The sequence below is a fragment of the Brevibacillus sp. SYP-B805 genome, from assembly GCF_011059135.1.
Taxonomy (GTDB): Bacteria; Bacillota; Bacilli; order Brevibacillales; family Brevibacillaceae; genus Brevibacillus_F.
Map to the genome: position 1 here is coordinate 1 of NZ_JAALGD010000010.1, position 115,343 is coordinate 115,343.

110 protein-coding genes, 1 pseudogene and 2 riboswitches (1 of these 113 running past the window's edge) are annotated in these 115,343 nt (G+C 53.2%); of the genes and pseudogenes, 89 read left to right on the forward strand and 22 right to left on the reverse strand.

All coding sequences use genetic code 11. The features are described from left to right. The first annotated feature begins 368 nt into the window (after positions 1–368). The 10 genes from mnmE (at position 369) to G3578_RS13045 (ending at position 11,449) form a co-directional block, all read left to right on the forward strand. Complete coding sequence (gene mnmE / locus G3578_RS13000) at positions 369–1,745, forward strand: tRNA uridine-5-carboxymethylaminomethyl(34) synthesis GTPase MnmE (protein ID WP_165213342.1); 1,377 nt, start codon at positions 369–371, stop codon at positions 1,743–1,745. Positions 1,746–1,756: 11 nt separating this feature from the next. Beyond that, on the forward strand, positions 1,757–3,658 hold the full coding sequence (mnmG, locus tag G3578_RS13005; protein WP_165213344.1) for a tRNA uridine-5-carboxymethylaminomethyl(34) synthesis enzyme MnmG: 1,902 nt from the start codon (positions 1,757–1,759) through the stop codon (positions 3,656–3,658). 10 nt (positions 3,659–3,668) lie between these two features. Beyond that, a complete protein-coding gene (gene rsmG, locus G3578_RS13010) occupies positions 3,669–4,385 on the forward strand; it encodes a 16S rRNA (guanine(527)-N(7))-methyltransferase RsmG (protein WP_165213346.1) in 717 nt (238 codons plus the stop codon). 138 nt (positions 4,386–4,523) lie between these two features. Next, positions 4,524–5,060, forward strand: coding sequence for an MgtC/SapB family protein (locus tag G3578_RS13015; protein WP_165213532.1), 537 nt, complete (start codon positions 4,524–4,526; stop codon positions 5,058–5,060). Positions 5,061–5,254: 194 nt separating this feature from the next. After that, positions 5,255–6,103 (forward strand): nucleoid occlusion protein, encoded by an 849-nt coding sequence (gene noc, locus G3578_RS13020; RefSeq protein WP_165213348.1) that lies wholly within the window; start codon positions 5,255–5,257, stop codon positions 6,101–6,103. Positions 6,104–6,801: 698 nt separating this feature from the next. Next, a complete protein-coding gene (locus tag G3578_RS13025; RefSeq protein ID WP_165213350.1) occupies positions 6,802–7,560 on the forward strand; it encodes a ParA family protein in 759 nt (252 codons plus the stop codon). Continuing rightward, entirely contained in the window at positions 7,557–8,399 is an 843-nt protein-coding gene (locus G3578_RS13030) for a ParB/RepB/Spo0J family partition protein (RefSeq protein WP_165213352.1), read from the forward strand. The genes G3578_RS13025 and G3578_RS13030 overlap by 4 nt, the downstream gene beginning before the upstream one ends. A gap of 17 nt (positions 8,400–8,416) precedes the next feature. Then, a complete protein-coding gene (locus tag G3578_RS13035) occupies positions 8,417–9,574 on the forward strand; it encodes an aminotransferase class V-fold PLP-dependent enzyme (protein WP_165213354.1) in 1,158 nt (385 codons plus the stop codon). Between the two features lie 29 nt (positions 9,575–9,603). Continuing rightward, the gene (locus tag G3578_RS13040; RefSeq protein ID WP_165213356.1) at positions 9,604–10,323 is read left to right on the forward strand and encodes a DUF554 domain-containing protein; all 720 of its coding nucleotides are present in this window, start codon (positions 9,604–9,606) and stop codon (positions 10,321–10,323) included. Positions 10,324–10,543: 220 nt separating this feature from the next. Further along, the gene (locus G3578_RS13045; RefSeq protein WP_165213358.1) at positions 10,544–11,449 is read left to right on the forward strand and encodes a diacylglycerol/lipid kinase family protein; all 906 of its coding nucleotides are present in this window, start codon (positions 10,544–10,546) and stop codon (positions 11,447–11,449) included. Positions 11,450–11,753: 304 nt separating this feature from the next. Here the strand turns inward: G3578_RS13045 and yyaC are convergent, their stop codons facing one another. After that, positions 11,754–12,365: a spore protease YyaC gene (gene yyaC, locus G3578_RS13050; protein ID WP_165213360.1), complete on the reverse strand. Its 612-nt coding sequence runs from the start codon at positions 12,363–12,365 to the stop codon at positions 11,754–11,756. 157 nt (positions 12,366–12,522) lie between these two features. Here yyaC and G3578_RS13055 point away from each other — a divergent pair, with 157 nt between their 5' ends. The 4 genes from G3578_RS13055 (at position 12,523) to G3578_RS13070 (ending at position 15,143) form a co-directional block, all read left to right on the forward strand. Then, a complete protein-coding gene (locus G3578_RS13055) occupies positions 12,523–12,798 on the forward strand; it encodes a putative Se/S carrier-like protein (protein ID WP_165213362.1) in 276 nt (91 codons plus the stop codon). A 3-nt stretch (positions 12,799–12,801) separates the two neighbouring features. Then, positions 12,802–13,701, forward strand: coding sequence for a mechanosensitive ion channel family protein (locus tag G3578_RS13060; protein ID WP_165213364.1), 900 nt, complete (start codon positions 12,802–12,804; stop codon positions 13,699–13,701). A 4-nt stretch (positions 13,702–13,705) separates the two neighbouring features. After that, on the forward strand, positions 13,706–13,924 hold the full coding sequence (locus tag G3578_RS13065) for a DUF951 domain-containing protein (protein WP_165213366.1): 219 nt from the start codon (positions 13,706–13,708) through the stop codon (positions 13,922–13,924). A gap of 136 nt (positions 13,925–14,060) precedes the next feature. After that, the gene (locus G3578_RS13070) at positions 14,061–15,143 is read left to right on the forward strand and encodes an Ig-like domain-containing protein (RefSeq protein ID WP_165213368.1); all 1,083 of its coding nucleotides are present in this window, start codon (positions 14,061–14,063) and stop codon (positions 15,141–15,143) included. Positions 15,144–15,256: 113 nt separating this feature from the next. Here the strand turns inward: G3578_RS13070 and G3578_RS21180 are convergent, their stop codons facing one another. Then, positions 15,257–15,346 carry a YjcZ family sporulation protein gene (locus G3578_RS21180; protein ID WP_165213370.1) on the reverse strand — a complete coding sequence of 30 codons (90 nt, stop codon included), beginning with the start codon at positions 15,344–15,346 and terminating at the stop codon, positions 15,257–15,259. Between the two features lie 345 nt (positions 15,347–15,691). Between G3578_RS21180 and pepF the strand changes: the two genes are divergently transcribed. From pepF to G3578_RS13130, 11 genes are all read left to right on the forward strand, one after another. Further along, complete coding sequence (pepF, locus tag G3578_RS13080; RefSeq protein WP_165213372.1) at positions 15,692–17,602, forward strand: oligoendopeptidase F; 1,911 nt, start codon at positions 15,692–15,694, stop codon at positions 17,600–17,602. Positions 17,603–17,794: 192 nt separating this feature from the next. Further along, on the forward strand, positions 17,795–18,895 hold the full coding sequence (gene ychF / locus G3578_RS13085) for a redox-regulated ATPase YchF (RefSeq protein WP_165213374.1): 1,101 nt from the start codon (positions 17,795–17,797) through the stop codon (positions 18,893–18,895). 139 nt (positions 18,896–19,034) lie between these two features. Continuing rightward, entirely contained in the window at positions 19,035–19,322 is a 288-nt protein-coding gene (gene rpsF, locus G3578_RS13090; RefSeq protein WP_165213376.1) for a 30S ribosomal protein S6, read from the forward strand. Between the two features lie 29 nt (positions 19,323–19,351). Then, positions 19,352–19,801, forward strand: coding sequence for a single-stranded DNA-binding protein (locus tag G3578_RS13095; RefSeq protein WP_165213378.1), 450 nt, complete (start codon positions 19,352–19,354; stop codon positions 19,799–19,801). A gap of 54 nt (positions 19,802–19,855) precedes the next feature. Continuing rightward, the gene (gene rpsR / locus G3578_RS13100; protein ID WP_165213380.1) at positions 19,856–20,086 is read left to right on the forward strand and encodes a 30S ribosomal protein S18; all 231 of its coding nucleotides are present in this window, start codon (positions 19,856–19,858) and stop codon (positions 20,084–20,086) included. A 96-nt stretch (positions 20,087–20,182) separates the two neighbouring features. Then, complete coding sequence (locus G3578_RS13105) at positions 20,183–21,130, forward strand: DUF2232 domain-containing protein (RefSeq protein ID WP_165213382.1); 948 nt, start codon at positions 20,183–20,185, stop codon at positions 21,128–21,130. A 4-nt stretch (positions 21,131–21,134) separates the two neighbouring features. After that, the gene (locus tag G3578_RS13110; protein ID WP_165213384.1) at positions 21,135–23,075 is read left to right on the forward strand and encodes a DHH family phosphoesterase; all 1,941 of its coding nucleotides are present in this window, start codon (positions 21,135–21,137) and stop codon (positions 23,073–23,075) included. A 68-nt stretch (positions 23,076–23,143) separates the two neighbouring features. After that, the gene (gene rplI / locus G3578_RS13115) at positions 23,144–23,587 is read left to right on the forward strand and encodes a 50S ribosomal protein L9 (RefSeq protein WP_165213386.1); all 444 of its coding nucleotides are present in this window, start codon (positions 23,144–23,146) and stop codon (positions 23,585–23,587) included. Positions 23,588–23,612: 25 nt separating this feature from the next. Beyond that, positions 23,613–24,962, forward strand: coding sequence for a replicative DNA helicase (gene dnaB, locus G3578_RS13120; protein ID WP_165213388.1), 1,350 nt, complete (start codon positions 23,613–23,615; stop codon positions 24,960–24,962). A gap of 192 nt (positions 24,963–25,154) precedes the next feature. Further along, positions 25,155–26,441, forward strand: coding sequence for an adenylosuccinate synthase (locus G3578_RS13125; RefSeq protein ID WP_165213390.1), 1,287 nt, complete (start codon positions 25,155–25,157; stop codon positions 26,439–26,441). Positions 26,442–26,593: 152 nt separating this feature from the next. Then, on the forward strand, positions 26,594–26,806 hold the full coding sequence (locus G3578_RS13130) for a hypothetical protein (protein ID WP_165213392.1): 213 nt from the start codon (positions 26,594–26,596) through the stop codon (positions 26,804–26,806). Positions 26,807–26,968: 162 nt separating this feature from the next. Here G3578_RS13130 and G3578_RS13135 read toward each other — a convergent pair whose 3' ends face one another. Further along, positions 26,969–27,340 (reverse strand): hypothetical protein, encoded by a 372-nt coding sequence (locus tag G3578_RS13135; RefSeq protein ID WP_165213394.1) that lies wholly within the window; start codon positions 27,338–27,340, stop codon positions 26,969–26,971. Positions 27,341–27,648: 308 nt separating this feature from the next. Between G3578_RS13135 and G3578_RS13140 the strand changes: the two genes are divergently transcribed. From G3578_RS13140 to G3578_RS13165, 6 genes are all read left to right on the forward strand, one after another. After that, positions 27,649–29,145: a LysM peptidoglycan-binding domain-containing M23 family metallopeptidase gene (locus tag G3578_RS13140; RefSeq protein ID WP_165213396.1), complete on the forward strand. Its 1,497-nt coding sequence runs from the start codon at positions 27,649–27,651 to the stop codon at positions 29,143–29,145. A gap of 130 nt (positions 29,146–29,275) precedes the next feature. Further along, positions 29,276–29,980: a response regulator YycF gene (gene yycF / locus G3578_RS13145; RefSeq protein WP_165213533.1), complete on the forward strand. Its 705-nt coding sequence runs from the start codon at positions 29,276–29,278 to the stop codon at positions 29,978–29,980. Beyond that, positions 29,980–31,815, forward strand: a complete 1,836-nt coding sequence (walK, locus tag G3578_RS13150) for a cell wall metabolism sensor histidine kinase WalK (RefSeq protein ID WP_165213398.1) — start codon at positions 29,980–29,982, stop codon at positions 31,813–31,815. Before yycF ends, walK begins: the two co-directional genes overlap by 1 nt. Then, positions 31,812–33,197, forward strand: a complete 1,386-nt coding sequence (locus G3578_RS13155; RefSeq protein ID WP_165213400.1) for a YycH family regulatory protein — start codon at positions 31,812–31,814, stop codon at positions 33,195–33,197. The genes walK and G3578_RS13155 overlap by 4 nt, the downstream gene beginning before the upstream one ends. Continuing rightward, positions 33,184–33,975: a two-component system regulatory protein YycI gene (locus tag G3578_RS13160; RefSeq protein WP_165213402.1), complete on the forward strand. Its 792-nt coding sequence runs from the start codon at positions 33,184–33,186 to the stop codon at positions 33,973–33,975. Before G3578_RS13155 ends, G3578_RS13160 begins: the two co-directional genes overlap by 14 nt. Positions 33,976–34,006: 31 nt before the next feature. After that, positions 34,007–34,795: an MBL fold metallo-hydrolase gene (locus tag G3578_RS13165; protein ID WP_165213404.1), complete on the forward strand. Its 789-nt coding sequence runs from the start codon at positions 34,007–34,009 to the stop codon at positions 34,793–34,795. Here the strand turns inward: G3578_RS13165 and G3578_RS13170 are convergent. Next, complete coding sequence (locus G3578_RS13170; RefSeq protein ID WP_165213340.1) at positions 34,790–35,044, reverse strand: hypothetical protein; 255 nt, start codon at positions 35,042–35,044, stop codon at positions 34,790–34,792. The two genes, G3578_RS13165 and G3578_RS13170, sit on opposite strands and share 6 nt — an antisense overlap. Before the next feature lie 215 nt (positions 35,045–35,259). Between G3578_RS13170 and G3578_RS13175 the strand changes: the two genes are divergently transcribed. From G3578_RS13175 to G3578_RS13205, 8 genes are all read left to right on the forward strand, one after another. Further along, positions 35,260–36,498, forward strand: coding sequence for a S1C family serine protease (locus G3578_RS13175; protein ID WP_165213406.1), 1,239 nt, complete (start codon positions 35,260–35,262; stop codon positions 36,496–36,498). An 85-nt stretch (positions 36,499–36,583) separates the two neighbouring features. Further along, positions 36,584–36,814 carry a CxxH/CxxC protein gene (locus G3578_RS13180; protein WP_165213408.1) on the forward strand — a complete coding sequence of 77 codons (231 nt, stop codon included), beginning with the start codon at positions 36,584–36,586 and terminating at the stop codon, positions 36,812–36,814. A 2-nt stretch (positions 36,815–36,816) separates the two neighbouring features. Continuing rightward, positions 36,817–37,296, forward strand: a complete 480-nt coding sequence (gene rlmH, locus G3578_RS13185; RefSeq protein ID WP_165213410.1) for a 23S rRNA (pseudouridine(1915)-N(3))-methyltransferase RlmH — start codon at positions 36,817–36,819, stop codon at positions 37,294–37,296. Positions 37,297–37,598: 302 nt separating this feature from the next. Then, complete coding sequence (locus tag G3578_RS13190) at positions 37,599–38,093, forward strand: DUF3800 domain-containing protein (protein ID WP_165213412.1); 495 nt, start codon at positions 37,599–37,601, stop codon at positions 38,091–38,093. Continuing rightward, the gene (locus tag G3578_RS21400; protein ID WP_481752744.1) at positions 38,063–38,380 is read left to right on the forward strand and encodes a hypothetical protein; all 318 of its coding nucleotides are present in this window, start codon (positions 38,063–38,065) and stop codon (positions 38,378–38,380) included. The genes G3578_RS13190 and G3578_RS21400 overlap by 31 nt, the downstream gene beginning before the upstream one ends. Positions 38,381–39,046: 666 nt before the next feature. After that, on the forward strand, positions 39,047–40,546 hold the full coding sequence (locus G3578_RS13195) for a malate:quinone oxidoreductase (protein ID WP_165213414.1): 1,500 nt from the start codon (positions 39,047–39,049) through the stop codon (positions 40,544–40,546). Between the two features lie 277 nt (positions 40,547–40,823). After that, positions 40,824–41,306: a GyrI-like domain-containing protein gene (locus G3578_RS13200; RefSeq protein WP_165213416.1), complete on the forward strand. Its 483-nt coding sequence runs from the start codon at positions 40,824–40,826 to the stop codon at positions 41,304–41,306. A gap of 142 nt (positions 41,307–41,448) precedes the next feature. Beyond that, positions 41,449–41,676 carry a hypothetical protein gene (locus G3578_RS13205; protein WP_165213418.1) on the forward strand — a complete coding sequence of 76 codons (228 nt, stop codon included), beginning with the start codon at positions 41,449–41,451 and terminating at the stop codon, positions 41,674–41,676. A gap of 23 nt (positions 41,677–41,699) precedes the next feature. On the opposite strand, the gene G3578_RS13210 is transcribed toward G3578_RS13205, so the two are convergent. The 6 genes from G3578_RS13210 to G3578_RS13235 form a co-directional block, all read right to left on the reverse strand. Next, a complete protein-coding gene (locus tag G3578_RS13210) occupies positions 41,700–42,008 on the reverse strand; it encodes a type II toxin-antitoxin system RelE/ParE family toxin (protein ID WP_165213420.1) in 309 nt (102 codons plus the stop codon). Continuing rightward, positions 41,998–42,267, reverse strand: a complete 270-nt coding sequence (locus G3578_RS13215) for a type II toxin-antitoxin system prevent-host-death family antitoxin (protein WP_165213422.1) — start codon at positions 42,265–42,267, stop codon at positions 41,998–42,000. The genes G3578_RS13210 and G3578_RS13215 overlap by 11 nt, the downstream gene beginning before the upstream one ends. A 322-nt stretch (positions 42,268–42,589) precedes the next feature. Further along, positions 42,590–43,597 carry a FecCD family ABC transporter permease gene (locus G3578_RS13220; protein WP_165213424.1) on the reverse strand — a complete coding sequence of 336 codons (1,008 nt, stop codon included), beginning with the start codon at positions 43,595–43,597 and terminating at the stop codon, positions 42,590–42,592. Continuing rightward, on the reverse strand, positions 43,594–44,604 hold the full coding sequence (locus G3578_RS13225; protein WP_165213426.1) for a FecCD family ABC transporter permease: 1,011 nt from the start codon (positions 44,602–44,604) through the stop codon (positions 43,594–43,596). The genes G3578_RS13220 and G3578_RS13225 overlap by 4 nt, the downstream gene beginning before the upstream one ends. Before the next feature lie 72 nt (positions 44,605–44,676). Continuing rightward, positions 44,677–45,606: an iron-hydroxamate ABC transporter substrate-binding protein gene (locus G3578_RS13230; protein WP_165213428.1), complete on the reverse strand. Its 930-nt coding sequence runs from the start codon at positions 45,604–45,606 to the stop codon at positions 44,677–44,679. A 4-nt stretch (positions 45,607–45,610) separates the two neighbouring features. Further along, positions 45,611–46,402 carry an ABC transporter ATP-binding protein gene (locus G3578_RS13235; protein WP_165213430.1) on the reverse strand — a complete coding sequence of 264 codons (792 nt, stop codon included), beginning with the start codon at positions 46,400–46,402 and terminating at the stop codon, positions 45,611–45,613. A gap of 182 nt (positions 46,403–46,584) precedes the next feature. Between G3578_RS13235 and G3578_RS13240 the strand changes: the two genes are divergently transcribed. From G3578_RS13240 to G3578_RS13355, 25 genes and pseudogenes are all read left to right on the forward strand, one after another. Then, positions 46,585–47,634 (forward strand): NAD(P)/FAD-dependent oxidoreductase, encoded by a 1,050-nt coding sequence (locus G3578_RS13240; protein ID WP_165213432.1) that lies wholly within the window; start codon positions 46,585–46,587, stop codon positions 47,632–47,634. Positions 47,635–47,917: 283 nt separating this feature from the next. Next, positions 47,918–48,250, forward strand: a complete 333-nt coding sequence (locus G3578_RS13245; RefSeq protein WP_165213434.1) for a DUF3870 domain-containing protein — start codon at positions 47,918–47,920, stop codon at positions 48,248–48,250. Positions 48,251–48,489: 239 nt separating this feature from the next. Further along, complete coding sequence (locus tag G3578_RS13250; protein ID WP_165213435.1) at positions 48,490–49,725, forward strand: ABC transporter substrate-binding protein; 1,236 nt, start codon at positions 48,490–48,492, stop codon at positions 49,723–49,725. A 14-nt stretch (positions 49,726–49,739) separates the two neighbouring features. Further along, entirely contained in the window at positions 49,740–50,615 is an 876-nt protein-coding gene (locus G3578_RS13255) for a branched-chain amino acid ABC transporter permease (RefSeq protein ID WP_165213436.1), read from the forward strand. Positions 50,616–50,640: 25 nt separating this feature from the next. Next, the gene (locus G3578_RS13260) at positions 50,641–51,654 is read left to right on the forward strand and encodes a branched-chain amino acid ABC transporter permease (protein WP_165213437.1); all 1,014 of its coding nucleotides are present in this window, start codon (positions 50,641–50,643) and stop codon (positions 51,652–51,654) included. Next, positions 51,651–52,406: pseudogene (locus tag G3578_RS20720) on the forward strand (ABC transporter ATP-binding protein); the annotation flags it as partial. The gene G3578_RS13260 and the pseudogene G3578_RS20720, both read left to right, overlap by 4 nt. Before the next feature lie 57 nt (positions 52,407–52,463). After that, positions 52,464–53,171 (forward strand): ABC transporter ATP-binding protein, encoded by a 708-nt coding sequence (locus tag G3578_RS20725; protein ID WP_206529680.1) that lies wholly within the window; start codon positions 52,464–52,466, stop codon positions 53,169–53,171. Positions 53,172–53,190: 19 nt separating this feature from the next. Then, positions 53,191–53,502, forward strand: a complete 312-nt coding sequence (locus G3578_RS13270; RefSeq protein ID WP_165213439.1) for a DUF3870 domain-containing protein — start codon at positions 53,191–53,193, stop codon at positions 53,500–53,502. 147 nt (positions 53,503–53,649) lie between these two features. Beyond that, positions 53,650–54,669, forward strand: coding sequence for an LLM class flavin-dependent oxidoreductase (locus G3578_RS13275; protein ID WP_165213440.1), 1,020 nt, complete (start codon positions 53,650–53,652; stop codon positions 54,667–54,669). Positions 54,670–54,687: 18 nt separating this feature from the next. Beyond that, positions 54,688–55,236: an NADPH-dependent FMN reductase gene (locus tag G3578_RS13280; RefSeq protein ID WP_165213441.1), complete on the forward strand. Its 549-nt coding sequence runs from the start codon at positions 54,688–54,690 to the stop codon at positions 55,234–55,236. A 36-nt stretch (positions 55,237–55,272) separates the two neighbouring features. Further along, positions 55,273–56,232 (forward strand): hypothetical protein, encoded by a 960-nt coding sequence (locus G3578_RS13285; protein ID WP_165213442.1) that lies wholly within the window; start codon positions 55,273–55,275, stop codon positions 56,230–56,232. A gap of 4 nt (positions 56,233–56,236) precedes the next feature. Beyond that, complete coding sequence (gene fahA / locus G3578_RS13290; RefSeq protein WP_165213443.1) at positions 56,237–57,508, forward strand: fumarylacetoacetase; 1,272 nt, start codon at positions 56,237–56,239, stop codon at positions 57,506–57,508. A gap of 21 nt (positions 57,509–57,529) precedes the next feature. Continuing rightward, positions 57,530–58,687 (forward strand): homogentisate 1,2-dioxygenase, encoded by a 1,158-nt coding sequence (locus G3578_RS13295; protein ID WP_165213444.1) that lies wholly within the window; start codon positions 57,530–57,532, stop codon positions 58,685–58,687. 192 nt (positions 58,688–58,879) lie between these two features. Then, complete coding sequence (locus tag G3578_RS13300; protein WP_165213445.1) at positions 58,880–59,275, forward strand: ATP-binding protein; 396 nt, start codon at positions 58,880–58,882, stop codon at positions 59,273–59,275. Continuing rightward, positions 59,205–60,779: an ATP-binding protein gene (locus tag G3578_RS13305; protein ID WP_165213446.1), complete on the forward strand. Its 1,575-nt coding sequence runs from the start codon at positions 59,205–59,207 to the stop codon at positions 60,777–60,779. Before G3578_RS13300 ends, G3578_RS13305 begins: the two co-directional genes overlap by 71 nt. Before the next feature lie 70 nt (positions 60,780–60,849). Then, positions 60,850–61,977: a glycerate kinase family protein gene (locus G3578_RS13310; RefSeq protein ID WP_165213534.1), complete on the forward strand. Its 1,128-nt coding sequence runs from the start codon at positions 60,850–60,852 to the stop codon at positions 61,975–61,977. Positions 61,978–62,133: 156 nt separating this feature from the next. Further along, on the forward strand, positions 62,134–62,811 hold the full coding sequence (locus G3578_RS13315; RefSeq protein WP_165213447.1) for an MgtC/SapB family protein: 678 nt from the start codon (positions 62,134–62,136) through the stop codon (positions 62,809–62,811). Between the two features lie 187 nt (positions 62,812–62,998). After that, on the forward strand, positions 62,999–65,068 hold the full coding sequence (locus G3578_RS13320) for a BglG family transcription antiterminator (RefSeq protein ID WP_241254617.1): 2,070 nt from the start codon (positions 62,999–63,001) through the stop codon (positions 65,066–65,068). 12 nt (positions 65,069–65,080) lie between these two features. Then, positions 65,081–65,356 (forward strand): PTS sugar transporter subunit IIB, encoded by a 276-nt coding sequence (locus G3578_RS13325; RefSeq protein WP_165213449.1) that lies wholly within the window; start codon positions 65,081–65,083, stop codon positions 65,354–65,356. Between the two features lie 6 nt (positions 65,357–65,362). Then, positions 65,363–66,625, forward strand: a complete 1,263-nt coding sequence (locus G3578_RS13330; RefSeq protein WP_165213450.1) for a PTS ascorbate transporter subunit IIC — start codon at positions 65,363–65,365, stop codon at positions 66,623–66,625. A gap of 285 nt (positions 66,626–66,910) precedes the next feature. After that, positions 66,911–68,011: an iron-containing alcohol dehydrogenase family protein gene (locus tag G3578_RS13335; RefSeq protein WP_165213451.1), complete on the forward strand. Its 1,101-nt coding sequence runs from the start codon at positions 66,911–66,913 to the stop codon at positions 68,009–68,011. After that, positions 68,002–69,111, forward strand: a complete 1,110-nt coding sequence (hisC, locus tag G3578_RS13340) for a histidinol-phosphate transaminase (protein WP_165213452.1) — start codon at positions 68,002–68,004, stop codon at positions 69,109–69,111. Before G3578_RS13335 ends, hisC begins: the two co-directional genes overlap by 10 nt. Positions 69,112–69,137: 26 nt before the next feature. Then, positions 69,138–70,142 carry an ABC transporter substrate-binding protein gene (locus G3578_RS13345; protein ID WP_165213453.1) on the forward strand — a complete coding sequence of 335 codons (1,005 nt, stop codon included), beginning with the start codon at positions 69,138–69,140 and terminating at the stop codon, positions 70,140–70,142. Positions 70,143–70,234: 92 nt separating this feature from the next. After that, the gene (locus G3578_RS13350; protein WP_165213454.1) at positions 70,235–71,032 is read left to right on the forward strand and encodes an ABC transporter permease; all 798 of its coding nucleotides are present in this window, start codon (positions 70,235–70,237) and stop codon (positions 71,030–71,032) included. A 1-nt stretch (position 71,033) separates the two neighbouring features. Then, a complete protein-coding gene (locus tag G3578_RS13355) occupies positions 71,034–71,813 on the forward strand; it encodes an ABC transporter ATP-binding protein (protein ID WP_165213455.1) in 780 nt (259 codons plus the stop codon). 53 nt (positions 71,814–71,866) lie between these two features. Here G3578_RS13355 and G3578_RS13360 read toward each other — a convergent pair whose 3' ends face one another. Together G3578_RS13360 and helD are read right to left on the reverse strand one after the other, a co-directional pair. After that, positions 71,867–72,046, reverse strand: coding sequence for a small acid-soluble spore protein H (locus G3578_RS13360; protein WP_165213456.1), 180 nt, complete (start codon positions 72,044–72,046; stop codon positions 71,867–71,869). Positions 72,047–72,208: 162 nt separating this feature from the next. Beyond that, complete coding sequence (helD, locus tag G3578_RS13365) at positions 72,209–74,551, reverse strand: RNA polymerase recycling motor HelD (protein WP_165213457.1); 2,343 nt, start codon at positions 74,549–74,551, stop codon at positions 72,209–72,211. 330 nt (positions 74,552–74,881) lie between these two features. On the opposite strand from helD, the gene G3578_RS13370 reads away from it, so the two are divergent. The 6 genes from G3578_RS13370 to G3578_RS13395 all read left to right on the forward strand — a co-directional run bounded on the left by G3578_RS13370 (position 74,882) and on the right by G3578_RS13395 (position 80,026). Next, complete coding sequence (locus G3578_RS13370; RefSeq protein WP_165213458.1) at positions 74,882–75,079, forward strand: hypothetical protein; 198 nt, start codon at positions 74,882–74,884, stop codon at positions 75,077–75,079. A gap of 18 nt (positions 75,080–75,097) precedes the next feature. Then, a complete protein-coding gene (locus G3578_RS13375; RefSeq protein ID WP_165213459.1) occupies positions 75,098–75,436 on the forward strand; it encodes a DUF1360 domain-containing protein in 339 nt (112 codons plus the stop codon). Positions 75,437–75,848: 412 nt separating this feature from the next. Next, a complete protein-coding gene (locus G3578_RS13380; RefSeq protein WP_165213460.1) occupies positions 75,849–77,204 on the forward strand; it encodes an MATE family efflux transporter in 1,356 nt (451 codons plus the stop codon). Positions 77,205–77,374: 170 nt separating this feature from the next. Next, positions 77,375–78,310, forward strand: coding sequence for a phosphotransferase (locus G3578_RS13385; RefSeq protein WP_165213461.1), 936 nt, complete (start codon positions 77,375–77,377; stop codon positions 78,308–78,310). A 107-nt stretch (positions 78,311–78,417) separates the two neighbouring features. Then, a complete protein-coding gene (locus tag G3578_RS13390; protein WP_165213462.1) occupies positions 78,418–78,726 on the forward strand; it encodes a PTS sugar transporter subunit IIB in 309 nt (102 codons plus the stop codon). Positions 78,727–78,748: 22 nt separating this feature from the next. After that, complete coding sequence (locus G3578_RS13395; RefSeq protein WP_165213463.1) at positions 78,749–80,026, forward strand: PTS transporter subunit EIIC; 1,278 nt, start codon at positions 78,749–78,751, stop codon at positions 80,024–80,026. Between the two features lie 70 nt (positions 80,027–80,096). Here the strand turns inward: G3578_RS13395 and G3578_RS13400 are convergent, their stop codons facing one another. After that, the gene (locus tag G3578_RS13400) at positions 80,097–80,576 is read right to left on the reverse strand and encodes a glutathione peroxidase (protein ID WP_165213464.1); all 480 of its coding nucleotides are present in this window, start codon (positions 80,574–80,576) and stop codon (positions 80,097–80,099) included. A gap of 199 nt (positions 80,577–80,775) precedes the next feature. Beyond that, positions 80,776–80,889, forward strand: a riboswitch (TPP riboswitch). 157 nt (positions 80,890–81,046) lie between these two features. On the opposite strand from G3578_RS13400, the gene thiC reads away from it, so the two are divergent. From thiC to G3578_RS13425, 5 genes are all read left to right on the forward strand, one after another. Further along, positions 81,047–82,813, forward strand: coding sequence for a phosphomethylpyrimidine synthase ThiC (thiC, locus tag G3578_RS13405; protein WP_165213465.1), 1,767 nt, complete (start codon positions 81,047–81,049; stop codon positions 82,811–82,813). Between the two features lie 148 nt (positions 82,814–82,961). After that, positions 82,962–84,011: a Delta(10) desaturase DesB gene (gene desB / locus G3578_RS13410; protein WP_165213466.1), complete on the forward strand. Its 1,050-nt coding sequence runs from the start codon at positions 82,962–82,964 to the stop codon at positions 84,009–84,011. Positions 84,012–84,132: 121 nt separating this feature from the next. Then, a complete protein-coding gene (locus tag G3578_RS13415; RefSeq protein WP_165213467.1) occupies positions 84,133–84,822 on the forward strand; it encodes a TerC family protein in 690 nt (229 codons plus the stop codon). Between the two features lie 125 nt (positions 84,823–84,947). After that, the gene (locus tag G3578_RS13420) at positions 84,948–85,517 is read left to right on the forward strand and encodes a TetR family transcriptional regulator (RefSeq protein WP_165213468.1); all 570 of its coding nucleotides are present in this window, start codon (positions 84,948–84,950) and stop codon (positions 85,515–85,517) included. Between the two features lie 51 nt (positions 85,518–85,568). Continuing rightward, on the forward strand, positions 85,569–86,513 hold the full coding sequence (locus G3578_RS13425; RefSeq protein WP_165213469.1) for an NAD-dependent epimerase/dehydratase family protein: 945 nt from the start codon (positions 85,569–85,571) through the stop codon (positions 86,511–86,513). Positions 86,514–86,524: 11 nt separating this feature from the next. On the opposite strand, the gene speE is transcribed toward G3578_RS13425, so the two are convergent. The 8 genes from speE to G3578_RS13465 form a co-directional block, all read right to left on the reverse strand. After that, a complete protein-coding gene (speE, locus tag G3578_RS13430) occupies positions 86,525–87,406 on the reverse strand; it encodes a polyamine aminopropyltransferase (RefSeq protein WP_165213470.1) in 882 nt (293 codons plus the stop codon). A gap of 15 nt (positions 87,407–87,421) precedes the next feature. Further along, positions 87,422–88,684 carry a Rossmann-fold NAD(P)-binding domain-containing protein gene (locus G3578_RS13435; RefSeq protein WP_165213471.1) on the reverse strand — a complete coding sequence of 421 codons (1,263 nt, stop codon included), beginning with the start codon at positions 88,682–88,684 and terminating at the stop codon, positions 87,422–87,424. A 133-nt stretch (positions 88,685–88,817) separates the two neighbouring features. Then, positions 88,818–90,020 carry a lysophospholipid transporter LplT gene (gene lplT / locus G3578_RS13440; RefSeq protein ID WP_165213472.1) on the reverse strand — a complete coding sequence of 401 codons (1,203 nt, stop codon included), beginning with the start codon at positions 90,018–90,020 and terminating at the stop codon, positions 88,818–88,820. 4 nt (positions 90,021–90,024) lie between these two features. After that, positions 90,025–92,130, reverse strand: coding sequence for an AMP-binding protein (locus G3578_RS13445; protein ID WP_165213473.1), 2,106 nt, complete (start codon positions 92,128–92,130; stop codon positions 90,025–90,027). Between the two features lie 224 nt (positions 92,131–92,354). Further along, positions 92,355–93,377, reverse strand: coding sequence for a hypothetical protein (locus G3578_RS13450; RefSeq protein WP_165213474.1), 1,023 nt, complete (start codon positions 93,375–93,377; stop codon positions 92,355–92,357). Positions 93,378–93,392: 15 nt separating this feature from the next. Further along, positions 93,393–94,079 carry a DUF2461 domain-containing protein gene (locus G3578_RS13455; protein WP_165213475.1) on the reverse strand — a complete coding sequence of 229 codons (687 nt, stop codon included), beginning with the start codon at positions 94,077–94,079 and terminating at the stop codon, positions 93,393–93,395. A gap of 152 nt (positions 94,080–94,231) precedes the next feature. Then, positions 94,232–94,870, reverse strand: a complete 639-nt coding sequence (locus tag G3578_RS13460; protein ID WP_165213476.1) for a response regulator — start codon at positions 94,868–94,870, stop codon at positions 94,232–94,234. A gap of 11 nt (positions 94,871–94,881) precedes the next feature. Then, entirely contained in the window at positions 94,882–96,246 is a 1,365-nt protein-coding gene (locus G3578_RS13465; RefSeq protein ID WP_165213477.1) for a sensor histidine kinase, read from the reverse strand. 160 nt (positions 96,247–96,406) lie between these two features. On the opposite strand from G3578_RS13465, the gene G3578_RS13470 reads away from it, so the two are divergent. The 5 genes from G3578_RS13470 (at position 96,407) to G3578_RS13490 (ending at position 106,376) form a co-directional block, all read left to right on the forward strand. Then, the gene (locus G3578_RS13470; protein ID WP_165213478.1) at positions 96,407–99,418 is read left to right on the forward strand and encodes a non-ribosomal peptide synthetase family protein; all 3,012 of its coding nucleotides are present in this window, start codon (positions 96,407–96,409) and stop codon (positions 99,416–99,418) included. Positions 99,419–99,518: 100 nt separating this feature from the next. Continuing rightward, on the forward strand, positions 99,519–102,038 hold the full coding sequence (hrpB, locus tag G3578_RS13475) for an ATP-dependent helicase HrpB (protein WP_165213479.1): 2,520 nt from the start codon (positions 99,519–99,521) through the stop codon (positions 102,036–102,038). A 50-nt stretch (positions 102,039–102,088) separates the two neighbouring features. Beyond that, positions 102,089–102,583: an LURP-one-related family protein gene (locus G3578_RS13480; RefSeq protein WP_165213480.1), complete on the forward strand. Its 495-nt coding sequence runs from the start codon at positions 102,089–102,091 to the stop codon at positions 102,581–102,583. A 257-nt stretch (positions 102,584–102,840) separates the two neighbouring features. Beyond that, positions 102,841–102,941: riboswitch (purine riboswitch) on the forward strand. An 82-nt stretch (positions 102,942–103,023) separates the two neighbouring features. Then, positions 103,024–104,454, forward strand: a complete 1,431-nt coding sequence (locus G3578_RS13485) for an NAD(P)/FAD-dependent oxidoreductase (RefSeq protein WP_165213481.1) — start codon at positions 103,024–103,026, stop codon at positions 104,452–104,454. A 257-nt stretch (positions 104,455–104,711) separates the two neighbouring features. Beyond that, complete coding sequence (locus G3578_RS13490; protein ID WP_165213535.1) at positions 104,712–106,376, forward strand: glutamine--tRNA ligase/YqeY domain fusion protein; 1,665 nt, start codon at positions 104,712–104,714, stop codon at positions 106,374–106,376. Positions 106,377–106,579: 203 nt separating this feature from the next. Here G3578_RS13490 and G3578_RS13495 read toward each other — a convergent pair whose 3' ends face one another. After that, on the reverse strand, positions 106,580–107,191 hold the full coding sequence (locus G3578_RS13495; RefSeq protein WP_165213536.1) for a TetR/AcrR family transcriptional regulator: 612 nt from the start codon (positions 107,189–107,191) through the stop codon (positions 106,580–106,582). A gap of 217 nt (positions 107,192–107,408) precedes the next feature. Between G3578_RS13495 and kynU the strand changes: the two genes are divergently transcribed. From kynU to G3578_RS13540, 9 genes are all read left to right on the forward strand, one after another. Then, the gene (gene kynU / locus G3578_RS13500) at positions 107,409–108,695 is read left to right on the forward strand and encodes a kynureninase (protein ID WP_165213482.1); all 1,287 of its coding nucleotides are present in this window, start codon (positions 107,409–107,411) and stop codon (positions 108,693–108,695) included. A 13-nt stretch (positions 108,696–108,708) separates the two neighbouring features. Then, complete coding sequence (kynB, locus tag G3578_RS13505; protein ID WP_165213483.1) at positions 108,709–109,341, forward strand: arylformamidase; 633 nt, start codon at positions 108,709–108,711, stop codon at positions 109,339–109,341. Between the two features lie 23 nt (positions 109,342–109,364). Further along, on the forward strand, positions 109,365–110,057 hold the full coding sequence (locus G3578_RS13510; protein WP_165213484.1) for a tryptophan 2,3-dioxygenase family protein: 693 nt from the start codon (positions 109,365–109,367) through the stop codon (positions 110,055–110,057). 208 nt (positions 110,058–110,265) lie between these two features. Beyond that, a complete protein-coding gene (locus G3578_RS13515) occupies positions 110,266–111,189 on the forward strand; it encodes an HD domain-containing protein (RefSeq protein ID WP_165213537.1) in 924 nt (307 codons plus the stop codon). Between the two features lie 564 nt (positions 111,190–111,753). Beyond that, entirely contained in the window at positions 111,754–112,584 is an 831-nt protein-coding gene (locus tag G3578_RS13520) for an electron transfer flavoprotein subunit beta/FixA family protein (protein ID WP_165213485.1), read from the forward strand. Further along, positions 112,581–113,612 carry an electron transfer flavoprotein subunit alpha/FixB family protein gene (locus tag G3578_RS13525; RefSeq protein WP_165213486.1) on the forward strand — a complete coding sequence of 344 codons (1,032 nt, stop codon included), beginning with the start codon at positions 112,581–112,583 and terminating at the stop codon, positions 113,610–113,612. Before G3578_RS13520 ends, G3578_RS13525 begins: the two co-directional genes overlap by 4 nt. Beyond that, positions 113,596–114,891, forward strand: a complete 1,296-nt coding sequence (locus G3578_RS13530; RefSeq protein WP_165213487.1) for an FAD-dependent oxidoreductase — start codon at positions 113,596–113,598, stop codon at positions 114,889–114,891. Before G3578_RS13525 ends, G3578_RS13530 begins: the two co-directional genes overlap by 17 nt. Beyond that, complete coding sequence (locus tag G3578_RS13535; protein WP_165213488.1) at positions 114,873–115,187, forward strand: ferredoxin family protein; 315 nt, start codon at positions 114,873–114,875, stop codon at positions 115,185–115,187. The genes G3578_RS13530 and G3578_RS13535 overlap by 19 nt, the downstream gene beginning before the upstream one ends. 6 nt (positions 115,188–115,193) lie before the next feature. Further along, positions 115,194–115,343 carry the 5' portion of a hypothetical protein gene (locus G3578_RS13540; RefSeq protein ID WP_165213489.1) on the forward strand. It continues 3 nt past the right edge of the window, so the window shows 150 of its 153 coding nt (coding positions 1–150); the start codon lies at positions 115,194–115,196; its stop codon lies off the right edge, out of view.

A 115,343-nucleotide genomic window follows, 5' to 3' on the forward strand; every position in this document is an offset into this window, starting at 1 on the left:
GCCCCTTTAGGGGCCGGCCCGAGGCAACACGCGGTTGGCAGACTTTCAGCGCGCCTTTGAGGCGCTTGCTTGCAACATGCCCTTATAGGGCTAATGGAAGCCACCGGCTAAGCCGGTGGTTATGACTGGCGTTGTGGTCTGAAAGAGCAGCGGTACCATGGAACACCATTCAGGAAAAGAGTGTGATCCGCCCCCTGTTTTGACAGCGCGAAAACCGAACATACTGTGGATATTGACATAGTTGGCAACCTGTGCAGGCGGGTTGCTTTTTGTACGCTATCGGTTCTTTTTGACTTGGAATTGTGCTATGCTAGTAAGTTAGTATAAGTGAGTGGCGCGCTCCGTGAAAGGACATTGAGGTGAACGGAATGGAAATGGATACGATTGCAGCCGTCGCTACGCCCATGGGCGAGGGCGGGATTGCCGTTATCCGGGTGAGTGGATCATCATCCATTGAGATTGTGGATAAGATATATCGCGGAAAAAACAAGTTATCCACTGTGGATAGTCATACCATTCATTACGGTTTTTTGTTTGATCCACAGACGGGGGAACGCGTGGAAGAGGTTTTGGTCTCGGTGATGCGTGCACCGCGGACATTTACGCGCGAGGACGTCGTCGAAGTGAACTGCCACGGCGGGATCGTGTCGGTACAGCGGGTGCTGGAGCTGATTTTGGCCAACGGAGCCCGTCTGGCGGAACCCGGTGAGTTCACCAAGCGGGCGTTTCTCAACGGGCGGATCGATCTGTCGCAGGCAGAGGCGGTCATTGACCTGATCCGGGCCAAAACCGACCGGGCCATGAAGGTGGCGCTGGCGCAGGTGGAAGGAAAGCTGTCCAAGTTGGTTCGCGCGCTGCGGCAGAATCTGATTGAAGCGATGGCCCATATCGAAGTGACGCTGGACTATCCGGAACACGATGTGGAGGAGGTTACGCAAAACTTCCTGCGCACCAAGTGCGAAGAGGTAAAGGCGGAGATCGGCCGCCTGCTGCGGACGGCCAAGCAGGGGAAAATCCTGCGGGAAGGCTTATCCACCGCCATCGTCGGGAGGCCCAATGTGGGCAAATCCTCGCTGCTTAACAGCCTGGTGCAGGAAGAGAAGGCCATCGTGACGGATGTGGCCGGCACCACGCGGGATGTGATTGAGGAGTACGTCAATGTCCGGGGGGTTCCGCTGCGTTTGATCGATACGGCCGGCATCCGGGAAACCGAGGATATCGTGGAGCGGATCGGTGTGGAAAAATCCCGGCAGATCCTGCAGCAGGCCGATCTGATCCTGCTGGTTCTGAATTACAACGAACCGTTGCAGGAGGACGATTACCGCATCTTTGAAGCCATTGAGGGGATGCAGGTGATCGTCATTGTGAACAAATTTGATCTGCCGCAGCGGATTAATCTGGAGGAAGTGAAGAAGCATTTCCCCGGCCAGCCACTGGTGATGACTTCGGCCAAAGAGGAAAAAGGCATCGAGCTGTTGGAGCAGGCGATCAGCGACATCTTTTTCAGCGGCCGCGTGCAGCAGGAAGATCTCACCTATGTGAGCAACGCGCGCCATATTGAACTGCTGCGCTTGGCAGAGCAGGCCGTCAGCGATGCGATAGCGGCCATCGACATGCAGGTGCCTGTTGATATGGTGCAGATCGATATCAAAAAAGCGTGGGAACTGCTTGGAGAAGTGATCGGGGAAAGTGTCGGCGAGGATTTGATCGATCAGATCTTTTCCCAATTTTGTTTGGGGAAATAGGAGGGAAAACCATGAGTGTGGGATACGATGCCGGATCGTTTGACGTGATTGTCATCGGGGCCGGCCATGCAGGATGTGAAGCGGCCCTGGCCGCTGCCCGCATGGGGTGCAGCACGCTGCTGCTGACCATCAATCTGGATGCTGTCGCCTTTATGCCCTGCAATCCGTCTGTAGGAGGGCCGGCCAAAGGCCATGTCGTGCGGGAAATCGATGCGCTCGGCGGCGAGATGGGGAAAAATACGGATAAGACCCATATTCAAATGCGGATGTTGAACACCGGAAAAGGACCGGCTGTTCATGCCCTGCGGGCGCAGGCGGACAAATTTGCCTACCAACATGAAATGAAAAAAACCATCGAGAATACACCCAATCTGCTGCTGCGTCAAGGCATGGTGGATGAATTGATCGTCAACAACGGCGTCTGCGAAGGAGTGGTGACGCAGACGGGTGCGCGTTACAGGGCAAAAGCCGTCGTGCTGACGACAGGAACGTATCTGCGCGGCAAAATCATTCTGGGCGATCTGCAGTATGAGAGCGGTCCAAACAACATGCGTCCTTCTGTCAAACTGGCCTTGAACCTGAAGGAGCTTGGCTTCGAGATGGTTCGGTTCAAGACGGGGACGCCGCCGCGCGTGCACAAAGGCAGCATTGATTTTTCCAAAATGGAGATTCAGCCGGGAGATCCGGTGCCGCGCGCCTTTTCCTATGAAACCACGGAATTCATCATGGATCAGCTGCCATGCTGGTTGACGTACACCAATGAAGAGACGCATGAATTGATCAACGGCAATCTGCACCGGGCGCCGATGTATTCCGGCGTGATTGAAGGGACGGGACCGCGCTATTGTCCGTCCATCGAGGATAAGGTCGTGCGGTTTAGCGACAAGCCGCGCCATCAGGTGTTCCTTGAGCCGGAGGGCCGAAATACGGAAGAAATGTACGTGCAGGGGATGTCCACCAGCTTGCCGGAAGATGTGCAGTTGAGCATGCTCCGCTCGATGGCCGGGATGGAGAAGGTGGAGATGATGCGTCCCGGTTACGCCATCGAGTACGATGCGTTGGTACCCACGCAGCTTTGGCCGACGCTGGAGACCAAACTGATCGAAGGCCTGTTTACCGCGGGGCAGATCAATGGAACGTCCGGTTATGAAGAAGCGGCCGGTCAAGGCCTGATGGCCGGCATCAACGCCGCCCGCAAGGTTCAGGGCAAACCTCCCGTCATCCTGCGGCGGGATCAAGCGTATATCGGCGTCTTGATCGATGATCTGGTCACGAAAGGAACCAATGAACCGTACCGGCTACTGACCTCGCGCGCGGAGTACCGGCTTCTGCTGCGGCACGATAATGCCGATCTGCGCTTGACCGATATCGGCTATGAGATCGGGTTGATCAGCAAGGAGAGGTATGCCCGTTTCTGTGAAAAACGGGAGCGCATCGCGCGGGAAAAAGAGCGGATCGAGAACACCCGGGTGCGTCCGGACAATCCGGAGGTGCAGGCTGTTTTGCGGGAAGCGGGAACACCGGAGCTTACCGAAGTGACCTCCCTCGATCAACTGCTGCGCCGGCCTGAATTGACGTATGCGCATATCCAGCGGATCGCACCGGCGCCGGAACCGATTCCGGAAGATGTGGCGGAGCAGGTGGAGATTCAGATCAAGTACGATGGCTACATCCGCAAGTCGCTGCAGCAGGTGGAGCGGATGAAGAAGGTGGAAGAGCGGAAAATTCCAGCCGATATCGATTACCACCAGATCACCGGCATGTCCAAGGAAGCCCGGGAGAAGATGAGCAAGATTCGACCGCTCAACATCGGGCAGGCTTCCCGGATCTCCGGTGTCAATCCGGCCGACATCTCGGTATTGATGGTTTATCTTGAGCAATATCACCGTGTTCTGGCCAATACGGCGGAGTAAGGAGCGTCACATGGATAAGGAGCAGTTTGCCGAATCGCTTGCGGCTCAGGGAATTGTGCTGACGGCTGAGCAGCGTGATCAATTTGACCGGTACTTTCGTCTGCTGGTCGAATGGAACGAAAAGATGAATTTGACCGCCATCACGGAAGAGGGACAGGTGTATACCAAGCACTTTTATGACTCGATTACACCTGCGTTTTACTTCTCTTTTGCCGATGTTGCCTCGGTAGCCGATATCGGGGGAGGAGCAGGTTTTCCAAGCATTCCGTTAAAAATCTGCTTTCCCCATTTGCAGATGACGATCATCGATTCGCTGAACAAACGGATGACGTTTCTGGAACATGTGAGCAAAGAGCTGGGCTTGACTGGGGTGAGACCGCTGCACGGGCGGGCGGAGGATATGGGGCAGCAGGCCGGTTTGCGGGAGTCCTTTGATGTCGTCATCGCCCGGGCTGTCGCCCGGCTCAACGTGTTGGCGGAGTACTGCATCCCGTTTGCCCGGGTGGGCGGCCATTTTATCGCGATGAAAGGGGCCGACATATCACCTGAGCTGAATGAAGCCAAAAAAGCGATAAAAACATTGGGCGGGAAAACCAGCAAGGTGGAGAGCTTTCAACTGATGGAGGAAGCTGGGGAGCGCAACATTGTCATCATTGCCAAAACGGAGGCAACACCGAAAGCCTATCCCAGAAAAGCGGGCACTCCCGCAAAGAAACCGCTCATGTAACCCTTGCATAATTAGAGAAATAGGGCTGTGGCTGATGCTATAGCCCTCGTTTTCATGCGGGTACCTTTCTGTTATTTGCCCTTGTACCGACAGCTTTTCTTTTTCAATACGACTAACGGAGAGGATGAAGGAGCAGTGATGACGTTTTTTCCACCTGAGCTGCCGACGATTTTGCTGCGATTGTTTCTCGCTTTTGTTGCAGGCGCGATCATGGGGCTGGAGCGCGAGCGTTATTTTAAAGATGTGATGAGACAAAAAGGGGCAGGTTTTCGGACATACAGCCTGGTGTGTTTCGGTTCCTGCCTGTTTGGTCTGGCTTCCATCTACGGTTTTTCATCCAGCGGCGCCAATTCGGATCCCGGGCGTGTTGCCGCTCAGGTCGTTACCGGCATGGGCTTTTTGGGAGCCGGTGCGATCATCAAATCGAACGGAGAGGTGAAGGGGTTGACCACAGCAGCCGGGATGTGGGTGGCCTCTGCGATCGGCTTGCTTTTCAGTGCAGGCATGTACATCACTGCGATTGCTGCCGCTTTGTTTACGTATGTCGCGCTTGATTTCCACCGGTTGTTTCCCCATCTTTTCAATTTTGCCAAAGAAGCTGCCGATGAAGTGGACAGGGTACAGGAAACAGAGACGGAGGGGGCCCAAAACGCCTCTCCAAACGACAAGGCGTAAGTGTTTCACGTGAAACATTGCGGGGGATGGAATGCGTATTTCGCTACATTTTTGAGCAGGAATTACGGCGGATGATGCAGAATACCTTCATCTGGCCGAAGATAGCGACAGCGCTGTCAGGCAGCCGCGCGTGTATGTCAAGCTTGGCGCCAGCAATGTTTTCACGTGTAATGTTTGGAAGCGGGGGATCAGGTATGTCTGTAAGGGATCAGTTTTCGCGTATGTTGGGTTTTACCGACAAGACGGATAGCGAAGAGATAAGGCAAATACCTGTCGATCAGATTGTGCCCAACCCCTATCAACCTCGAACGGTGTTCGATGACGAGAAAATAGAAGAGCTCTGCCAAACCATTCGGACCCATGGGTTGATCCAGCCAATTGTGGTACGGATGCGCAACAACCAATATGAGTTGATCGCCGGGGAACGGCGCCTGCGCGCTTCCAAAAAATTGGGGATGGAGCGCATCCCGGCGATCGTCAAGGAGTTCAACGACACGCAGACCGCTTCCATCGCGCTGATAGAGAACCTGCAGCGCGAGGGGCTCACGGCCATCGAAGAGGCGGTCGCTTATCAAAAGTTGATCGACCTGCACAATCTGACGCAGGAGAGCTTGGCACAACGTTTGGGAAAAGGACAATCTACGATCGCCAATAAATTGCGACTGCTTCATCTGCCGCAGCAGGTGCAGGATGCGTTAATGAGCCGTACCATTACGGAACGCCACGCGCGGGCGCTGATTCCATTGAAAGAGGCGGACATCCAGTTGAGGGTGCTCCAGGAAATCATTGAGCGTGAATGGAACGTCAAGCAGACCGAGGCGCGTGTCAAACAGCTTCTGGAAGCAGAAGAGAAAAAGAAGGTAGAAAAAGAGAGCAAGCCGAAGTGGAAAGCTTTCTCCCGGGATGCGCGGATTGCCATCAATACCGTGCGCCAATCCATCGATATGGTGCTGAAAACGGGATTGCCGGTAGAAACGAATGAGGAAGATCACGAAGAGTATTATCAATTCACCATTCGCATTCCCAAACGGCGCGATAAGTAATATGGAATCATTCTCGAAGGCGCGGAATAACAAGCCGCTTCAGACTGATGATAAACTTCTGTTAGCGTCATGGCGTGATGGGGCCAAGCGAGCTCCTTTGACGACCGACGCAGCGAAGAAACGAAGACGCGGGAGCACAGGGGGCGATAGTCTCACATCCCCGAAAACATCCAGATGTTGAGCCCCCTGCCCGCGTCGCGTTGCGGAGCGGACACGTACACCTTCTTCGCGGGTCGTCAAGAGAGCGAGCAGGAACCATCATCCATGATAGGACCGATATTGTCTGCACACTGCCGCGGCATAACAAGCCGCTTTTCTTCGGTCGCCGGGGATCCGGGTGCTTTTTCATGTTTAAAAACCATGCCGTTTAGATGCTTGCAGATAGGGTTTTGGTTCCCTCCCGACGATGGTGTCAGCATGCCGTAGGGTGGGTTTTCTTTGCCCGTGCATCGACCTGAGCAGGGGAGATGGAAAAAGTTACATCCGAATTCCGTCATTTTTTCCATCTTTCCTTCTACTTTTTTACAGCCTCATGCGCTACAATAGGGTTACATTAAGAACGGACATCCATTCAAGTTCGACGAATGCGGGCGTCTCTTTTGGCGCCGTGTTCCTTTCACATGATAGGATAGAACCTTCTGCTGGGCGATAGCGGTTTACAAGGTTTTCGTAAAGAACGTTTAAATGAGGTGGAGAAGTTGGGGAAAATCATAGCGGTCGCCAATCAGAAAGGTGGCGTAGGAAAAACGACGACATCCGTTAATTTGAGTGCGTGTCTCGCCACGTTGGGCAAACAGGTATTGTTGGTTGACATCGATCCGCAGGGGAACGCGACGAGCGGGATCGGGATCAACAAAGCGGACGTGCGTTACTGCATCTATGATGTATTGATCAATGACGTGAGTCCGTTAGAAGCAACATTGCCGACCGAGATTGATGGATTGAAGATTATTCCTGCCACCATCCAGTTGGCAGGAGCCGAAATAGAGCTTGTCCCAACCATCTCGAGGGAAGTTCGCTTGAAAAAGGCATTGGAAGTGGTAAAAGACAAGTACGACTATATTATCATCGACTGTCCGCCATCGCTGGGCATCCTGACGGTCAATTCACTGACCGCTGCCGATTCGGTCCTGATTCCCATTCAGTGCGAATACTATGCGCTGGAGGGATTGAGCCAACTCCTCAACACGATCAGGTTGGTACAGAAACACCTCAACTCCCAGCTAACGATAGAGGGAGTCGTGCTGACCATGCTCGATGCGCGCACCAACCTGGGCATTCAGGTGATTGAAGAGGTGAAAAAATACTTTCAGGATAAAGTGTATCGGACAATTATCCCGCGAAATGTACGCTTGAGTGAAGCACCTTCGCATGGACAGGCAATCATCACGTATGACCCGCGTTCGAGAGGAGCGGAGGTATATACTGATTTGGCGAAGGAAGTGGTAGGGATATGAGCAGAGGCTTGGGGAAGGGGCTTGGTGCCCTGATTTCTTCCAATCTGGGGGAAGAAGGGGACCAGGTTGCGGAAATCTTGATCAACGAGATCCGTCCCAATCCGTATCAACCACGCAAAGAGTTTGCGCCGGAAGCGATCGCCGAGCTGGCGGAATCGATTAAAGAGCACGGCATCATCCAGCCGCTGATCGTCCGCAAAAGCATTAAAGGTTATGAACTGGTGGCGGGGGAACGCCGCCTGCGGGCTGCCAAGGAAGCGGGTCTCAAAAAAGTTCCGGTTGTCGTTAAGCCCTATACCGACCAACAATTGATGGAGATCGCGCTCATTGAAAACCTGCAGCGTGAAAATCTGAACCCGATTGAAGAAGCGGAAGCCTATGAGAAGTTGATCAACCATTATTCGTATACCCAGGAAGAATTGGCCAAGAAAATCGGGAAAAGCAGGCCGCATGTAACCAATATTCTTCGCTTGCTGCAATTGCCGGCCGCGCTGAGGGAACTGGTGGCTTCCTCCGCTTTGTCCATGGGACACGCGCGGGCATTGCTTCCGATTGAAAATGAGAAACAGCAGCTGCAGCTGGCCAATGATGTGGTGAAAAAAGGGCTCAGCGTCCGCCAGTTGGAAGAGCTGGTCAAAGGACTCAATGTTTCACGTGAAACAAAGAAGAAAAAAGCGCTCAAAAAAGAGTCGGCCATTATTCAGATGGAAGAGCGGCTGCGCTCGAGACTGGGTACATCGGTACGGATTCACAAAGGCGCCAAAAAAGGGAAAATTGAGATTGAGTTTTACTCGAGCGATGATTTGCAGCGGCTGTTGGATATTTTGCATGTTGAATGAAGAAACGGGAGGAAGACATGCGAATCGTTTACCTTGACAATGCAGCTTCGTCCTGGCCGAAACCGCCTGGGGTAAAAGAGGCGATGATGGAAGCGATCGACGCATACGCAGCCAATCCGGGCAGAGGGGGCCATGCCCTTGCGATGAAAGCGAGCAAAACCGTCTTTCGGGCACGGATGCAGGTAGCGCGGTTGTTTGGGATTAAAAACCCGAATGACCTCTTTTTTTATCTGAATGCGACCCAGGCGCTTAACCAGGCCATCAAAGGATTTGTGCAAAAAGGCGATCATGTGGTCACCTCTTCGATTGAACACAACTCCGTCCGGCGGCCGCTGGAATATTTGCGCCGAACCAAGCAGGTTGAGATTACGTATGTGGAGCCGCGGGAAGACGGGCTGTTCTATGCCGAGGATTTTGCCGCCGCGATCCGTCCCGATACGCGATTGGTGGTGGTCAGCCATGCTTCCAATTTGACGGGACTCATCCTGCCGATCAAAGAGATCGGGGCAGCAGCCAAGGAAAGAGGAGCGGTTTTTCTTGTGGATGCTTCCCAAACAGCGGGAATCCTGCCGATCGATGTGGAGGCGATGAACATCGACATGCTGGCATTCCCTGGGCACAAGGGTTTGTATGGTCCGCAGGGGACAGGCGGACTCTATGTACGGCATGACCTTGATCTGGAGCCATTGATCCATGGCGGAACGGGAAGCCAATCGGAAGCCGTCGATCAGCCGTCGGCAAGGCCGGATCGCTTCGAGAGCGGAACGGTCAATACGGTTGGGCTGGCAGGCTTGTTGGCAGGCGTAACGTTTGTCATGGAAAAAGGGGTGGCGCAGATCCATGCTCACGAGTGGGCATTGACCAAAAAGGCGATTCTGTCGCTGCGAGAGCTTGCCGGCGTCGAAGTGTATGGGCCGGGCGTGGAGGTGGAGAGGGTCGGCGTCGTTTCTTTCAATATTGCCGGCGTGGATGCCTCGGAAGTCTCTTTCATCCTGGATCAACAATACGGCATTGCCACACGTGCCGGTTATCACTGCACCCCGCTCGGACACCGGACGGCCGGCACGGAAGCCCGGGGAGCTGTTCGCGCAAGCTTTGGCATTTTTAATACCGAAGAGGACGTGGAACTGCTTGTCCAAGCAGTGGATGAGATTGGGGCCGCATTCCGCGTATAAAAAAGAGACAGGCAGAGGAGAGAAAAAACTTGATCTTGCTAGGAACGATTGTAAATGCCGCAGCCATCCTGATCGGATCAATCATCGGCAAGCTGTTGTCAGGCATTCCGGCCGGAATGAGGCAAACGGTCATGCAAGGCATTGGACTGGCAGTGATTGTATTGGGATTAACCATGAGCTTCGAAACCAAAAACATTTTGCTGGTGATCGTCAGCATCGTAGTGGGGTCCATCCTGGGTGAATTGATGCGGGTAGAGGATCGGCTGAATCAGGCGGGGGCCTGGCTGGAGAAAAAAGTGGGCGGCAGCAAGGATGGAAGCATTGCTACCGGTTTTGTGACGGCGACTCTAGTATACTGCATCGGCGCCATGGCGGTGTTGGGTTCGATGGACAGCGGGCTTCGAAACAATCATGATATTCTGTATACCAAAGCGATGCTGGACGGATTTTCGGCCATTATTTTTACCTCAACCTTAGGGATAGGCGTGGCGTTTTCCGCGCTGCCTGTCTTTCTTTACCAAGGTTCAATTGCCCTGTTATCGACACAGATCAATCATCTGATCAGCAAAACGATGTTGGATTCGATCCTTGTGGAAGTGACGGCGGTAGGCGGACTCATGATTGTGGCGATTGGGATCAATATTTTGGAGCTGCGCAAAATAAACGTGGCCAATATGCTGCCCGCACTGGTGGTTGCGGCGGCAGGGGTTCCGATTGAGCACTGGCTGGCAGGTCTGTTCGGCAGGTAAGAAGAGAGTGGAGTGGGGCAGCACCGCTTTACAGCTCCCATGAATAATGAGCATCCCTTCACACGTTTGGCAGTGAAACGGGGTGCTTTTCGTTTTGGAAGAAGCCATGCGCGGGAACTCTTTTGGGAAAGCCTCTCATTTTTTTGTTGCAGCCGCCTTTCTGCATGGGATAATGAAAGGGATAGAGATGACGGATTTATCGGGCGAGAGGAGAACAGGAATGATTGGGTTCATCGTCAATCCCGTTTCCGGCAACGGACGCGGTGCAAAGGTTTGGCAGGCGATCGAGGAAAGATTGAAAGAGCGCCAGGTTTCTTACCTGGTGAAGATGACCGGAGAGCGCGGTGAAGCAGAGCGGTTGGCCGCGGAGATTGTCAGGCAGAATGGAATAACATTGGTGGTCGCGGTAGGAGGCGACGGTACGGTCCATGAAGTGGTGAACGGGCTGGTTCAGGCGAACACAGCATGCATGTTCAGTCATATTCCAACCGGTTCGGGCAACGATTTTTCCCGCGCGTACAACCTCTCCCTTGACCCGCAGCAGGCGATGGAGACCGTCCTGGCCCATGCATCCACCAAAGTGATCGATCTGTTGCAAATCAATCATCGCATCGCGGTCAATGCAATAGGGGCGGGGTTTGACGGGCAGGTAGCCAAAACCACGAATGAAGCCGGGTACAAGAAGTTCTTTAACCGGATCAAACTTGGGCCATTTGCGTATATCCTGTCGGTTATTCGCGTGCTGTTTTCCTATCAGCCGAGCGATGTTACGCTGGAAGTGGACGGCACGGCTCACCGGTTGTCCAACGTCTGGCTCATTGCGATTGCCAACATCCCCAACTATGGCGGGGGCATGATGATTTGTCCGCAGGCGGTTCCGGATGACGGCATTGCGGAGGTGTGTGTGGTGAGCAATATCAGCCGGCTCTCCCTGCTGACGACTTTTCCGAAGATATTTACCGGTGCGCATGTGACCCATCCGGCGGTTCGTTTTTATCGGGGAAAGCGCATCACCGTCAGCAGCGTGAGAACGCTGGTCGTGCACGCGGACGGCGAGGTGGTTGCAAAGACTCCCATCACCGTAGAGGTTGTCCCGAAAAAGCAGCGGATTGTTGTCAACGAGTAAGAGACTTCCCACCCGGAAAGTCTCAGTGTGCAGACAAAGTCGGTTGATCATGGGGAATGGTTCCTGCTCGCTCTCTTGACGACCCGCGAGGAAGTGGGCCGTGTCCGCTCCGAAACGCGACGCGGGCAGGGGGCTCAACATCTGGGCGTCTCAGCGAAGTGAGACTCACGCCCCCTGGGACCCCGCGTCTTTGTTTCTCCGCTGAGTCGGTCGTCAAAGGAGCTCGCCTGGCCCCATTACTCCATGCCCCAAACAGAAGTTTGTCATCAGTCTGAGACTTCCCACCCGGAAAGTCTCTTTTCTTCTATCCCTCATGGGCCATCCCCCCAAGGGTAACATTGTCCCAGGAAAGATAGAGCGCGCTGTCGTGTATCGCGGAAGCAATCACTTCTGCCATCTGCATCACAATATGAAGGCGGGTGTTCTGCAAGACGAAATACTCCATGAAGCCGCCGACATTGACGATGCCGGTGATATGAAAGGTGCCGACTGCGGGAAGCTCCTTTTTCACGCCGGCGCCCGGTTTGAGAGGGCCATCAATCACATTGATGGATCCGACATTGCTGAATTGCCCAAGACACGCGTCGATGGCGATGATCAGAGGATCTTGATGGAGTCGGGTTATGTTGTCGATTTGATCAACCAGATTCATGGCATGGACGGGAGATTCCAGGGTGCCGTATACATGGTACCGATCCGTGTGAAGAGATTGCAGCTTGGTTCCAACCAGAGGGCCGAGGGCGTCACCGGTTGACCGGTCCGTACCGATGCACAGGATGACAATCTCCTGATGGGACGGACGCATGCGCAAACGATCCGCAAGGTGGCGGGCCAAGAGATCGATGGCATTCGCTTGCTTGTATTCCACTTTAAAGGGCGGGGGGGAGTCGTCCAACCGATTGTTCAACAGATTCATCGCAACCTCCCAAGGATGGAAAAGTATTCACAGTGTATGCCGAAAAGAGACAACTTATACCCGGTTATGAGAACGTTGACACATTTTTGAAAAATCGTCGTAGCTGGCGTCCTCAGCCTCCAACGGGTAAAATGAAGAAGGGGAAGGAGGGGGAGAAGTGAACGGCAGCACCGTTTTGATAGCGTTTGACTCCACGCAGCAGGCACTGCGGGCGGAAATGCTTCTGGAGTACGCCGACATCGACATTGACACCAGACCGACCCCGAAAGAGATTACGGCAGGATGCGCCTTATCCATCGAGTTCCCGTTCACGGATTACCAACTGGCCCGCGAAGTGATCGAGAGCCAACAGGTGGCGATAAGAGGGTACTTCCGCAAGTTTTCCGCGCTATACGAGGAAATAGACGAAACCGGAGAACGAAAGGAGAGGTAGCGTTTGACTTCGCAGCAAGTGACTTGGTATAACACGTTGTACCGGAGAATCCTCGACTATGTAACGAATGAGCAGCTTTGGATCAATATCGGTCTGGCGCTCGTCAAGATTATCGCGATCATCATTGCCGCAAAAGTTGTGGTTTCATTGACGCATGCTTTCGTGAACCGCATCTTTCAGAACCGGGAAGGAAGCCGGATCCAATTTGAACGTCGGCGTGTTGACACCCTGCGCGTCCTGATCAACAATGTGACAACATACATCATCTACTTTTTGGCCATATTGATGGTGCTGAAACAGCTGGGCTTTGACCTGCAGCCGGTGCTGGTCAGCGCCGGCGTTGTCGGCCTTGCCGTGGGGTTTGGGGCACAGAGCCTGGTACGCGACGTCATCACGGGCTTTTTTATTATCTTTGAGGATCAGTTCGCGGTGGGGGACGTGGTTACCATCAATAACTTTAACGGAACCGTCCAGGAGATCGGCTTGCGGGTCACCCGGATCCGCAGCTGGACGGGAGAGGTCCATATCATTCCCAATGGCAGCATCAAACAAGTGACCAACTTTTCCGTTCAAAACACGATGGCGGTGGTCGATGTCTCCGTCGCTTATGAAGAGGATTTGGAGTACGTGGAGAAAGTGATTGCCGAAGTGGCCAAGCAGCTCAAGCAGGAAACGGAAGAGATCGTGGGTGACCCGCAAGTGCTGGGCGTACAGGCATTTGGCCCGTCCGACGTCATCATCCGGGTAGTCGCCGAATGCAAACCGAATACCCATTATGCGGTAGCCCGCAAGCTGCGCGCCATGATCAAAAGGGAATTCGACGCCAGAGGAATCGAGATTCCGTATCCGAAGACGGTGACGGTGACCATGCCTTCCGATAAAGCAAGATTACGGGGAGAGTAGGGAGATGGAACGCAAAACATTTGCTTTGGGCGATATCGTACAGATGAAAAAACCGCATCCGTGCGGGACCAACGCCTGGAAGGTCATCCGCATGGGGGCTGACATCCGGATCAAATGCACGGGCTGCGATCACAGCGTGTTGATCCCGCGGCTCGAGTTTGAACGAAAAATGAAAAAAGTGCTGGTACAGGCGCATCCGGAAAATCAGGATCAGCAAGGATAAGAAAAATATTTGAGCACCATTCTTTTCTTTTTCTATAATCCGCATGAAAAGAATTTGTGGATTAGAAGGGGGAAGCGTGGTGTTCAATTTTTGTCGGAGTCGGATCAATGGTTGGCTCGCAGCATGGGGAACGGCAGTGATTTTGGTTTTGATTGCAGCGGTGTCGGCCGGTGCGGAGGATCGAACGCCGCCAGCCATACGGGTGCTGCCGGCGGACGGTGCGGACGATGTCCGGGTTGACAGCCAGATGACGGTCACGTTCAGCGAAGCTGTCAAACTGGGGAACGGTGCCGCAATCTCTTCGCGCAATGCGGGATCGCTGTTTGTCTTTACACAACTGGATAACAATCAAAGTGTGGAAGTGAGTGTGAGCTGGAGCCAATCCCAAAAAAGGCTGACGATCAAGCCGAAGAAGCCGCTGGCATTTGGGGGGACCTATCAGTTCAAGATACCGGCCGGCAAGGTGATCGACCGGGCGGGAAACGGGAATCAGGCCGTACTGGTCATGTTCAGGACGGAAGAAGCGGGACCGCCGCTTGGAGTAAGCGTTCAACCGACACATGGGGAGACGGATGTACCAGTGGACAGCCTGATCCGTCTGACGTTCAACAAGCCGGTGACCAGAGCCAACAAGACGGAGATCACCAACGATGCGATCGCCAACATCATCAAAATAAACGACAGCAAGGGAAGACGGGTCGACTTCATCGGAAGCTGGGATGCCGACCGCCGGATGATCACCCTGGACCCGGTGGGAAATCTGAACGGTGGAACGACTTATACGGTGACGCTCCTGGAGAACAAGATCATGGATCGACAAGGTGTCAAAAACCCGTTGGTCATCAGCAATTTTACGACCAGACCCGCGCTTGACACAATTGCGCCAGTGGCTACCATCAATCCCGCCCACGGCAGCAGCAATGTTTCGCTTTCCCCCAAGATCACCCTGCAGTTTGCCGAAGATATCCTCCTGCCTGACGGGACGCCCTTGTCGAGCAAGGCGGTAAAAGGGATGATCCTTTTCTTTGACGAGAAGGGGGCACAAATCGATTATTCCGCCACCTGGAACAAAAGCAAGCGTACCATGACGCTCAAGGTGAAGGGAAGGTTGCAAAATTATACCACGTATACCTTGATTCTGCCCGCCGGCTGTGTAAAGGATCTGGCAGGCAATGTCAACAAGCAGGCAGCAGTTACGTTTACGACCGGCAACCGCTAAGCGGAAGACGAAAGAAAAAAAGGATGCAGCCGTGCGCTGGCATCCTTTTTTTGCGGAGAGGTTTTCAATGACGGAAGGATCGGACCCGCCATTTGCTAATGTCGCCGAATCAATTAGTTTTCGGCAGCACCAACGATCACGAGGAGAATGAATAGTACCAGTATCAACGCAAAATCGTCGAAATCGCCATGGAACAGACCCACTGATAAACACCTCCTAGCGTAGTTTCATTACCTATGCTATGTAGGCGTGAAAGAGGAGGTATGGGCTTCCGTCCAGTTTTGTGAAAATAAATTATTCACAGAAAATCCACAGAAAATGTGAATAACTGCAGTGGACAGCTGGGGATTTTTCCGGGCTCAAGCATGTTTCAGTGGATAACTGATTCTTTACCCACAAAGTTATTCACACAGGGGATATTTGTAGAAAATTTTTGATCGAATATTTGAAATTTTATCTTTATTAAGGAGGGATTTTGGACAGCGGATATAATACCTAGCTTTACGGGCACGCTAATTACCAAAAGAAAGAAAAATGGGGGGCACAATGTGAAGAAACGCGTATGTACTGCCGTGACAGCGGCGACCGTGGTGTTTTCGCTTCTATCCACACCGTTCATGCCGTACAGTACACAAATGCTTTATGCCGCGGAGCGGGCACCTGTCTTCAAATCGCGGGCGGAAATCCCAGACCAGTACAAATGGAAACTGGAACACATCTACGCGAATCGGGCGGCATGGGAAGCCGATGTGAAAAAAGTGGAGAAGATGGCCAATGTCTTTCCCAAGCATCAGGGAAAACTGGCTGGCTCCGTGTCCGCCTTGAAGCAAGCATTGGATGATTATGTGGCCATGATGCGCATACACGACAAGGTCTATGTATATGCGAACATGTCGCTGGACGTCAATTCATCCAATCCGGCTTTGCAGGAGCTGGCGGACGGCGCGGAAAAGCTGAACACGCTGGTGTTGGAGAAGACGGCCTGGCTGACTCCCGAGATCGTAGCGATTCCGGACGGCCGGATGAAAGAGTTCCTGGCCTCACCGGAACTGGCGGAGTATAAGCAGTTCCTGGAGAACATGGTGCGGACGAAGCCGCATGCGCTCTCAAAAGAGCGGGAAGAGCTGTTGGCGCAATCCTCCGCATTGGCCGGTTCGCCCGGCAATATCTATAATATGCTTGCCAAAGACATCAAGTTTCCGACGATAAAGGATGAGAACGGAAAGGAAGTACAGTTAACAAGGGCCAACTTCGTCGCATACATGGAGAGCAAGGACCGCCGGGTGGGCCAGGCGGCGTTTGAGGCGTACTATCAAACACTGGAGAAGTTCCAGGATACGTTTGCCCAAACGTTTGCCGCAAAAGTGAAAGCGGACAACTTCTACGCCAAGGCCCGCCATTATCAATCGGCGCTGGAAGCGAGCCTGATCCCGAACAATATCCCGGTGAAGGTGTATGACGAACTGCTCGAAACCGTAAACAAGAACCTGCCGCTGCTCCACCGTTATATGGCATTGAAGAAGAAAATGCTCGGCGTCAAGGAACTGCATATGTATGATATTTATACGCCGATTGTCCCGTCCGATACGCGGTACATCCCCTTTGAAGAAGGCAAAAAGATCGTGGAGAACGGTCTGCAGATGATGGGGGAAGATTACGTCAAGGCGTTGGATGAAGGCTTTCATGGCGGGTGGGTGGATGTCTACTCCACCGACGATAAACGCTCGGGCGCTTATCAATGGGGCGCGTATGACACGCATCCGTACGTTCTTTTCAACTACCAGGGAACCCTTGACGATGTATTCACCATCGCACATGAGATGGGACACGCCATGCAATCCTACTATACCAACAGGAAACAGCCGTACATTGCCTCCAACTACCCGACATTTACGGCCGAAGTGGCATCCACGATGAATGAAACGCTGCTGTTCAAGAGCATGTACGCCAATGCCAAGACCAAACAGGAAAAAATGTATCTGCTCAATCATTACCTGGAGAACTTCCGGACCACCTTGTTCCGTCAGGCCCAGTTCGCAGAGTTTGAACGGGCGATTCATGAGAAGGAACAGGCAGGTGAGTCACTCAATGCGGAAGCCCTCAAGAAACTTTATTTCGATATCAATCAAAAATATTACGGCGACACGATCATCTCCGACAAGGAAATCGCGATGGAATGGGCCCGCATTCCGCACTTCATGAACTACCAATATTACGTGTATCAATATGCCACCAGCTTTGCTGCGTCGCAGGCTCTGGCAAAACAGGTGATGGAGGAAGGAAAGCCTGCCGTCGACCGGATCAAAACGAACTTCCTCGAAGCGGGCAGCTCCGCGCCGCCGATTGAGGTGTTGAAAGCGGCGGGCGTTGACATGTCTACGGCAAAACCGATTGAGGACGCCATGAAGATCTTTGAAGAGTCTTTGACCGAGCTGGAAAAGCTGGTGAACGAGAAATAACCGCGAGTCAGCAGCGCAGGCCTCCTGTCATTCAGAAAGGAGGTTGCTATTTTTTTGACAAGGTTGCTGTCTTTCGCAATGATAGAAGACAAGGGAAGCGATGCGTGCCGACCGCGGATCGTTGTCAGATGCGCTGCAAATCTATATACTAGAAAAGATGTTGATAATTTGGCATACAAGGAGTGTATATAGATGGGAGCATCATGTGGCATCGTAGGGTTGCCCAATGTGGGGAAATCCACCTTGTTTAACGCGATCACGCAGGCAGGGGCGGAGTCGGCCAACTATCCGTTCTGCACCATCGATCCCAACGTGGGGATCGTGGAGGTGCCGGATCCGCGGCTACAGAAGCTGACCGAGATCGTGCAGCCCAACAAAGTGGTGCCGACCGCGTTCGAATTCGTGGATATCGCCGGCCTGGTAAAAGGGGCGAGCAAAGGGGAAGGGCTTGGCAATCAGTTTCTCGGACACATTCGCGAGGTAGATGCGATCGCTCATGTTGTCCGCTGCTTCGAGGATGAAAACATCACCCACGTTTCCGGGAAAGTGGATCCGCTGAGCGATATCGAAACGATCAATCTCGAGCTGATCTTTGCCGACCTGGAATCGGTGGAGCGCCGAATCGAGCGCATCGGCCGCAAGGTGAAGGCTGGCGACAAGGAAGCCAAGCTGGAGCTCGATGTACTCGAGCGGTTGAAGGCAGCGTTCGAGGCCGGACAGCCCGCCCGCAGCGTGGAAATGGACGAGGAAGAACGCAAAATCATCCGCGACCTGCATCTGCTGACGATCAAGCCGGTTCTGTATGTCTGCAACGTTGCGGAGGACGGCATTCACAACGCGGATGACAACCCGCACGTACAGGCCGTTCGCAAGCATGCTGCCGAAGAGGGAGCAGAGGTGGTTGTCATCAGCGCCAAGGTGGAGGCGGAAATTGCCGAGCTGGACGGGGAAGACAAAGCGATGTTCCTGGAAGAGCTGGGTCTTCGGGAATCCGGGCTCGACCGCTTGATCCGCGCCGCTTACAACCTGCTTGGTTTGATCACCTACTTCACTGCGGGCGTGCAGGAGGTGCGCGCCTGGACGATCCGCAAAGGCACGAAGGCGCCGCAAGCAGCTGGCGTGATCCACAGCGATTTCGAGCGCGGTTTCATCCGGGCCGAAGTGGTGTCATACGATGATCTGGTGGAAGCCGGGTCGGTAAGCGCCGCCCGTGACAAGGGGAAATACCGTCTGGAAGGCAAAGAGTATGTGGTCCAGGACGGAGATGTCATGCATTTCCGGTTCAATGTCTAGGAATATACCTTGCTCCGGGTGTCTCCTTTTGTTATAATACCGAAATGCGAGTATTTATGGGGTGCATGTATCACAGCATTTCAGCAGCACTCGCTCCTTGCCCATCAGGGCCGTTTAGTCCATAAGGAGGTGAACAGGTATGCGTCAATACGAAGTTATGTACGTGTTGCGCCCAGACCTTGAAGAAGAGAAAGTGAAAGCGACCATTGCCCGTTACAGCGATGTCGTGACTAGCTTCGGCGGTGAAATCACCAAGCTTCAAGAAATGGGGAAACGTCGTCTTGCGTATGAGATCAAAAAGTTCCGTGAAGGTTTCTACGTGTTGATGAACTTCAAAGCGAATGCGGAGGCAGTGGCTGAAGCTGAGCGACTCATGAAAATCAATGACGACGTTATTCGCTTCTTGTTTGTAAGAGAAGACAAGTAATCGTCGTCTCGGGCAGAGGGGGACCCAAGATGAATCGTGTCATTCTCATCGGCAACCTGACAAGAGATCCGGAGTTGCGTTATACGCCAAATGGTACGGCCGTTACCACTTTTACTCTGGCGGTCAATCGTCCGCGTACGAATCAGGCAGGCGAAAGAGAAGCCGACTTCATTAACATTGTTGCATGGCAGAAGCTGGCCGACCTGTGTGCAACCTATCTGCGCAAAGGCAGACAAGCTGCTGTGGAAGGTCGCTTGCAGACCAGATCCTATGACAACAAAGAAGGCAAAAAGGTATACGTAACGGAAGTCGTGGCAGAAAACGTACAGTTCTTGGGTTCAAGATCCGGAGAAGGTGGCGGGTACGATCCTGGATTCGGAGGCGCGAAGCCGGGACGAGATGACAGCGATCCATTTGGTGATCCTTTTGCCGACGCCGGCAAGCCGATCAATATTTCGGATGATGACTTGCCGTTTTAATGAGGAAGTTTCCATCGTGTGGATCTTTCATATTCCTGAAAAGGAGGGACTCTCATGTCACGCAAAGGACGTCCGAACAAGCGCCGTAAAGTGTGCTTCTTCACGGTAAACAAGATCAAAAAAATTGACTATAAAGATGTCGATCTGCTGAAGAAGTTTATCAGTGAGCGCGGCAAAATCCTGCCTCGTCGTGTAACAGGCACATCCGCGAAGTATCAGCGCATGCTGACCGTCGCGATCAAGCGCGCTCGTCAAGTAGCACTGCTGCCTTACACGGCTGAATAAGGAATGGAATAGGGAAAGAGGGGCACAATTACGTGACCCTCTTTTTCATAACGTCAGAAGGGTACCTTTTCATTTGTAAGAGAGGAGCAGCCATTCATGTCAACTCGGAAAAGACAACTGGCCGAAAGTGCATGGATGCTGGGAACAGCTTCCCTCCTGTACTTCCTGGGCACACATACGCCGGTAAGTGTCTTCGCTTTGCTCTGTGTTCCCGTTCCGTTTGCCGTCTTCGGAATGAAGCGCTCGCTGCGAGAGATGACCGTCATGGGACTTGTTCTTTCGATGATCGGCTTTCTGCTGAACGGGCCATCTGGCGGTTTGCTCGCGTTTCTGGCGGCCATGCTTGGCTCTGTCATGGGTGTTCTTTATGAACGGAGGAGAAGCGCGCTGGCAGGGATTACGGGTGGAGCCGGCATCGTGTTTTTGTCATATGTGCTATTCCTGGCGGTAATGACGTTTGTCTTACATATCAACATTCCGGCTGTCTTTGATCACATGAAACAGGAGCTGATCAATGAAGCCGGGGTCCTTCCCATCCCTGCCATTATGACGGAGCAGGAATGGAAGGAACAGGTAGAGTGGCAGTTCCGTCTGATGGAGGCCATCATTCCCACCTTTCTGGTGCTTTCCAGCTTTGCAACCAGCGGACTTGTACACGGGTTGAACCGGCTGGTCGGCAAGATCCTGCGCCGACCCATACCGAAGCTGATCCCCATGCGCGAGTGGAGCTTTCCTCCTTCCCTGCTGTATTATTATTTCGGGTCGCTGCTGATTTTGCTCTTGTCCGGTGATGTATGGGAGCAATCCTTCTGGGGCAAGGCCCTGCTCAACGTGAATGTGATGCTGAACATCATTTTGGGAGTGCAGGGGCTGAGCTTCTGCCTGTTCGCCATCCATTTGAAACGATGGAGAATACTGGCTCCCGCGCTTGTTGTCTCTCTATTTATTTTTCCGGTTTTAACTTATATACTTAGTTTACTAGGCATATTTGACCTGGGGATAGGGCTGCGCAAGAAACTGGAAACAAGAGTGAAGAGGGGCTGAGGAAATGCCCAAGTTTCTTTTGAAGCGATGGTACGGGCTGCACATGGTCTTAGCTCTCAGCTTTAGCTTGTTGCTGTTAGCGATCTTGACATTATATCACTGGCTGTACGGGGCGATCGGCATCGTTTGTTTGATCGGCTTGGTCCTGTATGTGCTGCAGGCGGAAAAAGGTTTCCAGGGGGATCTCCGCCTCTATCTGGCAACGATCAGCCATCGAGTCAAAAAAGCAGGTGAAAGCGTTATCCAGGAGATGCCCATCGGGATTCTTTTGTATAACGATGACAAAATCATCGAGTGGACAAATCCGTTTATGCAAAAGGTGACCGGCGAAGAGATGCTGGTGGGGAAAAATCTTACCGATGTCCTGCCGGGGCTCGCCATCAAACCGGAGCAAAAACGACTCGAATTCACTCACAATGAACGTGTTTACGAAGTGCTCGTCCGTGCCGAAGAGCGCTTGCTTTACTTTAAGGATATCACCGAATTTAAAGAGCTGTCACTTCGGTATCATCGGGAAAAATCGGTGCTGGCCATTATCCACCTTGACAACCTGGACGAAGTGGGACAGGTGATGGATGAGCAGAGCCGTACGCTTTTATCCACAAGCGTGTCCGGCGTGATCAACGACTGGGCGCAGAAGCATGGAATCTATTTGCGAAGATTTTCGGCGGATAAATTTCTGGCGCTGCTGGATCGTGAGACGCTGGAAAAGCTGGAGGAGAGCCGTTTTGATATTCTGGACGTCGTGCGGGAAATGACCGCAGACAACAAGATCCCCATCACCCTCAGCATCGGGGTGGGGGCGGGGGTCTCTTCTTACATTGAACTGGGGCAGATGGCCCAATCCAGCCTGGATATCGCCCTCGGCCGCGGCGGGGACCAGGCGGCGGTAAAAGTAGGCAACAAGCTGACCTTCTACGGCGGCAAGTCGAACGCGGTGGAGAAGCGCACCCGCGTGCGGGCACGCGTGATCTCCCATGCGCTGCGCGATTTGATCCATGAAGCGGAGCACGTCATCGTCATGGGGCACAAGCAGCCGGACATGGATGCCATCGGGGCTGCCCTCGGCGTTTGGAAAGCTGTTCAACTGCACAACAAGACAGGGTATGTCGTGCTGGATGATGTAAACCCGTCGGTTGAGCGGCTCATGAAAGAACTGTACGCACACGAGGAGCTGGCTGAAGCGTTCATCACACCGGAACAGGCTATCCGGCTCACATCCGGACGCACGCTCCTGGTGATCGTTGACACGCACAGGCCGTCGCTCGTCATTGAGCCGCGCCTGTTGGACGAAACGAGCCGGATTGTCGTCATCGACCATCACCGCCGCTCCGAAGAGTTTATCGAAGATCCCGTTCTGATTTATCTCGAGCCCTATGCTTCCTCCACCTCTGAGCTGGTAACCGAACTGCTGCAATACCAGAGCGACCGGATCCAACTGGACAGCCTGATCGCCACGGCTCTTCTGGCCGGGATTGTGGTGGATACCAAGAGCTTCGCGTTCCGGACCGGTTCCAGGACGTTCGAAGCCGCATCGTTTTTGCGGCGCAACGGCGCAGATACGGCTACCGTTCAGCGCTTTCTCAAGGAGGATCTGGGGCAGTTTATTAAACGGGCGCGCATCGTGATGAATACAGAAGTGTATCGCGATTCCATGGCGATTGCGGTGGGCGACTCCCGTGAGGAATACACGCAAGTGCAGGTGGCGCAAGCGGCCGAACTGTTGCTGACGCTGTCAGGCATTCAGGCATCGTTTGTCCTGGCGCGGCGCTCGGATGATACGGTGCTGATCAGCGCCCGCTCGCTTGGCGATATCAACGTCCAGGCGATCATGGAGCAATTGGGCGGCGGCGGCCATCTCACCGGAGCCGCTACGCAAATGGAGAATATCTCCTTGAAAGACGCGGTGCGTCGACTGAAGGAAGCGATCGACGCAGTGTCGTGAGAGCCTGCGGGCCCTCCGAAAACGGTGAATCGCGATGCGGAGACGCCAGAATGAAGGAGGAAGAAAAGATGAAAGTGATCTTTTTGCAGGACGTCAAAGGACAAGGCAAAAAAGGAGAAATCAAAGACCTGTCGGAAGGGTATGCGCGCAACTACCTGATCCCCAGGGGGCTTGCGAAAGAAGCGACCGAAGGAAACATCAGAGATCTGGATGCCAAAAAGCGGAGCGAAGCAAAGCGCAAGGAACAGGAGAAGCTGGAAGCGCAGCAGCTCGCTGTCAAAATAAATGAAATCACCGTCAAGGTTAAAGGAAAAGCCGGCGAGGGCGGGCGCTTGTTTGGCGCCGTCTCCAGCAAGCAGGTGATTCAAGCGCTGGAAGAGCAGCACAACATCAAGCTGGACAAACGGAAGCTGGAGATGGATGCCATCCGCTCGCTGGGCTACACCAATGTAAAAGTGAAGCTGCACAACGAAGTGACGGCGACGCTGAAAGTTCATGTAGTCGAGGAGTAATCTTGCTGTAAATGAGGGGTGTGACGTGAGCGACCTGTTTTTGGACCGTGTGCCACCACAAAACAACGAAGCGGAACAATCCGTACTTGGTGCCGTGTTCCTGTCGAAGGAAGCTCTCATCACGGCCATGGAGATTTTACGGCCGGAAGACTTCTACAAGACCGCTCACCAGCGTATTTTCAAAACCATGCTGGATTTGTACGAAAAAGGGGAACCGGTGGATCTGGTGACCGTCACCGCAGAACTTCAGGATCATAAGCTGCTGGACGAGGTTGGCGGGGTTCCCTATTTGACGGCATTGGCAGGGTCGGTTCCGACCGCGGCCAATGTGGAATACTACGCGCGGATCGTCGAGGAGAAGTCGCTGCTGCGCCGTTTGATTCTGACCGCAACGAAGATCGCCAATGATGGCTACACCCGGGAGGATGATGTCGGCGAAATCATCGCTGACGCCGAGAGATACATCATGGAGATCGCCCAAAACCGCAACAGCGGCGGGTTTATCCCGATTCGGGACGTTCTCCTGGAAACATACGAGCGCATCGAGTTCTTAAGCCAGCGGCGCGGGGATGTGACCGGCATTCCGTCCGGGTATCCCGATTTGGACAAGATGACGTCCGGCTTCCAGCGCAGCGATCTGATCATTCTGGCTGCCCGTCCTTCCGTGGGGAAGACGGCGTTTGCCCTGAACGTAGCCCAGAATGTAGCCGCACGTGCAGGAGAAACCGTCGCCATCTTTTCCCTGGAGATGGCTGCATCGCAGCTGGTGCAGCGGATGATCTGCGCGGAAGGCAATCTGGACGCTTCCAAGTTGCGGACTGGCTGGCTGGAAGAGGATGATTGGCAGAAGCTGACCATGGCCATCGGGACGTTGGCCAAGGCGCCCATCTATATTGATGATACGCCCGGCGTGACCGTGCAGGACATTCGCGCCAAATGCAGAAGATTGCAGGCAGAACGCGGACTTGGCCTGGTTTTGATCGACTATCTGCAGCTGATCCACGGCAGAGGGAAAGGGGATAACCGGCAGCAGGAAGTATCGGAAATCTCCCGGAATCTGAAGGGAATCGCCCGCGAGCTGAACGTGCCGGTCATTGCCCTGTCCCAGTTGAGCCGTTCGGTGGAGCAGCGGCAGGACAAGCGTCCGATGATGTCCGACATCCGCGAATCCGGGTCGATCGAGCAGGACGCGGACATTGTGGCTTTTCTTTACCGCGACGACTATTACAACAAGGAAACGGAAAACAAGAACGTCATCGAGGTCATTATCGCCAAGCAGCGGAATGGCCCGACCGGCACCGTCGAGCTGGCGTTTCTGAAGGAATACAACAAGTTCGTCAGCCTTGACCCGCGTTTCAGGGATGCCGCAGGTTAAGCCCAAAGCGGATAATTAAAGGGAATGCCGATGATTGTCAGGCATTTCCTTTTTTTGTGGATGAATAACGAACAAATCTTTTGTCGGATAGTACAATCGTTCGTATTTTCGTTGACATACGATATATGGTTTAGTACACTTAGATTGTTTCTTGCCCAGAATGGAAATGATTAGGTCAGGAGGTGTTTTTCGATGTCAACAGTCGTTGTCGTCGGAACCCAATGGGGCGATGAAGGAAAAGGAAAAATTACGGATTATCTGGCTGAAAGTGCGGAAGTGGTGGCCCGCTATCAAGGGGGCAACAACGCCGGACACACGATTATTTTCAATGGAAACAAGTATAAACTTCACCTGATTCCCTCGGGGATCTTTTATAAAGATAAAACCTGCGTGATCGGCAACGGGATGGTTGTGGATCCGAAAGCCTTGGTAGCGGAATTGGATTACCTCCATGGTTTTGGATTCTCGACCAAAAACCTGAAGATCAGCAACCGCGCTCATGTCATCATGCCTTACCACATCAAGCTGGATGGGGTGGAGGAGGAGAGCAAGGGGGCGAACAAGATCGGGACGACGCGCAAGGGTATCGGTCCCGCTTACATGGATAAGGCGGCCCGTGTGGGGATCCGCATCGCCGACCTTTTGGATCCGGAAGAATTTGAGCGTAAATTGGCGCGCAACCTGGCTGAGAAGAACCGCATCCTGGAGAAGCTGTACAATACCACCGGTTTTGAATTGAAGGAAATCCTGGAAGAGTATCTGGGCTATGCCGAGATTATCCGTCCTTACGTGGCGGACACTTCCGTAGTGCTGAATGATGCCATTGACCGCGGCAGCCGTGTCCTGTTCGAAGGAGCGCAGGGGGTCATGCTGGACATCGACCAGGGGACCTATCCCTATGTCACCTCCTCCAACCCGATTGCGGGCGGTGTCACCATCGGTTCCGGTGTCGGCCCGACCAAGATCCATCAGGTCATCGGCGTAGCCAAGGCATACACCACGCGGGTGGGGGATGGTCCGTTCCCGACAGAGCTGCATGACGAGATCGGCAACCACATCCGGGAAGTGGGCTTCGAGTACGGCACCACGACAGGCCGCCCTCGCCGGATTGGCTGGTTCGACAGCGTCGTCGTTCGCCATGCCCGTCGGGTAAGCGGGATCACCGGACTGGCGATCACCAAGCTGGATACCTTGTCGGGTCTGGATACCCTGCGCATTTGCACCGCTTACAAATACAACGGCACCGTGATCGAAGAATTCCCGGCCAACCTGAACATCCTTGCCAAATGTGAACCGGTTTATGAAGAGCTGCCGGGTTGGAAGGAAGACATTACCGGCGTGCGCAGCATCAATGACCTGCCGGAAAACGCGCGCCACTATATCGAACGCATCACGCAGCTGACGGGGATTCCGCTCTCCATCTTCTCCGTCGGTCCGGATCGTGAGCAAACCAATGTCGTACGCGGCATCTACGCATAACCCGCATCGGCAAAAGGCTGTCGAGCTTCTGACTCGACAGCCTTTTTGTATGGCAAGCCGGCAAAAAAAAAAAATCGGAGGTGGACATTCACCAACCGACACCTTCTGGGCATATGGTATCCCATAACAAAACGAAAACGAGGTGCAGCACGATGGGGTTTGATCAAAAAGCGATGAAACTGATTGGCAAGAAGGTAGAGGTAAAGATGTACAACGGGTTGATCATCAGTGGAACGATGTCGCACTGCAACAAAGGGTACATTTGCTTCATTACCAATTATAAGACGCAGGATCAGGAAAAGACCACCATTCGTCGACTGGCGCTGAAAGATATCACATCCATGGTTGAGGTAACCCGCAAATAATGCCACGAAAAGTGCTTGAAAGCGCGAAAGCGGCAAAGGAAGGTGGGGGCCCTGCTGACAACAGCAAGGGCCCCCGCTCGGTACAGCGTAAGCTTACGCCGAGTGGGTGGAGCGTAAGGAATCGCCGAGTGATGAAACTTCGCTTACGTCGTCGGGCTCATTTTACGCTTCACCGCCGCAGGAGCGGATGATCCGGACCGCTTCGTCGCCCCGCTCTTCCGGCACGACACAGGTGAGCAGCACGCTTCGGCCGACCGAATCTTGGCCACCGTCGGACATGCCGCTTGCGGCCGGATCGGCGGCGGCGAGGATGCCGGCGTCACGGCCGCTGGGGAAGTTGGCACCGAGAGTCAGGTTGCCCAGCGACGAAAAATCGCTGGTGATCGGGTTCATCACATGCTGGACCCCGCCCCCCGGATATTGTCCGATCACGTCGACGCTTACCGTCTCAAACCCGGCCTGTTTTAATTGATCCGCCGCTTTTTCGGCATCGTCGAGCATGCGAAAACCGGCAAGGATATTGCGTTCCTTCAAGAAAAGTCCTCCTTGGCTGCATAAATGTTGGCAAATCATTGTCCATATTATGACACTTCGTCAGATATTTTATTCGACGGCAATTTACTCTTGATGATGTTGCTTTTTTTATGGTAAAGTCGATATAGTTGGTTTCACTAGGCAATTTGGCAGATTGCTGGGAAAAATGCAGAATGGTTCTATCATTCCGATTTTGGAATATTCTGCGAGTACTGAAAAATTTTGTTTTTTGACAGAATCATGCTTGATTCTGCATGAAAAGCTTTCCCCACAAGCTTTTCATCATTTTTTTTCAGGAGGGGTAAGACATGCAATGGGCCGAATGGAAAGCCTGGATACAGCAACGAATGGTGCCGCTCATCCAACGTGGCCGTTTACAAGCCGGAAAGATCGCCACCCAAGCATGGAATTTCGTTCTTGCACATAAAAAACAATCGGCTGTCGCTGTGGGAGCCATTCTTGTGCTCACTTCCGCCAGCGCATACGCCGAATACTATTATGAGAGCAATATCATCCCGATCTATCATGTCATCGTCAATGGCAAAGAGATCGGTGTCGTCAGCAGTCCCGATGTCATACATAACTGGGCAGCTGCCAAGCTCGAAGCGGAGAAGGCAAAGAACGGGCTGGATTTCAAATTTACCGATTACATCACTTTCCAGGAGGAACGCGTCTATAAAGGGAAGTACGACAACGCGGCGGCGATTGCTGCCTTGTCGGATATCGCCAGCATCAAGGTAAATGCGGTCAAAATCGTCGTGAATGGCGAAGTAATCGGGTACGCGCCTGATCAAAAGACCGCCGAGGGCGTCATGAACAGGCTGAAGGAAAAATTCTCCGGCCTGCCTGTCACAGGGAAGGTTCAGGCTGTAGCCGCCTCAACCGCGGCTCCGGTATCAAAAGCAAGCATGCTCAAGCAGGTTCGTTTCAAGGAAGACGTCAAGCTTGAAAGCGACACGGTGCCAGCCGCACAGGTGCTGACAGCGGACAAGCTGTCGGAACTGTTGAGCAAAGGCACGTTGAAGCAAGTGATCCATACGGTGCAGGAAGGCGACTGCATTACGTGCATCGCGCAGAAATATGGCATTACTTCGCAAGACATTTATGCCAACAATCCGGGAATCACGGAAAATACGGTTCTGCAGTTGGGACAGCAGATCAACGTGACCGCTATCCGTCCGCTCGTCACGGTACAGGTTGTGGAAGAAGCATCGCAGGAGGAGACGATCGATTACGCCGTCCAAACGCGTAATAACGCTCAGCTCCCCCAAGGCGACACCAAAGTGGTTCAGGAGGGCAGAGAAGGGAAAAAGCTTGTCCGCTACCAGATCATTAAGGAAAATGGACAAGTTGTCGAACGGAAAGTGCTGGATCAAAAAGTCCTTGTCGCCCCGGTTTCCAAGATTATCGAGCGCGGAACCAAGGTGATTCCCTCCCGTGGGACAGGCCGCCTGAGTTGGCCTGCACGCGGGTACATCAGCAGCGGATTCGGCATGCGGTGGGGAAGACTGCATGCAGGGATAGACATTGCCGGTTCCGGGTCCATCCGCGCCGCAGACAACGGACGGGTTATTTTGGCCGGATGGCACGGCGACTACGGTAACTGTGTCATTATCGATCACGGCAACGGGCTGCAGACCCTTTACGGGCACATGCGATCCATCAGCGTCCATGAAGGCCAGGTTGTCGCCAAAGGGAAGGTTTTGGGTGTCATGGGATCGACCGGTGATTCCACCGGTGTCCATTTGCACTTTGAAGTGCGAAAAGGCGGTCGCCCTATGAACCCGCTGCGTTTCCTGAACTAAGTGAAATCATGCATCGCAAGGCCTCCCCGCTTGGCCGGGGACGGCCTTTTCTATTTTTTGCCAGCGTTCTCGGGGGCAGGAAAACCGGCGAACGGAGTGGAACTGTATGGAGATAGAAGGGGTGAGCGTGATGACCAAACTCCTGGTCGTAGACGATGAAAGACCAATTGCCGACATCTTAAAGTTTACGTTTGAAAAGGAAGGATACCAGGTCATTTGCGCGTATGACGGCGAAGAAGCGCTGGAGATGGTGAAGGAAGAGAAACCTGACTTGATCCTGCTGGATGTGATGCTTCCCGGTAAAGACGGGATGGAGGTATGCAGAACGGTTCGCCAGACCCATGATGTGCCGATTATCATGCTGACGGCAAAAGATTCCGAACTGGACAAGGTTCTCGGCTTGGAGCTGGGGGCCGATGATTACGTCACGAAGCCGTTCAGCGCCAGAGAATTGGTGGCGCGGGTAAAAGCGCAGCTGCGCAGGCAGAAGCCGAAAGCCGAAATACAGGCAGAGCACATCATGCGTGTGCATGAACTGGAAATCGATCTGCATTCCTATACCGTACAAAAACATGGGGAACCCCTTGACCTCACTCACCGGGAGTTTGAACTGCTGGTCTATTTGACGCGCCATCAGGGACAGGTGATGACGCGCGAACATTTGCTGCAGGCGGTATGGGGGTTTGACTATTTTGGCGATGTGCGGACGGTCGATGTAACCATCCGCCGCTTGCGTGAAAAAATTGAAGATGATCCGAGTGATCCGAAGTATATCATCACGCGCCGTGGTCTCGGGTATGCCCTGAAGAATCCGGCGCAGGGGGGAAGCTTGTGATGCCCCGTACGCGCCTGTTCAAGACCGTCCAGTGGAAACTGGTCGTCATGTACATGCTGCTGATTTTGATTGCGATGCAGTTTATCGGGGCGTATTTTTCCCGCGAGGTGGAGAGCTACTACACCAACACGTTTACCGAAACGCTGAATACGCAGGCATCGCTGTTATCCACCCATTTGGAGCGCTCCCTGCGCAATCAGCGGGACGGGAAGGAGCAGTCCACCGACGAGATGAGGGATGAGATCCACTATCTGCTCAACAATTTGGTCATGCCCAATGGAGCCAAGGTGCAGGTGATTGATCAAAACGGCTATGTGATCGGCACGACAGAGATTGACCAGAGCGTGATCGGACAGCGGACGACACAGCCGGAGGTCACGATCGCCCTGTTGGGGACCCGAAACGAATCGCTGCGCATCGACCCGCGTACGGGCAACCGGGTAAAGATTCTGGCCGTGCCGGTCAAAGCCGACAACATCATTTACGGGGCCGTTTATATGATGGCTTCCATGGAAGAGATGTACACCACCATTCAAAAAATCACCAATATTCTGGCCACCGGGACGGGGATCGCCCTGTTGTTTACGGCGGGATTGGGGGTCGTGCTGGCGCGCACCATTACCATTCCCGTCAAAGAGATGACCCGGCAGGCCCAGGCGGTTGCCAACGGCGATTTTAACCGGGCGGTCCGGATCAATGGGGATGACGAAATCGGACAGCTTGGCCAGGCCTTCAACTACATGACAGCACGCTTGCGGGAAGCGATTTTGCAGCAGGAAGAGGAAAGAGAGAAGCTGGCCGGTATCTTAAGCAACATGAGCGACGGCGTGATCGCGGCCAACCGGGACGGCCAGATCATCCTGCTGAACCGCTCGGCGGAAGAGATGCTGCAGGTCAAGATGGCGGACGTGCTGGCACAAGGGAAAACCCTGCACGATCTGCTCAAGCTGCCGCCGGAAGAGGAAATGCCATTGTTTGAAGAGGCGAAACCGCTTCTGATCGAGATGATGCTGGCCAACCGGGAAGTGGTGATGCTGCGGGTAACCTTCACGGAATTGCGGCATGACAGCGGGAAAAAGGGCGGGATCATCGCCGTGCTGCAGGATGTAACGGAACAGGCCCGGCTGGAACAGCAGCGCCGCGAGTTCGTCGCCAATGTGTCGCATGAGCTGCGCACCCCGCTCACGACCATCAAAAGCTATGTAGAGGCCCTGCTTGATGGAGCGATGGAAGAGAAAGAGATTGCCAGCCGCTTTTTGCAGGTGACGATGAGCGAGACGGAGCGCATGATTCGGCTGGTGAATGACTTGCTGCAGCTCTCCCGCTTTGATTCCCAAGGCATCCGGCTGCGCTGCAAAAATATCGATCTGAACGAACTGCTCCTTTATGCGGCCGAACGTTTCTCCATGCTAAGCGAGCAGCAGGGGGTCTGCTTTACGTTGGAGACCACGGGGGATCTGCCGCTGGTTCATGCCGATCAGGACGCGATCAATCAGGTGCTGGACAACTTGCTCTCCAATGCGATCAAGTACACCCCAGGCGGTGGAGCGGTTACGCTGAAAACCGAGGTGAACGAGCGAAAGGGAAGGGTGTACATCTCGGTCAGCGATACCGGCATTGGCATTCCGAGCCGCGATCTGAAACGGATTTTTGAGCGTTTTTACCGGGTGGACAAAGCGCGCTCCCGTGAAAAAGGCGGCACCGGCCTGGGATTGGCGATCGCCCGCGAACTGGTGCAGGCGCACGGCGCGGATATTGAGATCACCAGCGAATGGAATGAAGGAACGACCGTGACGTTCTGGCTGCCGGTGGCGAAGGGAGAGGAAGTGGCATGAACCAGTGGCTCGAATCCGCGAAAACGGTGGTCTTGAATCTGCTGATTCTTATCAGCTTCGTTCTTACTTCCGCCCTTTGGAACAACCAACCGCAGTTCCAGGTGATTGAACCGTCGGCTTACGTGAAATCAAAGCCCGTCCCAACCCGCAAGATGGAAGAGCTTGTGACACCGGAATCGATTATGTTTCATTATGGAAATGACAGACATACGAAAACCTACACCAACAACGGGAATTTCTATTACCGCCAGATCAGCGAAGAGATGAAGAAATGGTACTTTACCAATCCGGTCAGTTATCCGCTCACCGAAGAGATGTGGGAAGAGCTGATGCATAAACGGCAGGGGCTGGAACTGATGTTTCATTCCGAAGTGCCCATGACGGTGATCAGCCAGCTGTTTATGATCAACGGCGACATCAATGACCAAATGAAGGGTATCGACAGGCTTTGGCTGTATTACGACGAGGAAGAAAACGTCGTGTACGCTTTGTTCATTTCTACCAACGACAAGCAGGTGTTTCGCGCCGGAACGGCGATCAGCCCCAAGGATTTGCTGGAGTATTACCTGCCGCTTGGCAACCGGCTGCCCGAACAGATCATGAAAGCCACCCGAACGACAACCGACTCGGAATATCCCCGTTTGAAAAGACCGTTCTGGGAGATCTACTATCTGCCGAAAGAACCGCAAAAAATCACGAAATACCTGTACAATTACCTGCTGGTTACGGAGGATGAACTGATCGATGCCTACTTCCTCGATCCTTCCCTGGTCAGGCGCATCGACGAACGGGACAGGACGGTCATTTTCACGGATGGGAGCCGTTCGATCCAGTTCCAGCAGGATCAGCAATTCATTACGTATACGGATCCGGCGTTTCAGCAGGGGCGGCAGGACTTGTCCAGCGACGAGAAGATCCGGGACGCGATCGCCTTCATCAACAAGCATCTCGGGTGGACGGATGATTACCGTTTTGACAGGATTAGGGAAAGTGAAGAGGGGGGCGAGGTGATCACCTTCCGGCAGTACCTGGGGCCATATCCGCTGGTAAGCGTCAACGGACAGCATCTGGATACGATCACCGTGATGTCGGAAGACGGTCAAATCGTGACGATTAACCGATCGTTGATTGATCTGGACAAATACATCAGCAATCAGGAATGGGTGGTCATGTCGGGGCCGGAGCTGTTCGAGTACCTACGAAACAACCGGATCGTCGATACCAGCCAAATCAAAAACGCCTATCTGGCTTACCAGGCGCAAGTCCACCAGGGGTATGTGGAATTGACGCCGGCCTGGGTGGTAGAGGTGCGCAACCAGCCGGATATTGTCGTCACAGCCCGGTCCGCGCAGGAAGGGGGAAAAGGAAATGGATTGGAGTAGGGCGAAAACGATTCTGATCTGGGCCTTTCTCTTCCTGGACCTGTTCCTCGGTTATCAGGTATATATGCTGCGGACAGAGCAGTGGCAGGGGGCGGAAGCGGTGCAGGGCAGCAAATGGGATATCGAGCTGTATCTGAAGCAGCAGCATATCGCCCTGCAGGCAGAGGTGCCGCAGGAGACGCCGGAAATGACGTACGTCAATGTGGAAAATTACGGCTTCAATGCGCCTGCTCTGCAGAATGTACAGGGCATCAAGGTTACCTTGGAGAACGACCGGTCCGCCATCATAGCACAGCTGAAACCGCCCATCCCCCTCGACAAACAGTCCGACCCGGATGATCTGTTGCGCCAGCTCAACCGTTTCTTGCTTTATGCGGATCAGTACCGCGCCGATGCGTACCAGACCAGCAGGCAGCGGATCCGGTATTGGCAGCTTCACGGGAATTATCCCATTTTCAACGCACCCTTGGATGTGCTGACGGATAACAACCAGATTACAGGGTATACCCAAACCTATTTTCACATCCGCAGCCAAGGGTCCGCCCGCGGGGTCATCTCGGCCTACACGGCGCTCCGGTCGCTGGTAGAGAAGCAGACCATATTGCCGGGAGAAAGAATCGAAAGCGTCACACTGGGCTATTTCGGTTATCATTATGATGCGGATATTCAGGTGCTGGCACCGGTGTGGCGTGTCATTCATAACGGCAGGACGGATTATATCAACGGTTTTACCGGGGCAATTGAGAGACCGCTGGATACAAGAAAGGTGACACCATAAACATATTTTGGAGAGAAGAAGGAGTTGCAGCATGAGATTTAGCGTATTGGCGAGCGGCAGTACCGGCAACGCCATCTATATTGAAACGGACCGCACCGCGCTGTTGATCGACGTGGGCATTACGGGCAAACAGGCGGAAGCGGCGCTGGAAGAAATCGGTGCCAAGGCTGCCAACCTGAAAGCGATTCTGGTGACTCATGAGCATGTGGATCATATCAAAGGGATCGGTGTGATGGCCCGCCGCTACAACATTCCGATCTATGCCAACCCCAAGACCTGGGCGGAGTTGGACGGGCAGATCGGCGCGATCCAGGAGCATCAGCGGCGGTTTTTTGAAGTGGGAGAAATTCGCGAATTCGAGGATTTGACGGTCGAGTCGTTCGGGATTTCCCACGATGCGGCGGAGCCCATGGGCTTCTGCTTTTTCCACGGCAACAAGAAGCTGAGCGTGGCGACCGATCTCGGTTATGTGAGCGACCGGATCAAGGAGACCATTCGGGGTGCGGATGCGTATATCTTTGAGGCCAATCATGATGTCGAGATGCTGCGTATGTCGCAGTACCCCTGGAGCATCAAGCGCCGGATCTTGAGCGATGTCGGCCACCTTTCCAATGAGGCGGCGGGGGAAGCGTTGAGCGATTTTCTGCAGGGGCGGGCGGAGCGCGTCTTTCTCGCCCATCTGAGCAAGGAGAACAACATGATGGAACTGGCCCGGCTCACCGTGAAGAATATTCTGGAGGAGAAAGGCCTCAGCGTGGGCGACGATGTACATCTGAGAGAGACCTACCCGCATCGGCCTACGAGACTGGAGGAATTATAGGGGAACCCCATGATCGTTGAGCCCGGTTTGGGGATCCCGGTCGTACTCCACCAGCTCCATCCGGTGATTGATGTCGGCATCGATCGCACGCGCTCTGGAGAGAAGCTCGTCCTTTGACATGACGCCTTTTTGAATCAACAATTCCATGATGGCATGCAGTACCACGGTATTCTGGCAGGCAATCTCTTGCAGATCGGCCAGCTTCGCGATCAGGTTCACTTCCTGCAGGGGAGAGAATCGCGATCTCATTGCGATCAGCCCTTTCTCTATGGATCGTCTGTTAACCTAGATTTTCCTTTTTCTACCATGTTTATGCCGATCGGAGCAGGGGATTCCACAAGCTTTCCATATTTCTCACGCTACTTTCCCGAAAGCGATTCGTATACTAAAAAGGGAAGACGGCAACAAGTATATCCGGCCGTGAAAGCTGTAAACATAGGTAAGAGAGAAAGGAGAGTGGAATCATGGGTTTCTATGATGATGACATTTATGAAATGGAACGGAAGAGACAGCGTGAATCTGGCAAGGGCAGGCTGATCCTGACCTCGATTACGTCGGCGGTGATTGGGGGAATGGTCGTGCTGCTGATGCTGCCGGCCCTCTCCAAGACAGGGTATATTTCCATGGTGGAACCCAACACCGCGAATGCGATGAATAATGCGGCAAGTACGAGCGTCGTGGCACAGCCCGTCTCCGTCAGCGTGTATACGGCCACCGTCCGCGCGGTGGAAAAAGTGGAGAACGCCGTGGTGGGCGTCATCAATATCCGCCGGGTGGTCAACTGGTTCAACAACAGCGAGCAGGCCGTGGAAAGCGGAGAAGGCTCCGGCGTCATCTTCGAAAAGAAAAACGGCAAGGCGCACATCATTACCAACTATCACGTGATCGACCAGGCGGAAAAGGTGCAGGTGGCGCTGCCGAGTGGGGAAAAGGTCGACGCCAAGGTTCTGGGGTATGACGCGTTCACCGACATGGCTGTCCTGGAAATCGACGGCTCCAAAGTCACCACCGTGGCTGAGCTGGGCGATTCCGACGCGCTGAAAGTAGGAGAACCGGCCATCGCCATCGGGAACCCGCTGGGACTGAAATTCTCCCGCACGGTTACCCAAGGGATCATCAGCTCGCTGAACCGGTCCATGCCGATCGACGTGGACAACAACGGCCAGGACGATTGGGAGCTGGACGTTCTGCAGACAGACGCGGCCATCAACCCGGGGAACAGCGGGGGCGCGCTGGTCAATATCTACGGGCAGGTCATCGGGATCAACAGCATGAAGATCGCCAAAGAAGGCGTGGAAGGTCTGGGCTTCGCCATTCCGATCAATGACGTGAAGAAGATCGTCGGCGAATTGATGCAGCACGGCAGACTGCAGCGGGCCTATCTCGGAATCTCCCCGTACGATCTCGTCAACGTGCCGCGCTACCACTGGAAGGAAACGCTCCATCTGCCGGATGACGTACAGGCCGGCGTCGTGATCATGAACGATGTGGATCCCTTCACACCGGCAGGTAAAGCGGGCCTGCGCCAATATGATGTCATCACCAAACTGGATGGCCAGACCATTGAAAATGCGGCCCAACTGCGCAAATACCTGACCCTGAACAAGAAACCGGGAGAAAGCGTGGTCGTCACCTTCTACCGGGATGGCTTCAAGAAGACGGCAACGGTCAAGCTGGCTTCCGACCCGAACAGCGGCAGATAAGCAGCAAGAGGCGCTATGAACGGCGCCTCTTTCTTTTTTTCTTCACTTGGGTAGAATAAGAGAGGATGTATGACCGGAAAGGAGCATGAACCAATTGCGGATTCAAGGAAAAGAACTGCCCATCTACCCGGAACACCCGGTCCGTGTGGTCTGCCTGGAGCATCTGGAGCGGGAGCTGGACGATTACGTGGATAAATATGAAGTGGCGCCGGATACCTTTGCGCTGAGCGAGGTGGACGAGCCTGGGCTCAGCCACAGTTGTATGGTTTGCGGGGCGGAAGGCAAGATCGTGCTGCTGCATGTGAAAGGGATGTAGGGATGCAAATCTCGATTGTGACCGTGGGCAAGCTGAAGGAGAAGTATTTGAAAGACGGAGTGGAGGAATACAGCAAACGCCTGTCCGCTTACTGCAAGCTGCAGATCATCGAGGTAAGCGATGAAAAGGCCCCGGAAGAACTGAGCGCCACGGAGATGGAACAGGTGAAACGGAAAGAAGGCGAGCGGATTCTCGCCCATCTCAAGCCGGACCAGCATGTGATCGCGCTGGCGATAGAGGGACAGATGTGGTCGTCGGAGAAGCTGTCGAGTGAGCTGGATCGTCTCGCCACCTATGGAAAAAGCCAGGTTGCTTTTGTGATAGGCGGCTCCTTGGGGCTGTCTGCGGAAGTGTTGAAGCGGGCGGATGTGCTGCTGTCGTTTTCCAAGATGACGTTTCCCCATCAGTTGGTGAGATTGATCTTGCTGGAGCAGGTTTATCGGGCGTTTAAGATTAGTAGGGGTGAACCGTATCATAAATAGCGGAAAATTTTTGTGTGGGGAGGGGGTGGAAGCCTCTACATATTGATTATGTGTGATGGTTTTGCTGTTGTTCAATTAACAAGAGTGGCATGTTCGGGCGTAATTTTACTAGGACAAGAGGGTAAGTTGGAAGAGTAAGCGACGCGTTCTCTTTTTCCCCTTTTTAGTCTACTTTTTAATCTTTATCGTCAGCCTCAATGGATTAGAGGTAAAATGTTTAGCAGCCTCTAAGCGAAGATTGTCGTATGTCTTGTAGAATTTGCTCGCAAGTTGCTATAATGGGTAGGAGATTGAAGATTTAGGTGTTAGGGGCCAATACTATGTACCTAGTTTATGTAGATGAGAGCGGAGATATTGGTTTAACAGGATCACCTACTCCTTATTTTGTACTAAGTGCATTTGTAGTGCATGAATCACAATGGAGAAGATTTTTGGATGATGTTATTCAGTTCCGTATTTATATGAGGGATTTCTACGGTCTCAAGTTGAGAGAAGAGATTCATGCTGCAAACTTTTTTGCAAAGCCCGGGAAGTTGGCTCGGATACCTAAACATAACAGACTTCAAATTTGTAAGAGAGCAATAGATTTCCAAGAACATCTAGGTTACATCAATTTAGTTAATGTTGTCGTAAGTAAACAGGGAAAGCCACCAACATTTGATGTTTTTGAAACGGCTTGGAATCGTTTGATACAAAGGATCGATAACACCATACAATATGGTAATTTCCCCGATGGTAATGGTAGAGGGGGGATAAGGCAATTATTATCCCTGATCAGACAGACAATAAAAAATTAACCAGATTAGTCAGAAGAATGAGGCGGTATAATCCAGTGCCTAACATGGGGGCACCCGGCTATAGGATGTTACAAACTAACCTCATTGTTGAGGATCCTTACTTCAAGGATTCTGCAAGCTCTTTCATTCATCAACTTGTCGATGTTAATGCTTATTTTCTTTACCAAATGCATTGTCCAAACTCCTACATTCGATCTAAATCGGCACAAAACTACTTTAAAAGGTATAACAATGCACTTTGTAAAGTTGCTTCCCGAAATAACCCTTATGGTATTGTTTATATATAGAAAACAAAAAATAAAAAGGCCCAGTATGGGCCGGTGGGAGCCTACTACCGAGACTTGCTCGGGTTCAGTTCCAACTCAATTGTACTTGAATAATATTGGAATGTCAAAAGGCAAAAAAACACTTTGATTACAGCTTGTCCTAAGGCCACCTTTTCTGGTGGCTAAATTTGCTATCAAGGAAAACTTGCCGTTACAGACAGCGCGGAGAACCGTATCACAAGTGATCGTAAAGTGGAAGTTTGAAATAGTGCTTGAAAGGCAGCCGCTCGTACATGGAATACCTATCGTCTAGTCTCTATCACCGTATCGCCGCTCGAAGAAGGGCAAACGTGCCGCTGTGGCTGTCCCCCATCGCATCTTGACGACTGTTTACCATCTCTCATGGGGTCAGTATCAACGCCTTAACCCTTGCTAGAAGCCGGGTTAAGGCGTTGATTTTGCGTGTTTTCAGACCTTCGCAGACGGCCTTCCCATCATTACCAGCTCTTAAATGGATTATCCCCATCAGATTATAGTAGATATTTGAATCAATAAATATCATAATAGACTATGTAATGGTCTATTTAAGACAGAAGGTGTGTTCCAAGGTGGGGGCCTTCCTTTTGTAACGCCTAGGCAGGAGCCCCTACACTTTTAGCTAGTATAGGGGAAGAGGAAGGAGTCATCATGAGCAACAGCCAAAACAAAACAGACGTTATCTTGATTGGTGCCGGTATCATGAGCGCGACTTTGGGAACATTGCTCAAAGAGTTGGCACCGGAGTGGGAAATCAAAGTGTTTGAGAAACTGGCAGTCGCAGGGGAAGAAAGCTCAAATGAATGGAATAATGCAGGTACGGGCCATGCTGCACTATGCGAGCTGAACTATACACCCGAAAAATCTGACGGGTCTGTAGATATTGGCAAAGCGATTAAAATTAATGAACAATTTCAGCTTTCCAAACAGTTTTGGTCTTATCTGGTAAGCAGAAACCTGATTCGGAATCCGCAGGACTTTATCATGCCAATCCCTCATATGAGTTTTGTACAAGGGGAAAAGAATGTAGCGTTTTTGAAAAAACGTTTTGAAGCACTGTCAAACATCCCCCTGTTTAAAGGAATGGAATTTTCTGATGACCCTGTCAAATTAAGAGAATGGTTTCCGCTGATCATGGAAGGCCGTACCGTGAACGAACCGATCGCGGCTACGAAAATCGACTCGGGAACAGATGTCAACTTTGGTGCGTTAACACGTATGTTGATTGACCACTTGAAGAGTCAAAACGTCGAGATCCACTACAAGCATCATGTTCAGGATATTAAGCGTGCGAGCGACGGCTCGTGGAAAGTGAAAGTGCTTGATATCGATAGCGGTACAATCGAATACCATACGGCAAAATTCATTTTTATCGGCGCGGGGGGCGGAAGTCTGCCGTTGCTGCAAAAAACCGGTATTCCAGAGTCAAAACGCATTGGCGGATTCCCGGTAAGCGGCCTGTTTATGGTATGCAAAAATCCGGACGTTGTGGCAAAGCACCATGCAAAAGTATACGGGAAAGCTAAGGTTGGTGCGCCGCCCATGTCTGTTCCGCATCTGGATACCAGATATATTGATAATCAAAAAACATTACTGTTTGGACCGTTTGCCGGCTTCTCACCAAAGTTCTTGAAAACGGGTTCCTATTTCGATTTGATCCGTTCCATTAAAATAGATAATGTCTTGACGATGTTGGCGGCAGGCGTCAAAGAGATGGCATTGACAAAGTATCTGATCGAGCAAGTGATGTTATCGAATGAACAGCGCATGGAAGAATTGCGCGAGTTTATTCCGACCGCCAAAAGTGAAGATTGGGATATCGTGGTAGCTGGCCAACGTGTGCAAGTGATTAAAGATACAAAGGAAGGCAAAGGAACACTTCAATTTGGTACGGAAGTTGTTTCTGCGGCTGACGGCTCGGTAGCCGCGTTGCTCGGCGCTTCTCCGGGTGCTTCTACTGCCGTTCATGTGATGCTGGAGGTATTGGAAAAATGCTTCCCGCAACAAATGAAAGTGTGGGAACCGAAAATAAAAGAAATGATTCCTTCCTATGGCGTGTCACTCGTGGCAAACCCGGATCTTCTGCATGAAATTCATGCATCAACCTCTCAGACGCTTGGTCTAGCCGAAAGAGAACTGGTATACAGCTAATCCTTGGATGGAAATTTTACGATGAACTTTTGATCTACCTTTGGATCAAAGGTTCTTTTTTTTAAGAGGCCGCGGCGAGACGTATTATAAGTAGCGCCAGGTTTGCGAATGGTATGACCTTGCATGATTGTGCATGAAATGCACGACTATGTAATGTAAAATGCTGTATATTGAATGGCGAGAGGATGATCGTGAAGATGGATTGGGTCACGCTAGCGGCTTTTGAACTTCAGAACAGCAATAGTCCTTTCAACTCTCAATAAAAGGAGTTGGGGAAATGAATTACAGGATTGAAGAAATCAGCGGGTTCACGATTGTTGGTAGGAAAGAGCGTGTAAACACAGAAAATGCTTTTAGCATAGTGCCTAGAATATGGGCCGGTGCAAGAGAGAAAGGAGTCTTTGAGGAACTGTGGGAGATTCGGAATGTCAACCACAAGTTAAGAGGGATTTTAGGGGTCTGTGCTAATGGAGAGTTCGGCAAGAATGAAGAATTTGACTACATACTAGCTGTTGTTTCTAATCAAAGTCCTCCGGAAGGTATGGTGAAAATGGATTTTCCAGAATCCACATGGGCGGTTTTCGAAGCACCAGGATCGCCAGAGGACATTCAAGAAATCTGGAAACGCCTCTATACAGAGTGGGTACCAAATTCAGCCTATGACCTTGCTTATTTGCCCGCGATAGAATGCTATTTACCGATAGAAGAAAACAAGAATGAATTATGGGTACCAGTTGTGAAAAAGCAAAGGAAAAAATGATTGAATGCTGCGGGAAATGGGGATTGATGATGATGTCTAACAGAAAAGCAAAGACGTCCATACCGCGACATAAACGGTTAAACAGATCCGGAGGCTGCAGGCTGCAAAACATTGGCTGCCAAAATACCCAGGAAAAAATGTTTTGCAAGGGTATAAGAAGCATTTTGGCGTAGATTTGCTTTGTGCAATAAAAGAACTGCAGATGCTGGGCGTGTCGCTAGATGCGAATTACGTCAAACAAGTAAAGCAAAGTGTTGAAGGTCAAAGAAAAGCAAGGGAAAAACGGAAAAAGGAATATAATGGAGAGGAGTGGCTCTGGGAATATCCTGATTCGGATGAAACGTTTTCCTTTCTCTTTACGGATGGTTGAGCCTCCTCCGTCACCGCCTGGAGTCATCGCAACAGAAAGTCATATTTTCTTTTTCCGTGAAGAATCCTCCGTATCTCTATGATATCTTCCATGATTACATAAAAAACAAGATAATTTTCGACGACCAAAATTCGATATTCTTTTTGTAACAGATAGTTATCTTTGGGGATTTTGCCCATGTAGGGAAATTGAGCTAATTTTGAGATGGTTGAATCAAGATTATCCAATAATGCCATCGCTGCAGGCGGATTATCCCGTTCAATATATGACAAGATTTCCTCTAAATCTTTCATTGCTACAGGCAGATACTTGATTTCAAGATTATTGCTCATTCAACTTCTCCCTCATTGATCTCATGACTTCTGCATGTGACACTTTGGGAGCTTTGGACTTGCTTTCCACTTCCGCTTCCGCCAACTTCGCATATAATTCAAGAAGAGCTTGCTGTTTTTCATAAAGTGCTACACTCATTACCACCAAATCGCCGTGCCCATTCTTTGTAATGAAGACGGGTTCACCCTCTTGATGGCAAATTTCTGCAATTTCATTGAAATTGTTTCTTAGATCAGAGATTGGACGGATATATGGCATGATAATGCCTCCCTTTATCATTATTATTGATGTTATTTTATCATAATAATGATATTGATATGCAAAAAATGAGTAACGGAATATTTTGGGACAAAGAATTTTTGACGAAACAAGGGTAGCCTTTCAGGGCAACCCTTGTGCAGATGATCAATATCAAATTATGCATATGATGTCATTTTCCAATATGCTCCTTTATCAGCGGAGTTGATCGAACTGTAAGGAGAAGATCTGCTCTGGTTATTGGTAATCACTTTTTGAATAAAGTGGTTTAATAACAACAAAAAATCGCCGGGGTGGGTCAATTTTAACCGGCGATAGAGGGTTATTTTTTCAATAACAAATAGATAAAATATGGTCCACCGATTAATGCGACCATAATGCCTGCTGGAATGCCTTCAGGGTCAACGACATGACGGCCGATTGTGTCGGCAAGCAGCAAGAGCCATCCGCCAATCAGAATGGCGAGGGGTATCGACAGTTGATTTCGAGGACCTACCAAAGCTTTGGCAATATGGGGAGCCATTAGTCCGACAAAGGAAATTCCCCCTGTCACAGAAACGGCAGAAGCGGCCAGCGCAACAGATGTGAAAAGAAGTACGAGACGTTCCTTTTCAAGCGATACACCAACGCCGATGGCCACAGGTTCGTTTAGTGCAAGGAGATTCAATGCATATGCTTTGTATAAACTAAACGGAATGAGCAGCGCTAACCATGGAACGATTGCCCAAATAAAAGGCCAATCCGTACCCCAAATGTTGCCAGCCAGCCATTTGGCGATAAAATCCACCTTTGTACGTTCAGCCGATGAAATGAGGACGATCATGGCCCCAGAAAGTGCCATGGAAAATCCGAACCCAGTTAACACTAATCTTACTGGCTGAAGGCCGACATGTTTGACGTATGAACATACATAGATCAGGCAAACGGTTAGGAAAGCACCGACAAAAGCGACAAATGGAAGCAGATAAACAAATGAACCTACTTCTATGGGGAAAAACAAATAGAAAACGGCAATCGCCACACCTGCTCCCGAGTTAATGCCGATAATACCAGGATCAGCCAAATCATTTCGCGTGATTCCTTGTAAAATCGCACCAGATAATGCGAGGGCCATTCCTGCCAACAGGGTAATGATGATTCTTGGCAACCGAACGGAAAATAAAAGAAATTCCTCTTTGAACGTACCTTGACCGAGAAGGGTTGGAATCAATCTGTCATAAGATAAGGAGGAATATCCCATTCCCATACCGATAACGACGGTAATTGCAATAAGCGCTAGAAAAACGCAGAGCATCATTCGCTGTTTTTTTCTGATTGCTGGTTGAATCATGAGAATACTTTCCCCTCTCTGCGCACGATGGACAGGAAGAAAGGCAAGCCGATCATGGCGACAATGGCCACCAGCGGTGTTTCATACGGAGCATTGATGGTACGGCCAAGCGTATCGGCTAACAGCATAAATGAGGCCCCTGCAATTGCAGACATGGGTATGATAAAGCGGTAATCCGTTCCAACAACCGGACGAACCATGTGAGGAACCATGAGACCGATGAATGCCATATTGCCGACAAGTGCAACGGACGCACCGGCGAGCAGAATAATCACGAAAAACAGAGCGGCTTTTATTTGGGTTGTCTTTTGCCCTAATCCAACGGCCACTTCTTCGCTTAAACTCAGGATGGTCAGCTGCCTTGAGAGTAAAAGAGAAATAAGGATCCCTATGAAAATAAACGGAGCAATGACTTGCAGTTGACCCCAGGACGTTCCAATCAGTCCTCCTGCCGTCCACATGGATACATCTTTTGAGATTTTGAAGGAAATGCCAATCCCTTCTGCGAGAGCGTAGAGGAATGCGGAAACGGCAGCGCCGGCCAATACGATGCGAAGCGGTGAAAAGCCGCCCTTTTTCATGGCACCAATGCCGAACACCATCATGGCTCCGACAGCGGCTCCCATAAAACAAGCCACCATGATAGAGAAATCATTGGCGGAAGGAAGAAATGCAATCGTTATTGCCAGTGCTGTATGGGCACCGGCCGTTAACCCAAGTAAACCAGGGTCAGCCAGCGGGTTTCTCGTTATCCCCTGCATAATGGCACCGGAAACGGCCAATGCCGCTCCAACCAACATGCTCGCGATTTCACGAGGCAGGCGAATTTCGCGAATGAGCGAAAGGTTATCACCTGCTGCATGAGAAGTAAGCGCCAGCCACACATCTTTGGGACTGGTCTCTGCTGCTCCCAATACCATGGCAACAACGAACATGGCAATCAATGCAAGGATTCCGGCAATCAATTTATAGCCAAACGGGATGGATCGTTGATTTTCTTTCGTCATCAGTCTCTCATCTTTTCTTTCATAGAATAAAGGAAAAGGGAATTCTTACACCAAGAATCCCTTCACCTAGTCTTAGTTACGAAGAAAGCTTTTGGTAAAAAAGTCTAACTGGTAATCCAACGTTAATGGATCATTAAAGTAGAACTCTTTCGCATTTGCTTCAAACACGCGGTTGTTTTTCACAGCCGGAATGTTTTTATACGTATCTGTTTCCTGGAATGAATTGTCGGCATCTTTGTTTTTGCTAAAAATTATATAATCTCCGGCAAACTCAGGGAGAACTTCCAAAGAGATTGCATAGTAACCATCTTTTAAAGCCTTCTCTTTAACTTTTTCAGGCATTTTTAACTTCATTTCCTGGTAAAGTATTTCTGTGCCGCGGCCCCAGTTATCGCCGAAAACGTAAAGCTGTTTGTCGAAGTTTTCAAAGACAGATACCGTTGCGTTTTCACCGATTTTCGCTTTAATGGCTTTCCCGGCTTCTTGGGCACGTTTTTTGAAATCATCAATCCACGCTTGGGCTTCTTTTTCTTTGTTCAGCAGTTTGCCGATCTCCAAGTGTTGGGTTAAGTAATCTACTTTTCCATAGGTGTACGTGACGGTAGGGGCAATTTGTTTTAATTTATCAACGTTTTTAATTGTGGATAAACCAATGATTAAATCGGGCTGCAATTCGATAATTTTTTCCAGATTTTCATCGGATACTTCTTCTACATTTTTCAATTTGTCCTGAAAACGCGGGTTCATTTTCGACCATGAATCCACACCCACCAGATTGACGCCTAAAGCCATTACATTACCTGCGAATGACGAGAGGACAACAACGCGCTGGGGGTGAGCAGGAACTTCGATGGGGCCATTTTCAGATTGATAAATAATCGTTTCCGATTTATTTTGATTGTCCTGCAATGCTGCGTTGTCCTTTTCTCCTGCTGGCTGGCTGCTGCAAGCACTGACGATAAGCATCAACACCAGCATGAATGGAATCCATATTTTTTTCATTTCTTCATTCTCCTTTAATCAAATTGTAGGTAACACAGATTGGTTTGTTTGTCCGGGGATCACGTCCGATTTCAGCATCAATCTGAAATACTTTTTTTAGCACCTCATGGTTTATCACATCTTCACAATTGCCAGCTTTTACGATTTCACCATCTTTGAGGGCGATGATATAGTCGGCGAAGCGGGCAGCTTGATTTACGTCATGAAGAACCATGACAATCGTGCGTCCCTGTTCGATATTCAGTTTTTGTAAAAGTTCCAAAACCTCCAGTTGGTGCGCCATATCCAGATAGGTGGTCGGTTCATCAAGAAAGATGATGTCCGTTTCCTGGGCAAGGGCCATGGCAATCCAAACGCGTTGACGTTGACCTCCAGACAGGGCATCTACCGGACGAAACCTGAAGTCTTTCGTTCCTGTGACTTCAAGTGCCCAGTCAATTACTTCATAATCTTTTTTGGTTAAACGTCCGAAGCCTCTTTGATAGGGAAAGCGACCATAGGACACGAGTTCACCGACGGTTAATCCGCTTGCACTTTCCGGAGTTTGGGGAAGAATGGCCATTTTTTTCGCGAGTTCTTTTGTGTTTTCTTTGGCGATGTTTGCTCCATCTAAAATGACGGCCCCCGCTTGATGTGAAATGATGCGGGTTATGGCTTTTAACAGCGTAGATTTTCCGCAGCCATTCGGACCGATAATGGTGGTGATTTTTTTATCTGGGATTTCGATGCTGAGATCTTTCACGATGAAGCGATCACCATAGCCAATGCTTACGTTTTCGGTATATAGGCGAGCCATGATTAACCTCCGTTTGTCGGAAAACGAAAAAAGGTGATAATGATTATCAATATCGGACTTTAAAGAGTATAATTTTATCTTTTCCGGTTGTCAACCGTTTTTGTTGTAGAAACGGGGGAAAAGGTGTATATTTTATCGAGAATGATAATCAGTTCTATTTGGCTGCCGAGGAGTGGACGGAAATGAATCACGAAGAATTATTTGATGTGACCGTGATTGGGGGAGGGCCTGCGGGGCTTTATTCCACTTTTTACAGTGGACTTCGGGAAATGAAAACCAAGCTTATTGAATATCAACCACAATTAGGCGGGAAAATCCATGTATATCCAGAGAAAATGATTTGGGACGTTGGCGGGCTGCCTCCCACTCCTGGAGCAAAATTACTGGAACAGCTTGTCGAGCAAGGCTTAACGTTTCACCCGGAAGTCGTGTTGAATGAAAAAATCGTGTCGATCGCCCGTAATGAAGAAGGGATTTTTGTGCTGGAAGCTGCCTCTGGCCAAAAGCATTTTTCGAAAACAGTCATTGTTGCGATTGGTAGCGGGATATTGACTCCGCAAAAGCTGGAGATAGAAGGGGCAGAGAGATTTGAAGTGACGAATTTGCATTACACCGTGAAGTCTTTAAAGTATTTCAAAGATAAAACGGTGATCATTTCAGGAGGAGGGAACTCTGCAATCGATTGGGCAAATGAATTGGAGCCTGTCGCCAAAAAGGTTTATGTAACTTGCAGAAAAGATGCTTTTGCCGGACATGAAGCGCAGGTAACGCAGCTGTTGAACAGTACGGCTGTATGTTTCTTTCATACGACGATTACGAAACTGATTGCTTGTGCGAATCATGAATCAATAGAACGTGTTGAACTGACCAATCATGAAACAGGAGAGGTTTCGTATCTGCCAATCGACGAAGTGATTATTAGTCACGGTTATGAACGCGATATGACATTGCTTCAAAATAGCGAATTGAAAATAGAAATCGCAGATGATTTTTATATTGCAGGTAATGCGAATAGCGAAACTTCGATACCGGGCCTTTACGCTGCCGGAGATATTTTGAAGTACGATGGGAAATTAAATCTGATCGCTGGCGCTTTTCAAGATGCTGCAAACGCTGTTAACAAAGCAAAACAATTTATCCAGCCTGATGCTGATCAATTTGGAATGGTCTCTTCCCATAATGAAATCTTCAAAGAGCGCAATCGGGAACTGGTGAAACAACTGATGAAATAACTTACCCATGCTTTCTGCTGGCATGGTGTGTAACGACATCACTGCCCCACTCCTTAGCACTCCCTGCGAGGCGGTCTTGGCCGACTTTTTCAAAGGGGATCTATTCGCTAAGGGGTGGGTTCATTCTTTTTCGGTGGCCCGGGTCAATGAAATCCCGGGGGTGACAATGTGCAACCGATCGTTATCTTTTGAAAAAATGTAACCAGATTTAATATAAATATGAATAGAGGTGATATGATAACTCCAACAAGTGCACATTCATCATAAAGGAGATGGAACAAGTATGGATTGGAAATCAAATCCCAGTTGTGTTTTGGTAGCCGGTTTTGCCCAGCTCCCTAAGGGAACTACACTATATGAGACTTATAAGACTATCGGCTGCGTATTAATCATTGATAAGGAAAATGATCGAATTGTAGATGCATCCTTCACCTTTATTATGGGAATCACCAATGAATTTATCAGTTCACTGGTAAAGGGCAAGTCGGTGCATAACGGAATCGACGCGATTATTGAGGAGATTGAGAAACGCTTTTATGTCCCGCCTCAAAAAGCGGTCATTCAGTCGGTACGGGCTGCTTATAATCGATATTGTGAAATGACGAAGTATTCGTAAACGATTTTACGAAAACGCTTGCAATATTTTGATAATTTATTGTATTATGAGAACACAAACCAATAGTATGCAGGTTTGGCTGGATTATCTATGTGGGAAGGGATTGTGGGCCCGACCTAGACTTAGTAGATAGAACACCAGCAGGAAGAAGATGGAAATGATGTGTGCATTTTCTGGCATACTGTTTCTGCTTCTTTTCTGCTGGTGTTTTTATATTTCAAAACAAATGGGGGATTTGGATGAGAAGAGTGCGTATGCTTTTTGCCGTTCTTATGGTATTTTTACTAGCCATCAGCATGGCCGCCTGTTCAGGAAGTACACAGCCAGGCACCGGCGGATCAGCCCAGGCTACCGGGAATAGCAGCAGCCAGGGGACGAATGGGGAAAAGCCAAAGTCTTATAAGATTGGCGTTAACCTGGAGCTGACCGGAGTTGCATCCGTTTGGGGAGTGCCACAAAAGAATGCAGTGGAAATGTTAGTCGAGCAAATCAATCAAAAGGGGGGCATCAATGGGGTCCCGATTGAGCTGGTTGTTTATGACAATGAATCAAGTGAAACGCAATCCCTCGTGGTGACAAAGAAACTGGTGGAAGAAGACCAGGTGCTGGCGGTCATTGGAGGAGGAACAACCCCGACCACGATGCCGCTTGTCCCTTATATGAACCAGCAGAAAGTTACGCTTGTATCGGTTGGTTCAGGAGATGAGATTGTAGAGCCTGCGAAAGACCGTCCGTATATCTTTAAAACACCGAGCAACAACGACGATATTTCGCATAGTATTGCTTCTTTCTTAAAAGAAAAAGGGAAGACGAATGTTGCTTTTATGTCTATGAACAACGCTTACGGCGAAAGCGGTAAGAAATCGTTTGAAAAAGTGGCAAAAGATTACGGAATCAACATCGTGGCCAATGAAAAATTCGGTGCCGGGGACAAGGATATGAAGCCGCAGTTGACCAAGATCAAATCGAAAAATCCGGATGCCGTGATTGTTTGGGCCATTCCACCTTCCGCTTCCATCGTAAATCGCAACTTCTGGGAATTGAAGATGGATCAGATGCTGATCTATAGTGCCGGGGCGGGATCGAATGCGTTCATGCAGCTGGCGGGAGCCAAGGCCGCAGAAGGTACGTACATTGCCTCCGGGAAAGTCTGGATAGCGGACCAACTGCCGGACAGCGACCCGCAGAAACAACTGCTTACGAAATATGTAAAAGATTTTGAATCCAAGTTCTTTACGGGTGTAAGCCCGATTGACGGCATGGCCTACGATACGATGCTGCTCTTGGCCAAGGCGATGGAAATGGCGGGAGATCAGGTGAATCGGGAAACAATTCGGGAAAATATGGAAAAAATACAAAACCTGGTAGGAACCACCGGAATCTTTAATCTCAGCCCGGATGATCATCAGGGATTAAAGCCGGAAGATATCATTATTCTTCAGGTAAAGGATGGTCGATGGGTAAAAGCAGAATAGTGAGGAGAAGATAAATGAGTTCGGATGTGATCCAGCTTATATTTTCCGGTTTAACAGTAGGTGGAATCTATGCCCTGATAGCAGTCGGCTTTGTAACCATCTATAACGTCAACGGCGTAATCAATTTTGCGCAGGGGGAATTTGTGATGGTGGCGGCGATGACCGGGGCAGCCATGGTTTCTGCCGGTGCTCCCCTGTGGATCGCCTGCATCGGAGCTATTCTGGCTGCAACCTTGGCAGGAGCTTTCGTGCAGCGCCTGGCGCTGTACCCTGCACGGTACAGCAGCAATGTTGTCCTGATTATCATAACCATCGGGGTTTCTACGACCTTTCGCGGATTCGCCCAACTGATTTGGGGAAGCAGCCCGCTCACGTTTCCCCCGTTTATGGAAGGAGAGCCCGTGAGCTTCATGGGCGGGGTGATCCCCAGACAGGATTTCTTTATCGGGGGAATTGCCCTGATCTGTATGTTGGGTCTCTATATCTTTTTTGAAAGGACAGCAATCGGTTCGGCGCTTCGCGCTTGCATGATGAACCGGGAAGTGAGTCGATTAATGGGGATATCCCCGGACCGCATGGCACTACTGTCGTTCATGCTGGGGGCTGGATTGGCCGGAGTAGTGGGTGTATCCGTTGCCCCGGTGTCATTGGCTACTTATGACATGGGTCTCATGATCGGCTTAAAAGGCTTCGTGGCTGCTGTGCTCGGCGGACTCGTCAGTATTCCGGGGGCTGTTATTGGAGGGCTGGTGCTTGGGGTTCTGGAGTCGATTGGAGCTGGCCTGATTTCCTCCGGTTATAAGGATGCAATCGCGTTTTTGATTTTGATCATCATGCTAATTTTTCGACCACAAGGATTAATTGGGGAGAAAACCGGAAAACGGGTTTAGGAAAGGAGGGGTCATTCTGGAAAAAATGCTGGAACAAACCAAGTCGAAGTTTTCGATACGTTTTCGAAGCAAGACGTGGCTAGGACTTCTCCTCCTGCTTCCGATCCTGTTTGGAGCGCCCTTTCTTCTGGGCAGTTACCTGACCAGCGTATTTGTGATCATGGGAATCTACTGCATCACAACGGTGGGGATTACGCTGCTGATGGGGTATGCTGGGCTGGTATCCCTTGCTGGGGCAACATTTTGGGGAATAGGGGCCTATGTGACAGGGATCGGAGCCCTCCATCTGGGGATCGACCCCTTGCTAGGTATACCGTTTGCGATCATCATTGCAGGGGCGGTTGCGTTCGGCCTGGGCTGGATTACGAGAAATCTCCAGGGGCACTATTTTTCCCTGGCCACGCTTGGATTTGGCATCGTCATCAATATCATCCTCATTGAGGAGAGCGAGTATACCGGGGGATCATCTGGTCTCATCGGAATTCCCGGATTGCAGCTCGGCAGCATGTCGATATCGGGAGATGCAGCATGGTTTGTGTTTGTGTGGATTCTGGCCATGATCTCGCTGGTTCTCTGCAATAATCTGGTCAATTCCGCATGGGGACGAAATCTTCGTTCGATGCATGCGAGTCAGGCCGCTTCAGAAGCGATGGGAATCGATACGGGGCGTTACCGCCTGCAAGCCTTTGTTATCAGCGGGATGTTTGCGGGACTGGGTGGAGGTCTTTACGCCTGTTACATGAGCTTTATCAGCCCAGCCGTCTTTAACTTCGATATGTCGATCAAATTTGTGCTGATGGCTGTCCTGGGTGGCTTGGGTTCCATCTGGGGAGCGATGGTAGGGGTTATGGTCGTTACCCTCCTGGTCGAATTGCTGAGGGAATATGTGCCGCTGTTGATGGGACCCTCCAGTTCGGGAGGACCCATTGAGGTTATTTTCTTCGGGTTATTGATGGTGATCATGATGATTTACATGCCGGAAGGGATCATCGGCATGTATCAGAAAGTCAAAGCCAGATGGAGAGGGAAAACGGCATGAGCGCAGGGCTTCTTGAATTTGAAAGAGTAACGAAGAGTTTTGGCGGCGTGGTAGCGGTCAATGACAATTCCTTTCAGATAGAGCCAGGCCGTGTTGTTTCGCTGATTGGACCGAACGGAGCCGGCAAAACATCCGCATTCAACTGTATTACGGGAGCGTATACACCTGATTCAGGAGAAGTGAGGTTCCAAGGGCGGAAGATTCATAGGATGAAGCCCAATCAGATTGCGACTATGGGCATTGCGCGCACATTCCAGAATCTGCAGATTTTCCATAATATGAGTGTCCTTGAGAATGTCATGGTATCTCTTGCGATTACGCGCAGACCGCATATTCTTGCCTCCATGCTGAAGTTTGCTTCCGCGCGAGCGCGGGAGGAAGAGGCAAGAAAGCTCGCCATGGAAAAACTGGGTTTGGTTGGCCTCTCCCATCTGGCCGATCATCCTGCCAAGGATTTGTCCTTTGGGGAGCAGCGCCTTTTGGAAGTGGCACGCGCCTTGGCCCTTGAGCCGAAGCTGTTGCTCCTGGACGAACCGATGGCCGGGATGAGTCGTGAGGAAGTAGCGAGGATGGTGGATCTGATCCGCCGCCTGAAAGCGGAGGGACTGAGCATTTTCCTCATTGAACATGACCTTTCAACCGTGATGGAGATTTCCGACAAGATTATCGTGCTTGAGTTCGGCAGCAAGATTGCGGAAGGCACACCCGAAGAAATTAGCCAAAACCAGCGGGTAATTGAAGCCTACCTCGGTCGGGATGTAGAAAAAAACTACGAAAGAAAGCATCGCAGCGGGAATGAGGAACCTGTCCTGCAGGTGGAGGATCTGCATACTTTCCGCGGAGGAATCCATGCCCTCAAGGGAGCGAGCCTGAAAGTAAACAAAGGTGAGCTTGCCGTTATCATTGGGGCGAACGGGGCAGGAAAATCCACGCTGCTCGGCACCATTGCCGGACTCTATCCCCCCAAGGAAGGAAGGATTACCTTCCAGAAGCAGAACATTACACAGCTCCCGGCAGAGAAGCTCGCCAGACAGGGGATCAACCTGGTGCCGGAACGCAGAGGCATGTTTCCTGAGCTGACGGTTGAGGAGAGCTTGCGTTTGGGGGCATACGCCAGCCGGGAAGGGAAAAAGCGGATTGCGGAAGACATCGAAAACATGTATGAAATGTTTCCGCGCCTGAAGGAGAGACGCAAACAACTGTCTGGTACGCTTAGCGGAGGGGAACAGCAGATGCTGGCAATCGCCAGGGGGCTTATGTCTCGTCCCGACGTGCTGATGCTGGATGAACCGTCCTTAGGGCTTGCACCGATGATCGTCGAAGAAATCTTCGACAAACTCTATCAATTGAAAAAGATGGGGATGACCATCCTGTTGGTTGAACAAAACGCTCGAGCAGCCATGAAGATCGCGGACTATGTCTATGTTTTGGAAAATGGCAGGATCAAACTGGAGGGAGATCCGGATCAATTGATGCACGATGAACGCATTCAGTTGGCTTATCTCAGAGGGCATTAGGAAAAGGGGGTGGTCACAGGTGTCGGTGAACACCGTTCTGGTTGCGGGTTTTGCGGAATTTCCCAAAGGAACCACGCTGTATGAAGTCTATAAAATCATTAGCTGTGTGATGATTATTAACAACGATGATGAAACCATCCAGGATATCTCCTTCTCTTTCGTGATGGACAAAACGAATGAATTTATCAGTCAACAGCTGCGGGGGATCAGCATCAAGAACGGTATCGATGAAGCCAAGGAGAAGATCCGCGCTTCGATGCTGATCCCTGGCCAGGGGGCTCTCATCTACGCCATGCAGCAGGCATATGATCGCTATTGTGAAATGAATTAGCCGATTGCTGGGTTATCTATGGGGAAGAAGCGGACCTTCTTCTCGTTTAGTAGATTTCAACCAGCCACCAAATGGACCCTGACAGGTTATTTGGTGCGCTGGTTTCATTTTTGTTAACACATTTTCAAATATTAGGAGGTTATGATCATGAAATTTGGTTTGTTTACAGTATTTGACAACTACAAAGCAAAGTTCGACCGCACACCGAATCAGCTGCTTCATGAAGTGCTCGAGCAAACCGAAGTTGCCGATCGATTGGGTTATGAATCGGTATGGTATGCGGAACATCATTTCAGTGAGTACGGTATCCTTACGTCACCGCAAATTTTACTTACTGCAGCCGCACAGCGGACCAAAAACATTCGTTTGGGCGTATCGATTGTCACACTCCCTTTCCACAACCCCATTCGAATTGCAGAAGATTATGCATTGCTGGATGTGCTGAGCAATGGGCGCCTGAATCTGGGGTTGGGAAGCGGGTATTTGCCGCATGAATTTGCCGGATTCAAGGTGGATGGCAAAGAGAAGGTGTTCCGTTTCAATGATGCGCTGGCTGTCATTGAAAAAGCGTGGACCGGTGAAAAGTTTTCGCATGAAGGAGAATTTTTCCAATTTACGGATGTTCAGTTGCAAGTGATCCCCAAACAAAAGCAAGTACCCATCTGGATCGGCACCCTTAGTTCCCGCGGAGCCCAGTTTGTCGGAAAAATGGGGTACAGCATCATGGGCGTTCCGTATGTAGCCAGCAATTCATTAGCGGAACTGAAACAAGTTATTGACGACTATAAAAAGGCGTATCGTGAGGCCGGACATGATGAACGAAAAATCAACATCCCGCTGGCGCTTCATACCTATGTTGCGGAGACGAGAGAGGAAGCGGTGCGGATCGCCAAACCGCATTTGAATTTGTATCTGGAAACCCGGCAATACGGAAAGGGAGCCCAGTTTGAAGACCTGGAAGCGCGCGAGCAGTTGCTCGTCGGTACACCGGACGATGTGATCCGCATGTTGAAGAAATATGAGGAAATTGGTTGCGATCACATCATGATGTTGATGAATTTTGGAGGATTGCCTCACGAAAAAGTGCTTGCCTCCATGGAGCTTGTGTCTCGTGAAGTTATGCCCGCTTTTCAGGATCAGAGCAAAAAAGAAACGTTCGTCCAATAACGGTAGGAGTGAATAACTATGAAGCTGCTTGGAATCTCCGGCACCCTTTTGGGGGCGAAAACGGCCGTGCTGGTTGAATCTGTTCTTGCGCAAGTGAAAGAAAAGTACCCCGAAGTTGAAGTGGAGATGTTGGATCTGCGCGGACATGATCTTCAGTTTTGCGACGGAAGAAATCCCGCTCAATATAACGAAGACACAAGGAAAGTTATCGAGTCGGTATCTCAGGCTGACCTGTATCTGATCGGTTTCCCGATCTTCAATGGTTCCATGCCTGCTCCTTTGAAGAATGTGTTCGATTTGGTGCCGCCATGGGTATTCCGTCACAAGGTAATGGGGTTTGTCGCCAATGGTGGAACGTATCAGCATTACCTTGTCATTGAGAATCAAATCAAGCCGATTGCCGGTTATTTTCGGGCTTTTGTCGCCCCGAGCTATGTGTATGCCCACACCGATCATTTCAATTCCGCGAATGAGATCATTGATGGAGAAGTATGGGAGCGTATACGGCATCTTGCAGATGAGTTGGTAACCATGCATCAGTGCCTAAAGCCACTCGTGAGAAGTTGATCATCCATTCGCGTGTCGGGGAAAGGAGTGAATCCAATGCAGCATAGTAGTTTGCGGGCTTTTTTCGCTAACTTGTTCGATTATGCAGGGCTGTTTCCGCCCGCGAAACTTCCGCTGGAGACTTCCATTCAAAACTATGCTGCCTATCGGTTGAGCCAGGATGCTTGGATGCTGGGGCGCTTTATCATTCCGGCTTCACGGTTAAACGAACTGGACCCGTATATATCGTTATTTTCCAAGAATAATCGCCTGACATGTGCAGTTTTGGGGCGTAGGAGCGCAGATGCGGCAAGCTGTCTCGAAGGGTTACGTGCCGATCTTGCGCTTATCGATTCTTTTTGTGAACGACATGGTGCTGCCGTAGACGTTGGGGTGCTCGAACTGCCGCTGCCGCCTTCTGCACCTGATCCTGCGTTATTGGAAGCGATCTCGGCGTCAGTGAGCAAGAAGGGCATGGAGGTATTCCTGGAAGTCACCGTCCCTTTGGAGGGAGATTGGCAGAACGAGATGGCAGCAACACTTGAGGCAGTGTCTGAGCATAATGTCAGCAAAGGAACGACGCTTGGCATCAAGCTGCGTACCGGTGGTCTCACAGCAGCTGCCTTTCCAACACCTGCTCAGGTGGCCGCTGTACTCGTCGGCTGTCGCGATCGCAACATTCCCATCAAATTCACAGCGGGACTGCACCATCCTGTTCGCATGTATCGGGATGAAGTAGGGACACGGATGCACGGCTTCCTCAACGTTTATACCGCGGGTTTGCTGGCGCACACAGAGAACTTAACCCAGTCAATGACAGAGGAGATTCTCAGTGAGGAATCACCGTCCGGTTTCTCTTTCGCAAATGACCGGCTTGCCTGGAAGGCTTACAGCATTTCCGCAGAAGAGATAGCGCGGCTTCGCTCAACCGCGTTGCGTTCCTATGGCACGTGCAGCTTTGATGAACCGCGTGATGACCTTATAGCGTTAAAGATTTTCACACCTGGAGGAGGATAAGGAGATGGAACGCTCATTTATTGAGGTGGCGCCCACTTCCCACTTTCCCATTCAAAACCTGCCTTATGGTGTATTTCGTCCTCGCAAGGGCGGGGCTCCTCGAATCGGCGTAGCGATCGGAGACTATGTGCTGGATTTGTCCGTACTGGAAGAGAGTGGACACTTTCTTCACAGCTCCTTGGCGGGCAAGAAGATTTTCAATCAGTCTTCGCTCAATGCGTTCATGGCGTTAGGGAAACCTGCCTGGCGGGAGGCGCGTGCCATTATACGGCGCCTGCTCAGTGCCGAGGAGCCAACCTTGCGGGACAACCACGCTCTTCGTGAGGCAGCATTGATACCGCAAAGCGAGGTAGAGATGCTCCTTCCGGCACAGATCGGCGATTACACGGATTTTTACGCATCCAAACACCATGCAACGAACGTGGGCATCATCTTTCGGGGAAAAGAAAATGCTCTGATGCCAAACTGGGTCAACTTGCCGGTTGGCTATCACGGGCGGGCGAGCTCAATCGTCGTCAGCGGTACGGATGTGCGCCGCCCCAATGGCCAGATGAAGCTGCTGGAGCAAACCGCACCTGTTTTTGGTCCATGTCAACAGCTTGATTTTGAACTGGAGGTCGGGTGGTTTGTCGGTCCTGGCAACGCGTCCGGTGAACCGATTTCCATCGAGCATGCAGAAGATCATATTTTTGGACTTGTCCTCGTGAATGACTGGAGTGCGCGCGATATACAGGCTTGGGAATACCAGCCGCTGGGTCCATTTCTGGCGAAGAACTTTGCCACCTCCATCTCGCCATGGGTCGTGCCGCTTGATGCTTTGCAGCCGTTTCGAGTCCAAGGCCCGCCGCAGGATCCTGAGCCGCTGCCCTATCTCAGACAATCGGGAGCACGTTCGTTTGATATACATCTTGCTGTCGATCTCCAAGGCGAGAAGATGGGTGAACCACAGCGGATCTGCACCACCAATTTCCGTTATCTCTATTGGAGCATGGCGCAGCAGATTGCCCATCATACGGTAGGGGGCTGCAACCTTCGCCCAGGCGATCTGATTGCGTCCGGCACGATCAGCGGACCGGAAAAGGAAACGAGAGGCTGTCTGTTAGAGTTAACCTGGCGCGGAGCGGAACCCCTTCATCTCGCCAATCAGGAACAGCGCGTCTGGTTGGAGGACGGGGATCGGGTTACGATGACGGGATGGTGCCAGGGAGACGGATATCGGATTGGGTTTGGTGAAGTAACAGGGCGCGTATTGCCGGCAATTCGTACAAATCCTTAAAAAGAAAGGGGAGTATCGCTTATGCCTTTTTATCGCCAAATGGGGGAAATTCCCAGAAAAAGACACATCATCTTTCGCAAACAGGATGGATCGTTGTACAGGGAACAGGTGATGGGAACCAAAGGATTTTCGGGAATTCAGTCCATTTTATATCATCATAACCCGCCTACCCAAATAGTGAAGTCAGAGCTGATTGGCGACTGCAGGCTTGAATATGAAGAGCAGGGGGATCTCTGCCACCGTCACTTCCATACCAATCAGTTGAGCGAATCTGGCGACGCGGTAGCGGGCCGACGGTATTTGCTGGGGAATGAAGACATCAGGATCGGTGTGGTCAATCCGACAGAGAAGATGGCGTATTTTTATCGGAATGGTGATGGCGACGAGATTTTGTTTGTCCATGTGGGGACGGGTAAAATCGAAACGATTTTTGGAACGCTTACCTACCGGCCCGGAGATTATATTGTGATACCGGTCGGAACGATTTATCGTGTCCTGCCTGATGCAGGCGAATCCAAATTCCTGGTCATCGAGTCAAGCAGCTGGATCACCACGCCGAAACGGTATCGGAATGATCATGGACAGCTCCTTGAACATAGTCCGTTTTGTGAAAGGGATATACGCGGACCGGAAGTTTTAGAAACCCATACCGAGAAGGGTGAGTTTGAAGTCAGAACGAAATCAAGAGAGTATCTTCATTCCCATATTCTGCCCCACCATCCATTGGATGTAGTAGGGTGGGATGGTTATCTCTATCCCTGGATCTTCAATATTGCCGATTTTGAGCCGATCACCGGGCGAATCCACATGCCGCCTCCGATTCATCAGACGTTTGAGGCAGACAACTTTGTGATTTGCTCGTTTGTGCCTCGTTTGTATGACTATCATCCGGAGGCGATTCCAACCCCTTACTATCACAGCAATGTTGATAGCGATGAAGTGCTGTACTATGTCAAAGGGAATTTTATGAGCCGCAAAGGTGTGAGTGAGGGATCCATCACGCTGCATCCCTCCGGTATTCCACACGGCCCCCACCCTGGCACGATCGAGGCTAGCATTGGCAAAAAGGAAACGGTTGAGTTAGCGGTTATGATTGATACCTTCCGACCTTTACGCGTCGTGAAGCAGGCCCATCCTGTCGAAGACAAAAATTATAAGTACAGTTGGAACCATAATTAGAACATGGAAACGGGAGGATAGAGCCGTGCGTCTGTACAGACTCTATCCTCTTCCATTTCCGATTCCGGCGAGCAGGGTTTCAAGAGAACAAAGGGAAATATGCATTAATTCCTATTGTTATATTTTAGAAAGTCTCTATAATCAAACTTAGAAGGAAAAATAAGGATTGTGATGCGGGGGATTCCTGAGCCAATGATCTTTCAGAAAGTGAATATCTCTTCAGAAGATGATATTTATTTTGCGCTAAGCATCGTTCGTCATTTTATGAAGCAGCTCCCATTTTCCGAGTCGGATCAACAGAAGATTTTTGTGAGTGTTTCGGAGTTAACCCGAAACGTGTTGGATCACGCCTGCAGCAAAGGGCTTTTTTATTGTGAACTGATTGACCAGGGAATACGTTTTATCGTAACGGATGAAGGGCCAGGAATCCTCAATGTGGATGAAGTATTAAATGGCAAAAAGCGATCGTCGTCGCGTGGATTGGGACTCGGATTGTCCGGTGTGAAGAGATTGATGGATGAATTTCAGATTGAGACTTCTACGAGAGGAACGAAAGTCGTTGCGACCAAATGGGCAGGAAAAAAATAAAAAAGCACCTCAAACAGATAATACATTAAGCCGCCTGGCTTCCATCGGTCAAATAGCAGCGGGAATCGCACACGAAGTGAGAAACCCGTTAACAGCGGTAAAAGGATTTTTACAATTGCTGCAGGAAGAGGTTTCCCATAGTTATTTGGATATTGCTTGCTCAGAACTGGATCAGGCCATCGCCACGCTGCAAGATTTATTACAAGTTTCCAAGCCTGACTTGGAAGACGAGCCTTATATTGCCATTAATCTTTGTTCAGAATTGGAGTCTTTGCTTTATTTGTTTCAGGATCAAATCTATCGGGTTCAAATTGTTAGGAATTTTCGTAATAGTGATGAGATCATCTATGGAAAACGAAATCAGTTAAAGAAAGCGTTTTTTAATCTTTTGAAAAATGCATTCGAAGCCATTCCCGATAAAGGGATCATTACCATCGAACAATACCGTGTAGGCGACTTCGTTTATGTCGTCATTTGTGACACAGGGGTCGGTGTACCAAAAGAAAAGCTTCAACTGCTTGGAACCCCTTTCTTTACAACGAAAGATGAAGGCACGGGCATGGGGCTAACCCAGGTGTTTTCGACCATCTACCAACATGGCGGCACCATCGATGTCAAAAGCAAAGAAGGAATCGGAACGACATTTACCATTCAATTTCCAACTGAAATTAGGGAACAAATAGGAGTGATTGATTTGGATCTGCAATATGTCAAGGGTCAAAGTTTTAAAGAATATTTTTTGCTGAATCAGGATCGCTTTAAAGAGTTATTTGCTGGCGAAACGAAGGATATTAATCAATTGATGGATGACTCCATGCAAAAAATCAATCTGCATGACATTTTTGATAAAATGGCAAAACTCCTGGTGGAAGATCGGCAGCATGAACTGGTTATGCTCGCGAAGGAACTCGGAAAGATTGGGGCCAAGAATGATGTTCCTTTGGTCATCAAACTGGAAATGCTTCAGGCGTTTCGCAAGGTGTACTGGAACTTTTTACATAACTATTACAAGCATGTTGGGCTTGATATGGAGGGCGTTTTTCAGCTTGGTATCAAAACGAATTTTATCCTGGACCATTATATTTTCCATTATTTTTCCAGTTACATCGAATACAAGGATGAACTGCTTCGTTCCCATCGTGAAACGATTGATGATTTGTCCGTTCCCATCATTCCTTTATCCGCTTCGATGGCGGTGCTGCCCATTGTTGGCACATTGGATACCTATCGGGCGAAAAAAGTTCAGGAACGCACATTAAATCAAATCGCCAGCCTGAAAATACAAAAAATTATTATCGATTTGTCAGGTGTCGCGTTTATGGATACGGCTGTGGTGGGGCATTTGTTTCGCATCGTAGAAGGAATTGGTTTGCTCGGATGCAAAGCGATTGTGACAGGGATTCGACCGGAGATCGCGAACACCATGATCGAATTGGGGATCGCCTTTACGGAAAAGGTTGACACCAAGGCAACGCTGCAGCAGGCCTTGGAGGAATATCAGTAAAGAAGCGATTGCGTTGGCCGGCGAGCAAGACCGCATCGCCACATGAGGAAAGGAAAGCGAATGAATGCCCATGAAGTTTCTGATGGCGCCTGATTCATTTAAAGAATCCATGACCGCCCAAGAAGCGGCTGCGATCATGAAACAAGCGGTTCTGCGCGTCGATCCCGCAGCGGAAGTCGTGCTCATGCCTGTGGCGGACGGCGGCGAAGGAACGCTTGACGTATTGGTCGAGGCAACCGGCGGCCGAACCTGCCATGCCGAGGTGACGGGGCCGCTCGGGGAACCTGTATCCGCCAGGTATGCCATCCTGGGGGACGGGCGGACGGCTGTCGTCGAAATGGCGCAGGCAAGCGGGCTTCATCTGGTCCCCCCCTCGAGACGGAATCCGTGGCATACCACCACCTATGGCACCGGCGAACTGATCAAGGCGGCGCTTGACCATCCGATTGACCAATTGATCGTGACGATCGGGGGAAGCGCAACGAATGACGGAGGGGCCGGCATGCTGCAGGCGCTCGGGGCCGCCATCCTTGATGGAAAAGGGGAGCCCCTTGGCTATGGGGGAGGGGCCTTGGAACATATCGCGGCATTGGATTTGAGCGGTCTTGATCCCCGGCTGCAGCGCGTTACGTTGAAAATCGCCTGCGACGTAACCAATCCGCTGATCGGTCCGAGAGGGGCAAGCCTGGTCTTTGGTCCGCAAAAAGGGGCTTCTCCCGACATGGCAGCGGCATTGGACGCCAATCTGGCCCGCTTTGCGGATGTCATGGCAAGGGCGACGGGCAACAGGCTGCATGATGTTCCTGGCGCGGGTGCAGCCGGCGGTCTTGGAGCGGCGCTGCTTCTGTGCGGGGGAACCCTGCAGCCCGGAATCGATTTGGTGCTGGACGTTCTTTCCTTTGAGGAAAAGCTGGCCGGCGTCCATTATCTGTTTACCGGTGAAGGGAAAATTGACAGTCAGACCCCGGAAGGAAAAGTGATTGCAGGGATTGTGAGAAGAGCGGGCAAGGCCGGTGTCCCTGTGGTTGCGTTTGCCGGGGGAGTGACTTCCGGGTACGAGAGCATGTATGAACAAGGATTGCTGTCCGTACACAGCATCACGCTGAAACCATGCACGCTGGAAGAAGCTATCCGCAGCGGACCGGATAACCTCCTGCGTGCCGTAGAAAATATCGTGCGCTTGCTGCAATCAAGATGAAATCAGGCTGTAGAAGAGAACCAACTCGACAGCCTGTTTTTTATGGCCATGGAACGTGCTGGAGGTCTCTGACACAAGTTTTTCCAATTTCGGTTGCAAACGGCTGAATCCTTGGTATAGTGAAACAATAAGTTCATATGGGGAGAGGACGAGACAATGGCCTATGACTTTTTGTATAAGCTGGGTATAGCCTTGTTGCTTGGTCTTCTTATCGGGATCGATCGGCAGTTGAAAAGCAAGCCGTTGGGCGTGAAGACCAGCATGGTCATTTCCGTGGCAAGCTGCCTGATTACGATGGTATCCATCGAATCCGTCCATCAGTACGCTTCACTTGGTCATACCAATATGGATCCCATGCGGTTGGCGGCCCAGATTGTGAGCGGTGTTGGTTTTCTTGGTGCCGGTGTGATCTTGAGGAGAAACAATGACGTCATTTCCGGGTTAACCACAGCATCCATGGTATGGGCTGCCTCCGGTTTGGGGATAGCCGTAGGGGCGGGCTTTTATGTGGAAGCGATCACGGCGAGTGTGCTGATCCTTGCAGCCATTAACGCGCTTCCCTATTTGGTCAGGTTGATCGGGCCCAGTTCGTTGCGAAAACGGGAATTGAGCGTCAAAATCACCGTTCAGGCAAATGAAGAACTCAATGGCATCTTTAAGGAGATCAAGCGTCTCGGCATGGCGATCAAACGGGTGAAAGTCAGAGATATCGAAAACGGCCTCCAAAAGCTCGAAATGTACATACTGGCACCGGAGAAGGTCTACACAAGCGATGTGTATGCATCGCTCAAGACCGTGAAGCATGTCGTCTCTGTTGAAGTGGAAAGCAGATAAACCGCCATTTTCCCGGGTCCCCAATAGGGGCCTCTTTTTGTTTATGAGCCCAATCATTGCACAAACCGGTTGGATGAATTCGGTCTGACTGTCATCAATAATCTATAGTAAAGTGACATATAGAAAGATCAGCCTTCGATCTTCGATGCAACAAGTTGTGCATGATTTTGTGCTAAAGGTGGCCACCATGTTAGACAAAAGAACAATGCATATGTTGCAGTTTCTTGTGCAATCCCGGCGTTACGTGTCGATCAAGGATCTGATGGAGCATTTTTCCATCTCGCGCAGAACGCTGTACTACGATATGGACAAAATCAACTACTGGCTGAAACAGGCGGGATTGCCGCCCGTGCCGTACATCTATGCGAAAGGGTTTTACCTGGATGAAGCCAGCAGGCAAGCCATCGCGCAAATGACCGGGGAAGCGAAACCGGTTGTCCACTCCCTGCGGGCACGCGAGAGGCAGATGTATTTGCTGCTGTATCTGCTGGTGACCAAGGAACGCATCACCACCCGCGAATGCATGGAGAAGACGGGTGCCAGCCGCAATACGATCCTGCTTGATATCCGGCAGATCAAAGAGGAACTGAACCCGTACGGCCTGGCCTTGTCTTACTCGCAGGGGAAAGGCTATGAGATCGTCGGGGATGAAATGGTCAGTCGCAAGGTGTGGAGCCATTATGCACAGTTCCTCCTTCACAATGGGCATGAACCGCTGCTGCATGAGCTTCTTCAGGAAGGGCATGGGGAAGTTCCGTTTCCCGAGACCATTCATCAGTGGCTGGCGGAGTGTGAAAAACATCTGCAGCTGCAGTTTGCCGAGGATGCGATCAAACAGTTGGGCTATCTCTTCTCGTTTACGGTAAAACGGGTGATGGCGGGGCATCTTGTCCGCTTTCCACCAGGACAGGTCAAGCACGTGAAGACGACCCGGCATTATCGCGTCATCACCTCCCTGGAACGTCTCGTGCACACCGTGCTGCCGGAGCATGAAAAATGCTACATGGCCACCTTGTTGCTAAGCGCCAAGGTGAACGAATTCGGCCCGTCGATGCAGCACAATGAAATGCCTTTTTTACAGGAAGCCATCAAAAAAATGGTGGATCTCTTTGAAATGAGGGCGTGTGTGGCATTTGACCAGCGGGAGGAGTTGGAGCGGAACCTGTACATTCATCTCCAACCTGCCTATTATCGGCTGATTTACAACATGGACGCCGCCAATCCGTTAACAGGGGTGATCCAGCAGCAGTATCGCGATATTTATGAACTCACCAAAAAATGTATCGCGCCGCTGGAGCAGGTGGTGGGCAAGCCGGTCAACGAAGACGAATTGGCGTATATTACCGTTCACTTCGGCGGCTGGATGCGCCGGCAGGGGGTCACCGTTCGTTCGCCCAAACGCGTCCTGCTGGTTTGCGCCAACGGGGTGGGAACCTCCCGCATTCTGGCCCAGCAATTGGAAGGACTGTTTTCCAATATTGATCTGATCGGACCGCTTACCCTTCGGCAATACAAGCAGTTTCAGGAAGATGTGGATATGGTTATTTCCACGACGAACATTGAGAACCCCAGACATCGGGTCATCTTTGTTCAACCGATACTAACGGATCGCGACAAAGTTCATTTGCTACAAGAGATGGATGCGATTTCCCAAAACGCTCCTGCCACGATCACGGCGCAAACCATTGTGGACATTGTGAAGAAATATACGGCGCTCAAAAACGAAGCTCAGCTGCTTGAGGAAATCAAGCAGGCACTGCAGCAACAACGGACCGAGAAGCATGTCAGGAGGGAGCGAAAACCGGTGTTAGACGAGCTGTTGCGCGACGAATGCATACAACTGAAGGACCAGGTAAGCGATTGGAAAGAAGCCATTCGGGTAGCTGCCGAACCTTTGTTGGAGAACAGGTCGATTACGGAAGAGTATGTACAGGCGATGATTCGGAATGTGGAAGAGAACGGACCCTATGTGGTCATCGCTCCCAAAGTGGCGCTGCCCCATGCCAGACCGGAACAAGGGGTGAACCGGATCGGGATGAGTTTGCTTCGGCTGAAGAAGCCCGTCTCCTTCTCGGAGGAGCTGGATCGGGAAGCGCAGCTGATCATTGTGCTGGCCGCCGTGGATAATGAGACGCACCTGAAAGCATTGTCCCAGCTGTCGATGATGCTCTCCGATGACAACAATATCGACCGGCTGATCGCGGCCGATGAGAAGGAAACCATCCAACACTTAATTGCAACCTATTCCAAACAATAGGAGGAATGAAGCATGACGAAGATTTTGGTGGTATGCGGAAACGGCTTGGGCAGCAGTTTCATCGTGGAAATGAATGTGAAAAAGATTCTGGCGGAGATGGGGGTACAGGCGGAAGTGTCGCATACCGATCTGGCCACCAGCAAAACGGAGCAGGCAGACATCTATCTGGGCTCCAAAGACATCGTGGGCCAACTGGAAGATGGCAAACGGTGCGTGATCGGCCTGCAGAACATTTTGAACCAGCAAGAGATCAAGGAAGCCCTGCAACAATACTTCACGAAAGGGTGATCAACCATGCTCGATCTCATCATGAAAGACATACTGGGCACGCCATCCATCCTGGTAGGGTTGTTCGCGTTAATCGGGCTGCTGCTGCAGCGGAAAAGTGCGGCTGATGTCGTCTCCGGTACCTTGAAAACCATCATGGGCTTTTTGATCCTGGGAGCGGGTGCCGGCATTCTGGTTGGCGCGCTGGGCGCGTTCGGGAACATGTTTGACCAGGCGTTCCACATCCAGGGGGTCATCCCCAACAATGAAGCCATTGTAGCGCTGGCTCAGCAAACATTTGGTGCGGAAACCGCCATGATCATGCTGTTCGGTATGATCGTCAACCTCTTGCTGGCCCGCTTTACGCCATTCAAGTATATTTTCTTAACGGGCCATCATACGATGTTTATGGCGTGCATGATTGCGGTGATTTTATCGACAGGCGGCGTGAAGGGCTTCCCGCTGGTGCTGGTTGGTTCCCTCATCCTGGGGGCGTTGATGGTGCTGTCTCCGGCCATGCTGCAGCCCTATATGCGCAAAATCACGGGTACCAATGATATTGCCATGGGCCATTTCGGTTCGTTCGGCTACCTGGTGGCCGGATTTGTCGGCAAAGTCATCGGGAATCCGGAAAAATCGACGGAAGAGATCAAAGTGCCGAAATCATTGGGCTTTTTGCGTGATACATCGGTTTCCGTCTCGCTGACGATGTCCATCCTGTTCATCGTGGTTGCGCTTGCGGCCGGGCCGTCCTTTGTGGAGGAAAAGTTAAGCGGCGGTCAAAATTATCTGGTGTATGCGATTTTGCAAGCGATTACCTTTGCGGCCGGTGTCTACATTGTCCTGGCGGGGGTACGGATTCTGCTGGCGGAGATTGTGCCGGCCTTTAAAGGGATTGCCGACAAGGTTGTGCCCAATGCCATTCCGGCGCTGGATTGCCCGACGGTGTTCCCGTTCGCGTCCAATGCCGTCGTCATCGGGTTTTTCGCCAGCTTTGCAGCCGGCCTTGTTTCCATGTTCCTGCTGCCGGTATTTGGCCTGAAAGTGATTGTGCCTGGGCTCGTCCCCCACTTCTTCACCGGTGCGGCAGCCGGCGTCTTTGGAAACGCGACGGGCGGACGACGTGGCGCCATTGCCGGCTCGTTTGTGAACGGCCTGCTGATCAGCTTTTTGCCGGCCATGCTGCTGCCGGTCCTGGGTTCCCTTGGGTTTGAAGGAACGACATTTGGCGATGCGGACTTTGGTATCGTAGGCATTATTCTGGGGAAAATCATCGCCCTGTTTCATTGATCCTAAAGCATAATTCTTGACGAAAAAAGGCTGGGGGCCCCCGCCGACAACAGCGTTAGCTCAAGTCGGCGGGGTTTTTTATATATCCAAGCGGACAAAAATAGATTACAATAAAGAAACGCGGCGTCAATATTGCGATTTTTCTGGATATACGTATGGGAAGAAAGGGCGGTGTGATTATTGCCGTCCGGCGGCAAGTATTGACAAACGGCCGCTTCCGTCATAGAATGACAAAATATCGCATATTAATTCATTTTTGTGAATGAAATTTCAGGTGATGTAAAAATGCATACCGTTCCCGGGCCGGCGAAATATGTCCGGCAAGCGGAGCTGCTGAAAGAGATCGGCGCCTATCTCAAGGAGTTTGGCGAAAAGGCGCTGTTGATAGGAGGAAAGACCGCCTTATCCGTCATCGAACCAACCATTCAGGAGAGCCTGGCACGATTCGGCCTGGAGCGGGTGGGTGCTGTTTGGTACGGGGGCGAATGCTCTTGGACAAACATTGACAGATTGACCGCAGTCGTCCGTGAGCGGAACCCGCAGGTGCTTGTGGCCGTCGGGGGCGGCAAGGCGATCGATACGGTCAAAGCGGTAGCCTTTGCCGCCAAGCTTCCCGTTGTCGCGGTTCCTACTATTGCCGCCACCTGCGCGGCGGCGACGCCCATCTCCATCCTGTACGATGACGAGGGCACCTTTATCGAAATCAGCCATCGCTCCAAAGCCCCCGATCTGGTTCTGGTGGATACGGATGTGATTCGACGCGCGTCGTATCGTTTTCTCTCCGCCGGGATTGGCGACACGCTCGCGAAATGGGTGGAATCCTCCGCGTCTGTGCGCAAGGCCCGACCAACGGCGTTCAATCGAAGCGCGGTCACGTTAGCGGAAGAGATCTATCGATTGCTGCTGGAAAAAGGGCCTGCCGCCATCGACGCCGTCAAAGAGGGAAAGGTGGACCCATCCGTCGACGATGTGATCGACAGCATCATCCTGTTGAGCGGAACCGTCAGCGGCTATGGCGGGGATGATTGCCGGACAGCGGCGGCCCACGCGATCTATTCCGGGCTGACGATTTTCCCTGAAGTGCATGAGACCTATCACGGAGAGATTGTGGCCTTCGGCATTCTGGCCCAGCTTGTCATGGAAGGCAGGAGCGAAGAGACCATTCGCCAACTGATCTCCTTCTATCAGAAGGTTCACCTGCCCTACACGCTGGAGGACATGGGGATTGTCGCTCTTTCCCCGGAAGAATGGGAGCGATTGGGCCAGGTTACGGTCGAGATTGAGGATATGCGAAACATGCCTTTTGCGGTGACGCCTGACATGGTGGTGCAGGCCATCCAGGGGGCCGATCAAATCGGAAGGCGGGTAAAGCAGTCATGCAGCTAGACAAAATGGTACGCACGGTGTACCCCAACCTTACGCCTTATACCTGCCAGCTGGCAGACCTGCCGGTGGAAGAGATCAGGCAGGTGCTGGGGCTGGATAAGGTATACAAGCTGTCGTTCAATGAAAATCCGTTGGGTCCTTCCCGCAAAGCCCTGGAGGCCATGCAGGAAGCCCTTCTCCAGTTGAATCTGTATCCCAGCTCAAATGGCGAATCCTTGTTGAAAAGATTGGCCGAAGTGGAAGGGGTTCTGCCGGAGAACATCATGCTGGCAAACGGCGCGGACGAGATGATCCTGCTGGTTGCCCAAACGTTTTTGGAGCCTGCGGACGAGGTGATTATCCCGCAGGTGACATTCGTGCAATATCTGGCAGCCACGCATCTGATGGGAGCCAAGCCGGTGTTTGCGCCGATGAAGGAAGATCTCCGCATCGATCTGGAAGCGGTTCTGGATCGGATCACTCCCCGGACGAAGCTCGTTTTCTTGTGTAATCCCAACAATCCGACGGGGACCGTCATCCCTGCCCGCGAGCTGGAGGCTTTTCTTGACCGGGTTCCGGAACATGTGCTGGTCGTGGTGGACGAAGCCTATCACGAGTATGCAGAGGGGGACGGGTATCTCTCCTCCGTGGAATATGTGAAGCGGCATAAAAACGTGTTTGTCATCCGGACGTTCTCCAAGATCTATTCGATGGCGGGCGCCCGTATCGGCTACGGAATCGGACAGGCCGAAGTCGTCGATGCGGTCAACCATGTCCGGCCGCCATTCAACGTAAACGGCGTGGCCCAGGCAGGGGCGCTCGCCAGCCTCGATGACGAGGAACACCGGGCGGAGTCCCGAAGGATCAACGCGGTGGGCAAGCAGCTGATGTATGCAACATTTGAAGAGCTGGGCATGAAGTATCTGCCGAGCCAGGCAAATTTCGTCTGCGTGGATACGGGTCGAGACAGCAGCGCCCTCTTCGACCGGCTGGCCGAACGGGGCGTGATTGTGCGAAACCTGTCCGGCTACGGGCTGACGACCTCTCTGCGCGTTTCGATTGGCCGTCCGGAGGAAGTGGAAGCATTTGTCCGGGCGTTGAAAGAGATCATTCTGGCATGAAGAGCAAGAGAACAGGGGGAAAAGCAATGAAAAAGGTAATGCTTCTGTTGCTGTCGGTGCTGTTTTTACTCGGGGTGGTCGGCTGTGGCGCGTCCCAGCAGGCCAACCAGGCACAGGGGGGCGGCTCGGCGGCAAAAGCGCCGCTCAAGGTAACGCTGCCGACATGGACGGGATATGGTCCGCTCTTTTTGGCGAAAGAGAAAGGTTTTTTTGAAAAGCATGGCATTAATGTGGAATTATCCATCATTGAAGGATTGGCAGAGCGCAAGCAAGCCCTGGCAGGCGGACAGGTGGACGGCATGGCAACCGCATTGGATGTGCAGGTGACGCTGGCCGCCGCAGGCATCCCGATGCAGGTCGTATGGCTGCTGGATGATTCCCACGGGGGAGACGGCATCATCGCGAAAAACGACATCAACACCGTGGCCGATTTGAAAGGGAAAAAAGTGGCGTTTGAACAGGGGTCGACCAGCCATTTGCTGCTGCTGACCGCATTGAAACAGGCCAATTTGACCGACAAAGATGTGGAAATGGTGCAGATGTCGGCGGGCGATGCCGGGGCAGCCTTTGTAGCCGGTAAAGTGGATGCCGCTGTCACCTGGGAACCGTGGCTGTCCAAAGCTTCGCAGGCAAACGGCAAGATCCTGCTGTCGACCAAAGAGCTGTCCGGTATCATTGTGGACACGGTCGGCTTTAAAAAGGATGTCATCGAAAAGCGTCCGGATGATATCAAGGCCTTCGTCGCCGCCATGGCGGATGCGATGGACTACTGGAAGCAGCATGAGGAAGAATCCAACAAAATCATGGCCCAAGGGCTGAAAATTGACCTCAGCGAATTTACCGGAACCGTGCCGGGGCTCAAATTTTTCAACAAGGACGACAATAAACAGCTGTTTGGCACAGACGGAAACAAGGGAGATATCTACAACTCCACCAAAAATGCGGCTGATTTCTATGTCGAACAAAAAATCATTGACAAGGCGCCTGCCGCGGAAGATGTGTTGAATCCGACGTTTGTGAACGGACTGTAAAGGAGGGCCCGACCAGGGCCTTCTTTTCTCATGTTTGCCCGGTGAGGGTTTTCTTCCCTGCAAAAGATTTCGAACCGAATGAGGGATGACCGATGTGGAAAAATGTCTTTACCCCAAAAAAGGAGATTGCCAAACCGGTTTACACGGGGGCGGGGATTGTGACCTTCCTCTTGCTCATTGCGGTCTGGTCCGTGCTGAGCTACGGGGGATTTGTCAATCCGCTGTTCCTGCCTTCTCCAGACAAGATCCTGAAAACGGCCGTCTCGATGTTCCAAAGCGGAGAGATTCTGGGCGATATCGGCATCAGTTTTTCCCGTGTGGCCCTCGGCTTCCTGGTGGCGGCGCTCCTGGGCGTGCCGCTGGGCATGCTGATGGGGACGCTGCGGATCATGGAGGGGGCTTTCGAGCCGATCATCGGGTTCATCCGGTATATGCCGGCTTCTGCCTTTATTCCCTTGTTTATCTTATGGATCGGCTTGGGCGAAAGCGAGAAGATGACCGTCATCTTCTTCGGAACCTTCTTTCAGCTTACCTTGATGGTCATGGATGTCACCAAAAATGTGCAGAACGAATTGATCGAGGTTTCCTATACGCTGGGGGCCAGCAAGCTTCAATTGTTTGGCAAGGTGATCCTGCCCGCCTCCCTGCCCGGGATCGTCGATACGCTGCGCATCACCTTCGGATGGGCGTGGACCTATCTGGTCGTAGCGGAGCTGGTCGGCGCCTCCGACGGGCTTGGTTTCATGATCATGCAGGCTTCCCGATTCCTGAAACCCGAAAAGATTATCGTGGGCATCATCATCATCGGGCTGTTGGGATTGATGACGGATTTGCTGTTCAAAGCCATCTATCGAGCATCGTTTTCCTGGATGAGAAAGGAAGGATCCTAAGATGACGCCGAAGTTGATCGTTGATCAGGTGGGAAAGGTATTTTCGACGAAGGCCGGAGAAGTCGTGGCGCTGGATCAAACCTCTTTTTCCGTGGAAGAAGGAGAATTTGTCACGATTCTGGGTCCGTCCGGCTGCGGAAAGTCTACCATCTTAAGGGTGGTTGCCGGATTGGAAGAACCGACGTCGGGCCGTGTGTATCTGGACGGCAAGGAGATCAAAGGGCCGGGTCCTGACCGGGGAATGGTGTTTCAGTCGTATACGCTGTATCCGTGGTTGACCGTGGAAGAGAACATCGCGTTCGGTCTGCAGTTGAAAGGAACCCCCAAAGCCGAGCAGCGGGAAGTGGCCCATCATTATCTGGAATTGATCGGATTGAAGGGGTTTGAAAAGCATTATCCCATCCAGCTCTCCGGCGGGATGAAGCAGCGGGTTGCCATTGCCCGGGCTTTGGCCAATGACCCTGAAATCCTGCTGATGGATGAACCGTTTGGCGCCCTTGATGCGCAGACGCGTGCCATCATGCAGGAAATTCTGCTGAAGGTATGGGAAGAATCCAAAAAAACCATTCTGTTTATCACGCACGATGTGGAAGAAGCGATATTCCTGGGCGATTCCATCTACGTCATGACGGCAAGGCCGGGACGGCTGAAGAAGAACATCAAAGTGCCGCTGCCCCGTCCGCGCGATTACCAGAACAAGCACACTGCCGAGTTTCTGGCGTTAAAGCAGGAACTGCTCGAACTGATTCGCGAGGAAAGCATCAAGGCTGCGAAAGCGTAACAAGGAAGAAAAACCTCCCGTGGCGGAGGTTTTTTGATTGCTGGAAGCCTGATTTAATGTTCCTGCAAGCTGCTGACGGGAACGGTCTGTTCATTCGCCGGTTGGTCAAGCGGATAGATTCTGGCGGTTTCATTCTTTTCATCCACATGCTGGATATAGATGGGAACCCCTTCATAGGTGACGTTTGCCATCACGGGGGAAGCCGCGATTTCTTTGGCCCGTTGTGTGTTCATGCAAGAGAACCTCCTTTGTGGTTGATCGTTACTAATATTTGCTGCAAACCGAAAGCGTATGCGAAAGGGCAGGCTTGATTCAACGTGAGGCTCTACAGGCATGGATGGCAGGGATAGCCGCCAGGTGCCCGGCAGGCGGCCTGGCGGCATACGGTTGTCCCGCTACGGCTCCAAGGTATAGGTATCCGGGGAGAGGCTGCGCAGAAACGGGCTCATCTCGCCGATGAAGCAGAGATGAAGCTCGTGCATGGCCCGGGTGCAGGCGATATAGAACAGCTTCCGGTCGCTCTCCTCGCCGTACTGCGTGCGGGAGGCGTTGTAAATGATCACCGCATCGAATTCCACGCCTTTGGCGAGATAGGAAGGGATGACAAGCGCCCCTTCGTCGAAGGATACCGTCTGTTGATCGATCAGGCGAATCGGGATGGAGCCTTGCAACCTTTCATACGCTTCCCGGCTTTCCTTGGCGGTCTTGCAGATGACGGCGATTGTCCGATGCCCGTCGGCCTGCAGCTGCTGAATCCGGGCCTTCACCTTCTCCGCAAGCGCGGTATCGTCGGCGGCCTGGGTCAGCGTTGGCTTTTTGCCTTCCCGGTTGAATGGTTCTATGGCTTCTCCCCCGGTGATCAGCCCGCGGGTGAATTCGACGATCGGGCGTGTGGAACGGTAGCTGCGGGTCAATACGATGGTCTCCGTGTGATCCGTTCCATAGAGAGACGTTAACTGCATCAGGTCGGTGGTGGCCTGCGCATGCATGGCCTGGTTCAAATCCCCCAGCACCGTCATTTTGCTGTGCGGAAACAGCCGTTGCAGGAAGGCGAACTGGAGCGGCGAATAATCCTGCGCCTCGTCTACGAAAACATGCCGGACGGACGTGTTGGTCCGGAAGCCTTCGATCCGCTCCATCAGATACACGTACGGCGTCGCGTCTTCGTAAGCCATTTCGGAACGGTTCAAACGTTCAACGGTCTGCCTGCAGATTTCCGCCCATGCCGCAGGAGGCTCCCCGCCATCGACGGGGAAGAAGCGTTCCGGCTCGGCGAACAGCTGCCGATAGATGGCGGGCATGTCGATAAACTGCAGCCGTTTCACTTGTTCCCGAAGCGGCTGGAAGTGTCGGTCGACCACCATGGTGGCGAGCAGTTTCTGTTCGTACGCGAAGTCGTCAAAGGTATGTCCGCCAAGCCGCTTGCTCTTTCTCAGCTCTTGATGCGCCTGATGGTAGTCGTCTTGATCGAGCAGCTGGATCTCGTTTTCCACCCATGCTTTTTGGCGTTCCAGGCGGGCGCGTTCTTCCAGCTGGTCAAGCAGCCATTTGGCTACAAGCTCCATGCGGTTCGGAATGCGCAGGGAAGCATCGAACGAGTAAAAACGTTCCGCGATCCGGCTGGCCGGTACGATCGTCTTGCCGCGGAATTTCACATCCCGAAAACGCATGCCTTGCCGCGCCAGGATGTCGATATAGCGCTCCAGCACCTGCATAAAGGCGGTGGACGCCTTGTACCGGATTCCCTCGATGCGGGCCGCATAGCCCGGTTCGTGGCGGGCGGTAAGCACGTATTCCAGCTGGGTAAACGAATCTTCGAGCCGGAACGTCTGACCGATCCGTCGTTCCAGGTATTCCTGGAAGGTTGTCTGCTGCATGTTTTCCTCGCCCAATTCGGGGAGGACGGTAGACACATAGCTGTTAAACAGCGGGTTGGGGGAAAAGAGCACGATCTGCTCCGCGCGCAGCGTTTCCCGATAGCGGTACAGCAAATAAGCGACCCGCTGCAGGGCGGCCGATGTCTTGCCGCTGCCCGCGGCGCCCTGTACGATCAGCATGCGGCTTCGTTCATTGCGGATGATGCGGTTCTGTTCCTTTTGGATGGTGGCGACGATGCTCTTCATCTGGGTGCTGGCCGCTTTGCCGAGCACTTCCTGCAGCAGTTCATCGCCGATGGTAACCCCCGTATCGAACATGCTGCGGATTCGGCCGTCGCGGATGATATACTGCCGCTTCAATTCCATGGTGCCGGTAACCGTGCCGCCGGGTGTTTCATAGGCGGCAGGTCCCGGCGGGTAGTCATAATAAAGGCTGGCGATAGGCGCGCGCCAATCGTAGATGAGGAAATCCGTGCCGTGCTTGTCGAGAAGGGAAGCGATGCCCAGATAAATGCGTTCGGCGTTCTTTTCGCCGTCCTCCAGGAAGTCGATGCGGCCGAAATAAGGGGACTGCTTGAGCTTGATCAGCGTTTTCAGCTGTTTTTCGGCATGGCGGTGGCTGCGCTCCCGCTCCGACAGGACTTCCGCCTGCTGTTTGATGCTGGCGTAAGTTTCAATCGCTTCGTACGCATCGTCGAAGTTGACGGTAACATCGTCCCAGAAGTTTTTGCGAATGTCGACGATATCTGCCTTGATGCTGCCGACCTGCTCGCGCAAGGTGCCGATCCGCTCGTCGATGTCTGCAAGCACGTGCTCCACCCGCTGCTGCTCTTCCAGCCGATCTTGCTCTGCCTTACTCATGGAACCGCTCCTTTTCTCATCATTTTTTTAGGATCAAACGGTTTGACAATGCCGGGCCTATCTGATACAATTATATTAGGGGATTTATTGTATTTATGAATGATGCAGTTAGGCCATTCTTCATTTTATCATAGGATTGCTCTCGATACAAGACAGGCAGCATGCAACGGAGACGTCACGCACGTCTCCTTTTTTCGTCTGCAGGGGAGGGGAAAAGGAGGTCAGGCTGATCGCGACGGATATGGACGGCACCCTTCCCGGGATGGACAGATCGCTTCTCTCCTGCGTGCGGGGAAAGGTTGGAACACATTGCCGGTGGGATGGCATAAGATGACAGTACATGATTCAGAAAGGTGGTTGATCGAAGCGATGGACAACAGGCATATCTGGTATGATCCGTATTTTAAAAAAGCCAGCTACCCCAAAGCAGGCGGCAAGGAATTTCCGACCGGCAAGGAAAAGAGAAGCACGTCCTACAACAAAATGGGAGACTGTCGCTGCGGGAAACCCATCAATCCGTATAAATAAGTGCGTGAGGGATAGAAGGTGGAGGAGATCTCTTGGTTTGATCTTGTCATCCTGGTGCTAGCTTCCTATCGCCTCACTCATCTGATCGTGTTTGATGAGATCGCGGCGTTTATTCGAAACCCGTTCCTGCGCGTTTCCTTCGTGACGGATGAGGCGGGGCATATCCAGAGGCAGATCGAAATCCTGGGGACGGGATGGAGATATGGGGTGGGCGTGCTGCTCAGCTGCTACTGGTGTGTGGGAATCTGGTCGGCTGCTTTTTTTGTGCTGCTGCATTTGTATGTGCCTGCGCTGTTTCCCCTGTCGCTGATATTTGCGGTGGCCGGGGCGGCTGCCATCCTGGAAACGAAGGTGTAGATTCCTCCACAGGGATGGCAGCCGCATGTCCAGCGTGATACATATCCGGCACCGATGGAACGGTGCCTCAGTGTGCAGACACAGTCGGTTATGTCATGGATGATGGTTCCTGCTCGCTCTCTTGACGACCAGCAAAGAAGTTGGCTTTTGTCCGCTCCGAAACTCGACGCGGGCGGGGGCTCAACATCTGGGTGTTTCAAGGATGTGAGACTCACGCCCCCTTTGCTCCCGCGTCTTTGTTTCTTCGCTGAGTCGGTCGTCAAAGGAGCTCGCTTGGCCCCATCACGCCATGATTTTAACTGTTGTTTGTCATCAGTGCGGTACCGATGGATCGGTGCCTTTTTTCCGGATGGCATTCCTGCTCCCTTTCTTGTATGCTGGTACTACCACCTTGTTGAGGACGGGAAGAGAGATGAAGCAAACCTATACCATTCAGGAAAAGATCCGGCAGTTCCTCACCGTGCTGCTGCCGATCCTGATTTCGCAGCTGGCGCTGTTTGCGATGACGTTTTTCGATACGATCATGTCTGGACATGCCAGCCCGACCGATCTGGCGGGGGTAGCCATCGGCGCCAGCATCTGGGTTCCGATCCAGGCGGGATTAAGCGGGATCTTGATGGCGGTAATGCCGATGGTGGCGCAAATGATTGGAGCCGGCAAGAGAGAGGAAGTACCCTTTACGGTCATCCAGGCTGTTTATTTGTCGGCGGCGATTGCGGTGGCCGTTATTCTCTGCGGGGCGCTGGTTCTCCAGCCGCTGCTGGACATGATGAAACTGGAACCTGCTGTCCGCGAAATCGCCCATCGCTTCCTGCTGGCGCTTTCGATAGGGTTTATCCCCAGTTTTGTCTACACAGTGATCCGCTGTTTCATCGACGCGCTTGGCATGACGCGGGTCACGATGCTGATCACCCTGGTCTCGCTGCCGATCAATATCGCGCTGAATTACGCGCTGATTTTCGGCCATTTCGGCTTGCCTCGCCTGGGAGGCGTCGGCGCGGGCTATGCCTCGGCCATCACGTACTGGTGCATTCTGCTGATCAGCGTCTGGGTGGTGCAGCGCGTCCATCCGTTTTGCGAGTACGGAATATTTACACGGTTCTACCGCCTCTCCTGGCCCGCGTGGAAAGAGCTGCTCAGGCTGGGGGTGCCGATCGGTTTCTCCATCTTTTTTGAGGTGAGCATTTTTGCAGCAGTCACGTTGTTGATGAGCGAGTTCAGCACCATAACCATTGCAGCGCACCAGGCCGCCATGAATTTCGCATCGTTTCTCTACATGGTGCCGTTAAGCATTTCGATGGCGCTGACGATTGTGGTCGGCTTTGAGGTCGGGGCAGGGAGGCACCGGGATGCCCGGCAGTACAGCTTTGTGGGGATTACGGCGGCGCTGGTCATGGCGGTGCTGTTTGCGATCGGCCTGCTGGTTTGCAACAAACAGGTGGCGGGGCTCTATACCAGCGATCCCGCCGTGCTGGAGCTGACCCGGCAATTCCTGCTCTACTCCATCCTGTTCCTGCTGTCGGACGCCATCGGCGCGCCCATCCAAGGGATTCTGAGAGGGTACAAGGATGTGACGGTCACGTTTATCGCGGCGCTGGTTTCCTACTGGGTGATCGGCCTGCCGGTCGGCTACCTGCTGGCGAAGACCACGTCGCTTGCCGCATTCGGTTACTGGATCGGGCTGATTTCCGGGCTCGCGGCCGGAGCGGTATTCCTGTTTGGACGCTTGATGGCGATTCAGTTCAGAAAAAAGACACAGCGGATTTGATTGGGATGTGAACCGGTTGCCATGATCGGCGCAGATCGTGGCGGCAGCGGCCACATCCCTTTTTCATATTGTCAGCAATCTCTTTTGCGGTTGGAATCACTGGTTGGAAATTTGGTTGTTTTGTTCATATCCCTCGCTTTGCTGGTACCGTAACATAAACAGAATATGGATTGCGTTTCGGTGAGGTGATGGATGTGCCGATGGAAAAAGAGCTGGAAGCCGCCTACCAGCTGGAAGTCAGCAAGATGACAAGCGTGCGCGACATCTATTATCTGAAAACGAAAGATCGACGCTTCCTCTGCGTCAAGGGGTATGACATTCCCGAAGCGGAAATGCGCTTTATCGCACGCGTGCTGGAACATCTGACCGAAGCGGGATACCGCTGCTCACCGCGCATGGTTCCAACGAGGACAAGGGCTCGCTGGATCACATACGACAACAAATACTACATGCTGACCAATTGGATACAAGGGAAGTCCCCCGATTTTACCGATCGACAGGCGTTTCGGCAGGCGATCCGTACCCTGGCTGAGTTCCACCGGTACGCAACCGGCATGCCGCTTCAGGAGGCTCCGGCCAGAAGAACCCGATACGCCATGCTGCCGGCGAGCATTGCTTCCTATCGAAGCACCCTCTCCCGTTACCGAATGGCAGGAGACATGAAGCCGTTTACCGCCCTTTGCGAGACGGCGGTTCACCTGATCAAGCATCCCGCCAGCGAGAAGGCCCTTGACCATGAAAGGAACGTCGGCGCCTTCGCTCATGGGGACTATAACTATCCCAATCTCGTCGTGGACGGGAAAGGCGTTTTTCATCTCATCGATTTTGAGAACACGTCGCTGCATGCAAGAATGACCGACCTCGCCCATCTCCTTCACCGCAACGCGACATGGGACGGCCCGCAAACCGTCCGGTGGATCGAGGAATATGACCGGATTCGGCCGTTGACGAGCGAAGAGAGACACTTGCTGTTCGCGCTGCTGCACGTTCCTTACCCGCTGGTGCGGGCCATCCGCATGAAGAAATCCGCGCGTGCGGTCAAACGATTGATGCCCGAGCGTCGAACTGTCGAGCACTATGTCCGGACGCTGCGGACAACCTTGTAAAGAAAAGACAGGTCTAAACGGAAACTTTTGTTCATATCAATACGACAAAACATGCCATTTTGTTTCATGGTCAAGCATGGAAGCGGGTTCCCGGGGAGGTTGTGTTGATGAACGTGTTGTTTGTCTGTTCGGCCGGCATGTCGAGTGCCATCGTGGTAAACGCCCTCAAAAAAGAGGCGGAGAAACACCGCATCGAGATGAACGTGAAGGCTGTCAGCACGGAAGAGTTCGGAGAGGAGGTGAAAAACGGGTGGGATGTGGCCATGGTGGCACCGCAGGTCAGACACCGCTTTGACTACCTGAAAAAAGAGGCGGATGCCGCCCGCGTTCCCTGTGACCTGATTCCCCCGCAAGCTTACACGCCTTTGGGTGGGTCAACCCTGCTGAAAAAAGTGAGGGAGTTGGCGCAGCGATAGCATCGGAAAAGGAGGAGCGACTGTGGATCAACTGGTTCAATTTCTGGATAAATATTTTTCCGGCCCGGTTGCCAGGCTGGCCGAACAGCGGCATCTGCGCGCCATCCGGGACGGGGTCATTTCCGCACTGCCGTTCATTATCGTCGGCAGCTTTTTCCTCATCATTGCCTTTCCGCCCGTTCCAGCCGAATGGGCCCTGGCCAAATGGGCGAAGGCGCACGTTGCCGACATCTTGATCCCCTACCGCCTGACGATGTATATCATGTCTCTCTATATCGCATACGGCATTGGGCATAATCTGGCCAAAAGCTACAACCTGGATCCCCTGGCAGGGGCTCAAATCGCAATCGTTTCGTATTTGTTGACCATTCTTCCCAAAGTGGTGGACGACGTCGGCTTTGTTTTGCCCATGACCAATCTGGGAGGCCACGGGTTGTTCGTCGCCATGCTGTCCTCCATATTTGCCGTCGAGGTGCTGCGCTTCTGCAAGCGGAAAAAATGGACCATTAAAATGCCGGAGCAGGTACCGCCATCTTTGATGCGCTCGTTTGAAGCGCTGATTCCCGTGGCGCTTGTGGTGGTCGTCATGACATTGATCACGGTCGTGCTGGGCATCGATGTACATAGCTTGATCGACAAGCTGGTTTCCCCGCTTGTCACGGCGGGAGATACCTTGCCGGGCATCCTGATTCCCGTTTTTTTGATCACCTTCTTCTGGTCGTTCGGCATTCATGGGGTGTCGATTGTGGGGACGGTAGCGCGTCCGCTGTGGGAAGTGTATCTGGCGAAGAATGCGGAAGCGGTGGCAGCCGGCCAACCCATCCCCCATGTCGCGCCGGAAACCTTTTATCAGTGGTTTATCTGGATCGGAGGGTCCGGGGCGACGCTGGGGCTTGTGATCTGCATGCTGTTTTTTGCGAAGTCCCAGTATACGAAAACCCTGGGAAAAACGGCGCTCGCCCCGGGGATTTTCAATATCAACGAACCGGTCATCTTCGGAATGCCGATTGTCTTGAACCCCACCTTGATTATCCCGTTTGTGGTCACCCCGCTGGTTACCGCGACCCTTTCCTACATCGCCACGGTGCTGGGATTCGTCAATCCCACCTACATCATGGTGCCCTGGACGCTGCCCGCGCCGATCGGGGCCTACCTGGCAACAGGCGGCGACTGGAGAGCCATCATTCTCGTCCTGATCAACATCGCCATCTCCTTCTTCATCTACTTCCCGTTCTTCAAGGTGCATGAACAGAAGATGGCGGAGCAGGAGAAGGCAGAGGGGGAGGTATTCCTGCAGTGAGAACCGTCACCCATGACAGGTCGGACTTTGTCTACAAATGGGAAAGCCCAGAGGTTGTCCGGGCTTTTTCCTAACCAAGCAGGGCCACGATCTCTTTTTCCAGCTTCTCCGGCTCGTCGGTGGGAGCAAAACGCTTGATCACATGGCCTTGGCGATCGACAAGGAATTTGGTGAAGTTCCATTTGATCGAGGTTGATCCCAAAATACCGGGAGCCGCTTTTGTCAGGTATTGAAAAAGCGGGTGAGCATGGGGGCCGTTCACGTCCACCTTGGCAAACATCGGGAAGGTCACCCCGTAGGTAAGCGTGCAGAACCCCATGATTTCCTCATTGTCCCCCGGCTCCTGATTGCCGAATTGGTTGCAGGGAAAGCCCAGGATTTCCAATCCGGCGGAGCCGTATTTCTCATAAAGCGCTTGCAGTCCCTTGTACTGCGGGGTAAAGCCGCATTTGCTGGCCGTATTGACGATCAGCAGCACCTTTCCCTTGTATGCGGCCATCGATTGTTCTTCCCCGCGGATCGTACGTACGGAAAAATCATAAATGGACATGGTGGTACCTCCTTCATTGGCTTGAGGGCAGGCTTCCGCGTTCAGTGGCCGGCCCGCCCGGCTGGGCGGATCATGACAGTGCAGATGCGTTACCCACATTGTAAACAATGACCACGACATGTGTAAGAGGATTGGGTAACATGGATATTCCCAACCGGGCGGGAATATGGTAAGGTATGCATATTGATAATTGAATCACTTTTTACACTAGGGGTGCCCACGAGCTGGGCTGAGAGAGAAACGCGATGAAGTTTCTTAACCCTTCGGACCTGATCTGGATAATACCAGCGTAGGAAAGTGTTCCATGTACCAGATATGCAGCGCGCAGCGGCCTGCCGTGCATGCTGCTGGGAAAACCGGGTCCGTATCCAGCGGCCCGGTTTTTTGTTGGCTCCAACCGCTGCCATGTCTGGACGGCCGCCTTATCCTGATCTTGTCCTTTGCCAAAACAAGACAAAGGAGAGAGTCGCATGTCAGAAATGAAGAGTCCATCCGTATCCGCCTTTCCCGGAAGCCGCAAGGTCTATCTGCAGGGAACACGAGCCGATATCCGGGTTCCCATGCGGGAGATTCAGCTTCATCCCACAGCCGGGAGAAACGGGGAAGAGGCCAATCCCCCCATCCGCGTCTATGACACCAGCGGCCCCTATACCGACCCGGATTATCAGGCGGATATCCGCAAAGGGCTGCCGGCGCTGCGCCGCCAATGGATTCTGGAACGCGGAGATGTGGAAGCGTACGACGGGCGTGCGGTAAGGCCGGAAGACGATGGATTTCGTCCGGGGGGCGGCCAGGATCAGCGCAACGTGTTTCCCGGCTTGAAACGCAGGCCGCTTCGGGCCAGACAGGGCAGCTGCGTCACCCAGCTGCATTATGCGCGCAAGGGGATCATCACCCCGGAGATGGAGTTTGTGGCGCTGCGGGAACAGATGGATCCGGAATTCGTACGGGAGGAAATTGCCCGGGGCCGCGCCATTATCCCGGCCAACATCAATCACCCCGAAAGCGAGCCGATGATTATCGGGCGCCATTTCCACGTCAAGGTCAATGCCAATATTGGCAATTCCGCTGTCACCTCCTCGATCGAGGAAGAAGTGGAAAAGATGACATGGGCCATCCGATGGGGGGCTGACACCATCATGGACCTGTCAACGGGGAAACAAATCCACACCACCCGGGAGTGGATCATCCGCAACGCACCGGTACCGGTGGGCACCGTTCCCATCTACCAGGCTCTTGAAAAGGTTGGGGGAAAAGCGGAAGAGCTGACATGGGACATCTATCGGGATACCCTGATTGAACAAGCGGAGCAGGGCGTGGACTACTTCACGATTCATGCGGGTGTTCTCCTGCGGTATATCCCTCTGACTGCCAAGCGCGTCACGGGGATTGTCTCGCGCGGCGGCTCCATCATGGCAGCCTGGTGCCTGGCCCACCATCAGGAGAACTTCCTGTATACGCATTTTGAGGAGATTTGCGAAATCCTGAAGGCGTACGACGTGTCCATTTCGCTCGGCGACGGGCTCAGGCCGGGCTCCATCGCGGACGCCAATGACGAGGCGCAGTTTGCCGAGCTGCGCACACTGGGCGAGCTGACAAAAATCGCCTGGAAGCATGATGTGCAGGTGATGATCGAAGGGCCGGGACACGTTCCCATGCACAAAATCAAGGAAAACGTGGAGCTGCAGATGGCGATATGCCAGGAAGCGCCGTTTTACACCTTGGGGCCGCTGACGACGGATATCGCGCCAGGCTATGATCACATCACGTCTGCCATCGGAGCGGCCATGATCGGCTGGTACGGGACGGCGATGCTGTGCTACGTGACGCCAAAGGAGCATCTCGGTCTCCCCAATAAGCAGGATGTCCGCGAGGGGGTTATCGCCTACAAGATTGCTGCGCACGCTGCGGATCTGGCCAAGGGGCATCCCGGCGCCCGGCAGCGGGACGATGCGCTGTCCAAAGCCCGCTTCGAGTTCCGGTGGCGCGATCAGTTCAACCTCTCCCTCGATCCGGAGCGGGCCATGGCGTACCATGACGAAACCCTTCCCGCGGAGGCAGCCAAAACGGCCCACTTCTGCTCGATGTGCGGCCCGAAATTCTGCAGCATGAAAATTACCCAGGAGATTCGGGAGTATGCGTTCGCCAAAGGCATCGACGCAGCGGACGCGGTGGAAGAAGGCTTGCGGGAAAAGGCGGAGCAGTTCAGGCAGGCGGGAGGATCAGTCTATAGCTGAAGATATAGGAGGGCTTACGGCACAGCCCTCCTTTATGCTGCCACATTTTTAGCGTTGGGGGATAAATAATGATTGCGTGACAAGCGGGTGTACTGGTACGATTGCTCTAATACCATTCCATGGCTTTACCGCGAAAGGAGCCAGCATTTTGAAAGAACTCCACACATTCGGTTGGTATGCGGCACGCATATCGCCCCATCTGCCCGATCAGGCATTTCAGCCGGTACCTGCACGTTTGCTGGGGGGACTTGCCTATTTGATCGTGACGATCACCGGCCTTCTCTTCATCGGCCTCCTTGATCTCCATCCGATTTTCAACCTGATGATTGCGATGGTCCTGGGCGCCAGTTTTGCCGCCTTAGGATTTTTGGGGCATGAGATTCTGCATGGGACGGTTGTCAGGAAACCCTGGCTGCGGGATATTCTCGGCGCCGTCGCTTTTTGGCCGCTTTCCACAGGGCCCAAACTGTGGCGCAAGTGGCACAATCTGACCCACCATGTTCACACCCAGCATGAGGAGCTTGATCCGGACGCGTGGGTAAGCCTGGAGCAATTCCTCAAGCGCCCGTTTGTCCAACGCATCTACCGGCTTCCTCTCATCATTCGCTCGTTTGTCAGCTTTACCGCGTTAACCGTCTCTTTTACCTTTCATTCCATCCGCATGTTCGGTCGCTTTGTCAAAGAGTTTCGTCCCCAGACACAGCCTGTCCTTTGGCTGCAGCTGCTTCTGCCCTGGGCCACCTGGATTGGCCTGCTCTTCTGGATCGGCCTGGAAAAATGGCTGTTTGCCTATCTGATTCCGCTCTTGATCGCCAATGGGATCGTGATGGCGTATATCTCCACGAATCACCGTTTGAATCCGCTGGTGCCGGTCAATGATCCGCTGGCGAACAGCCTGTCGGTGACGGTGCCGCGATGGGTGGATATATTGCATTTCCATTTTTCCTACCACACGGAGCATCATCTGTTTCCCGGCATGAGTTCCAAATATTATCCCCTGGTCAAGCAACATATCAAAAGGATGTGGCCGGACCGCTATCATGAAATGCCGCTTTGGAAGGCCTTGATCGCCCTGTGGAAAACGCCGCGGATTTACTACCAGGAGAAGAATCTGATCGATCCGCGCAGCAGAAACGTGTACGGATCGTTGGGCCATGGGCTTGATCCTGCGGACATCAAGTACCGGAAGCAATGTTAGTCACGGCCGAAAGAAGGCGCCTGTATGCAGCAGGCGTCTTTTCTGTTTTGCGCATAAAGTTTCTTAGACCTTTTTCAGAGAATAAGGTACAATTTTCTATAGAGAGAAAAGGAGGGGCCATATGGACAGCGAAATTCTGATCGGTCTATTGAAGATAATTCTCATTAATATCGTGCTAAGCGGGGATAATGCGGTTGTCATTGCTTTGGCCTGTCGCAATTTGGACAAGCGGTACCAGAAGAAGGCGGTGTTTTTCGGTACCTTTGGGGCGATCGCCTTGCGGGTGGCGCTTACGTTCGTAGCGGTCTATCTTTTAACCATTCCCTTTCTGAATCTTGTCGGCGGCATTCTGCTGTTGTGGATTGCCATCTCGCTGCTGAAAGGCGGAGATGAGGAAGATATTAAAGCAAGCTCCAACCTGATGGGTGCCATCAAAACGATTATCGTGGCGGACCTGGTCATGAGCCTGGACAACGTGGTGGCGGTAGCCGGCGCCGCGAACGGAAACAACCTCCTGGTTCTGCTTGGTCTGGCGATCAGCATTCCCCTGATCATCTGGGGCAGCCAGCTGCTCATGAAGCTGATGGAGCGGTTCCCCATCATCGTGACGGCGGGCGCGGCGCTTTTGGGGTATACGGCGGGTGAAATGATGCTGAAGGACCATGCGATCGAGAATCTGTTGGAATCTCTCAGCCCCATCATACATCAAGGCGTTCCGATCCTGTTTGCCGTTCTGGTTGTGATTGTGGGCAAAGTGAGCGGCATGTCCAAAAAAGAAAAAGAAAAGGACGAACTCCTGAACGTGAATTGATGGTTGCCATCTCCTTCCCGAATCGGCCTCGGGAAGGAGATTTTTTTGTTTGCACGATGGCGCTCGCGTATGATAGAATGCCAGCAGATGGTAATTGACCATTGTTCAATTAATGGAGGGATGACGTGGCAGCGAGAAAAGCGGTCGAACAGGAACTGTCAAAGGAAAAAATCATGGAAGCGGCCAGAGAGCTCTTTGTGACGCATGGCTACCGCCATGTCTCCATGCGCCAGATCGCCAAAGAACTCGGTTACAGTCACGGCTCGATCTATTATCACTTCCGGAACAAGGCAGACCTTTTTTATTCCCTGGTGAACCAGGACTTCGCTCTGCTGGACCAGAAGCTGGAAGAAGTGCTGCGGCAGGATCTTGAACCTGCCCGGAAGCTGGAGCAGGTGCTGTTGGGATATATCCAGTTTGGGCTCGACAACCAGAGCCACTATGAAATCATGCTTGTCATCAAGGATGAAGAACTGGCAAGCAAGCTGCAGGAAAAACCGAACCAAAGCTATGAGAAATTTGCCCAGGCCATTTATTACCTCAGCGGACAAAAGGCGAACGCCGCGTTAATCTGGTCGATTTTTCTCTCCCTGCACGGGTTTGTCGCCCACTACTGCAGGTCGGGACACTCCTTCGCGGATGTGGAAACGATGGCGCGGTTCCATGTGCAGAACCTGCTGAAATGGTTGGCGTAAATTTTTCAAATAATGTAAATGATGGTGAAGGTAGCAAAAGGAGCGGTGGAAATGAAGAAGGCACTTGTGTTGGGAGCGTCCGGAGGAATGGGGTTTGCGCTGGTTCATGAGCTGGCAGCCCGGGAAATCGAAACGGTTGCGTTCGCCAGAGGGAGAGAGAAGCTGGAGCGGTTGTTCGGCGCCATGCGGGGAGTATCGATCCGCAGCGGGGATCTTTTTGTGTTGGATCACCTGCTGTCCGCAGGAGAAGGCGTTGACGTGATCTTCCACGCGGCCAACATCCCGTATCCGGAGTGGCAGGAAGGGCTGCCCCGCATCATGCGCAACGTGCTGGATGCGGCCAAACAGCTGGGGGCCAAAGTGGTCGTGATTGACAATATCTATGCGTACGGGAGAAGCGGCGGCCAAAAGGTGACGGAACAAACCCCCAAACGCCCGCACACCAAAAAAGGAAAGATCCGGCTTGCACTGGAGGAAATGGTGGCAGAGGCCCATCAGGCGGGAGTCCCTGCGCTCGTCACCCATTTCCCCGACTTTTACGGGCCGAACGCCGAGAATACGCTGCTGCATTACACGCTCAAGGCCATGCAGGCTCACAAAAGCGCCCGGTTCGTGGGCGATCCCGCCGTGGAGAGGGAATACATCTTCACGCCGGACGGGGCCAAGGCCGCTGTGGAACTGGCGCTGCGTGAATCCGCGTACGGCCAGCATTGGAATATCCCGGGGCCCGCTGTCATCTCGGGGCATGCCCTGATCGACATCATGCGGCAGCAAACCGGCTACAAAGGAAAGGTTGGCACCGTCGGCAAGGGGATGATCTCGTTCATCGGGCTGTTTCAGCCCATGATGCGGGAAATGGTGGAGATGATGTATCTGCTGGAAGAACCCGTGGTGCTGTCCGGCGAAAAGTATGAACGGGAAATTGGTCCTCTTCCCCAAACCCCCTATGAGGAAGGGATCAGGAAAACCCTGGCGTTCATGAAAAAGGGGGAATAATCAACCCGCAATTACAAGTGATCGGACAGCAGCTGTTTCACATAGGTCGGCAGGGTAAAGGACGTCCGGAAAATATCCGGATTGATGTATTTCGCGTCCTGCCACTGCAAACGGCGTGTATCCGCCTCAAGCGGATCCCACTTTTTCGATGCCAGGGTGAGGCTCCAGATGCCGCCGGGGAAGCAGGGAACCGTCAGCAAATAGACGCGCACGATGGGGAACAGCTTTTTCGCCTGTGAAACCGTATCCTGCAAGAGCTGAGGATTGTAGAACGGCGACCCGGATTGAAAAACGGCCATGCCGTCACTGCTCAATCCCTTATGCACATGTGCATAAAACTCGTCGCTGTACAAGGCGGCTGCAGGCCCGAATGGATCCGGACGGTCAATCAGCAGGACATCATAAGGTTCGGACAGTTCCTTGATCCACGAGTACCCGTCCCGGATGATCACCCGGACGCGGCTGTCCCGCTGCAGGAACGATTCGTGGGTGAGCCACTTCTGGCAGACATCGATCACCTGACTGTCAATTTCGACGACGTCGATGTGCCGCAGGCTGCCATATTTCATGGCTTCGCGGGCAGGCCCGCAATCGCCGCCGCCGATCATGGCGATCCGTTGGGGATCGGGGTGCGTTGCCAGAGGTACATGTGCAAGCATTTCATTGTACATATACCCGTCCTTGGTCGTGTATTGCGGGACGCCGTCCAGCACCAGCATGCGGCCGAACCCTTTTGTGTCGATGACGCTGATCTCCTGATAAGGCGATTGCTCGAAATGCAGCAGGGATTCCACCTGAAATCCCAATTCCATGCCAAGTTCCGGCGTACTGTCCCACAACCAGAGCTCCTCGTTTTCCTTATAGAACCCGGTTAAGGAGTCTTTCTTTGTCATTGGATGCAACTCCTCTCATAATGGATTCCGTCGTCGTGCCAACAGCAGACCGTCGCTATTCGGGTTTTCGCCTGTCACAAAGTTCTTCAAGTAACGGGTAACGTACTCCCCGTATTTGGCAGGCGTATGAAGCAGCAGCTCATCGACGTAATGGACGCCGGCAGGAATGGCATCAAGCAGCAGGGAGCAGACGGCTCCGTACACGCCGCAGGCCACCTGAAAATAAGTGGCGTTTACCTGATACGCCGCAAAAACGCTGCGGTTATCCCTGACGTTGTACATATACCGCTCCTTATCCTCGTAAACAAGCAGGACGCCTACCAGATCGCTTCCGTCCATTTCCGCATCGGAAGGGTCCATCACCTGATGATGCCAATTCCACAGGTCGCCCGGATTCCCCAGTTGGGAGCGGATCAGATTCGTCGTATAATCGTTCACCCTGTAGATAAAGCCTGTTTCCATGTTGGAGAGCCGGCCCAGCGTAAGGACTTCTTCGTGTGGCATCAGACAGCCGTAAAACTGCTTCTTCCCCAGCGTCACTTTGAACTCCAAGTTGTACACATGTTGATAAAAAAACAGCGGCTCTCGTTCCTTTACGAACATCGGATAGTTCAAGAGCGCCTCATCCAGGAAGCATTCCGGTGACCAGGTGGAGTAGACGGTTTTCTCCTTGACACAGGTCGTATCGGCATAGAATGAGTCGTCATGCTCAACGATGTAGCAGCCAAGGGGAAGTTTCCCCGGCTGCTCGGCAATCATTTTCAATGCCATCCATTGGACAACGCCGGGATTCATGCCCGAGCAGACAATCGCGCGGGTCTGGGTAAAATGATGACGGTGCTGTTCAAAAATACGGTATCGCTCGATGAGGGTGAATCCCTCCAGATCTTCGTTCTCATCTACCATCATATTTTCAAGCGCCGTATTGGTGTATAAAACGCCCAATTCGTTGCAGCAGCGCAACATCTCAACCGTATCCGCCCAGGAAACGTCAATCACCAGGGTGGTGCGGGTTCTGCGCAGATGCTGCTTGAACAGGTTGGTATGGCGCAGGTCAAGCTGATGGAGAACCAGTTTGTCCTGCAGATGCGGAAAGCGCGGAAGGAAATCCTCCAGCCTCTGCGGTTTCACGTCTATCAGATGAATGGTAGACTGCTTGAGAAGAGCATGGATGGGGTCATTGGCATCGGCGATTGCCTGATTCAAGATGGACAGAACGGCTTTCGCCACGCCTCCGCCGCTTCCGAGAATGCTGATCACGAGTGGTCGGCTTTCCAATTTTGTCCCCCCCTTTCATTCAACAATATTCTTGCAAGGAAGAGGGGGATTGTGCACATTCCCCCGGATATCGTCCAATTCCTGGCGGCACATAAAAACAGCGGGTGGCTGACCCGCTGTTGGTGGCTGACCGTTAGCCGATGTTTGCCTTGATCTTTTTCGTGATCCGGGTGAGATAAAGCAGAAACAGAAGAAACAGCACTCCCTGCACGACGATTGCTCCCGATACCGTGATCCCCAGATAAGCGTTCAGGTAGTAGAAGCCCGACCCGACCAACATCAGAAGGTTCTCGGTAAAATTCTGCACCGCAATCGTTTTCCCGGCTCCGACCAGCCTCTTGCCTTCTTCCTGCAAGACGGTATTCATCGGTACAATAAATACCCCTCCCATAAAGCCAACGGCCAGCAGGAAAAGAATGGCCACCGCCGTCACATGAAACCACGGAAAGAGGAAGATCAGCCCCAACATGCAGAAACCGTACAGGATGGAGCGGTAATACCGATCGAGCGGGATGAGCTTCGTCGACAGGAAGGCGCCCGCGATGATCCCGACGGAAGTCGTCGCCAGGATGAGCGAGACGGAAAAATCTTGGGGATGGATGCCCAGCGCCATCGGAATCCAGGCGAGGACGGCCACCCGCAGCACGGCGGAACTCATCCAGAACGCCCCGGTTCCGATCAGCGAAAAATTTGTGGCCGGATGGGTATACAGCAGCTTCATATCGGCGAAAAAACGGCGGGCTTCCGCAAGATAACGGATGTCGGGATTGCCGTGCATGCGCGGGATAAAAAAGGTCATCATCAGGGACAACAGGTACAGGAGCATGCAGATGGCCGATGACGTCAGGGCAGACGTCACGGAAGCGATGCTGCCCCCGCCGCCAATGCCGGTCAAAATGGCGATGATGGTGTATGCTTCGATGCGGGCGTTGGCATGGAACAGCTCTGTTTCGCTGCGCGTCAGCTCCGGCAGGATGCCGTATTTGGCCGGGGAGTAGACAACGGCCCCGACGCCGACCGTAAAGTAGCTCCCCATCAGAAACAGGATGTTGCTGTGGTCGGTCACGAGAAGAATCAGGACGCCCAGCGCCTTGATCAGGTTGCCGATCACCAGCACGAACGCCTTCGGTTTCTGGTCGGCAAAAGAGCCGACCAGGGGAGCCAGCACGATATAAGGGACGAAAAAGGCCATGGTCACGAGCGCCAGCGATGCGGGAGAAAACCCGTTCTCCGTCAACAGATTGGCGATGACGAAGAGAATCATGTTGTCGGCAAAGGCGGACAGAAATTGAGTAACATAAAGGGCTTGCAACGGTTTCAGCAGCGGTCTTTTCATCCGGCTACTCTCCTTTTTCCGCGAACTGCTTCAGCGTGACATAATCGGTTTTGCCGCTGCCCAAAAGCGGCAGATGCTCGATGACGCGAATGGCTGCCGGCAGCAGCAGGGGCGAATATCCGTTTTCAGCCAGATAGGCCCGGTACCGGTCCATGCGAGCGGACGGGTCGGTGGTGTAGAGAAGGATGCGTTCTCCTTTGCGGGCATCGCTGATCGATACCGAAGCGAACTCCGAGTGGCCGAAACACTGCATGGCCAGTTCCTCCACCAGGTTGAGCGACACCATTTCGCCGCCGACCTTGGCGAAGCGCTTGAGACGCGACTTGATGGTGACAAAGCCGGCTTCATCCATCTCTACCAGGTCTCCGGTACGGTACCATTCTTCCGCGGGAACGAAGCCCTTGCCGTGGATCAGGTATCCTTTCATCACATTGGGACCTTGCACGAGCAGATGCCCGCCTTCCGCGATGCCTTCCACCGGTTCCAGCCTGGCCTGGATGCCGGGCAGGAGACGCCCGACCGTCCCTTTTTTGTTCGCCAGGGGGGTATTGAGGGAGAGAATGGGGGACGTCTCCGTTGCGCCATATCCTTCAAAGATGCGCACCCCGAATTTGTCCTGCCACAGCTGTCTAACATCGTCCTTCAATTTCTCGGCACCCGCGAACACGTAGCGCAGCGCGTAGAAATCATACGGGTGGGCAAATCGGCCGTATCCGGCCAGGAAGGTGGACGTGCCGAATAGGATGGTCACATTCTGGTCGTAGCACAGCTCGGCGATCACCTTGTAATGCAGCGGGGTCGGATACAGATAGACGGGCACGCCGGTGATCAGCGGAAGAATCGTGCCTGCCGTCAGCCCAAAGCTGTGAAACATGGGGAGGGCATTGAGAAACTTGTCACGGGCAGTCAGGTCGATGACGCTGAGCACCTGCTGGATGTTTGCATACAGATTGTCATGCGTTAACACGACGCCTTTCGGTTTGCTCTCGCTGCCGGATGTAAAGAGGATCAGTTCGTTGCTGGACGCCGCCGACGTTTTGCCGAGCAGATAGAGGAAGAGTGCGGTCAGCTTGTCAAGCAGGCTGATCGTTTCTCTCACATCTTCCAGATAAATTACCTTCACGCTCTCCTGCAGGCCTGCGACCAGATGGCCCAGTTTTCCTTTTTCGATGAACTGCCGGGACGTAAGCACGGTATCGATGCCGGCCGTTTCGCAGCAATCCAGCAAGGTGCGGACGCCGAGCGAGAAGTTCAGGATGGCCGGGGTCTTGCCGATGCGGAACAAGGATAACAGCGTCACGACATGGGCGATCGAGTTGGGCAAAAGCACGCCGACCGTTTGTTTGTCGCCGAGCAGGGAGCGGAAGCGATGCCCCAGCAGGTAGCTGCTGATCAACAGCTTCCGATACGTAATCGAAGCCGTGATGTCTTTGGCGATTTCCCGACCAGCCCCGTGGACGTTGGCTGCTTCCAGCACTTCGTTGAAGAGATTGACCTGCTGTTTGCAGCGGGCTTGGAACAGCTCGCGCTGCAGCGTACGCAGGATGAAGTCGCTGGCGAGCGTTTTCTGTTCTTTCATGGAGACGCCCTGCTTCTTCTCCAGGGTAAAAGGGGTGCCAACGGTAATAGTTACTTTGGGAAACAGGGAACGCTTGATTTTGCCTTTCAGATAGGAAAAGAGGGAACGTTCCAGGCCCTGAATGATGACCGGGTAGACCGCTGCGCCGGTTCGCAGGGCCAGATAGCCGACGCCGCTGTAGATCTTCATGAGGCCGCCCGTCGTGGTGATTCTGCCTTCCGGGAAGATCACCAGCGACTCGCCGTTATGGATGGCCCGGATCATGTGGCGGATCGAGTACGGATTCATCGGATCGACGGTGATGTGTTTGCGCGCTTTGAGAAAGAGCGCGAACTTTTTGGCGATGTCCGTATTGGCCACAAACGTGACGTTTGCAGGCATATACAGGTACAGCAATACCGCGTCAAGCAGCGAAACGTGGTTCGGGGTGAGAATGACCGGTTGGGAAAAGTCGATGCTGCGGATGCCGCGAATCTGGACCCGAAACCATACACGCAACAACACCTTCAACAAGAAATCGATAAGTCCCATCATAACCCACACCTTTACATAAGAATAAGTGCTGATGCGTTCATTCTACGGAGAAGGCATTCGTTTCAACAGTACCAACTTTCTTTGGTACCTGGTCATATAACCAGGCAGCTTGGTTGAACGGTCCGCTCCGGAGACTCCCACAACAAACAAAAGCACCCTCCAATGGAGAGTGCTGCAAAAGCAGCCTAGATGGGTTGGAAACCAGGCAGAGCAGTATCCCGTCATTTTTCATTAGTGAGAAACGACACGTCAGACAGCCCTGTCTTTACACTCAGTCCCCATCCAAAAAACTCGTAGTGGGTGATTTCAGCGCGAATCGTGTTCAGACCGGCTCTCCAGCGAACGGGAATACCCGCATAATCACTTCGAACCCTTCCGTCGCTCTTCGGAGGATCCCATCTCCACTCCCCTTGGTAGACCTCTTCTTCATTGATCCAAAGACGAAGATGATCGCTGAAACCGAAAGTGCAGACAGTGTCTTTCTCTTCCGGAAGATAAAACATGCTCTTGGCCTGAACAGAAATGCCTTGTTCCGCCGGATAGATTCTGTTGATGTTGAGCGTGCCGTTTTCCTCCACAATGGCTTTCGTCCATTGATGTTCGGCTGGCTGTTCGTTTGCCAAATATGGTTTTGAAACCATCCATTCCGTTACGTAGGTTTCAGCTGTTAGCTGCTTTGCATCCGTTATCCTTTTCATGATTGGAGTCGGCTGCATTTCCTCCACGGAGAGATTGCGAATGTAGCTGGGCAAATATCCCCAAAACCCAATTTTGCCGACACAGCCTCCGTGCTGAAGATTTGAGATGACAAGTTGAGGCGAAGGATCATCCCCCAAATAGACAATAGCACCGTTTGGTTGAACTTCCAGGGAAAATTTTACCCACTCACCGGTTGTATCCGGCAAAGGTTTTTGATACATCGGGCCATTATAAATTTGCCATGTCATGGAGCCGTTCATTACCGGATCGTATTGGATTTCTTCCGGTGCCAGATAAACCAATTCATAATTTTGGCTATCCCGGCCACCAAAAACCAAACCGACAAAACCTACCTGTTCGGGTATGGCTACCTCCGCTTGCAGACGAAAACAATCGAGAGGCAATTCCTCACGGAGGAAGACGGGCGTCCCCGTCTTTTCCAGATATAAGGCGTTTTGGCCGCGATATACCCCGGGGCGAGCGTTCGAATTGCCCAAATCCAAATGCTCCCAATCATCCCACAGGTTCATGCATAACTTCGTCATTCTTCTCCCTCCTTTTTATTGAATTTTTATCTTGTAGAGATAATGATAAAGATTAGAAAGCTGACTAAACCCCTCGGTTAAATCACGGAGCAGCTCGTCGCCAAAGAGTCGGCTGTCGATGCCCCGATTGCATACGAGGTATAAGTTTTTCCGTTGGTACCAGTCCAAGATCTCTTTCGGTTTGCTTGGGTCCAACGGTTTTTTGTACAGATCGCCCTCAATGACAAATGTTTGCTGTTTAGGATAAAACGAAACCGCTCTTTCAAACTCATCGGGCTTGCGGTCAATCAGTTCTCTGAATTTGTCCATGGTATCCTTCGTCGCGGAGTAAAACCCCATCCCGTAGCGATAGGAATTGGGAGTCAGTTCAAAGAAAAATGCCGGAGCATCCACCCACTCTTTCTTGGGTCTTTTGAATGTGATCCAGATGTTGGTGCGAAAAGGAGATTTGTCCATCGAAAATCGGGTATCGCGATAGATGCGGGAAATGGTTTTGCCAACCGATGGGGAGGTTTCAAGGTAGGGGTCGATGTCAAGCATGATGTTGCTTAATGCCGAAACAAGAGACTGAGTCGGTTTGAGGACGAAATCGGTATACAAGTGTTTGTTGTCTTCAAACCAGGCCTTGTTGTTATTCGTTTGCAAATCCTGCAAAAAGGCAATGGTTTTTGGTGAGTATCCGGTAAAGCTGCTGATTGGCATGGCCAACCCTCCCGTATGTATGAGAGACATATCAGTTGATATTTTCTACAACCCTCAGGAAATCCCTGTAAATCCATAAAAAAGCTGTCGATTTTTCGTCAGTCATCTCTGTTTTTCGATCGTTGATATGCAGCCTTTCCCGAGTGAGGTTGTCAAAAAAGCCGCTTCTGCTTGGCTTTGGCGGCCGCTTCCTTGCTCGATTTGGCACCCATCTTTTTCAGGATGCGGTTGATGTGGTTCTTGATCGTCCGGTGGGTGATGTGCAGGACTTTCTCGATCTGGGATTGGGTGTGGCCCTCGTGAATCAGCTGAAGGATCTCCTTTTCCGCCGGGGAGAGCAGTTTTTTGTCTTCTTCCTGCTTCAGGCGCTGAAGCTCCTGGCGCAAAACGGCGGCGGCCGACGGGTGGATGGCCGACTGGCGGCGGTACGCGGCCCGGATCGCGTCGGGAATCTCTTGAAAGTGCTGCTTGTTGAGATAATTGACGGCGCCGGCCGAAAACGAATCGATGATCACTTCCTGGGCCGTCAGGGAGGTCAGCATGATGATCGCGCAGTCTTCCTTGCGTTCGCTGAGTTCCAGCGCGATCTCGATGCCGTCCAGATTGTTTTCGGTCAGGTTGATATCCAGAAGGACCACGTCGATGTCGTGCTGCTGAAAAAGCCGGATCGCCTCCTCTTTGGTCTCTGCCGCTGCGACGACGGTCAGATCCGCCTCCTTGTCCACATAATCGACCAACCCTTTGCGCCAGTCCCTGTCATCCTCGACGACCATGACACGTATCTGTTCCATTGTTTCCCTCCTTACAGGATCAAGCGTTTCTGCGGGAAGTAGAGGAACACGGTGGTTCCCTCGTCCTTGACGCTCTGAATCTCCAATCGTCCCTGATGTTTCTGCATGACGTTGTAGCAGTAGGACAGGCCCAACCCGAAGTTTTGGCCGCCTTTTTTCGTGGAGAAAAACGGATCCAGCACATACGGCAGGTTTTCCTTGGAGATGCCGGTGCCGGTATCCGCCACCGACAGCACCAGATGCTTGCGAGACCGCATCAGCTGAATGGTCAGGGTGCCGCCGGTTCTCATGGCTTCCACGGCATTCATGCAAAGATTGGTCAGCACCTCGCGAATGTGGACGGGGTCGCCTTTCAGCTTGATGCTGTCATCGAGATCAAGCTTGACGGCGATCTGCTGTGTTTCGGTATACGGCTTCATCTCCTGCAGGACGCGTTCCACGATACCGGCCATGTGAACCGGCTCTTCTTTCAGGACGATATCCTGGATCTGGCCTTGTATCCGGTTGACCATCGCCATGATGTTGCGGGTGGACTGGAGGATGACCTGCATGTCTTCCTGCATCGCCTGTTTCTTCTCCTCCGCCGCGTAGGATTGGATCCGATCCGCGTAGAGCGTGATCTTGCCCACCTCATTCTTGATGGTATGGTTGACGATGGCGGTACCGGAGGTCATGGCGCGCAAGGTACTGTCCAGGCGCCGTTTTTCCAGACGGAGCTTCACGCCGAGAAGCCCGTACTTCACGCTGATAAACAGAAACAGGACAAATTGAATGCCGACGATCAGGGCGTTGTACCGCCAGGCGTCATAGTTGTGGAACGTCCGCATGATATACAGGAAGGTAAAAATGAACAGGAGCGGGACGATGACCAGGATGTTGTTGACCAGCCGGCTTCTTTTGACGACCGGGTCTTTTTCGATTTTGTACAGATAGATGAGCAGGAGACACGCGCACACAAAGTACGGGATGACCCAACTGATCATGATCCCGTAATGAAAGGACAGGACCGGGTAAATGGGCGTGATCGCCAGCATGACCGCAGGCGGCAGCAGGGCGGCGTATTGGATGATGCGCCTGGTGCGGCGCGACAGGAAATCGCAGGAATGGACGGCGAACATGAGAAAGCAGTAAGGCAACCCGGTCTGGCACAAAAAAGAAGCGAACATCACCAGAAACAGGATGGCATGGTCGAGCTGCGGATGCTGGAGGGCATGCGCCCGCACCAGCGGATAGACGGATGTTTCCATCACTTCCGAGAAAAAACCCAGCCCGCCGACAAAGGCGGTCGCGCTCGCCCAACGGGTAGATGTTTGATTGGGATCGGTAAAGAGGAGAAGCAGCGCAAAAGCCCACAGGGCAATCAGTATGGTTACCATCGGGATTCTCCCTGTTCATGATCGTGATATACCTAGTATATAGCAGAGCAGAGAGGGCTTCACCCATCAAAATAGTGGTTTGGCGGTCTTTCCGACCGGTTATATAGAATATGACAAAATTGATCCGAATTATAACATAATTGAACAGAGGGAATTGATGATGACTAATCAACCTGAAGCCTGTTTTCATCAGATGTTTGAGAAGCGTGCCGAGCAGGATCCGGACAGGATCGCCCTGCTCTTGAACGAGGAGGCGCTGACCTACGGCGAGCTGAATCGACGTGCCAACCAGCTGGCCCGGCACCTGATCACAAGAGGGGTTTCGACCGGGACGCTTGTGGGCATTTCCTTCGAGCGCTCCTTTGACATGATCGTCAGCATGCTGGCCGTCTTCAAGGCAGGCGCTGCCTATGTGCCGTTGGACCCGGAGTATCCCCGTGCCCGATTGGCCTATATCCTGGAAGATACGAACATCCGTTATCTGCTGACGACGGAGGCCATTCACGCGGCTTTGCCTGCCAATGGAGCGGCGGCCATTCTGCTTGACCGGGAAAGAGCGCGCATTGCGGCCCTGCCGGACACCAATCCGGATGTTGCCGTTCGTCCCGGCGATCTGGCCTATGTCATCTATACGTCCGGCTCTACGGGCAAGCCGAAAGGGGTCATGCTGGAACATGCCGGTTTGGCCAATATGTCGAACGAGCAGGTACGCATTTTCCAGATCCAGCCGGAAGACCGGGTGATCCAGGCATCTTCGCTCTGCTTTGACGCGTCGATCTTTGAGATCGTCCTGGCTTTGCGGGCAGGGGCAGCACTCTGCCTGATCCCCCAGCAAAACTCGCAGGTAGGGGTAGGGCTGTATCGGTTCCTCAAGCAGTATCGCATCACGTGTGCCACCCTGGTTCCGTCGGTGCTAAACCTGCTGCCGCCCGAGGAACTGCCGGAGCTGAAAACGATCATCTCTGCCGGCGAAGCGTGCACCAGCGAACTTGTTGACCGCTGGGCGACGGGGGGGCGGCGCTTTTTCAACGCATACGGGCCGACGGAAACAACGGTGTGGGCAACCATCGAAACGTGCGCGCATGGTGCGGGAAAGCCGTCGATCGGGGTGCCGATCCGGCATACGGTTGCCTACATCCTGGACGAGCAGCTGCGGGAAGTACCCGTTGGTGAGGTGGGGGAACTGTATCTGGGCGGCGTTCATGTGGCCAGGGGGTATTTGAACAACCCGGCGCTTACGGCAGAGCGTTTCATTCCCAATCCGTTTGCGGAGGAGGGGGCCAAGCGCCTGTATAAGACGGGAGACCTGGCGAGAAGGCGCCCTGACGGCAAAATCGAATTCCTCGGCCGGGCCGATCAGTTGATAAAAGTCCGGGGCTTTCGGATTGATCCGAGCGAAATCGAAGACGCCATCAGCAAACACCCGGCCATCAAGCAAACGCATGTGATGGCGCGGGAGGACGGAGCGTCCCGCCAAAAACTGGTTGCCTATCTTGTGACGAAGGAGAGGGAGAGCGTCACCATTCCGGAGATGAAAGCTTTTCTGAAAGAGCTGCTGCCCCACTATATGGTGCCGAGCCACTATGTTTATTTACCGGTTCTGCCGCTGACTCCAAACGGCAAGGTTGACCGCGCCAGCCTGCCTGATCCCGCCGATGGACAGCAGGAGAAGGGGGGCTCCTCGGCTGGCGATACCCTTGAAGAGGAGCTGCAGCGCATCTGGTGCGACATCTTCGGGAAGGAGCGGGTGGAGAGGAACGCTCACTTTTTTGACGACTTGTTCGGCGACTCCCTCACCGGGATGGATTTGATGCTGAGGATGGAGAAACAGCTGAAGGTGGAGCTGCCGATCCGGGTATTGTTTGAGGCCCCCACGATTGAAACATTGGCGGAAGCGATCCGCCGCTACCGGCACGATCATGTGGCGGCTGCCGGGGAGTATGGGCAAGCCAACGTGAATCTGGACGAGGAAGCGCAGCTGGACACCGACATTGTCCGCCTGCTGGAAGAGCGGGCGCGCCCCTCATCGGGGGAACAACTGCTGCTGACCGGCGTGACGGGGTTTCTTGGTTCGCATCTGCTGCGGGAACTGCTGGATCGGACCGATGCCCGGGTGTACTGCCTGGTTCGGGCCGGCAGCAAGGAGGAAGGTTTGCAGCGCATCCAGGCAGCCCTGCAGAAGTACCAGGTTTCGCAGCGTGGGCTGGAGACGCGCGTGGAGGCGGTGCCTGGCGATTTGTCCCTGCCGCTCCTCGGGCTTTCTCCTACCGATTTCGCTGCGCTGGCGGTCAGGATCGATGCGATTTATCACTGTGCGGCGCTGGTGAATTTCGTTTATCCTTATTCCCGCTTGAAAAAGATCAATGTGCACGGAACCAGGGAGATCATTCGGCTGGCGGCGAGCGGGAAAACGAAGACGCTTCATCACATTTCGTCGTTGGCGGTGTACGGATCGGTCGGTTATTTCCATCATCCGCTTATCCCGGAGGATGAGCTTGACCATATCCACACGCTTCATATGGGGTATGCGGAAAGCAAAGCCGTATCCGAGAAGCTTGTCGCGGCCGCCGGAAAGCAGGGACTGCCGATCTGCATCTATCGGCTGGATGATGTGATCGGCCACAGCCAGACCGGCTTGTGGAATACGGACGACTTTATCTGCAGATTTCTCAAAGGATGCATTCAACTTGGTCTGGCCCCCGATCTCGATATCAGGATGAATGCGGTGCCCGTGGATGTGGTATCCAGGATCATCGTCCACCTGTCGGGTCAGCAGGACCTGCGCGGAAAAGCATGCAATATTTTCAATCCGGCATCGATTTACCAGCAGGAGATGTTTGCCTATTTTGCCGACAAGGGATATAAGATAAATCAAATTCCTTTCGCCGAGTGGCAGCGGGTCCTGGTGGAAAAGGTGAGCCAACAAAAGGAGAACGCCCTCTATCCGTTGATTCCGCTGTTCACCGAGCGGTACTCGGAGCATCAATTAACCCTGCCGCAGATGTATGAGGAAGCGAGACGCCCACGCTTCTCGGCGGCCAATACGATGAAAGGCCTGCAGGGAAGCGGCATCCAGTTCCCGAAGTGGGACGGGCCGCTGTTTGAACGCTATTATCGGTATTTCCTGGAGAGCGGCTTTCTGCGGGAGCCGGGGTTTTATCCGGCCGGATGAGCGGGGGTGCCTGAGGGTGTGGCGGTTGTGCCGTTCCCTTTTGTCAGGTATGCTGGAACCCGGAGAGATGGAAATCAAGCTTGCGATGGAGTGACCAGACATGACACGATTGCCGATCGAGCCAGTACTGCCGCAGCTGCGGGAAGCCCTTCGTACCCGCACGAGCGCGGTGCTGGTGGCACCGCCCGGAGCGGGAAAAACGACGCGTGTTCCCCTCGCGCTGCTGGATGAACCGTGGCTGGAAGGACGCCGCATCCTAATCCTGGAGCCCCGGCGGCTGGCTGCCCGTTCGGCCGCACGCTACATGGCATCATCCCTGGGCGAACCGGTCGGGGAAACCGTGGGATATCGGGTCAGATTGGATGCCAAGGTGGGCCCGAAGACCCGCATCGAAGTGATAACGGAAGGCGTGCTGACGCGTCTGCTGCAGGCCGATCCGGCCCTGGAGGGGGTCGGGCTCGTCATCTTTGACGAATTTCACGAGCGCAGCCTGCAGGCGGATCTGGGGCTGGCGCTTTCGTTACAGGCGCAGGCGCTGCTGCGGGAAGATCTGCGCATCCTGGTCATGTCGGCCACCCTGGATGTGGAACCGATTGCCGCGCTGTTGGGGAACGCCCCCGTGATCAGAAGCGAAGGACGCAGTTATCCGGTTGAAACCCGCTACGCAGGCCGTCGGGTGGAAGGGGCCATCGAATCCGCTGTCGTTCGCACGATTCAGGAGGCCCTTCAGCGCGATCAAGGCGATATCCTGGTTTTTCTGCCGGGTGCGGGTGAAATCCGGCGGGTCGAAGCGAGACTGAAGGAGCTGGCGTTAGGGGATCAGGTACGCATCGCGCCGCTTTATGGAAATCTGCCGCAGGACGCGCAGGATCAGGCGATCGCACCGTGCCGGCCCGGAGAACGGAAGATCGTGCTCGCCACCTCGATTGCCGAGACCAGTCTGACGGTGGCGGGCATTCAGGTTGTCATCGACAGCGGTCTGATGCGTGTTCCGCGTTTTTCGCCCCGCACAGGCATGACCCGGCTGGAAACGGTGAAGGTGTCCCGCGCCTCTGCCGATCAGCGGAGAGGGCGGGCGGGGCGTCTTGGGCCGGGGGTTTGTTACCGGCTGTGGACGGAGCAGGAGGATCGGCACCTCCCATCGCATACGACGCCGGAGATCCTGGAGGCTGATCTGGCTTCATTGGCGCTGGAACTGGCCGTATGGGGCGTGACCGATCCGTCCGAACTATGCTGGCTTGATCCGCCGCCAAAAGCTGCCTACGCCCAGGCACGGGAGCTGCTGCGCCAGCTCGGCGCATTGGACGAGGCGGGGGGAGTCACCCCGTATGGACGGCAAATGGCGGCGCTGGGGCTGCATCCGCGGCTGGCGCACATGATCGGAAAAGCACAGCCGCTCGGTTATGGCGGGTTGGCCTGTGAGCTGGCTGCGCTTCTTGGGGAACGGGAAGTGCTGCGGGGAAGAGAGGGGGCGTCGATCGCTGACATCCGGCTGCGGTTGGAGGCGCTGCGCTCGTTCAAACGCGGGGAGGAGCCGCAGGGGGCTGCGCCGCTCGGATACACCCTCGATGCAGCGGCATGCCGCCGCGTGCTGGCCGAGGCCGATCGCTTCAAGAAAGCGCTCGGGGGTTCCGCCACCCGGGAAGATGACAGCCTAGAGGCGATCGGGATTCTGCTTGCATTCGCCTATCCGGACCGGATTGCCCAGCGCAGGGAAGGCGGCCGCTATCTGCTGAGCAGCGGACGAGGGGCGTTTCTGCCGGCGGAGCAGCCCTTGTCCAAGGAAGCGTATCTCGTCGCGGTGGAAGTGGATGATCAGGGCGCGGACGGCCGCATCCATCTGGCAGCGGCTGTCGAATTAGCGGAACTCAGGCAACATTTGGGCCAGACAATCGTAAACGAGGCGGTCATCGCGTGGGATCGTCCGGCGCAGGCGGTGCGCGCCCGCCAGAGAGAACGGTTGGGCGCCCTGATCTTATCGGAAGGGCCGCTTCCCAATCCGGACCCGGAGGAGATGCTGGCCGCACTCTTGCGGGGCATTGCCGAGGAAGGGCTGGCGATCCTTCCCTGGACACGGCACGCCCGCCAACTGCAGGAGCGGCTGCAGTTCATGCATCACCTGGAGCCGGGCTGGCCGGATGTTTCCGATGAGGGGCTGACGGCCGCGCTCGCGGATTGGCTGGCTCCCCATCTGTACGGGATGAAAAGCCGTGACGAGCTGCAGCGCTTGAACCTTGCCGGCGTCTTGGAAAGCATGCTTTCCTGGGAGCAGCGCCGGATGCTGGATGAGTATGCCCCGTCTCATATCACGGTTCCCAGCGGCTCCCGCATCCCGGTGGACTACAGCGATCCGGCCGCACCCGTCCTGGCGGTAAGACTGCAGGAGATGTTTGGGCTGAAGGAGACACCCAGGGTCGGGGGAGGAAAGGTGCCGCTTACGCTGCATCTCCTTTCACCCGCACAACGTCCCGTCCAGGTAACGCGCGACCTCGCCAGCTTCTGGCAAACCGCCTACTTTGAAGTAAAGAAGGACCTGAAAGGGCGGTATCCGAAGCATTACTGGCCGGATGATCCGCTGGAGGCGATACCGACGAACCGGACGCGTCCCCGTCAGGTGTGATACCTTTTTCCTCCTGAAACGTATGAACATAACGGAAGGGAGGCGGAGCCATGAAATGGTACTTTCGGGACAATTTCTTCAGTGCAGGCAGAACGGACATTGTGGATGCGCAGGAGAACGTGGTGGGCGTGCTTGACTTGAAAACGGCGTTCAATTCTTCCGTTGATGTGTACGATGACAGCGGAGCCCTCAAGTGCAGCGGGGCTTTCCCGTTTTTCTCCAACAAGTGGGAAGTGACCGGGCCGCGCGGCGATGAAAGAGGGGTTCTGAAGACTCGCATGTCGTTTTTCACGAAAAAATATGAGTACACAACAACGCAGGGAGAGTGTTATGAAATTACTTCACCGGCGTTTTCCCGCAGTTATGAAATCCATGATGAAGACGGAACGCTGGTCGCGTCGTTTGAACAGGTGAGCGGGTGGGTATGGCCAAGCGCATTTTGCTTGGAAAATTTTTCGAATCGTTTGGACAGCTATGAACTGGTTGCCGTTATCATGGGCATGCACAACATTCAAAAAAGGCAGCAAGCGGCGGCGGTCACCTGACGAATGGGAAGATACCCTTTGCGAGCGTACCGCATGCTGACGGCATCCAACATGCAGCCTTCTTCTCTGCGAAGCAGGCTGCATGTACTTTTTCGGCGGCATCTTTCTTTACACGGACAATCATTCGTTTTTATGTGAAAGAAACGCGAATTTGGGGACATAATCTCGGTGAATATCCTGTAAAGCCGAATGATAAACGATAAATACTATTGACATGTTTGTGTTTTTGATTTACCATAGTCTCCGGTGAACAACTCAACATTTTCCATCCATCTATTCGTATATCCTCAATAATAAGGGTTGAGGGTCTCTACAAGGAACCGTAACATTCCTGGCTACGAATAGGGTCTTCACCCTATTTGCAGCCGGGAATTTTTTGTTTGCCCGGAATGAAGCGATTGGTTTCCTGCGAGACTACTGGGAGTAATGGGGGGATCGAGATGAAACAATACGATGTGATTATCGTCGGCGCGGGACCCGCCGGGATTTTTGCCAGTTACGAACTGACCCTGAAGGCACCGCAGAAGAGGGTGCTGTTGATCGATAAGGGGCATAACATCTATGACCGCCGCTGTCCGATCCTGGAAGAGAAAATCAAGCTCTGTCCGCCGCCGGCCGGCAAGAAGGAGTACGCCGGCTGCCTGCCCGCCTGTTCGATTACCAGCGGGTTCGGGGGCGCCGGGGCTTACAGTGACGGCAAATTCAACATTACCACCGAATTCGGGGGCTGGCTGACCGATTATATCAGTCCGTCCAAAGTGCTAGAGCTGATCAAGTATGTCGATCAGATCAACCTGAAACACGGGGCGACGGAAAGCATTACCGATCCGACCACGGATACGGTTCGCAGCATTGAGCAGCGCGGCTTTGCGGCGGGCCTCAAGCTCTTGCGGGCGCAGGTGCGCCATCTCGGCACCGAGCAGAATCTGGAGATCCTGCAGTCTATCTATGAATACTTGAAAGAGCGGATCGACATGATGTTCAAGACGGAAGTGGCCGATATCCTGACGGTAAAGGAGGATGGGGCCCATCGGGTTCGGGGTGTCGTGCTCGTGAACGGAGAGGAGTACGCGAGCGATACGGTCGTCATTGCGCCTGGCCGTGACGGTTCGGCATGGCTGACGGAGATCCTGAAGAAAAGAAGATTGAAGATGTACAACAATCAGGTGGACATCGGGGTTCGCGTGGAGACCTCCGATGTCGTGATGCGCGAGATCAACGAGCACTTGTACGAAGGCAAGTTCATTTTCAACACGTCTGTCGGCACCCGGGTGCGCACGTTCTGCAGCAATCCGTCCGGTCACGTGGTGGTGGAGAACCACAGCGGAGTGATGGCTGCCAACGGCCATTCCTACAAAGACCCGGCGCTGGGTTCCGCCAATACCAACTTCGCGCTGCTGGTGTCCCACAAGTTTACCGAGCCGTTCGACAAACCAAACGAATACGCGCGCGAGATATGCAAGCGGGCCAACGATCTCTCCAACGGCGGCGTGATTATCCAGAAATACGGCGATATCATTCGCGGCAGACGCTCAACGGAGAACCGGATCAAGGAAGGCTTCATCGAACCGACGCTGAAGGAGGCGGTACCGGGCGATCTGGGCCTGGTTCTGCCCTACAATACGATGAAAAGCTTGATTGAAATGATCGAAGCGCTGGATAAGGTGACGCCGGGCATCGCCTCCGATCACACCCTGTTCTATGGGGTGGAGGCCAAGTTTTACTCGGCACGGCCGAAGCTGACCAATGAACTGGAGACAGAGATCAAAGGGCTGTACTGCGGAGGAGACGGCGCAGGCATCACCCGCGGTCTGGCGCAGGCGGGCGCTGCCGGTGTCTGGATCGCCAGAAGCATTATCAATCGTTCGTAATCGGACCGGGCGGATGGGCGAACGCCTCATCTGCCTGAACCCGGCCCTGATACCCGTTATGGCGCAGCATGTTGATTGCTTTTTAATGAACTCCCGGCAGTGAGAATGCCGGGAGTGTTTTTTTCTGGAAACGTTCGGAGTGGTTTTATGTAGGAAACGACGTTTCTATCTCTTGCATTGACGAAAAGTTGAACTCTCAAGGGGTTAACAGTATTATGAAAGGAGCTAGATTTTACGCGCACGAAAGGTTGAAACTGATGGAAAACAAGACGATGTCGTCCAATTTTATCCGCAATATCGTGATGGAAGACCTGAAAGCGGGCAAGGTGAATCAGGTCGTCACCCGCTTTCCTCCGGAGCCGAACGGTTACTTGCATATCGGGCATGCCAAATCGATCTGCCTCAATTTTGAATTGGCGCGAGAATTTAACGGCCGGGCCCATCTTCGTTTTGATGACACCAATCCGCTGAAGGAAGATACCGAATATGTGGAAGCGATCAAGGAAGATGTGAAGTGGCTCGGCTATGAATGGGACGGGCTGTTCTTCGCCTCCGACTTCTTTGAAGAGATGTACAACCGGGCCGTACTCCTGATCAAGAAAGGGAAGGCGTATGTGGACGACCTGTCTGCGGAAGAGATCAGGGCCATGCGCGGCACGCTGACCGAGCCGGGAAAAGAGAGCCCGTACCGGAACCGCTCGGTGGAGGAGAATCTGGACCTGTTCGAACGGATGCGCAAAGGCGAATTCAAGGACGGGGAGAAAGTGCTGCGCGCCAAGATCGATATGGCGTCGCCCAATATCAACTTGCGCGACCCGGTTCTCTATCGCATCGCCCATGTTCCCCATCACAATACAGGGGACAAATGGTGCATCTATCCCATGTACGACTTCGCCCATCCGCTGGAAGACGCCATCGAAGGGGTCACCCATTCCATCTGCACGCTGGAGTTCGAAGACCACCGTCCGCTGTATGACTGGGTGGTGCGGGAATGTGAGATGGAACATGTGCCCCGCCAATACGAATTTGCCCGGCTGAACCTGACCAACACCGTGATGAGCAAGCGGAAGCTGAAGCTGCTCGTTGACGAGAAAGTGGTGGACGGCTGGGATGACCCGCGGATGCCCACCATCTCGGGGCTGCGCCGCAGAGGCTATACGCCGGAATCCATCCGCAACTTTGCCCGGGAAATCGGCGTGGCCAAGAGCAACAGCACGGTCGATGCGAGAATGCTGGAGCATTTCATCCGGGAAGACCTGAAGCTGAAAGCGCCGCGCACCATGGCCGTGCTGCGCCCGCTCAAGGTGGTCATCACCAACTATCCGGAAGGTCAGGTGGAGATGCTGGACGCGGAGATCAATCCGGAGAACCCGGAGATGGGCACGCGAAAAATTCCGTTCTCCCGCGAAATTTATATCGAGCAGGATGACTTCATGGAAAATCCGCCGCCGAAATACTTCCGGCTCTTCCCCGGCAACGAGGTGCGGCTGAAGAACGCCTACTTCATCAAGTGTGAAGAAGTGATCAAAGACGAGAACGGCCGAGTGGTCGAGCTGCGCTGCACGTACGACCCGGAAACGAAGAGCGGCACCGGCTTTACCGGCCGCAAGGTGAAAGGCACCATTCACTGGGTGGATGCCAACCATGCGATCCCTGCGGAGTTCCGTTTGTATGAGCCGCTGATCCTGGAGGAAGAAGGGGAAGACGAGGGTTCATCATTCCTGGAACGCATCAATCCGCATTCGCTGGAAGTGCTGCAAGGGTTCGTGGAGGCCAACATGAAGGACGTGAAGCCGCACGACAAGTTCCAGTTTTTCCGTCACGGATACTTCAACGTCGATCCGAAATATACAACCGCGGACAAACCGGTATTCAACCTGATTGTGTCGCTGAAAAGCTCCTATGAACTCCCAAAAGCATAACGTTCGTATGAGATCGCTGTTGGCAGAAGAAGCCGACAGCGATTTTTTTGGCAGATAGGTATTAATAAAGTGCAACTACGGCTTCGCCATCACCCAAGGCTCGGCGCTCGCTGAGTTTTCTAAATAAGTCAGAAACTTTAAGTTCTGTAAAGCGATAAAGCAACGAAAAAAGGTTGGGGGCCCCCGCCGACACCAGCGTTAGCTTAAGTCGGCGGGGTTTTCTTATAGAGGCCGCCCGTATAGATGGCAGTCAACGTTTGGGCGATCTCGTCAAGCGGCGCCAGCGTTTCGCCTCGCACGATCTCCCACAGGTACATCTCGTGGGAGAAAAACCAGCCGCGTGCCACGAGTTCGGGATTGACGTCGCTGCGGGCCAATCCGTGCTGTTGAGCGTACGCGATGTCCCGGGAGATGCGGCGGATAAATTTTTCCCGGATCTCCCGCCATTTGCCGTCCACAGCAGGCGATACCCCGATCGCTTCGGCGAACACCTGCAGCATCTTTCGTTCCGACTCGGCCATCTGCAGGAAGGTGATCGTCTGATGGTAGATCATGCTGTGCGCTTCCTCGCGGGTGGTCGGGAAAAACGGCCGTTCCGCAATCTCATAAAAAGCGGCCATCACATCATCCATTAAGACGATCAGGAGATCATCCTTTCCCGAAAAATGGACATAGGCGGTGCCGTACCCCGTGTTGGCCCGTTTGATGACCTGGGAGATGGTCGCCTTCTGAAAGCCTTCCTCCAAAAACACAACCCGCGCTGCTTCCAGAAGCTTCTGCCGGGTGATCAGCGCGCGAAGGTGCCTGCCGTCCATGGCTTCATGCCCATGATCCACCGTATTCTCTCCCCTCTGTCTCTCGAACGTCCGGCCCATGGCATCCGCCGGGCCGGGCTTGTTTTCTTCAGCATACAGAGAAAAACAGGAAAAGGGAAGTATCGAAAAAATTCAGACTGATAGAATATTGACACGATGTCAACTTTCTCATAAGCTAGGGATAGTTCATGTTTTCGATCCGCAAAGGAGGCTTTTTATGGACGGCTATTCCTTTTACCCCGGGCTGGCCCATGCGCAGGAGCTGGACCGGCAGGATGAACTGTCCCGTTTTCGGGAGGAGTTTTATACAAGTCCGGAGACCATCTATCTGGACGGCAATTCGCTTGGCCTTTTGTCCAAACGGGCGGAACGCTCGCTGCTGGCGGCGCTGAACGATTGGAAACAGCTGGCGATCGATGGTTGGCTGAAGGGGGATCACCCGTGGTTTACGATGGCCGAAGAGCTGGGGGCGAAGATGGCTCCCCTTGTCGGTGCCTTGCCTGACGAAGTGATTGTAAGCGGTTCCACCACCACCAACCTGCACCAGCTGGTCGCCACCTTTTACCAACCGGCAGGGAAGCGAACCAAGATCCTGGCCGATGAACTGAACTTTCCCTCCGATATTTACGCCCTGCAAAGCCAGATTCGGCTTCGCGGGCTCGATCCGGCCGACCATCTGATCCGGGTGAAGAGCCGGGATGGCCGTTTCCTGCAGGAAGAAGACATCATCGCGGCGATGACGGACGAGGTTGCCTTGGTCGTGCTGCCGACCGTCCTGTACCGCAGCGGACAGCTGCTGGATATCGAGCGGTTGACTGCAGAAGCGCATGAGAGAGGCATCCCGATCGGGTTCGACGGCTGCCATTCCGTCGGAGCGATTCCGCATCAATTCCATGCATGGGATGTCGATTTCGCCTACTGGTGCAATTACAAGTATGTGAACAACGGTCCCGGCGGGGTCGGCGGTCTGTATGTGAACCGGAAGCATTTCGGCCGCCTGCCCGGGCTGGCCGGCTGGTTCGGTTCGCAAAAAGAGAAGCAGTTTGATATGGAGCATACCTTCACCCCGGCGGAGACGGCCGGCGCCTATCAAATCGGGACGCCGCACATTCTCAGCATGGCGACCCTGATCGGTTCGCTGGAGATGTTTCACGAAGCGGGCATCGACCGGCTGCGCCGCAAGTCTCTGCTGCTGACCCGGTACCTGATGGATCTGATCGACTATGAACTGGGGGGAATGGGCTTTGCGATCGGCAATCCGCGGGAAGACGACCGCCGCGGGGGGCATGTGAGCCTGGAGCATCAGGACGCGGCCCGCATCTGCAAGGCGCTGAAAGAGAACGGGATCATCCCCGATTTTCGGGCTCCCAATATCATTCGGCTGGCGCCGGTTGCTTTTTACAACACCTTTGAAGAGGTATGGAGGGCCATTGCGGTGCTGAAAACCATCATGACCGAGAAACAGTACGAGCGCTTCGAAAACAGGCGCAATGTGGTCGCGTAGGGGGAGAGGTGCCATGGCATTGATCGATATCTCGCGCCGTTTGGAAACGGGGGTTCCCACCTGGCCAGGAGATACGCCCTTTTCCTATGAAGTAAGCTGGACGAAGGAGCAGAGCGGTTCGGTCAACGTTGGCAGGCTGACGATGAGCATTCATACCGGAACGCATATCGATGCGCCTTTTCATTTTGACAATGACGGGCGCAAAGCGATCGAGCTCGATCTGCAGCGCTATGTCGGCCGCGCGCGGCTGATCGACCTCTCCGGGAAAGCGAGCATCGGTGCATCCGATGTGGCCGGGTTCGATCTGGATGGTGTCGAGCGGCTGCTGCTGCGCACCGGCTCCTGGGTTGATCCGGAACGATTTCCGGACGCCATCACATACCTGCGGGCCGATTTGGCCCCGTATCTGGCGGGGAAAGGGATCCGGCTGATCGGCGTCGATGTGCCGTCCGTCGATCCGCTCGACAGCAAGGAGCTGGCGGCCCATCACAGCCTGCACCGGCATGATATCCACATCCTTGAAGGCCTGCTGCTCGACCATGTTGAGCCCGGCGACTATGAACTGATCGCGCTTCCCCTGCCGCTTGCGGAAGCTGACGGCAGTCCCGTCCGGGCAGTGCTGCGGCCGCTTGCAAACGCGTTTTAACCACCATGAAAAGAGGGGAATACATGGAGCGACAATTGAGCGATTATGAAAAATATATCCGGACCGAAGAGCTGCTCCATCTGCAAAAAAACGAGGATCAGCTGGCGTGTGAGGATGAGCTGACGTTTCAGATGATTCATCAGATCGCGGAGCTTCATTTCAAGCTGGTCATCCAGTATATCGGGATCGCCAGGAAAGAGATGGAGGCGGGAAACCCGCATGCCGCGATCCGTCAGCTTCAGCGGGTAAACATGCATCTGAAGCACCTGCCCGAGGTGTTCAACCTGGTCAAGGTGATCGACCCGATTGACTACCATACGATCCGGCTGGCGCTGGGTCGGGGAAGCGGGCAGGATTCCCCCGGCTTCAACCGGATTCTGCAGGAAGGACCGACGCTGCTGGAGCCGTTTGAACGGCTGCTCCAAGCGCGGAACCTCACCTTGCTCGAACTGCATCAAAAGCCGCAGGAACATGATGACCTGTACCGGCTGATGCGGGAGATGATCCAGTTTGACGAGAGCTTCCAAAGCTTTCGCTACCACCATCTCCAACTGGTGAAGCGGATGATCGGGCTGGAGACGAACAGCTTGAAAGGGATACCGGCTCAGGCGCTGCAAAAAGGCGTGCGGCACGAATTCTACCCGCCGCTGTGGAAGGTGATCAGCGAGCTGACCGATGTGACGGGAAGCAGCTACAACGTGCAGCCGCTGCCGTAATCCGCATGCAAGGCCTCGCCCCCCCCAGGGAGCGGGGCCTTCTTGAAAGTGTGCATACCCCGTGTTGACAAGCATTAGAATTTCCAGTACGTTCGAAGGGCATCACCAATTTGGAAGGACGCGGTGATAACCATCATCACTGGGGGAAAGTCGTGTGAAGAAGATCAATGATCCGGTTTACGGAACGTTTTGGGTGGAAGATGTGCTGATGGAGCTGATCCGGTCGGCCCCTGTCCAACGGCTCAAGCGCATCCGCCAGGGGGGAGCCAGCTACCTGGTGAACCCGAAGTGGAATGTGACCCGTTATGAACACTCGGTGGGCGTCATGCTGCTGATCCGGAAGCTGGGGGGCAGTCTGGAAGAGCAGATCGCCGGGCTGCTGCACGATGTTTCCCACACGGCGTTCTCCCATGTCATCGATTATGTGCTGCAGCGCAAAGACGAAGACTACCACGAATCCATTTTCATGGACGTGATCAACCGCTCCGAAATCCCCGCCATCCTCGCCGATTACGGGTTTGACAGCCAAGCCGTGTTCCAGGCCGAATGGGGGCTGTTGGAGCGTCCGCTGCCGGAACTGTGCGCCGATCGCATCGATTACACGCTCCGCGACATGTGGACGTACGGGATCATCTCTTCTGCGGAAGTCCAGCGCTTTCTGGCTTCGCTCACCGTCCACGAAGGGCTGATCTGCGTAGACTCCATCGAGGCGGCGGAATGGTTTGCCGACACCTTCTACAAAGAAGTGATCGAGTTCTTCCTGCATCCGTTAAATGTGTACGGATACGACCGTCTGGCGGAAGCGCTGACGCTCGCCTTGCAAAAAGGGGTACTGTCCGAACAGGATTTGATGGGGGATGACGAAACCGTCCTGCATAAAATGAAGAATGCCGGCGATAGGGAGATTGGCCGAATCCTGAGCCAGATCCATCCGGAAGTGGAGGTGGAGGAAAACGAGGCGGACTATGACCTGCACCGCAAGTTGAAGGAAAGGGTGATCGATCCTGCCGTTCTTTTCCCGGACGGTACCCGGAAGCGGGCATCGGTGTGTTCGCCGTTCGTCGGGGAACGGACTCAGTCGGCGCGGCAAAAAGCGGCCAAAGGCGTCCGTGTAAAAGTGCTTCGGTCCTGATTTGATCGTTGATCGCCCAATCAGTATTTTGATGTTGAAATATTTTATAAAATTCTTATAATTTTGGATAGAGACGTCACGAACCCCTCACAGCAATCATTCTCTCTTTTCTTCGCATCAACACGCGCTGTCCGCGTTTTTTCTCTTCACTTTCCTTGTGAATTTGATCACAATTATGAACGCTCCACATCCATGTCCACGCTGATTCCACTGACATCATTGATCGCCTCCATGTACGTTTCTGCACAAGCGCTCACATCCCGTCACGATTTCAGGGCAGGCTTGGCCATCCGCGCCAATTGACATAGGGCAAGAATCACGCCTGGTAAGTAAGCGTTTTCATCCTCCACTCATGCTTGAAACGGGGGTGGCTTGTTGATCGGTCAACGAATGGTTGTAGGCTTGGCTCGATTCTATCCTGGCAAGGGGGAATCCACAAATCAGGCATAGGTCCTTCCTTGCGCAAATACACTGGAAGCATGTACACCGCAGCGGATGGCGGGAAACAACGACCTGTCCGAAGGGGAGACAACCTTATTGAAGAGAACGAAGGGGTGATGGAGCATGCTGCATATCGTGGCCTGCATCAAGCAGGTCCCGGACACCAAGATCATCAAGATGAACCCGAAAACCAATACGATGGACCGTTCAAGCGCGCCGGCGATCCTCAATCCCTACGACGCCCATGCCGTCGAGGAGGCTGTGCGCCTGAAAAATCGTTACGGAGGCACCGTCTCCGTCCTGACGATGGGACCGCCTCCAGCCGTCAAGGCGATCCGTAAATGCATCGAGATCGGGGCAGACGAAGGGTACATGATCACGGACCGGGCGTTTGCCGGGGCGGATACGCTGGCAACGAGCTACGCGCTGACCAAGGCGCTTGAAAAAATCGGCAAGAGCCGGTCGATCGATCTCATCATCTGCGGCAAGATGACGATCGACGGGGATACCGGGCAGGTCGGGCCGGGGATTGCCAGACGCCTGGATATCCCGCCGCTGACCAGCGTCAAGAAAGTGGTGGAGATCAACAAGGAAAAAGGCTACGCGATCGTCCACCGGAAGCTGGAGGACGGCTACGAAGTCGTCCAGTCCACCCTGCCGTGCCTCTTTTCCGTCGAAAAGGAGATCAACGAGGTGCCGTACGCTCCGCTGCCCAATATGATCAGGGCGGCCCGCTACCAGCCCCATATCTGGTCGGTCGACGATCTGGAAGATGTGGACCGGACGCTGCTTGGCCTGAAAGGTTCCCCGACCATCGTCTCCAAGGTGTGGCCGCCGGAGAAGCCCAAGGGGGGCGAGATGCTGACGGGCACGCCGAAAGAACAGGCGGAACGGATCATCTCCCTTCTGCTGGAGAGAAAAGAGCTGTTCAGGGCGAAGGAGGAACTCGGATGAATCTGGAGGATTACAAGGGCGTCTGGGTGTTTATCGAACAGAAGGACGGGAAGATCGCCCGGGTCTCGCTCGAGCTGTTGGGCGCCGGACGGAAGCTGGCCGACAAGCGCGGGGTGCCGCTGGCGGGGGTCCTGATCGGCGACAGGGTAAAGCATCTGGCCCAGGAAGTGTTCGCCTACGGGGCGGATCTCCTTTACCTGTACGACGATCCGATCTTCCATCACTACCGGACGGAGTCGTACATGCGGGCCGTGATCGACTGCTGCCGGAAATACAAGCCGGAGATCTTCCTGTATGGCGCCACCTCTACCGGGAAAGATTTGGCCAGCGCCGTGGCGACCGACCTGGCGACGGGTCTGACGGCGGATACCACCATGCTGGATGTGGATGCCGAAACCGGACTGCTGGAGGCGAGCCGTCCGGCGTTTGGCGGCAACATCATGGCGACGATCCTGTGTAAAAAAGACAGGCCGCAGATGGCAACCGTCCGGCCGAAAGTGATGAAAGCCCTGGAGCCGGTGCCCGGACGCAGCGGCCAGCTGATTGAGGAGCACCTCCCCCTTGGCGAAGAGGATATCCGCACCAAGGTGCTGGAGATCGTCCGCGAGACGCAGAAAAAGGTGCGCATCGACGAGGCCGATATCATTGTGGCCGGCGGGAAAGGGCTCGGGAGCAAGGAAGGCTTCCAGCTGATCCACCAGTTCGCCGACGTGCTGGGGGCGTCTGTCGGCGCGAGCCGCGATGCGGTGGAAGCGGGGTGGATCGAGCACCATCACCAGGTCGGGCAGACCGGGGTGACTGTGACACCCAAAATCTATTTTGCCATCGGGATATCCGGTGCGATCCAGCATCTGGTGGGCATGCAGAATTCCGGACTCATTATTGCGATCAACAAGGATCCGAACGCCGCCATCTTCCAGGCGTGTCACTATGGCATCGTGGGGGATGCGTTCGAAATCGTGCCGCTGCTGATCGAAGGCTTTCAGGCGGCGCTGGCCAGGGAGGTACAGTATGGCGGAAAAGTTTGATGTGATTGTGGTAGGAGCGGGACCGGCCGGGACGGCCTGTGCCTATACGCTGGCAAAAGCGGGCGTAAACGTGCTGCTCTTGGAACGGGGCGAGTATCCGGGTTCCAAAAACGTGATGGGCGGGGTCCTGTACCGCAAGATGATGGAAGACATCATCCCGGAATTCTACAAGGAAGCGCCGGTGGAGCGGCCGATCGTCGAGCAGCGCTTTATGATGCTCGACAAGGAGTCGGCGGTCACCTTCAGCTACAAGGGGCTGGAATGGAACCAGCCGCCCTACAACAACTTCACGGTGCTGCGTGCCAAGTTTGACCAGTGGTTCGCCGACAAGGCGGTTCAGCAGGGGGCGCTGTTGGTCAACGAGACGGTCGCGCTGGAGTGCATCGTGGAAGACGGCAAGGTGGTGGGGGTACGCACCGACCGGCCGGACGGCGATGTCTACGCCGATGTGGTGGTGCTGGCGGACGGCGTCAATTCCCTGCTGGCCAAGTCGCTCGGGTTTCACAAGGAGTTCCGTCCCGATGAAGTGGCCCTCGCGGTGATGGAAGTGCTGAAGCTGGACCGGAAAATCATCGAAGACCGCTTCAATCTGGAAGGCGACCAGGGCTGTACGATCGAGATTTTCGGCGACGCGACCAAGGGCATCCTCGGCACAGCCTGGCTCTACACCAACAAGGACAGCCTCAACATCGGCGTCGGTACGATGCTCTCCGGGCTGATCAAGCACAAGATCAAGCCGTATGAGCTCCTCGAGTATGTCAAGCAGCATCCGATGATCCGCCCCTATCTCCAGGGCACGGAACAGCAGGAGTACCTCGCGCACCTGATCCCGGAGGGCGGCTACAACTCCATGCCGCAGATCGTGGGCGACGGGGTGCTGGTGGTGGGGGATGCGGCCCAACTGGTGAACGCCATTCACCGCGAAGGCTCCAATATGGCCATGACATCCGGGGTACTGGCGGCCGAGGCGATCCTGCGCGCCCGGGAAGCGAACGATTTTTCCAAAACCATGCTGGACAGCTACCGGGTCAACCTGCTGGACAGCTTCGTCGGCCAGGATCTGAAAAAATACAAGGACGCCACGCATCACTTCGAAAAGTTCCCGCACTACATCGAAAAATATATCCCGATGATGAACCGGGCCGCCAGCCAGATGTTTACGGTCGACGGCGCTTCGAAATGGGAAAAGCAGAAAAAAATCTGGCGGGACATCGGCAGCGCCGGTGATAAGCTGAAAATCGCCCGGGACCTTTTCCAAGCATGGAGGGTGATGAAATAGTGAGCGAGCAGGCAAAAGGTACGTCCATTGAAGAGAAGCAATATCTGGTCCGGTTCAAAGCGGATACCAAGTCCCATCTGACCGTGCTCGATGCCGATATCTGCGCAACCAAATGTCCGGATAAGCTGTGTACGATCTTCTGTCCGGCTGAGGTGTACAAGTGGGAAGAGGTGCGCATGCATGTCGGGTACGAAGGCTGCCATGAGTGCGGCAGCTGCCGGATCGGCTGCCCCTACCAAAATATCAAATGGGAATACCCCAAGGGCGGCCACGGCATCATCTTCCGGCTGGGGTAGCCCTTGATGTTCTCGGTTGGCGATTACGTCGTCTTTATTCGCGATGGGGCTAAAGGCGTTGTGATTGGAGTGGAGAACAACCGCTGTCAGGTCATGTGGGAAGATTTCTTTGTCAGCTGGGAAGACTGCGCGTCGCTGCGCATCGATGCAGAAGGG

Excerpts from the sequence above, each read along its gene's own strand:
- G3578_RS13240 (WP_165213432.1), top strand. The coding sequence starts at position 46,585 with ATGAATCACGAAGAATTATTTGATGTGACCGTGATTGGGGGAGGGCCT.
- G3578_RS13170 (WP_165213340.1), bottom strand. The coding sequence starts at position 35,044 with ATGAGATCGCGATTCTCTCCCCTGCAGGAAGTGAACCTGATCGCGAAG.
- fahA (WP_165213443.1), top strand. The coding sequence starts at position 56,237 with ATGGAACGCTCATTTATTGAGGTGGCGCCCACTTCCCACTTTCCCATT.
- G3578_RS13510 (WP_165213484.1), top strand. The coding sequence starts at position 109,365 with ATGGAGCGACAATTGAGCGATTATGAAAAATATATCCGGACCGAAGAG.
- G3578_RS13210 (WP_165213420.1), bottom strand. The coding sequence starts at position 42,008 with ATGAGCAATAATCTTGAAATCAAGTATCTGCCTGTAGCAATGAAAGAT.
- G3578_RS13370 (WP_165213458.1), top strand. The coding sequence starts at position 74,882 with ATGACAGTACATGATTCAGAAAGGTGGTTGATCGAAGCGATGGACAAC.
- G3578_RS13350 (WP_165213454.1), top strand. The coding sequence starts at position 70,235 with ATGTGGAAAAATGTCTTTACCCCAAAAAAGGAGATTGCCAAACCGGTT.
- G3578_RS13525 (WP_165213486.1), top strand. The coding sequence starts at position 112,581 with ATGAATCTGGAGGATTACAAGGGCGTCTGGGTGTTTATCGAACAGAAG.
- walK (WP_165213398.1), top strand. The coding sequence starts at position 29,980 with ATGCCCCGTACGCGCCTGTTCAAGACCGTCCAGTGGAAACTGGTCGTC.
- G3578_RS13495 (WP_165213536.1), bottom strand. The coding sequence starts at position 107,191 with ATGGACGGCAGGCACCTTCGCGCGCTGATCACCCGGCAGAAGCTTCTG.
- G3578_RS13095 (WP_165213378.1), top strand. The coding sequence starts at position 19,352 with ATGAATCGTGTCATTCTCATCGGCAACCTGACAAGAGATCCGGAGTTG.
- G3578_RS13245 (WP_165213434.1), top strand. The coding sequence starts at position 47,918 with ATGGATTGGAAATCAAATCCCAGTTGTGTTTTGGTAGCCGGTTTTGCC.
- rpsR (WP_165213380.1), top strand. The coding sequence starts at position 19,856 with ATGTCACGCAAAGGACGTCCGAACAAGCGCCGTAAAGTGTGCTTCTTC.
- G3578_RS13045 (WP_165213358.1), top strand. The coding sequence starts at position 10,544 with ATGATTGGGTTCATCGTCAATCCCGTTTCCGGCAACGGACGCGGTGCA.
- G3578_RS13250 (WP_165213435.1), top strand. The coding sequence starts at position 48,490 with ATGAGAAGAGTGCGTATGCTTTTTGCCGTTCTTATGGTATTTTTACTA.
- G3578_RS13200 (WP_165213416.1), top strand. The coding sequence starts at position 40,824 with ATGAATTACAGGATTGAAGAAATCAGCGGGTTCACGATTGTTGGTAGG.
- speE (WP_165213470.1), bottom strand. The coding sequence starts at position 87,406 with ATGACAAAGAAAGACTCCTTAACCGGGTTCTATAAGGAAAACGAGGAG.
- G3578_RS13110 (WP_165213384.1), top strand. The coding sequence starts at position 21,135 with ATGCCCAAGTTTCTTTTGAAGCGATGGTACGGGCTGCACATGGTCTTA.
- G3578_RS13485 (WP_165213481.1), top strand. The coding sequence starts at position 103,024 with ATGAAACAATACGATGTGATTATCGTCGGCGCGGGACCCGCCGGGATT.
- G3578_RS13015 (WP_165213532.1), top strand. The coding sequence starts at position 4,524 with ATGACGTTTTTTCCACCTGAGCTGCCGACGATTTTGCTGCGATTGTTT.
- kynB (WP_165213483.1), top strand. The coding sequence starts at position 108,709 with ATGGCATTGATCGATATCTCGCGCCGTTTGGAAACGGGGGTTCCCACC.
- G3578_RS13310 (WP_165213534.1), top strand. The coding sequence starts at position 60,850 with ATGAAGTTTCTGATGGCGCCTGATTCATTTAAAGAATCCATGACCGCC.
- G3578_RS13105 (WP_165213382.1), top strand. The coding sequence starts at position 20,183 with ATGTCAACTCGGAAAAGACAACTGGCCGAAAGTGCATGGATGCTGGGA.
- mnmE (WP_165213342.1), top strand. The coding sequence starts at position 369 with ATGGAAATGGATACGATTGCAGCCGTCGCTACGCCCATGGGCGAGGGC.
- G3578_RS13345 (WP_165213453.1), top strand. The coding sequence starts at position 69,138 with ATGAAAAAGGTAATGCTTCTGTTGCTGTCGGTGCTGTTTTTACTCGGG.
- G3578_RS13030 (WP_165213352.1), top strand. The coding sequence starts at position 7,557 with ATGAGCAGAGGCTTGGGGAAGGGGCTTGGTGCCCTGATTTCTTCCAAT.
- G3578_RS13530 (WP_165213487.1), top strand. The coding sequence starts at position 113,596 with ATGGCGGAAAAGTTTGATGTGATTGTGGTAGGAGCGGGACCGGCCGGG.
- G3578_RS13480 (WP_165213480.1), top strand. The coding sequence starts at position 102,089 with ATGAAATGGTACTTTCGGGACAATTTCTTCAGTGCAGGCAGAACGGAC.
- G3578_RS13280 (WP_165213441.1), top strand. The coding sequence starts at position 54,688 with ATGAAGCTGCTTGGAATCTCCGGCACCCTTTTGGGGGCGAAAACGGCC.
- G3578_RS13330 (WP_165213450.1), top strand. The coding sequence starts at position 65,363 with ATGCTCGATCTCATCATGAAAGACATACTGGGCACGCCATCCATCCTG.
- G3578_RS13195 (WP_165213414.1), top strand. The coding sequence starts at position 39,047 with ATGAGCAACAGCCAAAACAAAACAGACGTTATCTTGATTGGTGCCGGT.
- lplT (WP_165213472.1), bottom strand. The coding sequence starts at position 90,020 with ATGAAAAGACCGCTGCTGAAACCGTTGCAAGCCCTTTATGTTACTCAA.
- rlmH (WP_165213410.1), top strand. The coding sequence starts at position 36,817 with ATGCAAATCTCGATTGTGACCGTGGGCAAGCTGAAGGAGAAGTATTTG.
- G3578_RS13335 (WP_165213451.1), top strand. The coding sequence starts at position 66,911 with ATGCATACCGTTCCCGGGCCGGCGAAATATGTCCGGCAAGCGGAGCTG.
- G3578_RS13490 (WP_165213535.1), top strand. The coding sequence starts at position 104,712 with ATGGAAAACAAGACGATGTCGTCCAATTTTATCCGCAATATCGTGATG.
- rplI (WP_165213386.1), top strand. The coding sequence starts at position 23,144 with ATGAAAGTGATCTTTTTGCAGGACGTCAAAGGACAAGGCAAAAAAGGA.
- G3578_RS13320 (WP_241254617.1), top strand. The coding sequence starts at position 62,999 with ATGTTAGACAAAAGAACAATGCATATGTTGCAGTTTCTTGTGCAATCC.
- G3578_RS13160 (WP_165213402.1), top strand. The coding sequence starts at position 33,184 with ATGGATTGGAGTAGGGCGAAAACGATTCTGATCTGGGCCTTTCTCTTC.
- G3578_RS13535 (WP_165213488.1), top strand. The coding sequence starts at position 114,873 with ATGGAGGGTGATGAAATAGTGAGCGAGCAGGCAAAAGGTACGTCCATT.
- G3578_RS13175 (WP_165213406.1), top strand. The coding sequence starts at position 35,260 with ATGGGTTTCTATGATGATGACATTTATGAAATGGAACGGAAGAGACAG.
- G3578_RS13295 (WP_165213444.1), top strand. The coding sequence starts at position 57,530 with ATGCCTTTTTATCGCCAAATGGGGGAAATTCCCAGAAAAAGACACATC.
- G3578_RS13230 (WP_165213428.1), bottom strand. The coding sequence starts at position 45,606 with ATGAAAAAAATATGGATTCCATTCATGCTGGTGTTGATGCTTATCGTC.
- G3578_RS13465 (WP_165213477.1), bottom strand. The coding sequence starts at position 96,246 with ATGGTAACCATACTGATTGCCCTGTGGGCTTTTGCGCTGCTTCTCCTC.
- G3578_RS13285 (WP_165213442.1), top strand. The coding sequence starts at position 55,273 with ATGCAGCATAGTAGTTTGCGGGCTTTTTTCGCTAACTTGTTCGATTAT.
- G3578_RS13415 (WP_165213467.1), top strand. The coding sequence starts at position 84,133 with ATGGACAGCGAAATTCTGATCGGTCTATTGAAGATAATTCTCATTAAT.
- rpsF (WP_165213376.1), top strand. The coding sequence starts at position 19,035 with ATGCGTCAATACGAAGTTATGTACGTGTTGCGCCCAGACCTTGAAGAA.
- G3578_RS13515 (WP_165213537.1), top strand. The coding sequence starts at position 110,266 with ATGGAGCTGATCCGGTCGGCCCCTGTCCAACGGCTCAAGCGCATCCGC.
- helD (WP_165213457.1), bottom strand. The coding sequence starts at position 74,551 with ATGAGTAAGGCAGAGCAAGATCGGCTGGAAGAGCAGCAGCGGGTGGAG.
- G3578_RS13220 (WP_165213424.1), bottom strand. The coding sequence starts at position 43,597 with ATGATTCAACCAGCAATCAGAAAAAAACAGCGAATGATGCTCTGCGTT.
- G3578_RS13125 (WP_165213390.1), top strand. The coding sequence starts at position 25,155 with ATGTCAACAGTCGTTGTCGTCGGAACCCAATGGGGCGATGAAGGAAAA.
- G3578_RS13155 (WP_165213400.1), top strand. The coding sequence starts at position 31,812 with ATGAACCAGTGGCTCGAATCCGCGAAAACGGTGGTCTTGAATCTGCTG.
- rsmG (WP_165213346.1), top strand. The coding sequence starts at position 3,669 with ATGGATAAGGAGCAGTTTGCCGAATCGCTTGCGGCTCAGGGAATTGTG.
- kynU (WP_165213482.1), top strand. The coding sequence starts at position 107,409 with ATGGACGGCTATTCCTTTTACCCCGGGCTGGCCCATGCGCAGGAGCTG.
- hrpB (WP_165213479.1), top strand. The coding sequence starts at position 99,519 with ATGACACGATTGCCGATCGAGCCAGTACTGCCGCAGCTGCGGGAAGCC.
- G3578_RS13225 (WP_165213426.1), bottom strand. The coding sequence starts at position 44,604 with ATGACGAAAGAAAATCAACGATCCATCCCGTTTGGCTATAAATTGATT.
- G3578_RS13305 (WP_165213446.1), top strand. The coding sequence starts at position 59,205 with ATGAATTTCAGATTGAGACTTCTACGAGAGGAACGAAAGTCGTTGCGA.
- G3578_RS13355 (WP_165213455.1), top strand. The coding sequence starts at position 71,034 with ATGACGCCGAAGTTGATCGTTGATCAGGTGGGAAAGGTATTTTCGACG.
- yycF (WP_165213533.1), top strand. The coding sequence starts at position 29,276 with ATGACCAAACTCCTGGTCGTAGACGATGAAAGACCAATTGCCGACATC.
- G3578_RS13400 (WP_165213464.1), bottom strand. The coding sequence starts at position 80,576 with ATGTCCATTTATGATTTTTCCGTACGTACGATCCGCGGGGAAGAACAA.
- thiC (WP_165213465.1), top strand. The coding sequence starts at position 81,047 with ATGTCAGAAATGAAGAGTCCATCCGTATCCGCCTTTCCCGGAAGCCGC.
- G3578_RS13260 (WP_165213437.1), top strand. The coding sequence starts at position 50,641 with ATGCTGGAACAAACCAAGTCGAAGTTTTCGATACGTTTTCGAAGCAAG.
- G3578_RS13380 (WP_165213460.1), top strand. The coding sequence starts at position 75,849 with ATGAAGCAAACCTATACCATTCAGGAAAAGATCCGGCAGTTCCTCACC.
- G3578_RS13065 (WP_165213366.1), top strand. The coding sequence starts at position 13,706 with ATGGAACGCAAAACATTTGCTTTGGGCGATATCGTACAGATGAAAAAA.
- G3578_RS13460 (WP_165213476.1), bottom strand. The coding sequence starts at position 94,870 with ATGGAACAGATACGTGTCATGGTCGTCGAGGATGACAGGGACTGGCGC.
- G3578_RS13215 (WP_165213422.1), bottom strand. The coding sequence starts at position 42,267 with ATGCCATATATCCGTCCAATCTCTGATCTAAGAAACAATTTCAATGAA.
- G3578_RS13470 (WP_165213478.1), top strand. The coding sequence starts at position 96,407 with ATGACTAATCAACCTGAAGCCTGTTTTCATCAGATGTTTGAGAAGCGT.
- G3578_RS13255 (WP_165213436.1), top strand. The coding sequence starts at position 49,740 with ATGAGTTCGGATGTGATCCAGCTTATATTTTCCGGTTTAACAGTAGGT.
- hisC (WP_165213452.1), top strand. The coding sequence starts at position 68,002 with ATGCAGCTAGACAAAATGGTACGCACGGTGTACCCCAACCTTACGCCT.
- G3578_RS13035 (WP_165213354.1), top strand. The coding sequence starts at position 8,417 with ATGCGAATCGTTTACCTTGACAATGCAGCTTCGTCCTGGCCGAAACCG.
- G3578_RS13275 (WP_165213440.1), top strand. The coding sequence starts at position 53,650 with ATGAAATTTGGTTTGTTTACAGTATTTGACAACTACAAAGCAAAGTTC.
- G3578_RS13450 (WP_165213474.1), bottom strand. The coding sequence starts at position 93,377 with ATGACGAAGTTATGCATGAACCTGTGGGATGATTGGGAGCATTTGGAT.
- G3578_RS13315 (WP_165213447.1), top strand. The coding sequence starts at position 62,134 with ATGGCCTATGACTTTTTGTATAAGCTGGGTATAGCCTTGTTGCTTGGT.
- G3578_RS13425 (WP_165213469.1), top strand. The coding sequence starts at position 85,569 with ATGAAGAAGGCACTTGTGTTGGGAGCGTCCGGAGGAATGGGGTTTGCG.
- noc (WP_165213348.1), top strand. The coding sequence starts at position 5,255 with ATGTCTGTAAGGGATCAGTTTTCGCGTATGTTGGGTTTTACCGACAAG.
- G3578_RS13520 (WP_165213485.1), top strand. The coding sequence starts at position 111,754 with ATGCTGCATATCGTGGCCTGCATCAAGCAGGTCCCGGACACCAAGATC.
- G3578_RS13325 (WP_165213449.1), top strand. The coding sequence starts at position 65,081 with ATGACGAAGATTTTGGTGGTATGCGGAAACGGCTTGGGCAGCAGTTTC.
- G3578_RS13445 (WP_165213473.1), bottom strand. The coding sequence starts at position 92,130 with ATGGGACTTATCGATTTCTTGTTGAAGGTGTTGTTGCGTGTATGGTTT.
- G3578_RS13235 (WP_165213430.1), bottom strand. The coding sequence starts at position 46,402 with ATGGCTCGCCTATATACCGAAAACGTAAGCATTGGCTATGGTGATCGC.
- ychF (WP_165213374.1), top strand. The coding sequence starts at position 17,795 with ATGGGAGCATCATGTGGCATCGTAGGGTTGCCCAATGTGGGGAAATCC.
- G3578_RS13165 (WP_165213404.1), top strand. The coding sequence starts at position 34,007 with ATGAGATTTAGCGTATTGGCGAGCGGCAGTACCGGCAACGCCATCTAT.
- mnmG (WP_165213344.1), top strand. The coding sequence starts at position 1,757 with ATGAGTGTGGGATACGATGCCGGATCGTTTGACGTGATTGTCATCGGG.
- G3578_RS13455 (WP_165213475.1), bottom strand. The coding sequence starts at position 94,079 with ATGCCAATCAGCAGCTTTACCGGATACTCACCAAAAACCATTGCCTTT.
- G3578_RS13140 (WP_165213396.1), top strand. The coding sequence starts at position 27,649 with ATGCAATGGGCCGAATGGAAAGCCTGGATACAGCAACGAATGGTGCCG.
- G3578_RS13180 (WP_165213408.1), top strand. The coding sequence starts at position 36,584 with ATGAACCAATTGCGGATTCAAGGAAAAGAACTGCCCATCTACCCGGAA.
- G3578_RS13130 (WP_165213392.1), top strand. The coding sequence starts at position 26,594 with ATGGGGTTTGATCAAAAAGCGATGAAACTGATTGGCAAGAAGGTAGAG.
- G3578_RS13300 (WP_165213445.1), top strand. The coding sequence starts at position 58,880 with ATGATCTTTCAGAAAGTGAATATCTCTTCAGAAGATGATATTTATTTT.
- G3578_RS13390 (WP_165213462.1), top strand. The coding sequence starts at position 78,418 with ATGAACGTGTTGTTTGTCTGTTCGGCCGGCATGTCGAGTGCCATCGTG.
- G3578_RS13360 (WP_165213456.1), bottom strand. The coding sequence starts at position 72,046 with ATGAACACACAACGGGCCAAAGAAATCGCGGCTTCCCCCGTGATGGCA.
- yyaC (WP_165213360.1), bottom strand. The coding sequence starts at position 12,365 with ATGAATCTGTTGAACAATCGGTTGGACGACTCCCCCCCGCCCTTTAAA.